Consider the following 115,343-nt stretch of genomic DNA (forward strand, 5'->3'; position numbering starts at 1 on the left):
CGCAATCAGGCGGATGGCGTCGAGGCCGACGGGAGTGCGCAGGGTGATTTCGAGGGTGGGGATGCCGCCTTCGACAAGGGCATGGGACAAATCGACGGCGGTACTCAAGTCGTCAATCGCCATCACAGGCACAACTGCGCCGGCAGTCAGGATTTCGCGTGGGGTCAGTTTGGACATTTCGATTCTCCAGGTGGGATGGGGTTGTCGTTTTTGTTGAGGTCAAACGGGATGGGGTTTTAAGTTTTCAGACGACCTTTGGGGGCTATATTCGGATACCCGTATCCGACAAATGCCACAATAACGTCGGATTCGAGAATCCGACCTACGTCTACTGTGCCGGCAGTCAGGATTTCGCGTGGGGTCAGTTTGGACATTTCGATTCTCCAGGTGGGATGGGGTTGTCGTTTTTGTTGAGGTCAAATGGGATGGGGTTTTAAGTTTTCAGACGACCTTTGGGGCTGTAGGTCGGATTCTTGAATCCGACATCTTGGGCGGCTGTGTCGGATTTCGAGTATCCGACTTACGTCTGTTTTAAACGGCTTGAATAATTTTTCAGACGACCTTTCGTTCACAAAGGTCGTCTGAAACGTACATCAGGCAAATTCGCCGCCGAAGCTCATGGCGCCGGTTTCTGCGCTGCTGGTCATGCTGCGGAAGTTGGCGAAGAGTTCGCGGCCACAGCCTTGTTGGTTGGCGCTCAAGTCGATGTGTTCGACTTCGCGGGCGTTCCATTCGGCTTCGTTAATCAGGACGTTGAGTTCGCCGGTAACGGAGTCGAAGCGGATCAGGTCGCCGGTACGGATTTTGGCGATGTTGCCGCCCATCAGGGCTTCGGGCGTCATGTGGATGGATGCGGGTACTTTGCCGGATGCGCCGGACATACGGCCGTCGGTCAGCAGCGCCACTTTGAAGCCGCGGTCTTGCAGGATGCCCAAAGGCGGGGTCAGTTTGTGCAACTCAGGCATACCGTTGGCGCGCGGGCCTTGGTAGCGGACGACGCACACAAAATCGCGTTCCAACTCGCCGCGTTCAAATGCGGCCAACACTTCGCGTTGGTCATTGAACACGATGGCGGGCGCTTCGATGATGCGGCAGCCTTCGCGCACGGCGGACACTTTAATCACGCCGCGTCCGATATTGCCTTTCATCAGGCGCAGGCCGCCGTCTGGGGAGAAAGGGTTGTCGGCTTTGCGCAGGATGTCGTCGTTGCCGCTGGTTTCGGGGGCTTCGCGCCATTCGAGTTTGCCGTCGATGAGGAAAGGCTCTTTGGTGTAGTGGCGCATACCGTGTCCGACGACGGTATCGACATCGTCGTGCAACAAGCCTGCGTCCAGCAATTCGCGGATGACGAAAGGCAGGCCGCCTGCCGCGGTAAAGTGGTTCACGTCGGCTTTGCCGTTGGGGTACACGCGGATAAGCAGCGGGATGATAGAAGAAATTTCGTCAAAGTCGTCCCAATTCAAAATTACGCCGGCGGCGCGCGCCATGGCAACGAGGTGCATGGTGTGGTTGGTCGAACCGCCGGTCGCCATCAGACCAATCAGGGCGTTGATGAAGGATTTTTCGGTCAACATTTCGCCCAAAGGTTTGATGGTGCCGTTTTTGATACCGCGAGCGAGGTGTCCGGCGGCGTAGCGGGTCAGGGCTTCACGCAAATCGGTATAAGGATGGACGAAGGCGGCGGCGGGCAGGTGTACGCCCATCATTTCCATCATCATTTGGTTGGAGTTTGCCGTGCCGTAGAAAGTGCAGGTGCCGGGGCTGTGATAAGAACCCATTTCGCTTTCAAGTAAGGCGTCGCGGCCGACTTTGCCTTCGGCGAAAAGCTGGCGAGTACGGGCTTTTTCTTTATTGCCGATACCGCTGGACATAGGGCCTGCGGGGACGAAGATGCCGGGAATATGACCGAACGAAAGCGCGCCAATCATCAAACCCGGTACGATTTTGTCGCACACGCCCATAAACAGGCTGCCGTCAAACATTTGGTGCGACAGACCCACGGCGGTACTCATGGCAATCACGTCGCGGGAGAATAGCGACAATTCCATACCGGCATAGCCTTGCGTGATGCCGTCGCACATGGCAGGCGTGCCGCCAGCGACTTGCGCGGTCGCGCCGTTTTTCTGCGCTTCGTCTTTAATTTGATCGGGGAAGTCTTTAAACGGCTGGTGTGCGGAAACCATGTCGTTGTAGGCGGTGATGATGCCTAAGTTGGGAACGGTATCCTGAAGCATTTCGATTTTGATGCTTTTGGGCATGGCGGCGTAACCGTGCGCCAAGTTGCTGCAACCGAGTTGGTTGCGCTCCAGCCGTCCCATTTGTTTGGCGCTGCGGATTTTCGCCAGATATTTTTCGCGGGTCGGACGGCTGCGCTCGATGATGCGCTCGGTGATTTCGGCGAGCTTGGGGTGGATAGGAGTGGGGGTCATGTTCGGTCTCCTGTCGGAAGGGGTGGTATGGGATTTTTGTTTGCGCGTTTCTGATTTTTTGTATTGGGTGTGGGGCGTTCAGCATTTCAGACGACCTTTCAAACCGTACAAGGGGTCGTCTGAAAACCTCACTCTATATATGTAGGCTATTATAATATAAAACTTGTAATTTAGTTACAAAATAATCCGCTAAATGTAAGAAATTTGATTTAAATCGTGATATGCGTCATTTGTGAAAATCTACCAGACCAAACTCATCAAACTTTTAAACTAAGTCAAATAATTTGTAAAAATGAGAATAGACAAAATGTGTAGCCATGTGTAGTATTACTACTCATTAGCCCGCCTGTTTTGAAATTTTGATGCAGGCGATTGGTTTCCATTGCTTTTCTGCCGAAACCGCCCGTCTTTCACGGCATCCGGCGACACCGGCACAAGGCCTTCCTCAACGAGAGATAAAACGATGAGTACACAAACAAATTTTGATTTGGTGTTGTTCGGTGCGACCGGCGATTTGGCGATGCGCAAGCTGCTGCCTTGTCTGTATCAGGCGCACGTTGCAGGGTTGCTCAATCCTCAGGGCCGTATTTTGGGCGTCAGCCGCAGCGATTTGGATACGGCGGGCTTTTTGGCAAAAGTGGAAACCAACTCCAAAATCCATGTCAAACAAAACTTTTCAGACGACGCTTGGGCATCGTTCGTCAAACGCATCGAATATTTGAAAGTCGACGTTACCCAAGAATCCGATTTTGCCGCTTTGGGCGAAAAAGTCAAAGCCCGCAAAGAAACCGACAACGTCATCATCTACCTTTCCACCGCGCCGAAATTCTTCGCGCAAGCCTGTGAAAACCTTGCCAAAATAGGGCTGAACGCCGACGACGCGCGCGTCGTTTTGGAAAAACCGCTGGGTACCGACCTCGCCTCTTCCCAACAAATCAATATCGATGTCGCCCGCTACTTCAAAGAAAGCCAAATCTACCGCATCGACCACTACTTAGGCAAAGAAAGCCTGCAAAACCTGCTGGCGCTGCGTTTTGCAAACGTGATGTTCGAGCCGTTGTGGAACAACAAATACATCGAAAGCGTACAACTGACCATCGCCGAACAGCTCGGCGTGGAAGAACGCGGCGAGTTCTACGACATTACCGGCGCGCTGCGCGACATGGTGCAAAACCACCTGATGCAAATGCTGTGCATGACCGCGATGGAAGCGCCCGCCAGCTTGGATGCCGACGCAGTGCGCGATGAAAAAGTCAAAGTCATCAAATCTTTGAAACCGCTGACCATCGAATCCGTCAACGAAAACGTCGTGCGCGGACAATACACCGCCGCCAAAGGCATGAACGGCTATCTGCAAGAAATCAACGTTCCGCAAGACAGCTTCACCGAAACCTACGTCGCCATCAAAGCCGAAATCGAAAACGACCGTTGGAAAGGCGTTCCTTTCTACCTGCGTACCGGCAAACGCATGGCGGGCAAAGTGGCGGAAATCGTATTGAACTTCCGTCCGCTGCAAAACCATATTTTTGAAAACAGCCAAGCCGCGCCAAACCGTTTGGTTATCGAATTGCAGCCGACCGAATCCGTGCGCCTCTATACGCAGATGAAAACGCCGGGCGCAGGCAACAAAGTCGAAATCGTGCCGCTGGCAGCCGACTTGGAAAAAGTCCTCGAAGGCCGCCGCGCCGAAGCTTACGAACGCCTGCTGTTGGACGTCATCAACGGCAAGCTCGCCCTCTTCAACCGCCGCGACGAACTCGAAGCCGCTTGGGAATATGTGATGCCGATTCTGGAAAACTGGGCAAGCAACACCACCCCGCCGCACGGCTACGACGCGCATTCATGGGGCCCGGAAGCCGCCCGCGAACTGTTGGCGCGCGACGGACACAAGTGGCACGAAGACCAGTAAAGCCTTTTCAGACGACCTTTGTTTGAAGCGTTCACGGTTCAAAAAGGTCGTCTGAAAACCATAAGGCGGCAGATTAGGCGTTTCCGCCGACATTCGCGCTGCCATCGACAATACAGGCTCTCACTTACTTTCCCGCTCACAAACACTGCCTTTCAGACGACCTCCTGCCCCCTTCTTAACAAAAGGTCGTCTGAAAACAGAGAAAGGACACTTTTATGTTCGTTTGGCATGAATACGAAAACGCAGCAGCCGCTTCACAGGCTTTGGCAGACGCAGTCGCCGCCGCGCTGCAAAACGCGCTGGATAACAAAGGCAGCGCAGTGTTGGCGGTTTCCGGCGGCCGCTCGCCGATTCCCTTCTTCCAAGCCCTGTCGCAAAAAGATTTGGACTGGCAAAAAGTCGGCATCACTTTGGTTGACGAGCGCATCGTGCCGACGACCCACGCCGACAGCAACACCGCCTTGGCACACGAATACCTGCTGCAAAACAAAGCCGCCGCAGCGACTTGGATTCCCGTTGTCGAAGCGGGTAAAACTGAAACTGAATTACAACCCGACAGCGTCGTTGCCTACGCGCTGAAACATTACAAACAACCTGACGTACTGATTTTGGGCATGGGCGGCGACGGACATACCGCCTCCCTCTTCCCGAAAGCGCCGCAGCTGAAGGCAGCCATCAACGAATCAGACGACCCGACCCTCATCCACACCACGCCCGTTACCGCGCCGCACGAGCGCGTCAGCATGACCTTGGGCGCCATCGCCAAAACGGAAAACGTCTTTTTGGCGATTCAGGGTGCGGAGAAAAAAGCCGTGTTCGACAAAGCCGCCGCGCGCGCCGATTTGGAATATCCGACCAGCCTGGTATTGAACCATCAAGGAGTGAACTGCCATGTCTTCTACTCAAACTGATATTCAACAACCCGTCGGCAAAAACTATCCGCGCCTGGTTGCCGACATCGGCGGCACCAACGCCCGCTTCGCGCTCGAAACCGCCCCGCAGCAGATTGAAAAAGCCCAAGTCTTGCCGTGCAAAGACTACGACACCATCGTCGATGCCGCCAAAGCCTATTTGGAACAGGCAGGCGGAGCCGAAGTCCGGCACGCCGCATTCGCCATCGCCAACCCGATTTTGGGCGACTGGGTGCAAATGACCAACCACCACTGGGCGTTTTCTATCGAAACCACCCGTCAGGCATTGGAGCTGGACACCCTCATCCTCTTGAACGACTTTACCGCGCAGGCATTGGCGGTAACGCAGACTTCAAGCAAAGACCTGATGCAGGTAGGCGGGCATAAACCCATCGAATTTGCCCCCAAAGCCGTCATCGGGCCGGGAACCGGTTTGGGCGTGAGTGGACTGGTGCACAGCCCCGCAGGCTGGGTCGCGCTTGCCGGCGAAGGCGGCCATTCCAGTTTCCCGCCGTTTGACGACATGGAAGTTTTGATTTGGCAGTATGCGAAAAACAAATACGGCCATGTTTCCGCCGAACGCTTCCTCAGCGGCGCAGGTTTGAGCCTGATTTACGAAGCACTCGCCAAACGCGACAAACTGAAAAACTACCGCCTCAAACCGTCCGAAATCACCGAAAAAGCCTTAAGCGGCACTTCCCCGCTCTGCCGTCAGACTTTGGACCTCTTCTGCGCCATGCTCGGCACGGTTGCCTCCAACCTCGCCCTGACGCTGGGCGCGCGCGGCGGCGTGTATTTGTGCGGCGGCATCATCCCCCGCGTTTTGGAATATTTTAAAACCTCACCTTTCCGCAGCCGCTTTGAAAACAAAGGCCGTTTCGAAGCCTATCTCGCCGCGATTCCCGTCTATGTCGTCTTAAGCGAATTTCCGGGCATCACCGGCGCAGCGGCGGCACTCGACAACCACTTGAAAAACGTTTAATCACACAAGCCGCCCCGACAAGGGGCGGCACACACCGAAGGGCATATTTATGTTAAGCAAAATCAGCGAATCACTGTCAAACCTGTCGGGCGCAGAACGCAAAGTCGCCGAATGCGCCTTGGCTGAACCCAAATGGTTTGTCCATGCCGCCGTCGCCGAAATCGCCGAGCGCGCATCCGTCAGCCAGCCGACCGTCATCCGTTTTTGCCGCAGCCTGGGCTACAAAGGACTGCCCGAGTTCAAACTCGCCCTGTCCGCCAGCATAGGCCACGAAGGTATGCCCTACGTCCATGAAGAGCTCAACGCCGACGACGACATGAGCATCGTTGTCGAAAAAGTATTGGGCAACGCCGCCGCCTCCATTTTGGGCGAACGCCGCTTCCTGAAAGAGTCCGAACTGGAAAACGCCATCGCCACCCTGATGCACGCGCGCCGTGTCGAATTCTACGGCGTCGGCAACTCCGGCATCGTCGCCCAAGACGCACAACACAAATTCTTCCGCTTCGGCATTTCCACCGTCGCCTACGTCGATACCCACACCCAACTGATGGCAGCTTCCGTCCTGTCCGACCAAGACGTTGTCGTCGCCATTTCCAACACCGGCTCGTCCATCGAGCTTTTAGACGCCGTCAGCATCGCCAAAGAAAACGGCGCATCCGTCATCGCCCTGACCCGCAACGACTCCCCGCTGGCACAGCTTGCCGACTGCGTATTGAGCATCGCCACGCAGGAAAACGCCGAACTCTACACCCCCATGGTGTCCCGCCTGCTGCAACTCGCCGTCATCGACATCCTCGCCATCGGACTCGCCCTGCGCTTGGGCGATGCCGCCAGCCTGCAACTGCAAAAAAGCAAAAAAAGCATACACAACAAACACATCGATTACGACAAAGACTAAACAATATAGTGGATTAACAAAAATCAGGACAAGGCGACGAAGCCGCAGACAGTACAGATAGTACGACAAGGCGAGGCAACGCCGTACTGGTTTAAAGTTAAGCCACTATACATTTTCAGACGACCCGACATATCCCAAGGTCGTCTGAAAATACCGGCCAAAAAATCAGTGCCGCCGTTTTCCTTCCCTGCTGAACCCAAATAACGGCAGACACCCCGCATTCACACCCAACCCTAAAAACGGAAACCCGCCCGTTCCCGTTTCAGACGACCTCGCGGCCGTTTTCCCACAAAACCGTCCAACCTCAGGAGCATCCGATGAAACACCTTCACGACTTACCGGCTTGGTCAAAATTATGGATACATTTTGACGAAACCAAAGAACAACACATGCGCGAAATGTTCGATCAAGACCCGCAGCGTGCCGAACGCTACTGGCTGCAAGTCGGCGGACTGACGCTGGATTACTCCAAAAACCGCATCAACGACGAAACCATGGCACTGTTGTTCGAGCTTGCCCGTGAAGCCGGCGTACCCGAACGCATGCAGCAGATGTTCCGCGGCGAAAAAATCAACACCACCGAAAACCGCGCCGTCCTCCACGTCGCCCTGCGCAACCGCACCAACTCCCCCATCGTCGTTGACGGCGAAGACGTCATGCCCAAAGTCAACCACGTCCTCCAACGTATGGGCGAATTTGCACACGAAGTCCGCAGCGGCAGCTGGTTAGGCTATACCAACCAAGTCATCACCGACATCGTCAACATCGGCATCGGCGGCTCCGACCTCGGCCCGCTGATGATGTGTACCGCGCTCAAACCCTTCGGACACCCCCGCCTCAACATGCACTTCGTCTCCAACGTGGACGGCTCCCAACTGCGCGACGTATTGTCCAAAGTCCACCCTGAGACCACCCTCTTCATCATCGCCTCTAAAACCTTCACCACCCAAGAAACCCTCACCAACGCCCTGACCGCGCGCAAATGGTTCCTTGACCACGCAGGCGACGAAGCCGCCGTCGCCAAACACTTCGTCGCCGTCTCCACCAACCAAAAAGCCGTTGCCGAATTCGGCATCGACACCGCCAACATGTTCGAATTTTGGGACTGGGTCGGCGGACGATACAGCCTCTGGTCAGCCATCGGCCTGCCCATCATGCTCTATTTGGGCGAAGAAAACTTCATCGAAATGCTCAACGGCGCGCACCTGATGGACCAACACTTCATCAACACCCCGCTCGAGCGCAACATGCCCGTCATCCTCGCCCTCATCGGCATCTGGTACATCAACTACTACGGCGGCGGCAGCCACGTCATCGCGCCTTACGACCAACACCTCCACCGCCTGCCCAAATTCATCCAGCAGCTCGACATGGAGAGCAACGGCAAACAAGTTACCCTCGACGGCAAAGCAGTCGGCTACGAAACCTCCCCGATTATTTGGGGCGAAACCGGCATCAACGGTCAGCACGCCTTCTTCCAACTGCTGCACCAAGGCACCCACATTACCCCGATCGACCTCATCGCCTCGCTTGAAAAACGCAGCAACCTGCGCGGCCACCATGAAATCCTACTCGCCAACGTCTTCGCCCAAGCCGAAGCCTTCATGCGCGGCAAAACCCCCGACGAAGTCCGCGCCGAACTCAAAGCCCAAGGCATGGAAGCAGAGCGCATCGAAGAGCTGGTTCCGCACAAAACCTTCTCAGGCAACCGCCCGACCAACCTCATCCTCATGGACAAAATCAACCCCCGCAACATGGGCAGCCTGATCGCCATGTACGAACACAAAACCTTCGTCCAAGGCATCATCTGGGGCATCAACAGCTTCGACCAATGGGGCGTCGAACTCGGCAAACAGCTCGCCAAAACCATCCTCGCCGAACTGACCGGCGAAACCGGCGTACAAAAACACGACAGCTCCACCACCCGCCTGATCAACCTTTATCTGAACGCCAACAAATAAAGACAGCCCCATCAGGACAAAAGGTCGTCTGAAAACCCAGATTCAAGGTTTTCAGACGACCTTTTTTACCGAATACCGCCGCGTTAATACAGATATATTGGATTAAATTTAAATCAGGACAAGGCGACGAAGCCGCAGACAGTACAGATAGTACGGAACCGATTCACTTGGTGCTTCAGCACCTTAGAGAATCGTTCTCTTTGAGCTAAGGCGAGGCAACGCCGTACCGGTTTAAAGTTAATCCACTATAACGGTTCATTTGACCTTTAATAATAAGGTACCCTCTGCCTGCCGTCATTCCCGCACAGGCGGGAAGCCATGTTTGAATTTAAGAAACTGTTTCTCAAACATCCGTATCTTAAAACCTCCAAGTATGTACCCCACGGCAACTCATCCTTGCGCAGGCGAGATGTAACGACGGTATAAGTACCTCACACCAAACCCGCCATTTCGAAAAACGCCCGATACGCCGCCGCCTTTTTCGCCAAACTCAAAGGATAAGCACGCGAAGTGGACGGCAGGCGGGTTAGGGTCAAATCCCGTCCGGCAAACGGAAACGGCACGGTTTCGCCCGTTTTCGGCATTTTGATACCGCCGCCCTGAATATCAAGCAGGACTTCCGTCGCCTTGCCGCCGGTGGTGCAGATATGGCGGCAGTCGGGCATCTGCGCCAACACCGCCGCCAAATCGACGGTTTCGACCACTTGCAAAAACTTGTCCGACGCATTGCCGTGTTCCCGCACCGCCTTTAATACGGTCGGGCAGGACGCAATCCCTCGTTCGCGCAAAAACGCCTTGATTTTCTCCGCATCAAACGCTTTTTCAGACGACCTTTGGAAATGCGCCGCATCATTAAAAAACACCAGCCCGTAGACGCGCCACATATCGTTTTGGAAATTCGGATAATGAAACTGCATCGCGCGTTTGTCTTCCTTGGGCGGAAACGTCCCCATCATCATCACCGTCGCCTGCGGCGGCAGCAAGGCGGGAAAAGGGTGGGTTTCGATTTCAAGCGGAGCGGACATCATGATTTCCTTGATAAAAAATATTGAACACAAAGCAGCAGGTTGCCACCTTTTCAGACGACCTTCTGCCCGTAACGCATCAGCGTCATGCCGCCGACCGCTGCCGCGCAGCCCGCAACCAGCGAAATATGCAGCGGTTCGCCCAAAACCCAAGCCGAAGACAGCATACCGAAAATCGGCACGAGCGTAATATACGCCGCCGCGCTGCCTGCGCCCAAAGTCTTCACGCCTTCGAAATACCACGCGTAGGCCAATACCGTCGCGCCGATGACCAGCCACGCCAATGCCGTCCAACCGCGTGCATCCATCGCCGCCATTGCCTCAAACGGCAATCCGTCCGTCCACAACGCTACCGCTGACAACATCAGCGCGCCGATGAATGAAGTTGCCGCCGTTACCGTCAACGCGTCTATCCCGCGCAAAACCGCACGCCCGATTAAGGTATAAGCCGCCCAGCAGACCACGCAGCCGAAAATCAGCCACTCCCCCGCCTTGATGCCGCCCGACAACACCGTCAAGGGCTGTCCTTGCGTGACCGCCACAATGGCACCACAGACCGCCAGCAGCATACCCGCCAAAATCTTCGCGTTTAAACGTTCGCCGAAGAACCAAGCCGCCAGCAGCAGCGTCAGCACGGGATTCACCGCCACAACCACCGCCGCCTTACCCGCAGGCATCGCCTGCAAACCCAGCATGAAAAACACCGCATAGCCGCACACCCCTACGGAAGCGGCTGCCGTCAAGCCCAGCCATTGCCGCGCCGACAAAGCCGCCAAAGTCGCGAACCTGCTGCGCGCAAACAGCCAACCCAACAACAAAACCGAAGCCAACACAAACCGAACCGCCCCGCCCGTCAGCGGCGGCAGCGACTGCCCCAGCATCCGCCCCATCGGCCAAGATGCACCCCACAATACCGCCATCCCCAGCAGTTTCAAATGTACAGAATAACGTTCCATCTCATTCCTTTATCAACAAAGGCCGTCTGAAAATCAGATTTCCAGTTTCAGACGACCTTTGCAGCCGCCACAAACGCCGCTATTTTTTCCCTGTCTTTAATCCCTGCCGAGCTTTCCACGCCGCCGGATACGTCCACCGCCGCCGCGCCGCTGGTTTTCACCGCATCGGCGACGTTTTCCGGCGTCAGCCCGCCCGCCAAAATCCACGGTTTGCCGATATTGCCGCGCAACAGCGTCCAATCAAAACTCTGCCCCGTGCCGCCGTATTCGGTCGGATGGTAAGCGTCGAACAACAGCGCGCGCGCGTTGGGGAACTTGGCGCAGGCCGTCTGAATATCGGCGGCAGACTGCACGCGCACGGCTTTGAGATACGGACGGTCAAATTGGCGGCAGAAGTCATCGTCTTCATCGCCGTGAAACTGAATCACGTCTATCGGCACTTGGTGCAGGATTTCGCGGATAACGTCCGACTGCTCGTTCACAAACAACGCAACCACCGACACAAACGGCGGCAGCACCGCCACGATTTCCTTCGCCTGCACCGACGTTACCGCGCGTTTGCTTTTTGCGTAAAACACCAGCCCGACGGCATCCGCGCCCGCTTCGGCGGCGGCAAGGGCATCCTCGGGGCGGGTGATACCGCATATTTTGGTACGGATTTTCATATCTCCCCTCTCTTTAAAGATATTTGCAAAGCAAGGATTATAGCGGAACAGCCCGCCATGACGGCAACAGGCTTCATAAAGAAATCTTGCTGAGACCTTGAAAAAAGCCCTTCCCCCGACAGCCGAAAACCTGTGTTTGGGTTTTGGCTGTCGGGGGAAGGGCTTTTTTGCAAAGGTCTCAAACCATTAATGACGCTGCGGAACAAAGTCTTCCGGAGCTTCCGCACCTTCAGGCAGACCGAAGGTTTCACGCAAAACGACTTTGTAGAACGCAAACGCATCTTTTGCACCTTGAATCGCTTCGGCTTCGGCTTCAGGGCTTAAGCCCAAAACATTCAGATGCTCGACAAAGGCACGCCAATGTTTGCCGCGTCCGTTCGGATGGGGGGCGAGGTGGCGCGCGCCGTGTTCGCCGGTGTAATCCAGCTTTTGCGCGTGTTTAAACAAAAATGCCGCGCCCAAATTGGAACCTTCGGCGCAATACAGCCAACCGATGGATTTATTGCCGGTTTCATGCGGCAGCGGTTTGCCGTATTCGTAAGGTTTGTCGCCCAAATCCGCCAAGTCTTGCGTTAACGCGTCGTAACGCGCCATGTATTCCAGCTCGGGAATGGCTTTGTTCAACTCCGGGTCTTTATAGATATGATCGACCGCTTTGTGGAACACGGATTGCAGTTTTAAGAATTTGATGTAGTTCTCTTTGTTGGCAAACGGCTCGACAGACATGACCAAGTTGTCCACGCTGTCGTGAATGGGTGCGGTTTGCTCCTTCAGCCGCTTGGCAAACGTCAGCTCTTGTGTTTCGCTCATGTGAATATCCTTCATAAAGTTTCAGACGACCTTCAGGCCGCCTTTATTTAAACAAGGTGGATTGGATAGGCTTGAAAACGGATATGGGATGGAAGCGGAGGTTTGTAGGATTGGAAACCACCAAATGTGTTTGAAAACTAACTATAGGGTTTTGTTATTTTATGAAATATTTTTTAAAAATATATATTATTTTAATTTAAATGGCAAGATAATGATTTTCAATTATTCAAAAATACAAAAAAGTAACGAATAACCCTCCCCTTCGGCAACACTTCGGTAAACAAATGATTCAGGATTTACAGAAAATGATTCCCAAACCTTAAAAATTATTATTGGCAAATTCATAACTGCATATCTACAGGAAGTTCGTATAGCTTTCTTGCTTCCCCTGCATCAACAGGGCATACTTCCACCATACCGAGCCGCAGGTCGCCTGAAACCTGCCATACCGTCAAAAAGAAAGAGACAACATGAACCCCATCCGCCCATTCTTAAACCATACCCCGCAAATCCACGAATCCTGCCTTATCGATGAAACTTCGGTCATCATCGGCGAAGTATCGCTTGCCGAAGACGTTTCCGTCTGGCCGTATGCCGTCTTGCGCGGCGACGTGAACAGCATCAGCATCGGCGCACGCAGCAATGTGCAGGACGGCAGCGTCTTACACGTTTCGCACAAAAACGCCGAAAAACCCGAAGGTTCACCCCTTGTCATCGGCGAAGACGTAACCGTCGGACACAAAGTCATGCTGCACGGCTGCCGCATCGGCGACCGCGTTTTAATCGGTATGGGAACAATTATTCTGGACGATACTGTCGTCGAAAGCGACGTGATGATAGGCGCAGGCAGCCTCGTGCCGCCGCGCAAACGGCTGGAAAGCGGCTATCTCTATGTCGGCTCGCCCGTCAAACAAGTCCGCCCGCTGACCGACAAGGAAAAAGAATTTTTGAAATACTCGTCCGCGCATTATGTGCGCCTGTCCGGACAACACAAACAGTCAAAATAATTTTCAGACGACCTTATATCCTTTTAAAAAAGAAAGTGTTATGCACACACTCTACCTAGCCTCCGGCAGCCCGCGCCGCCGCGAAATCCTCGAAAACCTCGGATTCAAAGTTATCCGTATCCCTGCCGACATCGATGAAACACCGCATTCCGACGAAAACGCCGCCGATTATGTGCAACGTATGGCGCAGGAAAAAAATGCCGCCGCTGTCGAGCAATGGTTTGCCACCCACGACGCGCAGCCCGAATATCCGATTCTCACCTCCGACACCACGGTCGCCTATCAAAACCACATTCTCGGCAAACCGGAAACCGAAGCCCAAGCAGCCGAAATGCTCGCCCGGCTTTCGGGGCAGACGCATCAGGTGCTGACTGCCGTATGCGTATATTGGCAAGGGAAGACACGCGGCGTTTTGCAAACAAGCGATGTACGTTTCAAAACCTTGTCTGCCGACGAAATATCCGCCTATATCCGAAGCGGCGAACCGATGGACAAAGCGGGCGCGTATGGCATTCAGGGTTTGGGCGGCGTGTTTGTCGAGCATTTGCAAGGCAGCTTCACCGGCGTGATGGGCCTGCCCGTTTACGAAACGGCCGGTTTGTTGGAACAATTCGGATTGAGCGTTCCGCCATTTGCCTGATTTTAAATACCTCCAAACAAACATCATGAAAACATACGCCTTCCCCTTTTTATCCGCAGTATTCCTTCTTGCAGGCTGCACTGCTTTTTCAGACGACGGCACACCCTCCGTCCACAAAGGCAACGACAGCATCCTCTCTTTCGGAAAGCTTGGCTCTGCTACGGAAGATGCGCCTGCAGGCGGCTGGGTCATGCTCGGTGATCAATACACCTATGTGTTAGACAAAGGGTCGTCTGAAAAGCTCTCTCCCATCTTTAAGGCCAAACTGAAACATCCCTACGAAATCAAGTTTGCCTATTCTGTGAAGAATATCAAAAAGGCAGGGGTTACCGTTTGGCAGGAGGATCGCAGATTCAGCACACTGCTTTGCCTGTCTTACCCCCATGCCGATAAAGATGAAGAAAAAACACTGGAAAAATTGGCGTTCACCTCCAGTAAAGGGGAAAAAACGCCATTCAGGTGCATCAACCTCGACGGCAAAATCTATCAACCCGCCCCGGCTGCCGGTTCGGGTTTGCCGCTGCACGTCAATCTCGACATCCACACCCGTTCTTCCGACAAAAACCTGACAATCGACGTACCTCCCCTATCCGCAAACATACGTCCCGCAATGCCACCCGTCCGCCCGCTCCATTTTTAAGCACTATCCGCCGCACAAACCAAAAGGTCGTCTGAAAATTTTTCAGGCGACCTTTTCTCAAGCTAACGCTTCAAAATTTGATCAGTACCAACCGCGCAGCTTCATCGCTTTTTCAACGCGGCGGATACTCATCATGTAAGACGCGGTACGCAGGTCCACATCATACTCTTGCGCCAGATTCCAAATATCGCGGAACGCGCGGCGCAGGACGACGGTTTCTTTTTCCTGAACTTCGTCAAATTCCCAGTAATAGCCTTGCAGGTTTTGCACCCATTCAAAATAGGAAACGACCACGCCGCCGCAGTTCGCCAGAATATCGGGCACGACCAATACGCCGTTTTGACGCAGGATGGCATCGGCTTCAGGTGTAGTCGGGCCGTTTGCGCCTTCGACCACGATTTTGGCGCGGACTTTGCCCGCGTTTTCTGAAGTCAGTTGGTTTTCCAGCGCGCAAGGAGCGAGTACGTCCACATCCAGTGCCAAGAGTTCGGCATTGCTGATTTCCTTGCCGTAACCCGCTTCGTTGGTAATGAAGCCTTTTTCTTGGAACTCTTTGAACAAGGCTTCCATATCCAAGCCGTTTTCGTTGTAGATGGCGACATCGACGGTGGAAACGGCAACGACTTTCGCGCCGGATTGATGCGCGTAATAGCCTGTGTGATAACCCACATTGCCGAAGCCTTGAATGGCGTAGGTCGCGCCTTTGACGTCTTTGCCGAGTTTTTCCAAAGCTTGAACGGCAGCGAAGTTCACGCCGTAACCTGTCGCTTCGGTACGCGCCAAAGAGCCGCCGAATTCGACCGGTTTGCCGGTGAACACGCCAGGCGCGGATTTTTTAACGACATTTTCGTAGGCATCGACCATCCACGACATGATTTTGCCGTTGGTGTTCACATCAGGTGCAGGAATATCGATTTTTTCGCCGATAAGCGGAGAAATGGCTTCAGAATAAGCGCGTGAAATGCGTTCCAACTCTGCTTCGGAGTAATCGCGCGGATCCAAGGTAATGCCGCCTTTGCCTCCGCCGTAAGGAATGCCCGCAACGCAACATTTGATGGTCATCCAAATCGACAGGGCTTTGACTTCGTCCAAATTCACATTGGGATGGAAGCGCACGCCGCCTTTGTAGGGACCGACGGCGTTGTTGTGTTGCGAACGGTAGCCGGTGAAGGTTTTGACCGTGCCGTTGTCGAGTTTGACGGGGAAGGTAACTTCCAAAACGCGTTGCGGGCTTTTCAGGATTTCATACACCGCAGGGTCGGCATTGAGCCGGTCGCAGGCGGTTTTGACCTGTTTGCGGGCGATTTCGAAAGGGTTAAGGGTTTCTTTTGCGGCGGATTGGGACATTTCTCTTCCTTCTTATGTCGGGTTGAAGTTTAAGGGCTTTACATTTGTAACTATAACCAATTTCCAAATGAAATGTAATAGCATGTAGTCGCAGAAACGAGAGTTAGTTAATTTATATATGGTTTTATTTTTCAGACGACAAAAGGGTACATTCAAACTGCTTCTCCCATCCCTTTACAAAACATCCCCGTTTTCCGAACACACCCCAAAAACCTTTGTTTTTAAAAAAAGTCGTCTGAAAATTGAATCAGCCTGCCTTTCAAAGTCAAAGCTTCTGAAAATCAATGAAATGCCATTTCAAGCTCCAACTATATTGTTAACAATCCATCTGAAAACTACCTGTCGGGAAACAATGTTAAAATACGCGTCCCTGTCATTCACGAGCAAAACACATCATGACCGCCGCCATCGAACACGTCCAAGCCGCCGCCTTTGATTTGGACGGCACATTATGCGATTCCGTCCCCGACCTTGCCGCCGCAGCTGAAGCCATGCGCGAATATCTCGGCATGGAGCCTCTGCCCGCCAAAACAGTAGAAAGCTACGTCGGCGACGGCATCGGCAAACTCGTCCACCGCGTCATCACCAACGACCGCGACCAAGAAGCCGCGCCCGATTTATGGGAAAAAGGTTTCGTGTTCTACATGAAATACTACCGCGACCACTTGAGCGACTTCACCCGCCCCTACCCTGAAACCGAAGCCGGGCTGGCATTGCTCAAATCACTGGGCATCCCGCTGGTGGTCATTACCAACAAAAACGAAATCCTCGCCGCCGAACTCTTGAAACAGCTTGGACTCGCCGACTACTTCAGCCTGATTCTCGGCGGCGACAGCCTGCCCGAAAAGAAACCCAGCCCGTTGCCGCTGCAACACGCCGCCGAAGTTTTGGGCATTGATCCTGCCAACATGATTATGGTTGGCGACTCCCGCAACGACATCATCGCCGCCAAAGCCGCCAGCTGCCTCAGCGTCGGCGTAACCTTCGGCTACGGCGACATGACCCTGCTCTCACAAGACAAAGCGACCAAGCCCGACTGGATTATCGGCTCACTGCCCGAAATCTACGAAAACCTGCAACCGAAAAAAGCGGAGGACGACGAATAATCAGTATCCTTGTTTTCAGACGACCTTTATTCCGGCTTCAAAGGTCGTCTGAAAATAAAGCAGTGGAAATAAAAAGATTCGTCATTCCCGCGCAGGCGGGAATCCAGACTTTAATTTTTCAGAATTGTTTAAAAGTTGTGTTGATTTCAAATCACTGGATTCCCGCCTGCGCGGGAATGACGAAATGCAAGTTTCTTATCTCCCACTATCTTGCAACCTGCAAGTCAGATTCAAGAATCTGACCTACGAATCGACCTTTTCAGACGACCTCTGCATGAAACCCCAAAAATCCCTGCGCGCCCGCGCGATGGACATTCTTTCCCGACAGGAAATCAGCCGTGTCGGACTCAAGCGCAAGCTCGCCCCGTATGCCGAAAGCGAAGAAGAATTGGAAAACGTGTTGGACGAATTTGCCGAACGCAACTGGCAATCCGACCAACGCTACGCCGAAGCCTACATCCACAGTAAAAGCCGTCAGCACGGTTCCCTACGTCTGAAACAGGCATTGGCGCAGCAAGGTATAGACGAAACCGTCAGCCGCGAATTCATGCCTGACAAAGCGTGCGAACTGCAAACCGCAGTTGCCGTGTTGCGCAAAAAATTCAAACAGCCCGCCACCGATTTGAAAGATAAACAAAAACAAGCGCGGTTTCTCGCCTATCGCGGCTTCGATATGGACACCATCCACGCCGCGCTCAAAAGCAGTTGGGATGAAGAAGTATTCGACGCTTCTGAAGAATGATAAGCCTGTTAACAATAAAAGGTCGTCTGAAACCTTTTTTCGGTTTCAGACGACCTTTCAATTATTTGGCTTATCCTTATTCCGCTACCGTTTTGCGAATAAGCTTTTCAGCATTGGCGAGCGTGTTTTCCACTTCGGCAAACTCGATTTTGCTGCCCGACACCAGCGCGCGCGTGTCGTTGAACACGACTTGGACTTTCCCGTCGGTTTCGGTAACGAGGACGCGCAACGGCAGTTGCAGGGCGAAGGCAGGGTCTTTTTGCATCAGCGGCGTGCCGGCTTTGGGCGTGCCGAAGACGATGACTTTCGCGGGCTGCATGTCCAAACCGCTTTGACGCGCGGCGGCTTGGTGGTCGATGACGGCGAACACGGTCATGCCTTTTTCTTTGACGGCGGTTTCCAAACGGCGGACGGTATCGTCAAAACTGTATTTGCTAATGGCGGTATGGGTTTGATTCATGGCGGAACTTTGTCGGGAATCGGGTTGTCGGGCGGTATCGCCGCCGTGTGAGGCGCAGGCGGTCAGGGCGGCGAGGATGGCGGCTGCGGCGAAGGTGCGTATCGGTTTCATGTTTTTCCTTGGATAAAAGGTCGTCTGAAACGTCTCAGACGACCTTGTTGCTGGTTATTTCAAACCTTTTTTCACCAAGTCTTCGTAACCGCCGTGGTTGGTTACGTTGGTGTAGCCTGCTTTTTTCAACTCGGTAAGCGCAACTCCGGCACGGCGGCCGCTGCGGCAGTAGAGGTTGACGGGCGCGTTTTTGTCGGGGCTGACGCTTTTGATGCGTTCGACGATTTGCTCGTGCGGAATGTTGACCGCGCCTTGCAGGTGGCCGGATTTGAATTCTTCTTCGGAACGTACGTCAATCCATACGCCTTTTGCTTTGGCAGGTTGCGCGCCGGCGACTTTGGCGGCGGGCGCGGCATAGGATACGGCGGCAGGCAGGACGAGTGCGGCGGCAGTCAGCGCGGCAGTCAGCAATTTTTTCATGGTCGTTTCTCCAAACGGTTGAACAAAAATATCAATCTAAACGGTTCGGCGGCAAAAAGCAATGTTCCGTCAACAGAAGGGTCGTCTGAAACGGGAGTTGTTTTCAGACGACCCTTTGAGACAAAATCAACGCTGCGCGTCAACCGCTTCCAAAGCGCGCAGGGCATAAGTGTAGGCTGCACCTGCGTTCAAGGAAATGGCGGTCGCCAGCGCACCGGCGATTTCGCTTTCAGTCGCGCCCGCTTTGGCGGCTGCAGCGGCGTGTACGCTGATACAGCTTTCGCAACGGGTAGTGATGGCGACGGCGAGGGCAATCAGCTCGCGGGTTTTCGCATCCAATGCTTCGGCTGCGGCGGCTTGTTCCAGCGCGCCGTAGGCTTGCAGCATTTTCGGGTGGTTTTTACCCAGCTCGCCGAATGATTTTTTAACGTGTGCGGTGTGTTCGGGCCAATTTTGAAACATTTTGATTTCCTTTCTAATGTGTTTGAAATGAAGGATGTTGCACTTTTTTACATCCGATGAATGGCATTATTGCAATAATTTGACTAATATAATCGTCAAATCATCTCATTCACTTGCAAAAAACACTTATGGACACTTTGGACAAACTCATCGAACTGGCGCAAATCACCGGCAGTGTGGACATACAGTGCCTGTTCCGCGACAAATGGTACGCCCCGCACGAACGCAGGCGCGCGCACGGTATCGCACACCTCGTCGTCGCAGGAGAAAGCTACATCAAAATCGAAGGCGAACCCGAAGCGCGTCTCTTGCAAACCGGCGACCTTATTTTTTTCCCGCGCAGCGCGGAACACATCATCAGCAGCGAAGCGGACTGCAACAACTGCGGCGATACCATTCATATCAGCAACGACGGCGCGTTTACCATCGAATCTTCAGGCAGCGGCGGCGAAAAAAGCCTCGATTTGTTCTGCGCCCGTTTCGAATACGACGAACACGCCGATATCATGCACGACCTGCCCGAAACCGTCCTTATCAAGATGGACCATCCCTCGCTGCAATGTCTTATCTCCATGTTGCAATACGAAAGCGCACACACGCTTTCCGGCTCGTGCGCCATCGTCAATGCCCTCTCCTCCGTCCTCCTCGTCCTCATCGTCCGCGCCCATCTCGAACAAGGCGGAGAAGCGCCTTTGGGCGGCATACTCAACGGCCTGCGCGACAAACGCCTGCGCCAGCTCATCCAAACCGTCGTCAGCCGCCCCGAAGACGAATGGAACATCGAAAAAATGACCGCGCTTGCCAACCTCTCCCGCGCCCAACTCATGCGCCTGTTCAAACAGCAAACCGGCATCAGCCCCCACGCCTTCGTCAACCTCATCCGCCTGCGCCAAGCCGCCGTATTGCTGCGGCAAACCGCCGATTCCGTCTTGTCTGTCGCGCTGAACGTCGGTTTCCAATCCGAAACCCACTTCGGCAAAGCGTTTAAAAAACAATACGGGATTTCACCAGGGCAGTATCGGAAAAATGTGGAAACCGATGAAACCGATATTGAACTATCCGACGATATTTGAATTGAGAGATAAAAAGGTCGTCTGAAAACCTTAATTCTAAGTTTTCAGACGACCTTTAATTTTGGGAGAGAGGACAGCCGTAGGTCAGATTCTTGAATCTGACATCTCCATTTGCAACAACGCTTAAAGGAAGCCTGCCGTAGCCTGCCGTAGGTCGGATTCTTGAATCCGACATCTCCATCTGCAAAAACGCGTAAAGAAAACAGAAGCATCAAATATTCGTCGAATACAAATATCCGAACTACACATTACACAGCAATGACGCCACAACTGATTTTACTCTGCAACGCAAAGACAAAAAGGTCGTCTGAAAACCTTAAATCAGGTTTTCAGACGACCTTTCATTCTAGCAGACCGAGCAGATCAACCCATCAAGCCTGTTTCAGCTTCGCATCGGCATCGCGCAACGCGGTACGCAGACCTTCCTCGATAACGGGATGGTAGAACGGCATATCCAGCATTTGCTCAACGGTCATCTTCATTTGATGCGCCCACGCCAACAGGTGTGCCAAATGTTCGGCGGCAGGGCCTAAGATTTCCGCGCCGATGAAGCGGCCGGTGGCTTTTTCGGCATACAGGCGCATATGGCCTTTGTTTACCAGCATCACGCGGCTGCGGCCTTGGTTTTTGAACGATACTTCGCCGATGACAAATTCGTCGGGTTGGTATTGTTCGGCAACCTGCGCATATTTCAAACCGACAAAGCCGATTTGCGGACTGGTGAACACCACGCCGATGGTGCTGCGGCGCAAACCGCCGCCGATATTCGGGTAGCGGCCCGCATTGTCGCCGGCAATCTTGCCTTGGTCGGCGGCTTCGTGAAGCAGGGGCAGTTGGTTGGACGCGTCGCCCGCGATAAAGATATGCGGAATGCTGGTCTGCATGGTCAGCCGATCCGCAACGGGTACGCCACGCTCATCTTTTTCGATATTGATGTTTTCCAAACCGATATTGTCAACGTTCGGACGGCGGCCTACGGCTGCCAGCATATATTCAGCAATAAATACGCCTTTTTCGCCGTCCTGCTCCCAATGGACTTCTACATTACCGTTCTCATCGAGTTTGACCTCGGTTTTAGCATCCAAATGCAATTTCAATTCTTCGCCGAACACGGCTTTTGCCTCGTCTGAAACGACGGGGTCGGAAATGCCGCCGATGACGCCGCCCAAGCCGAAAATTTCGACTTTCACCCCCAAACGGTGCAATGCCTGACCCAGTTCCAAACCGATAACGCCCGGTCCGAACACGGCAACGCTCTTAGGCAGCGTATCCCATGAGAAAACGTCGTCGTTGATAATCAAACGGTCGCCCAAAGGCTGCCACTGCGGCAGGATAACGGGACGCGAACCGGTAGCAATCACGAAACTTTTTGCAGTGATTTGGGTATGGTCGTCGATTTGGACGGTATGTTCGTCGATAAATTTAGCCGAACCCATAATGCGTTTGTCGGAAGGCCATTCTTCCACATCGGCAACGACAAAGCCGACAAAACGGTCGCGCTCGGATTTGACGCGCTGCATCACTTCTTCGCCGTTGACGACGATGCTGTCTTTGTCCAAATGCACGCCGAACGGATCGGTATGCAATGCGTGATGTCGCACCTCTGCAGCAGCAATCAAGAGTTTGGAAGGCATACAGCCCACGCGCGCGCAGGTCGTACCGAACACGTTGTTTTCAATCAGGTAAACATTATCCGTATGTAAACGGGCATTGCGAAACGCGCCCATGCCGGCAGTACCGCCGCCGATTACGACGACATCTGCTTGAATTTTTTTCATAATCTTTGTCCTTTTTTGTTGAGCGTCCGAAGCGGTATCAGCGTGAAGCGTATCAGGTTTTCAGACGATCTATTTAATAAACTATCAAAAATAAAAAATCGATAACTATTTCTAAAATCTCGATTTAAAACAATAATCTCAAATTCTACTTGTAAATATAGAGCTATTCAGAACGACCGTGTAGCGTATCGTCTGAATAACTCTATTTTTCTGTTCAGACGGCTTTTTCAAACCGTCTCAAGCATCAAGCAATTAGTTTTTAGCCAAGTAAGCTTCCAAATCTTCGCTACCACCGATGTATTTGCCGCCGATGAAGACTTGAGGAGCAGTCATCTTGCCGGTGATGGCGCGAACGGAAGTAACAGTCGCATCTTTGCCCAATACGATTTCTTCGTAAGACAGACCTTTGTCTTGCAAAGCTTTTTTAGCTTTAGCGCAGAATTGGCAGCCGGGTTTGGTGAAGATGGCAACAGACTCTTGAGCTTTCCAGTCAGGAGCGATGAATTTCAACATAGTGTCAGCGTCAGACACTTTGAAAGGATCACCCGGCTCTTCAGGCTCGATGAACATTTTTTCAACCACGCCGTCGTTAACCAGCATGGAGTAACGCCAAGAGCGTTTGCCGAAGCCCAAGTCTTCTTTGCCGACCAGCATGCCCATGCCTTCGGTAAATTCGCCGTTGCCATCAGGAATCATGTAGATGTTGTCAGCTTCTTCTTCGGCAGCCCAAGCGTTCATCACGAAAGTATCGTTTACAGATACGCAGTAGATTGCGTCAACGCCGTTTTCTTTGAACGCGCCGAACAATTCGTTGTAACGCGGCAGGTGGGAAGAAGAACAAGTCGGAGTAAATGCGCCGGGTAGAGAGAATACGACTACTTTTTTGCCTTTGAACAAATCATCGGTGGAAACATCTTTCCAAGTGTCGCCCACGCGGGTACGGAATACGACGGAAGGTACTTTTTGACCGGTACGATCTTGCAAAGCCATTTTGGATCTCCTTGAAATTTTAGGTTTAGGGAATGATACGAGTGAATGCATGCATTCTAGCGCAGGGAGTTTGATTTGTATAATTTATAGTTCAAATAATATTAATTACCTGAAGCTATGAAACCCAACCTGCGAACGTTCCATTTAAATAGAGGTCGTCTGAAAGAAAACAAGCCCCTGACTTGGAATTATTTTTCGGAATCGTGTGCATCGGACAATACGACTCCGCGGATACTGCTTTCTACTTTGTCTTTCAACATAAAGCGGTCTTCGTCTTTGCCGGGGCGAATCGGGGCGGCAAAATCGATACGGATGCGCAGTTTTTTCATGGAAACGATGCGCCAAAGTGAGCGCACCAAATCGACTTGTGCATAAGACGGCACAGTCGTCCTTTTACCGGCATCATCATAATAGCGCAGCGTAACTGCCTGAACAGGCGCGTCGGCATCGATGGCGGATTGGAAGAGCGCGGCTTTGAACGGCAAAATATCCAAGCCCAAAGAAGTCCGCGCTTCGGGGAAAAAGCTGACATTCTGCCCGGCTTTCAACGCGGCGCAAATGGCTTGGTTAATCGGCTCGACATCGCGTCGGGAATTTCGGTTGATAAACACCGTGCCTGCGTTTTGCCCCATTTTGCCCAAGACCGGCCAGTCTTTGATTTCCTGCTTGGCGATAAAGCTGCTCGGATACACCGCACTCATGGCGAAAATATCCAGCCAAGACACATGGTTTGCCGCCACCAAAACACCCTTCACATTATCCGCGGGCGGCGTGCCGATTTCCAATTCGACATCCAAGGCTTCCAGTGCGCCTTTTCCCAGAGTAATGACCGCATGATCGCGTTCGGCAGGATTGCCGGCATCGATACGGCGCAAATGCCTTCCGGTTCGGAACAGCCATACCGCCAGGCGGAACAATCTGCCCAAACGGGTAAAAAACGGTGCTTTTTGTGAGTGCATAACTGTTTTTCTTTTCGTCTTAAATGTGTATCAAATCATAGTAATAACGTTTTCAGACGACCCAGATGACAAAGAGGTCGTCTGAAAACAGGTTCATAGATTATTTTTGGCAGTTCGGACAATAAAACGTCCCGCGCTGCCCCAAAACTTCCTTCTGCACCAAACCGCCGCAACGGACGCAGGGTTCGTTGTGCCTGCCGTACACCGTATATTCCTGCTGGAAATAGCCGCTTTTTCCGTCGCTGTTGACGAAGTCGCGCAACGTGCTACCGCCGGTTTCAATCGCGCGCTGCAATACCGCTTTAATCGTTTCCACCAAGACAGCGCATTCTTTTTTCTTAACCTTGTCCGCAGGGCGGTGTGGCGAGATGCCCGATTTAAACAGGCTTTCGTTCGCATAAATATTGCCCACGCCGACCACGACGGCATTGTCCATCAGAGCCAGCTTGACCGCGCGTTTTTGTGTTTTAAATTTTTGGTACAGATACTCGGCGGAGAAGTCGTCTGAAAGCGGCTCGGGGCCCAGTTTTTCAAGAAGCGGATGATGCTCGGCAATGCCTTCATACCACAGAATCGCGCCGAATTTACGCGGGTCGTGATAGCGCAATACCGTTCCGTCCGCAAACACAATGTCCGCATGGTCGTGTTTGTCGGGATGATCAATCCGCGTATCGCCGTCCGTAAAAATCCGCAAGCTGCCCGACATGCCCAGATGAATCAATAAAATACCCGTTGCAAAACCAATAATCAGATATTTCGCCCGCCGACGACAACTCAATACTTCCTGCCCCGCCAAAAGCTCCGCCAACTGCGGATTGACCTGCCAGCGCAGCTTGGTTTGGCGCAACACGACATCCGCCACCTTTTTACCTTGAATATGCGGGCTGATACCGCGCAACGTCGTTTCCACTTCAGGCAATTCCGGCATTTTTCTTTATCCTCAAGCTAATACAATCAACATCGCCTTTTTCAGACGACCTAAGATTCTACCGATGCCAAAGCGGCCTGACAATTTGCAACCAATCAGCTTTACAGGCAGAAAGCAGCAAATTCAAGGCAGAATGACAAATATAGAAGAGGCTATTTTTATGGAGTCAAACCTCTCGTTTTCAAATGTTCGGCCTCAAAAGGTCGTCTGAAAACAGTCATGCCGGTTTTACCCAACACAAAATTTCTCAATCCGAAATCCGCGCCGCGCCCAAAGCCACCGTCTGCGTTCCCAATATTTTTTCAAACTCCGGCAAGGGCGTCACCCCCGCCATACGCTTGACCAAAACCAAACCGTACACCGCCGCGCACTGCGGCCACCACCTGTCCCCCGCCTTCTCCATAAAACGCCAAAACCGCAGCCCCTTTTGCGAATTCACAGCAGGCAGGTACACCATAAACTTTCCGAACTCCACCTCAAAATCCAAATCCGCCAACTGCTGCTTCAAAGCGGACAAAGTCAGGCAATGCTCCTTTTTAGGCAAACGCGCTCCATCAAACCACTTACTGAAAAACCACAAAGATTTCGGATTAAACCCCGTCAAAACCAACCGCCCTTCAGGTTTCAACACCCTGGACGCTTCATGCAGCACTTGCGTCAGCGCGGCAGTTTCATGACTGTGCGGCATCAGCAGCACATCAATAGAATGACTCTCCCAAGCCATAGCATCTGCCGTCATCAATACATCACGGGGTATGGCAACCACGTTTTCAGACAACCCCAACCATTGACCGCCTTGTTGGACAACGGTCTGAACATGGCAAGGAGCAAACCGCTCCAAGTAATGCGCAAAAAACTGCTTTTCCCGCTCCGCCGTATAGCGGCCGATAATAGTCCGTTCAAACCATTCTTCCATCACCCTGCCCTTTCAAAATGCTGCAACCCGCATTATAACGGCATGATGAGGCAGACCAAACCTCCATAACTTTACTTTGTTATTGAAAAGGTAAAAGGTCGTCTGAAAACCTATTTACTCAGTTTTCAGACGACCTCTTGTCTTTATCCGCTCAACGGAAATGCTTACAACTCAATCCCTTTCAACTTCGCCACGGTATTGATGTCTTTATCGCCGCGGCCGGACAGGTTGACCAGAATCACTTGGTCTTTGCCCATTTTCGGCGCGTTGGCGACTGCCCATGCGAGGGCGTGGCTGGATTCGAGCGCGGGGATGATGCCTTCGAAGCGGCACAACAAATCAAAGGCTTCGAGTGCTTCGTCGTCTTTGGCGACGGTGTATTCGACGCGTTTGATGTCGTTCAGGTGGCTGTGTTCCGGGCCGATGCCGGGGTAGTCAAGGCCTGCGGAAACGGAGTGCGTCCCCAAGACTTGACCGTTTTCGTCCTGCATCAGGTAGCTGCGGAAGCCGTGCAATACGCCGATGGGGGCTTTGCTGGTAATCGGCGCGGCGTGGTCGGGGGTGTCCACGCCCAAACCGCCGGCTTCCACGCCGACGAGGCGCACGTTTTCTTCACCAATATACGGGTGGAACAGACCGATGGCGTTCGAGCCGCCGCCGACGCAGGCAACGGCGACATCGGGCTGTCTGCCGATGGCTTCCTGCATCTGCGCTTTGGCTTCGTTGCCGATAACGCATTGGAAATCGCGCACCATTTCGGGATACGGCGCAGGGCCGGCGGCGGTGCCGATGATGTAGAACGTGTCGTCCACGCGGGCGACCCATTCGCGCATGGCTTCGTTCATTGCGTCTTTCAGTGTGCGGCTGCCGCTGTCGACGCTGACCACGTTTGCGCCCAACAATTTCATGCGGAACACGTTGGGCATTTGGCGCTGGATGTCGTCCGCGCCCATGTACACGTCGCAAGTCATGCCGAAGCGGGCGGCGACGGTAGCGGAAGCCACGCCGTGCTGACCTGCACCGGTTTCGGCAATGACGCGTTTTTTGCCCATGCGGCGGGCAAGCAGCGCCTGACCGATGGTGTTGTTTACCTTGTGCGCGCCGGTGTGGTTCAAGTCTTCGCGCTTCAACCAGATTTGCGCGCCGCCCAAATGCTCGGACAATCGCGCGGCATGGTAAACGGGGCTGGGTCTGCCGACGTAGTGTTTCAAATCGCGGTGGAACTCTTCCCAAAACGACGGGTCGTTTTTCGCTGCTTGATAGGCATCCGCCAGCTCTTGCAAGGCGGGAATCAGGGTTTCGGAGACGTAAAGTCCGCCGTGTTCGCCGAAAAAGCCCTTCTCGTCGGGCGCTTGGTAGTTTTTCATCGGATTTCTTCCTTGTTTGTTTTTTCAGACGACCTCGGTTTAAGAAGGTCGTCTGAAAGGGAAAATTGTCGGCAATTATAGCGGTTTTTTACACTTTGTCGCAGGGTTTTGCAGGAATACGGATGCCGGTTTTACGCCATTGAAACCGTATTAGCCAAAAGGTCGTCTGAAAACCGTATTCCGAGTTTTCAGACGACCTTTTTCAACCTGGCATCAAGGTTTTAGGACTCGACGGGGATGATGCCGATTTTTGCCTGCCATTTGCGCGGGGCGGTGGCGTGGATGGATTCGCCTTTGCTGTCCACGGCGACGGTTACGGGCATGTCTTTGACTTCAAACTCGTAAACTGCTTCCATGCCCAATTCGGGGAATGCCAAGACTTTGGAGGATTTGATGGCTTTTGCCACGAGGTATGCCGCACCGCCGACTGCCATGAGGTACACGGCTTTGTTGTCGGCGATGGCTTCGCAGGTGGCTGCGCCGCGCTCGGATTTACCGATCATGCCCAAGAGGCCGGTTTGTTCGAGCATTTGGCGGGTGAATTTGTCCATGCGGGTAGCGGTGGTCGGGCCTGCCGGGCCGACGACTTCATCGCCGACCGGATCGACGGGACCGACGTAGTAAATCAGGCGGTTGGTGAAATCGACGGGCAATTCTTCGCCTTTGTTGAGCATATCGACGAGGCGTTTGTGTGCGGCATCGCGGCCGGTGAGGATTTTGCCGTTCAGCAGCAATACGTCGCCGGTTTTCCAGCTGGCAACTTCTTCTTTGGTCAGTTTGTCGACATCGATGCGTTTGCCGTTGTCGGGGCTGTAAGTCAAATCTGGCCAGTCTTCAACGCGCGGCGGAGTCAGTTCGACCGGGCCTGAGCCGTCCAATTCAAACTCGACGTGGCGGGTGGCGGCGCAGTTCGGAATCATAGCAATCGGCTTAGAAGCGGCATGGGTCGGGTAATCGAGGATTTTGACATCCAACACGGTGCTCAGACCGCCCAAACCTTGTGCGCCGATGCCCAGCGCGTTGACTTTTTCAAAGAGTTCGAGGCGCAGGGCTTCGGTGGTGGACAATTCTGCACCGGACGCGGCTTTTTCCTGCAACTCTTGAATGTCGATGTGGCTCATCAGGGATTCTTTTGCCATCAACACGGCTTTTTCGGGCGTACCGCCGATACCGATGCCCAAGATGCCGGGAGGACACCAGCCCGCGCCCATGGTCGGGATGGTTTTCAATACCCAATCGACGATGTTGTCGGAGGGATTGAGCATGGCGAGTTTGGATTTGTTTTCAGAGCCACCGCCTTTTGCCGCGCAGGTTACTTCGACTTTGTCGCCCGGCACGATGCTCATATGGATGACGGCGGGGGTGTTGTCTTTGGTGTTTTGGCGTTTGCCGGCGGGGTCGGCGAGGACGGACGCACGCAGCGTATTGCCTTCCCAAGTGTAGGCACGGCGTACGCCTTCGTTAACCATCTCTTCCACGCTCATGTCCGCATCCCATTGGACGTTCATGCCGACTTTGAGGAAGACGGTTGCGATACCGGTATCTTGACAGATGGGTCGGTTGTTTTCCGCACACATGCGGCTGTTGACCAAAATCTGCGTCATCGCGTCTTTGGCGGCGGGATTTTCTTCCTTCTGCCACGCCTTATAGAGTGCGTCGATGTAGTCTTTCGGATGGTAATAGCTGATGAATTGGAAGGCATCGCAGATACTTTGGATAAAGTCTTCTTGCTTAATGACGGTCATGATTGTGTTCCTTTTCTCATGGTAGGGAGGGTTTGTTCACTTTTTATAGATGTCGTTTTTCAGACGACCTTAATCGGTGTAATAGTGCTGTCAATCGATATGAGCGACAATATAATTTTTATAATTGATTGATTCTTATACAACTTAATAACCCATCATTCTACTCGGATGATGATAACGGATATTGTCGGCAATTTTCACAAACAGAAATAAAACTACAAGCAAACTGATGATTCAAATCTTAAGGGGTCGTCTGAAAACTTCGGCTTCATCGCTGCAACCAAACCTACTAAAACCATAAATTTAAAAATAAACAATTACTTTTCAGACGACCCATCCTTCTTTTTTCCACCATACACAAATGTAAAAGCCGTGTCATTCTACCCATGATGATTTTTGATAGAAGTCAAACTTAGCCGTTTTTCTGAAATTTTATAACATCATTTTCATTTGCTTACACTTTGCAAATTTATCTAATAAATACATAGATATATACTTTCATATTAATTGCTTAATAATGATATTTACTCGTATCTCAAAACGGTCTTTAACTCTTATTCTTTTATCGTACGTCTATTTTATCTTACAAAATAACAAGATGGCGTAAAGGTCGTCTGAAAACCGCTGTTTTGTGTTCATAAACTGCCCCTATCCTACCTTCACAGCTCCGCCATCATCAAGAAATCCAAATTCTGATACACTGATAAAAGACATTCAGACATTGATTTATAAGATATTTCCCAAAAATATCCGCACTTCTAAAAAATTTGTAATAAAAATACACACATCCAATTTCCCCTATCTCATTCCACAGGACACTACCATGAGTGAAAACTTGTTAACCCTGACCATAGACGGCCACGAGGTCAAAGCCTCCGCCGACTCGTCAATCATTCAGGCCTATGCCCGTTCAGGCAGCGCGATTACTGCCAACGTCGGCTGTATGGGGCAAGGCGTGTGCGGTTCGTGCCGCTGCATGATCCGCAAGGAAGGCGAGCACGAGGTAACGACTGCATTGGCGTGTGAAACCAAAGTCGAAGAAGGGATGCAGGTCAGCTTCTTGGACTACTTCATTCCCGAGCATATCCAATATTACGACGTGAGCGAGGTCGGCGACGGCTGGAACTGGCTGGACGACACCGCCAAAGCCTTCCCCGAAGCGCAACACTGCCGTCATTGCGGCGGCTGCAACAGAGCCTGCCCCAAAGGTTTGGAAGTGGAAAACGGCGTAGCGCAAGTGGTATCGGGCGATTTCGGCGCGGCTGCGCTGACCTTTGATCAATGCGTGATGTGCAACCTCTGCACCCTTTCCTGCCCCGAACACATCCGTCCGAACCACTTAGGTCTGTTCGCCCGCCGCATGAAAGCGGCGCGCACGCTGCGTCCGGTGGATTTGATGCGCCGCCTGCAAGAAATCGACAGCGGCAAAATGAAAGTCAAATTTGAAGAGGAGGCAATGTGATGGCGAACGAAATCCAAGGCATAGACTACGAAACCGCCCTTGCCAACCTGCGCGCTTCCTCATTGGAACTGCGCGGCGACTTGCCGGAAAAAAACGAATTGTTGAGCCAGTTTCACCCCGACTATCAGGCAAATGCGCGCGTCAAACTGCCCATCGGTCCGAACACGGGCGATTACTGCCATCCTGATTTAGCGAAACTGCTGATCAGTCATCCGCTGATTGACGACTATGATTTGTCGGGCGCGGAACACTTGAACACCGACGTGCTGGTTATCGGCGGCGGCGGTGCGGGTGCGGCAGCGGCGTTATCCGCAACCGAAGCAGGCGCACGTGTGATTATGGCGAACAAGCTGCGTATCGGCGACAGCAATACCGTGATGGCCGAAGGCGGCATTCAGGCGGCGGTTGGCGCGGAAGACAGCTTGCAACAGCACTTTGACGACACCATTAAAGGCGGCCACAACGCAGGCAAAAAAGAATTGGTGGCGCAAATGGTTACCGACGCGCCGTCCGCCATCCGTTGGCTGATCGGCTTGGGCATGACTTTCGACCTTGCCAAAGGCGCGGACAGCAACGGCATGTTGAGCCGCAAACGTGCGGGCGGTACGACCGTGCCGCGCATCCTGAGCTACCGCGACTTTACCGGCCTCGAAATGATGCGCGTACTGCGCGAGGCGGTCGAACTTGACGAAAACATTACCCAGCTCAACCGCCACCCCGCCATCGAATTATTGTCGGACGAACACGGCCGCTGCGTCGGCGCGATTTTGTACGATTTGGAAAAACGCTCTTTGGTATTGGTTCACGCCAAAGCCGTGGTCTTGGCAACCGGCGGCAGCGGACGGCTGCATTTGCAGGGTTTCGCCACTTCCAACCACTACGGCGCAACCGCCGACGGTCTGGTGATGGCATACCGCATCGGCGCGAAACTGCGCGACATCGATTCCTTCCAATACCATCCGACCGGCGTCGCTCATCCGCCGCACTTGGCGGGCGCGCTGATTTCCGAAGCCGTCCGTTCCGCAGGCACCAAACTGGTCAACGGTTTGGGCGAGCGTTTCGTTGACGAATTGCAGCCGCGCGATGTCGTTGCCGCCGCTATTTTACGCGAGTGCCGCGAAGGCCGCGGCGTGGTGCGCGACGGACAAGTCGGCGTGTTCCTCGATACGCCGCGCCTGATTGAAAACGATCCCGACGTATTGAACCGTTTGGTTACGCTCGGCCACGTCGCCCACAAATGCGGCATCGACCCCGCTGTCGAGCCTGTAATGATTCATCCGACCCTGCACTACCAAAACGGCGGCGTCGAAATCAACGGCGACGGCGCGACCTGCGTGGAAGGCCTCTATTGCGCCGGTGAAGTAACCGGCGGCATCCACGGCCGCAACCGCCTGATGGGCAATGCGCTTCTGGACATCATCAGCTTTGGCCGCCGCGCGGGTAAAGCCGCCGCAAATTGCGGACTGCCGCTGAAAAAAGTGCGCGGCGGTGTCGGACATGTCCACGATCTGCAACGCGAAATGACCCGCGCCGGACTGACCAGCGACATCAAAGCCCCCGTTTTATATCCCGACTACGGCAAATTCGATTTGCGCGAACACGCCAGTTTGCAGGAGCAACAATCATGAACCAAGCCAATCAAAACTTACTGCACCCGTCCCGCCAAGTCGGCGCGGATTTGGCCGCGTGGCGCAAAGTCGGCGGTGGCGAAGGCCTGCTGGCGGCGCTTGCCGATCCTCAAAGCATCGTTTCCAAGCTGCAAGACGCCAATCTTTGCGGCATGGGCGGCGCAGGTTTCCCGACCTGGCGCAAATGGGAAGCGGCCGTTGCCGCCCAAAGCAAACACGGCGACAAATACGTCGTCTGCAATGCCAACGAAGACGAACCGGGTACGTTCAAAGACCGCGTATTGCTGGCAAAAACGCCGCACCAAGTCATCGAAGGCGTTCTGATTGCCGCCGTCGCCTGCCGCGCCAACAAAGCGATTATGTATGTCAACCCGCACCAGACCGAATCCGTCGCCTCCATCGTGCCCGCCATCGAGCAATGGAAAAAAAGCGATTTGTTCATCCGCATCGAAAACTATCTGGGCAAACCTTTAGACCTGAAATTGGTCGAAACTTCAGGCCGCTACATCGGCGGCGAAGAAACCGCCGTGATTTCATGGTTGGAAGGCGGTTTCCCGTTCCCGCGCCGCAAGCCGCCGTTCCCCGCCGAAAGCGGCGTAGAGGGCGAACCAACCCTTATCAACAACACCGAAACCTTCGCCAACATCCCGCAAATCCTTGCCAAAGGCGCGGAATGGTACAAATCGCTGGGTTTGGGCGATGCCGCAGGCACGAAACTCTACTCGCTTTCCGGTGACGTGTTGAATCCGGGCCTGTACGAACTGCCGATGGGCACAACCTTGCAATCGCTGATTTTCGACCACGGCGGCGGTATGCTCGAAGGGCGCACGTTTAAAGCCGTCTTCACCGGCGGCCCGTCAAACACGCTTCTGACCGCGAAAGATTTGGACGTGCCTTTGGACTTCGTGTCCGTGCGCGAACGCAAATCCAGCCTCGGTACGGGCGCGATGATTGTGATTTCCGAGGGAACCAGCGTGGTGCGCAAAGTGGCTGAGTATGTGGAATTTTTTGCGTCCAACTCATGCGGACAATGCCCGCCGTGTAAAGGCGGCACATTCCAACTTTCACGCCTGCTCAACCGCGTGGATACCGGCATCGGCACTTCAGACGACCTCCGCGCCCTGCAAAGCCTGTGCCAACTGCTGCCCCGAAGTGGCCGCTGCGGTCTGATTGACGGCGCGGTTACCGTGTTGCAAAGCTCGCTGCGTACCTTCCCCGAAGAGTACGGACTGCCTGCTGAGCAGGATTAATCCGATACGGGGTTTCAGACGACCTTTTCTATATAGGAGGTCGTCTGAAAAATACCTTTAGGTTGGGTTATGACCCAACATAATGATTAGGGTTTAAGTATTTGTTGGGTTTCACAACCGAACCTGCTAAATCTGAGGTTTTACCCTCTCCCTAGCCCTCTCCCACGGGGAGAGGGAATGATAGTGCTGAAGCCGACCATTATCGGATTTTCTGCAATCTGCCCCCTTCCACGGAGAGAGAATGATGTTACTGAAACCGACCATTATCGGACTTCCTGCAATCTATCCCCTCTCCCCGTGGGAGAGGGTTAGGGAGAGGGCAAAACCCAATAACCTCAAGAAAACGTCGTCTGAAAAAGATGGCAACAAAAAATACGCATTACCCAAACCACCAAAAGAAAAACATAAAAACAACTGCTGCCAAATACGTTTCAGACGACCTGTTCCCACCAAAATCAGGCACACGTCGTCTGAAATCCGATTTCCCCGATACCTCAAACTAGGAGACTCAACATGGGCTTCAAGCCAATTCCTGCTGCGGTTGCGCTCGCGCTGACGCTGATTATCTGGTTCGTCATACCCGTGCCGCAGGGCGTATCGCCCGACGCATGGCATCTTTTGGCGCTGTTCGTCGGCATCATCGCCGGCATCATCGGCAAAGCCATGCCCATCGGCGCAATGGCGATTTTGGGCATTACTTTGGTCGCGCTGACCGGTGTTACCAACGAAAAAGCCGCTGACGCAACCAAAGACGCACTGAGCAGCCTCAACAACTCGTTAATCTGGATGATCGGTATTGCCATCATCATCTCGCGCGGTTTGTTGAAAACCGGCTTAGGGATGCGTATCGGCTACCTTCTGATTTCCCTTTTCGGCAAACGCACGCTGGGCGTAGGTTACAGCTTGGCTTTGGCCGACTTGGTCATCGGTCCGGTCACACCAAGCAACACCGCGCGCGGCGGCGCCATCGTGCATCCGATTATGCGTTCCATCGCCCTGAGTTTCGATTCCGACCCCGAAAAAGGCACGGAAGGCAAAATCGGTAAATACCTCGCGCTGGTCAACTACCACGCCAACATCATCACCTGCTGCATCTTCGTTACCGCAACCGCGCCCAACCCTTTGGTCGTCGAATTGGTCGCCAAAGCCACCGATTCGCAAATCCACCTCTCTTGGGGCACATGGTTCGCCGCCATGGTCGTCCCCGGTCTGGTCGCCATGTTCCTGATGCCGCTGGTGCTGTATTTCCTGTATCCGCCCGAAATCAAACAAACGCCTAACGCGACCGCCCTTGCCAAAGAAAAACTGAAAGAAATGGGCGCAATGAAGCGCGACGAAAAAATCATGCTCGGCATTTTCGTGATTCTGCTGCTTTTGTGGGCGGGCGTTCCCGAAATGCTGTTCGGCGTAAAAGTCGATGCCACCGCCACCACTTTCCTCGGCCTGAGCCTGTGTCTGCTCACCGGCGTGCTGACTTGGGACGACGCGCTGAAAGAAAAAGGCGCGTGGGACACCATCGTCTGGTTTGCCGCCTTGGTCATGATGGCGAACTTCCTCAACAAATTGGGACTGATTGCATGGCTGTCCGAATCCATGCAGGGCGGCATTTCCCATCTCGGCTTGGGCTGGGAAGCCGGTTGCGCCCTTCTGGTACTCGCCTACCTCTACGCCCACTACGTATTCGCCAGCGGCACGGCACACGTTACCGCCATGTTCGGCGCGTTCTACGGCGCAGGCCTCGCCTTGGGCGCACCGCCGATGCTGTTCGCCCTGATTATGGCATCCGCCACCGGCATCATGATGTCGCTGACCCACTATGCTTCAGGCTCGTCCCCCGTCATCTACGGCTCGAACTATGTCAGCATGACCGAATGGTGGAAAGCAGGCTTCATCATGAGCGTGGTCGAAATCCTGATTTTCGGCACCATCGGCATTATCTGGTGGAAAGTACTGGGCTACTGGTAAACCCTGCCTGAAATCAACAAAAGGTCGTCTGAAAATAGGTTTTCAGACGACCTTTTGTTATACAATCCCATCATCCTTACCAACCCACCCGCCCAAACCGTGAAAATCCTCATCCTCGGCAGCGGACAGGTCGGCTCGACCGTCGCGCAAAACCTCGCCTCCGTTTCCAGCAACGACGTTACCGTTATCGACATCGACGAAAAAGCCCTGCAACACATCGGCAGCCGCCTCGACGTCCAAACCATACTCGGCAACGGCGCATCCCCGTTCATCCTCGAACAAGCGGGCGCTGCAGATTCCGACCTCCTGCTTGCCCTGACCCGCAGCGACGAAACCAACATCGTCGCCTGCAAAATCGCCGCCGATCTCTTTAATATCCCCAGCCGCATCGCCCGCGTGCGTTCCAGCGAATATCTGGAATACCCCTACCCCGAAAACGACGATACGGAAAACGGCAGCCTTACCGTCTTCGACATCACCGAAACCATCAGCCCCGAACAGCTCGTTACCGAACAGCTCGTCGGGCTGCTCAGCTACACCAGCGCATTGCAGGTATTGAGGTTTGCCGGTGACAAAGTCCGCATGGTCATCGTACAGGCGCGTAAAGGCGGGCTGCTCGTCAACCGTGAAATCGCCGACATCAACCAACACCTCCCCGAAGGCGCGGACTGCCAAATCTGCGCCATATACCGCAACAACCGCCTCATCGTCCCCACGCCGCAAACCGTCATCATCGAAGGCGACGAGGTACTTTTTGCCGCAGACACCAACAGCGTCAACACCATCATGCGCGAACTGCGCCCCAAAGAAGCGCGCACCCGCCGTATCATGATTGCCGGCGGCGGCAACATCGGCTACCGCCTTGCCAAGCAGCTCGAATCCAAATACGACATCAAAATCGTCGAACACAACCCCCGCCGCGCCGAGTGGCTCGCCGAAAACCTCGACAGCACCCTCGTCCTGCAAGGCAGCGCCACCGACGAAACGCTGCTGGACGAAGAATACATCGACGAAATCGACGTATTCTGCGCCCTGACCAACGACGACGAAAACAACATCATGTCCAGCCTGTTGGCGAAAAACCTCGGTGCCAAGCGCGTCGTCACCATTGTCAACCGCTCCAGTTACGTCGATTTGCTCGAAGGCAACAAAATCGACATCGTCGTGTCGCCGCACCTCATCACCATCGGCTCCATCCTCGCCCATATCCGCCGAGGCGACATCGTTGCCGTCCACCCCCTCAGACGCGGCAGCGCGGAAGCCATCGAAGTCGTCGTCCACGGCGACAAAAACACTTCCGCCATCGTCGGCAGGCGCATCAGCGGCATCAAATGGCCGGGCGACTGCTACATCGCCGCCATCGTCCGCGCCGAAACGGGTGAAGTCATCATGGGACACCACACCGACACCATTGTCCAAGACGGCGACCACATCATCTTTTTCGTCTCCCGCCGCCGCGTCCTGCCCGAACTTGAAAAACTCATCCAAGTCAAAATGGGCTTTTTCGGCTGACACCGTCAAAGGTCGTCTGAAACCTGTTGCAGCAAAGTCAGAACCTTTTTCAACTTCATTGAAGCCGCGCTTTCAGACGACCCGACACAAATTACCCAACATCATCCGTTTCCACATCCGATACCAAAAGGAAAATTCATGTTACGTCCCATCCTTGCCGCCCTCATACTCACAACCGCCCTGCCCGCCGCAGCCGAAACCGACACCCTTCATTACAACATGATCGAATTTGCAGAATCTGCCAATCTCGAAATAACCCGCGACACCATGACCGCCTACTTCAGCATTGCTTCCGAAGGCAAAGACCGCGCTACGGTGAACAAAGCGTTTCAGAAAAAATTCAATGACTTCAACAAAGCCGTACAAAACAACAAACTCCAAACCGAAATCCTCAACCGCAGCGCCAGCCCACGCTATGAATACAACAACAACGGCAAACGCATCCAAACAGGCTGGGAAGAAGAAGCCGTGTTCAAAGTCGAAAGCAAAGACTTTGATGCAATCAACCGCCTGATTGACGAAACGCTGCAAACTGCCACGCTCAACCGCATCGGCTTCAGCATATCCAAAGAAAAACGCGAAGCCGCCGTCGATCAAGTCAGCAAAGCCGCCATCCTGCGCTTCAAAGACCGCGCGCAAGATTTGGCAAAAACGCTCGGCTTCTCCAACTACAAAATCGTCAAACTCAATTTAGGCCACATCGGCAACCGCTCCATAGACAACGGCTTCGCCCGCGCCAAAATGATGAATACCGAAGCTGCCATGTTCAAGCGTTCGGCAAGCGACGAAAACAACGCTATCCAAGCCCCTTCTCCCGGCTCAGAAGAAATCAGCATCACAGTCAACGGCTTGGTGCAGATGTAAAACGCTCCTAAAGCAAAAAGGTCGTCTGAAACCCAAAATCAGGTTTCAGACGACCTTTTATATTTTCTGATTATCCTTACGGTTTCATCAGAATTTATGAACCATGCCCAAAGAAACGGCTTTTTGCTCAACAGACCCTGTTTGGGTCGGCGTCAGGCGGGTTTTGCTGCCCAGTTTCATATAACCGGCATGAGCAAGCATAGAAGTACGTTTGCTGAATTTGTAGTTGGCACCAACTACTACTTGGTCGAATTTATCGACCAGTTTCTCGCCGCTGTTCACGCCTTTTGCCGCCCAGCCGTGGGCGTAAGTGAGGCGCGGGTTCAGGTTGCCGAAGGTATAACCCACGGTAACGGCTGCATCGGCAACTTTGACGGCTTCATTTTTACCGGCATCGGCAGTAATGTCAGCGCCTTTGTAAGTATTGAAATCATCGGTAAAGTAACCCAGATATTTATTTGCGCTTTCATGGCCTTTGGTATATTGCGCGCCTACACCGACGAACAGGTTGTTTTTGTCATAGTAGCTTTCGATTTTAGCGATTTGTGCGGCTTTGATTTTACCGTTCTTGTCGGTGTACGCGCCTTTGTAATGGCCGTAGGCAAGGTTGGTGGTGAAACCGCTGTTTTCATAAGTCAAACCGGCGGTATATTGTTCTTTGCTGGGTTTTTCATGTTTATATTTGTCGTCCGGATTGCGGTTGTCGCGTGGCGCGTAGGACGCATTGAATTTGAACCCGCCGAACGAAGGACTGTCGTAGCGTACGGATGTGGTGCGCACACCGGTGCGTGTGTTGATGCCCAAACCCATCGCGTTGGTTTTATACAACCAAGGGTCGATGGTATCCATCTCGTTGAGCATATTGTTCATATTGCCGACGCGAACCTTACCGAATGAGCCTTCCAAGCCTATGAAGGAATCACGGTTGCCGAAACTTTGGCTATTGGATTCGCCCAAAATGGAAGTGCGCTGTTCCACCTGCCAGATGGCTTTGAGGTCGTCTGAGAGTTTTTCGCTGCCTTTGAAGCCGATGCGTGAAGTATTGTCGTTGATGCGGGTTGCAGTCGCGCTTTTTTCCGTACCTTCGTTACCTTTGATTTTCACCTGTCCGGAGGTGATGGTGCTTTTAACTTGTCCGTACAGGACAACTTCGGCGGATGCTGCAAAAGGCAAAGCCGCGATAGTCAGGGCAATAATGGCTTTTTTCATACAAACTCCTCTTTAATCAAAGAATCAAATTTAGGTCTATCGTTTTACAAAAATAAGAGACTCAAAACCAAAAACAGCAAGACCCGTGGAACAATTTGCGCAATCATAATGAACTTTCGATATTTAAACAATCTTTTTCATCTTGATAGGAATTATTATTCATTAGAGCTTAGACTTTTTACAACAATTCGATATTTTTTATAGTCAATTCAAATAGAAAGGCATAGCTCATCGATTCAGGACAGGCTAAAATTTTGAAATTTTAAAATTGTTTTTCCCCTGACATCCTTCTTAAAATACTAAGAATCGTTTTTCCATTTCGCAAGAATAAGACAATAGCCATTTTTATTTGAATGAATAATCCATAGTCGTCTGAAAATAGAAAAAGCACCTTAATTAGGGTGCTTTTTCTATTTTCAGACGACCTTTTGCCGGCGTCAGACTTTTTTATTGTTCAACGCAGCTTTGACAAACGCGGTAAACAAAGGATGGCCTCTGCGCGGGTTGGACGTGAACTCAGGGTGGAACTGGCAGGCGAAGAACCAAGGGTGGTTCGGCAGTTCGATGGTTTCAACCAAGCGTTCGCGTCCTGCGGATACGCCGCCGATGACCAAGCCTGCCTGTTCCAGCGCGGGAACGTAGTTGTTGTTGACTTCGTAGCGGTGGCGGTGGCGTTCGCGGATGTGTTCGCTGCCATAGATTTTGGCGGCGAGGCTGCCTGCTTTCAATTCAACCTCTTGCGCGCCCAAACGCATGGTGCCGCCCAAATCGGCAGATTCGTCGCGGGTTTCGACGCTGCCGTCGGCGGTTTGCCATTCATCAATCAGGGCGACAACGGGTGCGGCGCATTTGAGGTCGAACTCGGTGGAGTTTGCGCCTTTCAAGCCTGCCACGTCGCGGGCGTATTCGATCAGCGCAATCTGCATACCGAGGCAGATGCCCAAGTATGGCACGTTGTTTTCGCGGGCGTAGCGCACGGCGGCGATTTTGCCTTCCACGCCGCGCGAACCGAAACCGCCGGGAACGAGGATGGCGTCCATGTCTTTGAGCATGGAAACGTCGCCGTTGTTTTTCTCGATGTTTTCGCTGTCAACGAAGGTGATTTGCACGTCGGTTTCGGTGTGGATACCCGCGTGTTTCAAGGCTTCGATCAGCGATTTGTAGGATTCGGTCAAATCGACGTATTTGCCGACCATGGCGATTTTGACGGTGTGTTTCGGATTTTTGATGGCATGGACGATTTTTTTCCACGCGGTCAAATCCGCCTGTTGTACGTTGAGCTGCAATTGCTCGGTAATGATGTTGTCGATGCCTTGGTCGTGCAGCATTTCGGGGCATTCGTAGATGCTGTCCACGTCGTAGCTGCCGACAATCGCGCGCTCTTCCACGTTGCAGAACAAGGCGATTTTGCGGCGTTCGTCCGCGGGCATTTTCCTGTCCATGCGGCAAATCAGGATGTCGGGCTGCAAACCGATACTCAACATTTCTTTAACGGTATGCTGGGTCGGCTTGGTTTTGATTTCGCCGGCGGCGGCAATGTAGGGAACGTAGCTCAGGTGGGCGAACAAAGTGTTGTTGCGTCCCAACTGGCTGCGCATCTGACGGATGGCTTCCAAAAACGGCAGCGATTCAATGTCGCCGACCGTACCGCCGATTTCGACGATGGCGACATCGTAACCCGTCGCGCCTTCGTGGATGCGGCGTTTGATTTCGTCGGTAATGTGCGGGATGACTTGAACCGTACCGCCGAGGTAGTCGCCGCGGCGTTCTTTGGCGATGACGTTTTCGTACACCTGCCCCGTGCTGAAGCTGTTGCGGCGGGTCATGGTGGCGTTGATGAAACGTTCGTAGTGTCCCAAGTCGAGGTCGGTTTCTGCGCCGTCGTCGGTCACGAACACTTCGCCGTGCTGGAACGGACTCATGGTACCGGGATCGACGTTGATATAGGGGTCGAGCTTGAGCATGGTCACGTTCAGACCGCGCGATTCGAGGATGGTGGCAATAGAAGCGGCGGCGATACCTTTTCCGAGTGAAGATACGACGCCGCCGGTTACGAAAATAAATTTAGTCATGATGCAGTACCCATGTTGGAATACGGGATTTTACCTTTAAGCGGGTTTTCTGGCAAACGCGGGACTGTTTGCAGATGTGGTTTTCAGACGACCTGCGCTTCTGTCCTTTTACCGTATAGGCAAGGCAATAATTTGTTAAAATAACGTCTGTTTTCGATTACTGATGACGATAAGGTCGTCTGAAAATACCGGGTGGCTCGTCCGGTTTGTTAAGATTAATTGATATGTACAAGTTACTTCCCATTATCCACATTTTGTCCAGACTGGGGCTGCTGTTTTCATTGGTGCTTGCAGTACCGACGCTGATGTCGTATTTTTTTCTGGACAACGCGTTTCCGGCGTTTGCCTACACGGCTTTGGCGACGACGCTGACCTCTTGCGCGGTTTGGCTGCTGACCTTCCATTTCCGCCGCGAGCTGCGCCCGCGCGACGGGTTTACGTTGGTTTTAATGCTGTGGCTGGCGTTTGCGCTGGTGGCGTCCATGCCCATTTATATTCATATACCGGGCATCAGTTTTACCGATGCGTTTTTTGAGGCAATGTCCGGACTGACGACGACGGGCGCGACGGTCATGACAAGTTTGGACACGCTTGATCCTTCGATAAATTTTTGGCGGCATATGCTCAACTGGCTGGGCGGCATGGGTATCATCGTGCTGGCGGTTGCGATTCTGCCGATGCTGGGCGTGGGCGGAACGCAGCTCTTCAAGGCTGAAATTCCGGGGATGGACAAGGAAAGCAAGATGGCGCCACGCATTTCGCAGGTGGCGAAAAAGCTTTGGTTCTTCTACACGTTAACGACGACGGCGGCTTTTCTGACGCTGCATTTTGCGGGGATGAGCTGGTTTGACGCGCTTTGCCACGCGATGTCGGCGGTGTCGCTGGGCGGTTTTTCTACACACGATGCCAGCATCGCTTATTTTGATACGCTGACCGTCGAATGGGCGGTCATGTTTTTCACGCTTTGGGGCGGTGTGAACTTCGCCACGCATTTCACGGCGCTGACACGGCGTTCGCTCAAATCTTATTGGCGGGACGAGGAATGCCGCGTCCTGCTGGCGCTGTTGGCGGGCAGTATTTTGATATCGGCAGTGTATCTGTGGCAGAAAGATTTTTATGCAACCTTGGGGGATTCGCTGCGTTTTGTCAGCTTCAACTTTGTCTCCATCGGGCTGGCAAGCGGTTTTTCCAACACGGATTTCGCGCAATGGCCGCTGATCGTGTCGCTATGGATGTTTTTCCTGTCCAATTTGCTGGCAAGCTCCGGCTCTATGGGCGGCGGCATCAAAAACGTGCGGGCATTGGTCTTGTTCAAATTCAGCCTGCGCGAGATGATGATTCTGCTGCACCCGAAAGCGGTGCGCACGGTCAAGGTCAACGGACGCATGATTCCCGACCGCATGGCGCTGACGGTAATGGCGTTTATTTCGATTTATTTCATGACGACGATTGTGTTCAGCTTTTTGCTGATGGCAAGCGGGATGGAGTTTATCTCCGCTTTCACCGCCGTCATCGCGTGTATTACCAATGCGGGTCCGGGCTTGGGCGAAGTCGGCCCGGCGGGCAGCTATGCGGTATTGAGCGATGTGCAGAAATGGCTGTGTTCGGCTGTGATGCTGCTGGGTCGTTTGGAAATTTTTACGGTGTTGATCTTGCTGACGCCGGCTTATTGGAAAAAATAAAGACGGGTCGTCTGAAAACGGATTTCCGGTTTTCAGACGACCTTTTTTAATAGGGAGAACGTTACCGCCCGATTGCCAACTTGTTCAATATCCTGATTGACCCGCCGGCATCAGGCAAACGTCCCGAGCGATTATTTCAGATGAATTGTCGGTTGATAGCCTTTTGCCTCTTCCGAACCATCAAACGGCACAACAACGCCATCCGCGTAGGTTACATACGCTTTGTATTTCACTGAGACATCGCCTTTAGGATTCAACGCGATAAACGGGAACGAAGTAAATTCGCCCGCTTCCATACGGCCTTTGTAAGTAATGCTGACGATATTGCCCTCAGCATTTTTTTCAGTCGTATAAGTCCAACCCGGCATAGGATAAACAAACAACAATTTAACGCCTTCAGCAACAACCATTTTCACTTTAGTCACCGCTTTGCTGCGATTGGTAGGCACATTCAGGCGGAAATGGTCTGATTTTCCAGAAATACACCATTAGAATTATTGCGAATCGTAACATGTGCCTGAGCGTCCATCATCAATGCAGACAGTGCCAAAGCAGAAAACAATAGCTTTATTTTCATTGTGTTATCTCCGTAGGAAGAATGGATAAAAAGATCATTGTTGAAGGCTTGCCCGAATCCTAGCAGAGAATGTCCATCAAAGGAGCATATGTTCGCCTTTATTGCGCCAACAAGCGAACAGAAAGCCGAATACGCCCATTAAGGTCGTCTGAAAGACAGATTTAGGCTTTCAGACAACCTTTCGAATAATTCGCTTGAACGACTATTCAACAGCTTTTTAAATCCTGACCCACACTACCTCAAACGCCTGCCTTGCTCCCCCCGTTACTCCCATTGCTATCGACGCAAGGAAAATACGGCAAGAATCCATAAGTTAGAAATTACAGCAGCCTTGAAATATTCCCGAAATGCCAAGACCTGGATTCCCGCCTGCGCGGGAATGAAGGCGGAGGTTTCGGCAAAAATTGCTCCTTCCGTTTTCAGACGACCTTTGCCCCATCGGTGTACATTGTAGCGTGTGCTTTGCCCACGATAATGTTGGGTAAAAGAGGTCGTCTGAAATTTTGAGTTTGATTCGTGGGTAAAGCCCACGCTACGGGTTTCTATTCTCTCCTGCTACGGTTTTTTTTGCCCGTAGGTCGGATTCTCGAATCCGACATTTCCAAACAGCGGTTTTTCGGAAACGATAGACACATCAAATGTTTTTGTCGGATACAAGTATCCGACCTACATCTGGATTCCCGCCTGCGCGGGAATGACGGCAGAGATTTCGGCAAGAATTGCTCCTTCCGTTTTCAGATAGTCTTTTGCCTTGTCGGTGTACATTGTATCGTGGGCTTTGCCCACGATAATGACAGCTAAAAGAGGTCGTCTGAAATTTTGGGTTTGATTCGTGGGCAAAGCCCACGCTACGGGTTTCAGACGGCCTACCCTTTTCAATTTTGTATTTACTCATCTGAAAACTCATCTTCATGCCGCAAGCTGCGGATAAAGGTTTCAAAATCGGGGGCAAGTTCGACTATTTCAAAATCCAATTCTTGTTCGACAAGCACCACTTTCGGCTCTCCGTCTTTTCCACACTCCCGGTAGTCCAGGGCAAACAGGGCATGACCTCCTGACGGGTCAGTGGCCAAATACACGCCGATAGGCGGATATTCCCATTCTTCCAGCCAAAGTTTTTGCCCCATCTTGCCGCACAAACTCCCTTCTTTTTCAAAACCGATTCCCGATACCTCGCAAATTTGCACATGATCTTTCGCCCACGAATTTCTTTGCGTGGTCGGAAAGCAGGTTTTGACAAATATCCCGCCGTTTTGTACTGCCATCAATTCAATAAAACTTTGCGGCAATTTATAGCCTAGTTCACTTTCTACGGCAGCCAAAATTTCAGGGGTAAACGGGGCTTCTTTGTAGTTTTTATCTGCCCAACTATCAGATTCCCATACGGAGGACAAATCAAAATCTTTAAAAACTTGGGACATAATGTTCTTCCTTATTGATTTCAGCTATAAACAGGGGTTGGGTATTCATGCCTGACTTTTACCGTCCGTCATTCCCGCGCAGGCGGGAATCCGGAAGTTTGAAGTCGCAGCAGCCTTGGAATATTTCCGAAATGCCGAGGTCTGGATTCCCGCCTGCGCGGGAATGACGGCGGAGGTTTGGGCAAAGCTCGTTGCCCTCGTTTTCAGACGGCCTTTTGCCCTGTCGGTGTACATTGTAGCATGCGGCCTCGCCCACGATAATGACTAAAAGAGGCCGTCTGAAATTTTGGGTTTGATTCGTGGGCAAAGCCCACGCTACGGGTTTCAGACGACCTCTGCCATCCCCCTTTTACATCTCTTCCAATTTCGCAAACTTGGTATCCAGCTCTTTCACGCCCTGTTTGCCGAAGTTGATGGTCAGTCGGGCGGATTCGCCTTTGTCCACGGCATCGATGATGACGCCGGTGCCGAATTTGGCGTGGCGGACGTTTTGTCCGATGCGGAAGCCTGCGTAGGTTTGGGGCTGTTTGTAGTCGTCGATGATTTTGTCTTTGGGGGTGGCGGCTTGGCGCGTGTTGCCGTAGCTGTCGTAGGCGGTCTTTTTGACGGACAGGTAGTGCAATACTTCGGGGGGGATTTCTTCGACGAAGCGGGAGACGATGCCGAATTGGGTTTGTCCGTGCAGCATGCGTTGTTGTGCCATGGTGATGTAGAGGCGTTTGCGGGCGCGGGTGATGGCGACGTACATGAGGCGGCGTTCTTCTTCGAGGCCGCCGCGTTCGGCAAGGCTCATTTCGCTGGGGAAGCGGCCTTCTTCCATGCCGGTGAGGAAGACGGCGTTAAATTCCAAGCCTTTGGAGGCATGGACGGTCATGAGTTGGACGGCTTTTTCGCCTGCGCCTGCTTGGTTTTCACCGGATTCGAGGGCGGCGTTGCTTAGGAAGGCGAGGATGGGGAAGGCGGGGTCGTCTGAAATGTTGTCGGGCAGGATTTCGAAGTTGCTGTCTTCGGGTTTGAATTCGATGGCGGCGTTGACGAGTTCGTCGAGGTTGTCGAGGCGGTCTTGGTTGTCGCCTTTTTGGGTTCGGTAGTGTTCGGTCACGCCGCTGTCTTTGAGGATGCCGACGATGATTTCGGACAGGGGCATTTGTCCGACTTGGTTGCGCATGGCTTCGATGAGGCGGACGAAGGCGGCGACTTTGGCGGCTTTTGCGCCGGCGTTGCAGGCTGCCTGCCAGAGGGTGATGCCTTGTTCGCTTGAGGCCGTCTGAAGGTTTTCGACGGTACGCGCGCCGATGCCGCGCGGCGGGAAGTTGATGACGCGCAAGAGGGCGTTGTCGTCGTCGGGGTTGACGGCAAGGCGCAGGTAGGCGAGCGCGTGTTTGATTTCTTGGCGTTCGTAAAAGCGCAGTCCGCCGTAGATTTTGTAGGGGATGCCGCTGCGGAACAGGCTTTGTTCGATAACGCGGGATTGGGCGTTGCTGCGGTAGAGGACGGCGATTTCGTCCAAATCCCAGCCTTCGCGTTCGAGGGCTTTGGTTTCGTCAACGATGAATTGGGCTTCTTCGAGGTCGGTAAAGGCGGAGTAGTAGCGGATTTTGTCGCCTGCCTCGGCGTCGGTGCGCAGGTTTTTGCCGAGGCGTTCGTCGTTGTTTTCGATGACGGCGTTGGCGGCGGCGAGGATGTTACCGACGGAGCGGTAGTTTTGTTCGAGTTTGACGGGCGCGTCGATGTGGAACTCTTCCATCAGCGCGGTCATGTTGCCGACGTTTGCGCCGCGGAACCGGTAGATGCTTTGGTCGTCGTCGCCGACGGCAAATACCGCCGCGTTGCCGCCCGCCATGAGTTTGAGCCAGGCGTATTGCAGCTTGTTGGTGTCTTGGAACTCGTCGACCAGAATGTGATTAAAGCGGTTTTGGTAGTGCTGGCGCAGGATTTCGTTGCTTTGCAGCATTTCGTAGCTGCGGAGCATGAGTTCGGCGAAATCGACCACGCCTTCGCGTTGGCAGATTTTGTCGTATTCGGCGTAGCATTCAATCATGCGGCTTGTGTGCGGGTCTGGCGCGCTCAACACGGAAGCGCGCAAACCGGATTCTTTTTGCGCGTTGATAAAGCCTTGCAGCGAACGCGGCGCGATGATTTCTTCGGCGATGTTGAGGCTTTTGAGCAGGCGTTTGATAAGGGAAAGCTGGTCGCTGCTGTCGAGGATTTGAAAGGAAGACGGCAGGCCGGCGTCGCGGTGGTGCAGCCGTAGAAAGCGGTGGCAGAGACCGTGAAACGTGCCGAGCCACATGGCGCGGACGTTGATGGGAATCATCGCGCCGAGTCGGGTTTGCATCTCTTTGGCGGCTTTGTTGGTAAACGTTACCGCCATAATGCTGTGTACGCTTGCCTGACCGGTTTGCAACAGCCATGCGATGCGCGTGGTCAGCACGCGCGTCTTGCCGCTGCCCGCGCCCGCCAAAACGAGGGCGGATTGCGGCGGCCAGGTTACGGCGGAGAGTTGTTCGGGATTTAAGCCTTGCAGGAGGGCTGCGGAAGAGGATTCGGAAAACATAAATACCGCATGAAAAAAAGTAGGAATACGGTATTTTAATAGAAACGGTTTAAGGTCGTCTGAAAAAGTGCAGCGGCAGGGCAGCACTTTTCCAATCGACGGTTTGATGATGCGGCACAGAAGATATTGACAAACCGCCGCCCCTGCATATAGATTCATTAAAACATAACCAAAATGAACAACAAATGAGAATAGAGATCACACCAATCAGCGAATCCGCTTTGGTCTGCCGACTGAATGCACCTTCCGAACTGGGTAAACAGCAAAAGTTGTGGGCGTTTGCCGCTGCGCTCGAGCAGCACGACAGGATTGAGGAAGTGGTGGTCGGCATGAACAATCTGACCGTGTTCACCCGTTTCGATACCGATTTGGCGACGCTCGCCGATGAATTGCAATATGTGTGGGAACACACCGCCGTTACAGACCATCAGGGCAAACTGGTGGAAATTTCCGTCTGCTACGGCGGCGAATACGGGCCGGATTTGGCGGAAGTCGCTGCTTTCCATCAGACGGATATTTCCGAAATCGTCCGCCGCCATACGGCGCAAACCTATACCGTATTTATGATGGGCTTCCAGCCCGGTTTCCCTTATCTGGGCGGCTTGCCCGAAGCATTGCACACGCCCCGCCGTGCCGTGCCGAGAACGTCCGTTCCCGCCGGTTCGGTCGGTATCGGCGGCAGTCAGACCGGTGTGTATCCGTTCGCTTCGCCCGGCGGCTGGCAGATTATCGGCAGAACCGAATTACCCTTGTTCCGAGCCGATTTGAATCCGCCGACCCTGCTGGCGGCAGGCGACCAAGTCCGCTTTGTTGCAGAAAGGATTGAGCCATGATTCACGTTTCGGCAGTGCAGGCACCGGCGCATATTCAGGATACTGGTCGCTACGGACACCGGCGTTACGGCATCGGTCATGCCGGTGCGATGGACACGGTTGCTTTGGCGGCGGGCAATATTTTATTGGGCAACGACGAAGGCACGGCCGCAATCGAAATCGCTTTGGGCGGGATAATGCTGGTGTTTGAACGGGATACGCCGTTTTGTCTCACCGGTGCCGTGTATCAGGCGGAGTTGGACGGCGAACCGGTCCATTCGTATTGGCGTTATACCGCCCGCAAAGGTCAGACCTTGAATCTGGTGCGTGCCGTGCAGGGCATGTACGGCTATGTGTGTGTGGCGGGCGGATTTGATGTGCCGGAAGTGATGGGTTCGAGAAGCACCGACCTGAAAGCCGGTTTCGGCGGCCATCAGGGCAGAATGCTGCAAAAAGGCGATTGTCTCCCCATCGGCAAAGGTGCGCAGGAATTGTCCAAAGTCGGCATCGCCCCGATACCGTTTACCGATACCGTCCACCTTGTTCCTTCGTCGGAATATGCCGCTTTCAGTGAAAAAGGGCGTCTGAATCTGGAACGGGAAACGTGGACGCTGCAAAGCGACAGCAACCGCATGGGCTACCGCTTCGACGGACAGCCGCTGACCCTGTCGCAACCTTTGGAAATGCTGTCCCACGCTGTTCAGGCAGGAACCGTGCAGGTGCCGCCCGGCGGCAAACCGATTATCCTGCTGGCCGATGCGCAAACCACCGGCGGTTATCCGAAAATCGCCACCGTTGCCGCCGCCGATTTGGGCAGGCTGGCACAGGTGCGTTTCGGCAGCAAAGTCAAATTCAAAATAATCGGCTTGAAAGAAGCCTCCGCCCTGCGGCGCAAAAACCAAGCCTATCTGAACCAAATACGGAGAATCGCCCATGAAGCAGGTTGATTTAAACGCCGATCTCGCCGAAGGCTGCGGCAGCGACGAAGCCCTGTTGCAGGTGATTACTTCGGCCAACATCGCCTGCGCCCAACACGCCGGAAGCATTGCCGATATTCGGGCGGCATTGGCGTATGCCCAACAAAACGGCGTGCGCATCGGAGCACACCCCGGCTATCCCGATCGGGAAAACTTCGGCCGTACCGAAATGAATCTGTCCGAAGCCGATTTGCGGGCGTGTCTGAATTACCAGTTGGGCGCATTGCAGGCCTTGTGCCGTGATCAGGATTTGGAAATGGCTTATGTCAAACCGCACGGCGCAATGTACAACCAAGCGGCGAAAAACCGTGCGCTGGCGGATACCGTTGCCCGAATTGTGGCGGATTTCGACCCGAAATTGAAATTGATGGCACTTTCCGGCAGCCTGCTCTTGGAAGCCGGAAAAGCCGCAGGCTTGGGCGTGATTTCCGAAGTATTCGCCGACCGCCGCTATTTGCCCGACGGTACGCTGGTTCCCCGCAGTCGCCCCGATGCGCAGGTGGACAGCGACGAGGAAGCCATCGCCCAAGTATTGCAGATGGTGCGGGACGGGCAGGTCAAAGCAGTGGACGGCAGCCTGGTTGCCGTGCAAGCCGACAGCATCTGTCTGCACGGCGACGGGCCGCACGCCGTGGTGTTTGCCGAAAAAATCCGGCAGGAACTACTGGCGGCAGGCATCAAAGTTTCTGCTTGAAAAACAGTTCATAGGCGGTCTGAAAACCGCAGGCTGAAAACCGCAGGTTTCGCCCAAACACAGTAACAGCCAATTTTATAGAGAATAAGCGATTATGTCTGATCAAAAAAACCGCAGAAATGCCTTAATCGGCGCTGCATTCCTGATGGCGACTTCCGCCATCGGTCCGGGCTTTCTGACCCAAACCGCCACTTTCACCCAAGCACTGGGGGCAAGTTTCGGCTTTGTGATTCTGCTCTCGATTCTGCTCGACATCGGGGCGCAGCTCAATATTTGGCGGATTGTCGCCGCTTCCGAAAAACGGGCGCAGGATATTGCCAATCAGGTCTTGCCCGGCGCAGGCTATTTCTTGGCTGTGCTGATTGTGATGGGCGGTTTGGCATTCAATATCGGTAACGTCGGCGGCGCAGGCTTGGGTCTGAACCTGCTGACCGGACTGTCGCCGGAAACCGGTGCCGTGATCAGCGGCGTGATTGCCATCGGTGTGTTTCTGTTTAAAGAAGCAGGCAAAGTGATGGACAAATTCGCCCAAGTGATGGGTTTCGTAATGATTGCGCTGACGGTTTATGTGGCATGGCAGGCGAATCCGCCGCTGGCAGATGCCGCCGTGCATACCTTTATGCCGGAAGAACTCGATGCAATGGCGATTGTTACACTGGTGGGCGGCACGGTCGGCGGCTACATCACCTTCGCCGGTGCGCACCGTCTGCTGGACGCAGGCATCAAAGGCAAATCGGCGTTGCCGGAAGTGAGCCAAAGCTCGGTGCGGGCGATCCTGATTGCCTCGATTATGCGTATTGTATTGTTTTTGGCGGTTTTAGGCGTGGTCAGCCAAGGCGTACAGCTCAATCCCGACAACCCTGCTTCCACACCGTTTGAATATGCGGCGGGATACATCGGCCTGCTGATTTTCGGCGTGGTGATTTGGGCGGCTTCGATTACTTCGGTGATTGGTGCGGCTTATACTTCGGTGTCGTTCTTCTCCGGTCTCAGCCCGTCTATCGAACGCAATAAAAACAAATGGATTATTGCCTTTATCGCCGTGTCTACCGCCGTATTTTCCACTATCGGCAAACCGGCGCAGGTGCTGGTGTTCGTAGGCGCATTAAACGGCCTGATTTTACCGATTTCCCTCGGTCTGATTCTGATTGCCGCCTACAAAACCAAAATTGTCGGCGACTACAAACACCCGCTGTGGCTCACTGTTTCCGGCGTGATAGTGGTCGGTTTGATGGCAGTACTCAGCGCCATCACCATCAGCAAATATATCAGCGGTTTGTTCGGCTGAACCTTGTAGCGCAGATGTTTGATTTTGTATATTATCCGAAGTTTGCCGCCTGATATGGAAAGTCCCTGTTTCAGACGATGTATCCGGTCTGAAACCTATTTACAACTATGAAACGCTTCACCTATCCTCTTTCCGACGGTTTGTGCATCGAAATCGAACTGAAACGCAGTGCCAAGAAAAATCTGATTCTTCGCTCCGTCGATACGCAAACGGTCAGCATCAACGTCCCACCCTTTTTTCAAGACCGCGCGTTGGCAAACTGGCTGGCGGCAAACGAAACGATATTGCGGAACACGCTTGCCAAAACGCCCATACATCCGGTTTCCCACCCAAACTTACCCGAGTGGATTTGGTATCGGGGATTAAAGGCCAAGCTGGATACCCACAGCCAAAGCCATATCCGTATCACGTCGTCTGAAATCCTGCTTCCCCGAAAAGAAACCGCCGCACAAATCGACCACCTGCGCCGCCTTTTGAACGAACGCGCACGCGAATACCTGCTGCCCCGCCTTGAAAAACACGCAGCCGAAACAGGGCTGACGCCCGCTGCCACAGACCTGAGCAACGCCAAAACCTTTTGGGGTGTATGCCGCCCGCACACCGGCATCCGCCTCAATTGGCGGCTGATCGGCGCGCCCGAATACGTCGCCGACTATGTCTGCATCCACGAACTCTGCCACCTCCGCCACCCCGACCACAGTCCGCGCTTTTGGCATTTGGTGAACACCCTGACGCCGCATACCGACAATGCTAAAAGTTGGCTGAAGGCGCACGGGCAGGAATTGTTTGTGCTGGGGTGAAGGGTAACCTAGCGTGGGCTTCGCCCGCGAGAATCCGCCCTCTCCCGTCCGGCTGGAGAGAATCGGAGAGAGTGTGGCTCTTGCCCCTTATACCGTATATCCGCAAGCCACCCCCATCCTAACCTTCCCTCACCAGCCGTGGGAAGGGATCAGGTTGCCGTAGCTGAAAAAAGGTCGTCTGAAAAACCTATTTCGAGCTTTTCAGACGACCTTTCATCTATATTTCAAACACTATCTAAATCAGTTTCTGCTGCTTCAACTCATTCTTCAGATACGCATAATAAACCGGCGCGACGATGATGCCGCCGACGCCGAAAATCCGTTCGAACACGACCATCGCCACCAAGAGTTCCCATGCGCTTGATTCGATTTCCGAACCGATGATTTTCGCGTTCAGGAAATATTCGAGCTTGTGGATGACGACCAAAAACACCAACGAAGCGACCGCCACATATAAAGACGCGCCGAGGCTCAAGATGATAATGATGGTGTTGGAAATCAGGTTGCCCGCGACGGGAATCAGTCCGACGATGAAGGCGATCACCAACACGGTTAGCTTAAACGGCAACTCGACGCCGAAAAGCGGCAGGATCAGATAGAGGTACACGCCCGTCAGCGCGGTATCAATCAGCGAGATTTTGACCTGCGCCAGAAACACGCGCTCGAAGCTGGTTTCGAAGTTCACAATCCGCCGCACCAGCTCTGCCTTGAAGGGCGGCATTTTGCGGCGGTTTTTGCGCATGTTGAGGCGGTGGAAACTGAGCATCGCGCCGATGATGATGCCGATAAGGATATACACGAACGAGGTGAAGCTGTTTTTACTGATGCGCGTCAGCGCGGCGCTGTATTCTTCAATCAATTTGACCGCATAGGCTTTGATTTCGGCGGTATTGTTGGGCAGCATGTTCAAAACCGACTGCGGCAGGCTGCTGCTGTTTTTCGTGTCTTCTAAAATCGCCGCCAGCTTGGTCAGCATGACGGGGATATGCCCGCCGTGAATCAGATGGTAAATCCCCAGCGACATCAATAGGATAACTGTCAACACGATGCCTATGGTCAGCGTGGTTGAAATCAGGTTGATATTGTGTGCGTTGAGCGATTTGTGCAGAAACGTATTGCGCGTAAGCGTACGGCGGCGCAGCCAAAGAATCAGGCCGTTGGTCTTGGTGATGAAGACGTAGGTCAGGATAACGGCGAGCAAAAGGGGCAAAAAGTGGAAGTACAGCACCACAAACAGGGCAAGCCCCATCAAGATGTAGGATGCACTGCGGAAGCGGGAATGTTCGAAAATCATTGAATGTAATGCCATGAAATATATAAATTTAAACAATCAAGCTATGAAGTACGATTAATAAAGCAGGACAAGGGGGTTAACCCGCCTTTTGAAACTTTATTTCAATTTCTCTTGACCTGACTTCGGTTTACAAACTAACCGTTACAATAAAAACTCAATCGCACCAAGCAGTTATGCGTTTGTCTTTACGCAAATTGCCATTTGGCATTTGACGGAATTATTTTATCAGACAAATTTCCCGAAAGGATATTACATATGAAAACATTGTCTAAATTGACCTCCCTCGTTCTTGTTTCTGCCGGTTTGATCGCTGCTCCTGTGGCTATGGCCCAACCTGCTTCCGGTAAAGCAGCTACTAAAGCAGGACATGTTCACAAAAAAACCAACAAAGCTAAAAAACAAGCCAACGAATTGAAACAAGACAAAGCCGCCGAAGCTGCAACAACTGAAGCCACTTCCACCGATGCTGAAGTTAAAGCCATGGGCGAACAAGGCCAGGCTGCAACCCAGACCGCGCCTGCAGCAGATCTGGAACAAGCTCCTGCCAACCAAACCCCTGCTGCAAAATAAGCAGGATTATAGTGGACTGAATTAAAAGAGGGATTTTATTTCCCACGCACCGTTTTGACGGCTGTCGTCCTTTTTGAATTTAGGCCATTAAATGTCTATCGCAGGCAAAAGGTCGTCTGAAAAGTTTTCAGACGACCTTTTGCCGTTCACGATTCACACATATTCGCTTTTATCGTTTTCTTTCCAAGCCTGATGAGAGCAGAGCCAGAGCAACACAATCCCGCACACTGTTGAAGCCAGCATCATGCCCGCCATCACCAACGCGGAACCATTGTGCAGCCGAGTCGCCAACAGCCCCACGCTTGCGCCGATGATGGATTGGAACACGCCCAACACCGCATTCGCGCTGCCGCTTTCCTGTTTGAAATAAGTCATAAAGCAAGCCTGCGTGTTCGCGCCGACCAAGCCTTGCGTACCTACCGAAAACATCACGCATGGCACCAAAGCCCACATCGGCGGCAGTCCCAGCAATAGGACCAGCAGCACCATCGTCAGGTTCGCCGCAAACTGCACGATAATGCCCCATTTCAAAATACTTTGCGGGTGCGCCCCCGTTTTCAGCCGCCATGCCGTGATGCGGTTAAACGAAGCCATCGTGAGGATGTTCAGCGCAAACACCCAAGCGTATTCGCGTGGCGTAACATGGTACAGCTTTTGGTAAACAAAAGATGATTCCGTCAGAAACGCAAACATCGACGCGAAGCTGAATGCCTGAAAAAACAGATAGCCCATCGCCGCCCGCGTTTTCAGCACTCTGGCGAACCGTCCAGCTACCAGTCCGAAAATATCCATCCCGATTTTGCCCGTCTGCTTCGGACGCGGCAGGAAAGCAAACACCAAGATGAACAAAACAAACGAATACGCCGCCAAAAAACCGAAAATAAAACGCCAGCCACCCAATTCCTGCAACAGAGAGCCGAACATAGGCGCAATCAGCGGCACGACCATCAGGATAATGCCGATTAAGGCAAACATTTGCGCCGCCTGCCTGCCCGAATAATAATCGCGCACCATCGCTCCGACGATGACCACCGTCATCCCCGCGCCGAACGCCTGTACCGCGCGCAGGTTCAACAGCCCGTCCACCGACTGCACCATCGTCAGAGCGGCAACGGCCGCAAAATAAATGCTCAAACCGACCAAAGCCACCGGTTTGCGCCCCTTGATGTCCGAAACCGCACCGCCGGCAATCTGCCCGAACGCCACGCCGAACATAAACAAAACCAAACTCTGCTCAATGCGGTGTATATCCGCGCTCAGCGACTGCGCCATTTCCGGTATGGCGGGCAGGTAGGCATCGACCGAAAACGGCATCAGGGCAACCAACATCGCCATCAAAACCGCCATTTGCTTTTCGCCCAGCGGGGCGGGGGTGGATTCGGACATAAGGGACTTTCAGAATGTTCAAACGAAACAAACCGCCCTGACATATCCTAGGCGGTTGAAATAAAAAGAAGTATATCATGTTTTCATACCAGGCCGCAGCATACTCCCCCTATTAACAAAGAGGTCGTCTGAAAAACGTCCCGACAGATTTCAGACGACCTCTCCCGTTTTCCGTTACAATAAACACCCTCCGAATCACAGCACATGACCGTCCATGTACGACAACATCCGCTTCCACCTAGACGAAGAATATCCCGAAGGTCTGCCGTCCGAAAACGCCGCCACGCATATCGGCATGTACTGGATATGGGCGGCGCAGACAGGGCTGGCGAATCCCGTTTGGCAAACCGCCCCCGAAAGCGCGGAAGATTTCGCCAATATGCTCAAAGGCAGAACCAGCGGCCGCCGCTTCCTGCTCAAACACATGGACGGCGCGCTCACGCCCGACGACTTCACCGAACAAGGGCAGCAATTCACCTCCTACTATTACGACGATGAAGAAGACGGCTACGGCGCATTTCTAGAAGACTACGTCCGCACCCTCGACACCCCGTCGCTCGGCGGCTTCTACCACGTCCCCAACACCCCCGAAACCTACCACCGTCTCAAACCCGTCTTCCAGTCAGCGTTTGATCAATGGAAAAACAATTTGGCATCCCCTGTCGGAGAGCAACCGTGAAACTCATCATCCTCGACCGCGACGGTGTCGTCAACCAAGACCGCGACGACTTCGTCAAATCCGTAGACGAATGGATACCCATCGAAGGCAGCATGGACGCCATCGCCTTCCTGACGCAGGCAGGTTACAGGATAGCCGTCGCCACCAACCAATCCGGAATCGGACGCAAATACTTTACCGTTCAAGACCTGACCGAAATGCACGCCAAAATGCACCGCCTCGTCCGTCAGGCGGGCGGCGAAATCGACGGCATCTGGTTTTGCCCGCACACCGCCGCCGACAACTGCGACTGCCGCAAACCAAAGCCCGGCATGATTTTCGACATCCTCGAACGCTTCAAAGCCGACCCCGCCGAAACCTGGCTGGTCGGCGACAGCCTGCGCGACCTCCAAGCCATGCACGAGGCTGGAGGAAAAACCGCGCTCGTCATGACCGGCAAAGGCAAGAAAACCCTGTCGCAACAGGAAAAAGAATTACCCGAAAACACCCAAATCTTCGACAGCCTGCTCGCCTTCTCCCAATACATCATGCACGAAGCCGCGCAAGACCGTTCAGACGGACAGGCAAACCCGTAAATACACGAGGTCGTCTGAAACCCTGTTTCGCCCCGTTTCAAGCACAAACAAGATTTCAGACGACCCATCCGACAGGTAAAAACATGCTCCTCATCCGCAATCTGACCTACTGGTTCATCCTCAGCACCAGCCTGATTTTACTTTTCCCCTTCATGCTCCTCGCCCTGCCCGTCCAAGGCGGTGCGCACAAAATGGCGCAAATTTGGGTACGCATCCTCAACTGGTCGCTCAAACACATCATCGGACTCAAATACCGCCTCATCGGTGCCGAAAACATCCCCGACCGCCCCTCCATCATCTGCGCCAAACACCAAAGCGGCTGGGAAACCCTCGCCCTGCAAGAAATCTTCCCGCCGCAGGTTTACGTCGCCAAACGCGAATTGTTCAAAATCCCCTTTTTCGGCTGGGGACTGAAACTCGTCAAAACCATAGGCATAGACCGCAGCAACAGCCGCGAAGCCAACAAACAGCTGATGGAACAAGGCATGGCGCGTAAAAACGAAGGCTACTGGATTACTATCTTCCCCGAAGGCACACGCCTGCCGCCCGGCGAAAAAGGCCGCTACAAACTCGGCGGCGCGCGCATGGCGAAAATGTTTGAAATGGACATCGTCCCCGTCTCCCTCAACAGCGGCGAATTTTGGCCGAAAAACGCCTTCCTCAAACACCCCGGCACCATCACCGTCGTCATCAACCCCGTCATCCCCCACAGCAGAGGGACGGAAGCAGAATTGATGGCGGAATGCGAAAAACGGATTGAAACGCAACAACCCCTTATCGAAGGAAAAGGACCGTTTGCCGCAAAAAATAGGAAAGCAACAGCATCGCCATCATGATAAAAGGTCGTCTGAAAATCAGTTTTCAGACGACCTTCCCTCAAATAAAAAAAACCTGCACGGTTGTCCGTGCAGGTTTTTGTTTGCGCTCAGGTTTGGGCAACCTTACATCATGCCGCCCATACCACCCATGCCGCCCATGTCAGGCATAGCCGGTTTTTCTTCAGGGATTTCGGCAATCATGCAGTCGGTCGTCAGCATCAGGCCGGCGATAGACGCGGCGTGTTGCAGCGCGGAACGGGTTACTTTGGCGGGGTCGAGTACGCCCATTTCAATCATGTCGCCGTATTCGCCGGAACCTGCGTTGTAACCGTAGTTGCCTTTGCCTTCCAGCACTTTGTTCACCACTACGCTAGGCTCGCCGCCTGCATTGGCAATGATTTGGCGCAGCGGAGACTCAACGGCGCGCAATACGATTTGTACGCCTGCGTCTTGGTCGGCATTGCCGGTGTGCAGGTTTTCCAAAGCGGCACGGGCGCGCAACAGGGCTACGCCGCCGCCGGCAACCACACCTTCTTCAACGGCTGCGCGGGTAGCGTGCAGCGCGTCTTCCACGCGGTCTTTTTTCTCTTTCATTTCGACTTCGGTAGCGGCACCGACTTTGATTACTGCCACGCCGCCTGCCAGTTTGGCAACGCGCTCTTGCAGTTTTTCTTTGTCGTAATCGCTGGTTGCGGTTTCGATTTGTTGGCGGATTTCGGCAACACGCGCTTCGATTTGGGCTGCGTCGCCGAAGCCGTCGATGATGGTGGTGTTTTCTTTACCGATTTCGATGCGTTTGGCTTGACCCAAGTCTTCCAGAGTGGCTTTTTCCAAAGACAGGCCGACTTCTTCGGCAATCACGGTACCGCCGGTCAGGATGGCGATGTCTTGCAACATGGCTTTGCGGCGGTCGCCGAAGCCCGGGGCTTTCACGGCAACGGTTTTCAGGATGCCGCGGATGTTGTTCACCACCAAAGTCGCTAAGGCTTCGCCTTCTACGTCTTCAGCGATGATCAAGAGCGGACGGCTGGCTTTTGCCACTTGTTCCAAAACAGGCAGCAGGTCGCGGATGTTGCTGATTTTTTTGTCGAACAACAATACAAAAGGATTGTCCAGCGCAGCGATTTGTTTTTCCGCGTCGTTGATGAAGTAAGGGGACAGGTAGCCGCGGTCGAACTGCATACCTTCGACGACATCCAATTCGTTTTCCAAAGATTTGCCGTCTTCAACGGTAATCACGCCTTCTTTGCCGACTTTTTCCATCGCTTCGGCAATAATCGCGCCGACTTGTTCGTCGGAGTTGGCGGAAATCGAGCCGACTTGGGCGATTTCTTTGGAAGTGTCGCAAGGTTTGGCGATGTTTTTCAGCTCTTCAACCAAAGCGGCAACGGCTTTGTCGATACCGCGTTTCAGGTCGGTCGGGTTCATGCCGGCGGTCACGTATTTCATGCCTTCGGCAACGATGGCTTGAGCCAGTACGGTGGCGGTAGTCGTACCGTCGCCCGCTACGTCGTTGGTTTTGGACGCTACTTCTTTTACCATTTGCGCGCCCATGTTTTCGAATTTGTCTTTCAGTTCGATTTCTTTAGCGACGGTAACGCCGTCTTTAGTGATGTGCGGACCGCCGAATGCGCGGTCAACCACTACGTTGCGACCTTTAGGGCCCAAAGTTACGCGGACGGCGTTTGCCAGAGTGTTCACGCCGCTGACCATTTTTTGGCGGACTTCGTTACCGAACTGTACGTCTTTTGCTGCCATGTTTTGATTCTCCAAAATTGTTTAATGTTGTTTGAGGTCGTCTGAAAACCTTGTACGCCTTTTCAGACGACCTGTTGTTCTGAATACACGGAATGTTTATTCGACAATACCGAAAATATCTTCTTCGCGCATCACCAACAGCTCTTCGCCGTCGGCTTTTACGGTTTGGCCGCTGTATTTGCCGAAAATGATTTTGTCGCCGACTTTGACATCCAGCGGACGGCGTTCGCCGTCTTTGCCGATTTTACCCGCACCTACGGCGATCACTTCGCCCATATCGGGTTTTTCAGCGGCTGCGCCCGGCAAGACGATGCCTGATGCGGTTTTTTCTTCAGCTTCCAAGCGTTTGACGACGACGCGGTCGTGTAAAGGACGGATGGTCATGTTTTATGCTCCGATAAATAGTTTGAAAACAATCATCTGCCTTTATCCGGCAGATGCGGTTTGAAAAAGAAGGCGGCAAGTTTGTCAACAAACTTACCTTAACACAGCGGCAAATTAGGGTTTGTCCCGATAAATTCAAGGGAAGAAGTAAAAATTTTCTATGCGGGGTCGTCTGAAAACAGACATGACAAGTTGCGCACCATCACCACCCTACTTTCAATGCTGATCAAGCAGACAGACATTTTCAGACGACCTTTTACAGACGGCGGGCTTCACATACTTCAATCAACAAAAAACCAGACACTATCGGCACAAATCTATGCACACCTTTACAAAATAATATCCTACCTTTAAAATAAATAAAAATTATTATTAATAAATAATTTATCGATTAACTGAAACTTATCCAACAGAAGGAAATTTCCATGACTTCACCCCTGTTCCGCTTCAGCCTGCTTTCAATGGCACTCGCCGCCGGTTTTGCCCACGCGGAAAACGAAGCGAAAGAAAGCGTTACCCTTGATACGGTTACCGTAAAAGGTGACCGCCAAGGCAGCAAAATCAAAACTAATATCGTCACCCTTCGTCAAAAAGACGAAAGCACATCAACCGATTTGCGCGAATTGTTAAAAGAAGAACCTGCCATCGATTTCGGCGGCGGTAACGGCACATCCCAACACATGACCTTGCGCGGCATGGGTCAGAACTCTGTCGACATCAAGGTGGACAACGCCTATTCCGACAGCCAAATCCTTTACCACCAAGGCAGATTTATTATCGATCCCGCTTTGGTTAAAGTCGTTTCCGTACAAAAAGGCGCGGGTTCCGCCTCTGCCGGTATCGGCGCAACCAACGGCGCGATCATCGCCAAAACCGTCGATGCCCAAGACCTGCTCAAAGGCTTGGATAAAAACTGGGGCGTGCGCCTCAGCAGCGGCTATGCCTCTAATGACGGCGTAAACTACGGCGCAAGCGTATTCGGAAAAGAGGGCAACTTCGACGGTTTGTTCTCTTACAACCGCAACGATGAAAAAGATTACGAAGCAGGTAAAGGCTACAAAAGTCCCGACGGCGGCAAAACCGTACCTTACAGCGCACTGGACAAACGCAGCTACCTGGCCAAAATCGGAACAACCTTCGGCGACGGCGACCACCGCATCGTGTTGAGCCACATGAAAGACCAGCACCGGGGCATCCGTACTGTGCGTGAAGAGTTTACAATCTTCGAGTCCGACCCTGCAAAAGACAGGCAGAAACCCTCATACCGTGAAACTACCCAATCCAACACCAACTTGGAGTACACGGGTAAAAACCTGGGCTTTGTCGAAAAACTGAACGCCAACGCCTATGTGTTGGAAAACGAACGCTATTCCGCCGATGACAGCGGCAGCGGTTACGCAGGCAATGTGGTCGGCCCTAACCATACCCGAATCGCCACTCGTGGTGCGAACTTCAACTTCGACAGCCGCCTTGCCGAACAAACCCTGTTGAAATACGGTATCAACTACCGCCATCAGGAAATCGAGCCGCAAGCGTTTTTGAACAACGAATTTAAGATCTCCGGTAAGAAACCAGACCCAAAAGATCCTAAAAAAGAAATAGATAAGACCGATGAAGAAAAAGCGGAAGACAAGAAAGTTATGGATCTTGTCCATTCCTACAAACTGTCCAACCCGACCAAAACCGATACCGGCGCGTATATCGAAGCCATTCACGAAATTAACGGCTTTACCCTGACCGGCGGACTGCGTTACGACCGCTTCAAGGTGAAAACCCATGACGGCAAAACCGTTTCAAGCAGCAGCCTTAACCCGAGTTTCGGCGTGATTTGGCAGCCGCACGAACACTGGAGCTTCAGCGCAAGCCACAACTACGCCAGCCGCAGCCCGCGCCTGTATGACGCGCTGCAAACCCACGGCAAGCGCGGCATCATCTCGATTGCCGACGGCACCAAAGCCGAACGCGCGCGCAATACCGAAATCGGTTTCAACTACAACGACGGCACGTTTGCCGCAAACGGCAGCTACTTCTGGCAGACCATCAAAGACGCGCTTGCTAATCCGCAAAACCGCCACGACTCTGTCGCCATCCGTGAAGCCGTCAATGCCGGCTACATCAAAAACCACGGTTACGAATTGGGCGCGTCCTACCGCACCGGCGGCTTGACTGCCAAAGTCGGCGTAAGCCACAGCAAACCGCGTTTTTACGATACACACAAAGATAAATTGTTAAGCGCGAACCCCGAGTTTGGCGCACAAACCGGCCGCACTTGGACGGCTTCCCTTGCCTACCGCTTCCAAAATCCGAATCTGGAAATCGGCTGGCGCGGACGCTATGTTCAAAAAGCCGTGGGTTCGATATTGGTGGCAGGTCAAAAAGGTCGCGACGGCAAACTGGAAAACGTTGTACGCCAAGGTTTCGGTGTGAACGATGTCTTCGCCAACTGGAAACCATTGGGCAAAGACACGCTCAATATCAATCTTTCAGTTAACAACGTGTTCAACAAGTTCTACTATCCGCACAGTCAACGCTGGACCAATACCCTACCAGGTACCGGACGTGATGTACGCTTGGGCGTGAACTACCGCTTCTAAAAAGAGCGGGTAAAATACGGGCAGGTCGTCTGAATCAGCTTCGGTTTTCAGACGACCTGCCTGTCAATCAGATTTCTCAATCTGGCATTTTCCAAACTTTTTTGACAACGGCAGGATTGGAACAGGTATTTGATGCGAGCATCCGCTTTGCGGATTTTCAGACGACCCGTCCATATTATCTGCCCCGAACCCGACAACGGAGAAATTATCCCATGTTACGTTTAACTGCTTTAGCCGTATGCTGCGCCTTTGCTTTGGGCGCGTGTTCGCCGAAAGATTCCGCTTCAAACCAAAACGCCCAAACCGCTTCCGCAGCCCAAACCGAAGGCGCAGATTTGACCGTCAAAACGACGCGCGGCGACGCGAAAGTGCCGCAAAATCCTGAACGTATCGCCGTTTATGACTTGGGTATGCTCGATACTTTAAGCAAATTGGGCGTGAAAACCGGTTTGTCCGTCGATAAAAACCGACTGCCTTATTTGGACGAATATTTCAAAACAACAAAACCTGCCGGTACGCTGTTCGAGCCGGATTACGAAGCACTCAACGCCTACAAGCCGCAGCTCATCATCATCGGCAGCCGCGCAGCCAAAGCGTTTGACAAGTTGAACGCCATTGCGCCGACCATCGAGATGACCGCCGATACCGCCAACCTCAAAGACAGTGCCAAAGAGCGTATCGACGCGCTGGCGCAAATCTTCGGCAAACAGGCGGAAGCCGATAAGCTGAAAGCCGAAATCGACGCATCTTTCGACGCTGCGAAAACTGCCGCGCAAGGTAAAGGCAAAGGTTTGGTGATTTTGGTCAACGGCGGGAAAATGTCCGCCTTCGGACCGTCTTCACGACTGGGCGGCTGGCTGCACAAAGACATCGGCGTTCCGGCCGTTGACGAAGCCATCAAAGAAGGCAGCCACGGTCAGCCCGTCAGCTTCGAATACTTGAAAGAGAAAAATCCCGACTGGCTGTTTGTCCTTGACAGGGGCGCTGCCATCGGCGAAGAAGGACAGGCGGCGAAAGACGTGTTGAACAATCCGCTGGTCGCCGAAACAACCGCATGGAAAAAAGGACAAGTGGTTTACCTCGTTCCCGAAACCTACTTGGCGGCGGGCGGCGCGCAAGAATTGCTGAACGCTTCCAAACAGGTTACCGACGCGTTTAAGGCTGCGAAGTAATTTGATTTGATTAAAAAAAGGTCGTCTGAAACCACAAATCAGGGTTTCAGACGACCTTTTTATTATCCGCAAAGCTTACAGATAGAATTTTTCAACCACTTTCAAATTGTCGTCCAATTTGTACACCAGCGGCTGACCGGTCGGGATTTCCAAGCCCATGATGTCTTCGTCGGAAATGCCTTCGATGTGTTTTGCCAAGGCGCGCAGGGAGTTGCCGTGTGCGGCGACCAAGACGCGTTTGCCGCTGAGCAATGCAGGGGCGATTTGGTCTTCCCAAAACGGCAATACACGCTCCAAGGTAACTTTCAAATTTTCACCGTCGGGTACGACATCGGCGGGCAGGTTGGCATAGCGGCGGTCGTTGTGTGCGGAGAACGGGTCTTTCGGGTCGAGCAGCGGCGGCAGGGTATCGTAGCTGCGGCGCCAGATGTGGACTTGCTCGTCGCCGTATTTTTCGGCGGTTTGTTTCTTGTCCAAACCTTGCAGTTGACCGTAGTGGCGTTCGTTCAGCCTCCAGCTTTTGATTTGCGGCACGAACAGTTGGTCGGATTCTTCCAAAACGATGTTGCAGGTTTTAATCGCGCGGGTCAGGACGGAAGTAAAGGCGATGTCGAACTCGTAGCCTTTTTCCTTCAGTTTTTTACCGGCGGCGGCAGCTTCGGCAAGCCCCTGCTCGCTCAGTTTCACGTCGCGCCAGCCCGTAAACAGGTTTTTTGCGTTCCATTCGCTTTGTCCGTGGCGGATAAATACCAATTCCATGTCGTATGCTCCAATTTGAGGTCGGTAGAAGGGCTTATTTATAACATATTTCGGCTGCTTCTGCCGAACCACCTCCCCTACCCTTGCCTTCAGTCAAACAGCTGCTTTTCAAAATATGAAACCTGCCTGTTAAGACGACCTGCTTTATAATGTTGCCAAAATACGCTTTTACGAAAGACTTTCATGACCCGACGTTTGATTATCGGCATCAGCGGAGCCAGCGGTTTCCAATACGGCATCAAGGCCTTGGCACTTTTGCGCGCACACGATGTCGAAACGCATCTGGTGGTATCTAAAGGCGCGGAAATGACGCGCGCGCTGGAAACACCATATGAAAAAGACGAACTCTACCGCCTTGCCGATGTCGTCCATCCGATAAACCATATAGGCTCCGCCATCGCCAGCGGTTCGTTCAAAACCGACGGGATGCTGATTGCCCCTTGTTCGATGCGCACGCTGGCCGCAGTCGCAAACGGCTTCGGCGACAACCTGCTGACACGCGCGGCGGACGTAGTCCTGAAAGAGCGCCGCCGCCTTGTGCTGATGGTGCGCGAAGCCCCGCTCAACCTTGCCCATCTGGACAATATGCGCCGCGTTACCGAAATGGGCGGCATCGTCTTCCCGCCTACCCCCGCCCTCTACCAGCAGCCGCAAACCATAGACGACATCATCACCCACAGCACCGCCCACGCGCTTTCACTTTTAGGTTTCGACACCGGCGCCGTACCCGAATGGACGGGCGGAACATCTTCCTAAATATCAAAGGTCGTCTGAAACCCGTTTTCAGGCTGGCAGGAGACCCCTCGCCATATCAAGCTGATATAATCCCCGCCAATCATATTTACACGGAGTCATCATGCAGTTCTCGGCATTCGGCGAAAAATTCACGCAACACAGCGGCATCCTGCAACTTATGGACGACCTCGGCGACGCGCTCAAAAGCGACAGGCCCGTCAACATGCTCGGCGGCGGCAATCCGGCGCGGATTGCCGAAGTCAACGCCGTGTTCGCCGACGTATTTTCCAAACTGGCGGCGGAACACGCCGTCGAGAACATCGGCAATTACTCCAATCCCCAAGGCGATGCCGCGCTGATTGACGCGTTGACCGCCTTCCTCAACCGCGAATACGGCTGGAACTTGACCGCCGACAATATCGCGCTGACTAACGGTTCACAGAACGCGTTTTTCTATCTTTTCAACCTTTTCGGCGGCAAATTCAAGGTTTCAGACGACCTTTCCGTAGAGAAAGCCATCCTGCTGCCGCTCGCGCCCGAATACATCGGCTATGCCGACGTGCATGTCGAAGGGCAGCACTTCGTTTCCGTCAAACCGAAAATCGAAGCTGTCGAACACGAAGGCGAAGCAGGCTTCTTCAAATACCGCGTGGACTTTGACGCGCTGGAAAGCCTGCCCGAACTCAAAGCGGGAAAAATCGGCGCGATTTGCTGTTCGCGCCCGACCAATCCGACCGGCAACGTGCTGACCGACGGCGAAATGGCGCGGCTGGACGCTTTGGCGCAAGAACACGGCATTCCGCTGATTATCGACAACGCCTACGGAATGCCGTTCCCCAACATCATTTACAGCGACGTGACGCTGAACTGGCACGAAAACATCATCCTTTGCTTCAGCCTTTCCAAAGTCGGCCTGCCGGGCGTGCGCACCGGCATCATCGTTGCCGCGCCCGAAGTCGTCAAAGCCGTCAGCAGCCTGAACGCGATTGTGAACCTGTCACCCACCCGCTTCGGCGCAGCCATCGCAACACCGCTGCTGCAGGACGGCCGTTTGAAACAGCTTTCAGACGACGTCATCCGGCCGTTTTACCGCAATCAGGCGCAAACCGCCGTCTCGCTGCTCAAGCGCGAGCTGGGCGCGTATCCGCTGAAAATCCACAAGCCCGAAGGCGCGATTTTCCTGTGGCTCTGGTTTGAAAACCTGCCCGTTTCATCGCAAACCCTGTACGAAATGCTCAAAGCCGAAGGCACGCTGATTATTCCGGGCGAACATTTCTTCGTCGGCATCGACACGCAGGATTACCCGCACGCCCGCGAGTGCATCCGCATGAGCATCGCTCAGGACGCTCAAACGCTGGAAAAAGGCATCGCCGCCATCGGCAGGGTGGTGCGCGGTTTGTACGATGCGGCGTAAACGGTAAAGTTGACAGCCATTCAGTCAAAAGGTCGTCTGAAAAAAAGCTTCAGACGACCTTTTTTACTTTTCTATTTGTTGTTCTTGCATGATAATGAAAACGTGGCGAACAAGAAATTTTCATCAATAATAACAATATCAAATTGAATCAATAGTTCCAATAGCACAATTCTTTCTATATAGTATAGCCCATAGCCTAAATAAAACATAATTTATATATCGATATATTGAATTTATTCATATGAGCAAATAAACAAACCCACTGCGAATTTGCCAATCGGCAAATCGTTTCATAAACCACTGACCATTTCATAAAGGAAATCATCATGACTGACTCCAAATGCCCGGTAACCCACCTGACCATGGGCAACGGCGCCCCCGTTGCCGACAATCAGAACAGCCTGACTGCAGGTCCGCGCGGCCCGTTGCTGTCGCAGGATTTGTGGCTGAATGAAAAACTTGGCGACTTCGTGCGCGAAGTCATTCCCGAACGCCGTATGCACGCCAAAGGTTCGGGCGCGTTCGGCACGTTTACCGTAACGCACGACATCACGAAATACACCCGCGCCAAAATCTTCAGCGAAGTCGGCAAAAAAACCGAAATGTTCGCCCGCTTCACCGCCGTTGCGGCAGAGCGCGGCGGTGCCGATGCCGAACGCGACATCCGCGGCTTTGCATTGAAGTTTTATACGGAAGAAGGCAACTGGGATATGGTCGGTAATAACACGCCCGTCTTTTTCATGCGCGACCCGCGCAAATTCCCCGACCTGAACAAGGCAGTCAAACGCGACCCGCGCACCAATATGCGCTCCGCAAAAAACAACTGGGACTTCTGGACGCTGCTGCCCGAAGCCCTGCACCAAGTTACCATCGTCATGAGCGACCGCGGCATCCCCGCCAGCTACCGCCATATGCACGGCTTCGGTTCGCATACCTACAGCTTCTGGAACGAAGCGGGCGAGCGTTTTTGGGTGAAATTCCACTTCCGCACCCAACAAGGCATTAAAAACCTGACCGACAAAGAAGCCGCCAAAATCATCGGGGATGACCGCGAAAGCCACCAGCGCGACCTGTACGAAGCCATCGAACGCGGCGAGTTTCCGAAATGGACGATGTACATCCAAGTCATGCCTGAAGCCGATGCTGAAAAAGTTCCGTATCATCCGTTTGATTTGACCAAAGTTTGGCCGAAAAAAGACTATCCGCTGATTGAAGTGGGCGAATTCGAATTGAACCGCAATCCCGAAAACTTCTTTGCCGATGTGGAACAATCCGCCTTCGCACCGAGCAACCTGGTTCCCGGCATAGGCGCCAGCCCCGACAAAATGCTGCAAGCGCGTTTGTTCAATTACGCCGACGCGCAACGCTACCGCCTCGGCGTGAATTTCCGCCAAATCCCCGTCAACCGCCCGCGTTGTCCCGTCCACAGCAACCAGCGCGACGGATTAGGCCGCGTCGACGGCAACTACGGCAGCCTGCCGCACTACGAACCCAACAGCTTCGGCCAATGGCAGGAGCAGCCCGACTTCGCCGAACCGCCTTTGAAAATCAACGGCGACGCGGCGCACTGGGACTACCGCCAAGACGATGACGCCTACTTCAGCCAACCGCGCGCCTTGTTTAACCTGATGAGCGACGCGCAGAAACAGGCTTTGTTCGACAACACTGCCGCCGCCATGGACGACGCGCCCGACTTCATCAAATACCGCCACATCCGCAACTGCCACAGTTGCGACCCCGCCTACGGCGAAGGCGTGGCGAAAGCCTTGGGGTTGACCGTTGAAGATGCGAAAGCCGCCCGCGCAACCGACCCCGCATTGGGTCAGCCCGGTTTGCTGTAAATGGGAGGAGTCATGTGGATAGAGATTGAAGAATGGTTATCCCACGCAATCCGATACCGCAAACCGCTGACTTAGGTGTGATACGCAAATAGAAAAGTATTGTTAAGCATCCTTTTGGGATTGATTGAAAAGGTCGTCTGAAAACTTGGTTTCCCAGTTTTCAGACGACCTTTTACCGTTCAAATCGGGCTTTATTCAACCGTAACCGATTTCGCCAGGTTGCGCGGTTTGTCCACGTCCGTGCCGCGTGCGAGGGCGGCGTGGTAGGACAAGAGCTGCACGGGGATGGTGTGCACGATCGGCGAGAGTACGCCGACGTGGCGCGGGGCGCGGATGACGTGCACGCCGTCGGTGGCGTTGAAATTGCTGTCCAAATCGGCGAAGACGAAGAGTTCGCCGCCGCGTGCGCCGACTTCCTGCATATTGGCTTTGACTTTGTCCAACAAGCCGTCGTTCGGCGCGATGACGACGACGGGCATGTTTTCGTCCACCAATGCCAGCGGGCCGTGTTTCAATTCGCCTGCGGGATAGGCTTCGGCGTGGATGTAGGTGATTTCTTTCAGCTTCAACGCGCCTTCGAGGGCAATCGGGAAGTGGATGCCGCGGCCCAAAAACAGTGCGCTGTTTTTCTTGGCAAATTTTTGCGCCCACGCGGCGATTTGCGGCTCAAGGTTGAGAACGTGTTGGATGCTGCCGGGCAGTTGGCGCAGTTCTTCGACGTATTCGCGCGCTTTTTCGGCGGAAACCAAACCGCGCTGTTTGCCCAGCGTCACCGCCAAGCCAAACAATACAACCAGTTGTGTGGTGAACGCTTTGGTGGAGGCGACGCCGATTTCTGCACCGGCGCGGGTGTACAGTACCAATTCGCTTTCGCGCGGCAGGGCGGATTCCATGACGTTGCAGATGGACAGGCTGTGTTTGTGCCCTAAGGATTTCGCGTATTTCAGGGCCTCCATCGTGTCCAAGGTTTCGCCGGATTGGGAGATGGTGATGATCAGTTGTTTCGGATCGGCAATCACGTCGCGGTAGCGGTATTCGCTGGCGATTTCGACGTCGGTCGGGATTTTGGCGATGGATTCGAGCCAGTATTTGGCGGTCAGCGCGGCGTAGTAGGACGTGCCGCAGGCAAGGATTTTGATGCTGTGGATGTCGTCGAACACTTCGCGTGCGTTTGCGCCGAAGTTTTCGGGTTCGAAGCCGCCGTCAAGGAAGACTTCGGCGGTATCGGCGATGGCGCGCGGCTGTTCGTGGATTTCTTTCTGCATGAAGTGGCTGTATGGGCCCAACTCCAGCGAAGCGAGCGACAACTCGGATACTTTGACTTTGCGTTGGGTTTCGGCACCGGTTTTGTCAATCAGTTTGTCGATGCCGTTCGCGCTCAATACGGCGATGTCGCCGTCTTCCAAATAGGCGATGCGGCGGGTGAAGGCGATGACGGCGGATACGTCGGAGGCAATGAAGGTTTCTTGGTCGCCCAATGCCACCAAGAGCGGGCAGCCCATGCGTGCGACCACCATTTCTTCAGGTTTGTCCTGCGCCATCACGGCGATGGCGTACGCGCCGTGGAAACGGGCGGCGGCGGCGCGGACGGCTTCAAACAGTTTGCCGCCGTTTTGGGTGTATTCGTGATTGACGCTGTGGGCAATGACTTCGGTGTCGGTTTGCGATTCGAAGGTGTAGCCTAAGGATTGGAGGCGTTCGCGTTCGGCTTCGAAGTTTTCGATGATGCCGTTGTGGACGACGGCAATCATGCCGCCAGAGATGTGGGGGTGGGCGTTGGGTTCGGTTACGCCGCCGTGGGTCGCCCAGCGGGTATGGCCGATGCCGATATGGCCGAACACGCCTTTTTCGCGCGCGGCATCCTCCATCAGCTGCACGCGGCCGACACGGCGCACACGCTTGATTTTGCCGTCCATATTCACGGCGATACCCGACGAGTCGTAACCCCGATATTCAAGGCGTTTAAGACCGTCGGTCAGAAAATCGACTACATTGTGATTGGCGCGGATGGCGCCGACGATACCGCACATATAAGTTCCTTAGTATCTAAAGTTGAAAAAAGACAAGACGCCGGCTTCCGTACGCCTTGCCCGCGCATTATATCAGAACAAAATATATCATACTGAATTTTAAAGAAATTAACATTTTTAAACTATAACTACGGCTGCTATTTCCTCATATTCAACAGTTTAAAAAACTTTTTCAAAATTTCGGACTGTCTCCTGTCTCATGCTCTAATAATCAAAAAAATTGGAACCATCTTGGATTCTGAGAACGACCCCAAACCCCAATCATCAGCCTATTTTTTACGCAAAACCCATTTTACGTCCTGCCCGATCAGCTCTACCGAACGGCTTTCCCACCCGCCTTCCGAAGCCAAAACGGCGGGGTTGGCGGGGAGAGTAAGCAGGCTTTTGCCTTCGCCTAAGATTTTCGACGCTTGGTACAGCACGATTTCGTCTGCCAAGCCTGATTTGATAAAGGCGGAAGTCAGCGTCGCGCCCGCTTCGACCATAAGCTCGCCGTAGCCCAGATCTGCCAATTGGGGCAGCAGTGCGGCAAGGTCTATACGTCCGGCGGCGTTTTCAGACGACCTCAAGATGCGGATATGATTGAACGCGCGGTATGGTTTGAGGCGTTCTTCATCATCGACGGCGGTTACGATGACGGTGGGGCTGAGGTCGTCTGAAATTATGTGGCTGTTCAACGGCGTTTGCAGTTTGCTGTCCAACACGATACGCGCAGGTTGGCGCAGTGTCGGGAAGGTGCGGACGTTGAGGCGCGGGTTGTCGGCAAGCACCGTGCCGATGCCGGTTAAGACGGCGCAGCTTTCCGCGCGTAAGGTTTGTACGTCCGCCCTTGCGGCTTCGCCGGTAATCCAGTAGCTGCGTCCGTCGGCGAGCGCGGTTTTGCCGTCCAGGCTGGCGGCGCATTTGATGCGGACGAACGGGCGGCCGCGTTCGATACGGGAGAGGAAACCGCGGTTGAGTTCGCGCGCTTCGGTTTCCAGCAAACCGCTTTCGGTGCGGATGCCTGCGGCTTCGAGCATTGCCAAACCTTTGCCTGCCACCAGAGGATTGGGATCGGTCATGGCGGCAACCACGCGCGACACGCCCGAGCCGATCAGGGCTTCGGCGCAGGGCGGCGTACGGCCGTAATGGCTACACGGTTCGAGTGTCACATAAGCCGTCGCACCGCGTGCCATTTTGCCTGCCTGCCGCAGCGCGTGTACTTCGGCATGCGGTTCGCCCGCTTTGACATGAAACCCCTGCCCGACGATTTGGCTGCCGTGTGCAATCACGCAGCCGACGCGGGGATTGGGGGAAGTGGAAAAACGCCCGAGCCGCGCAAGGGCAAGGGCGTTTTGCATCATTTGGGTATCAATACAATCAAACATAACTTAGGTTTCTTAAAGTTTTCCGTTTTCAGACGACCTTTTCTTTCGCCGTATTCCGTTCGTCAAAGCATTAACGCGACAAGCTCAATTCTTTCAATACTTCCGACAATTCCTTCTGACCCGCGTGATGGCTGTACGCGCAAACGGTATAAATATTGGCTTCGTGAATGGCGATGCAATATTGGTTGAACTTTCCTTGCCGGTCTTCTCGGTCGGTTTGGTAATTCATGCGGTTGTCGGTGGCGATGCCGACGCGGACATTTTGAGTCTCGTCCGATTGCAGGACGTTTTGAAGTTCGGTGAAATAGGCTTTGGCATCCGTTTGCGCCGGACCGTTGTTCGCCGCATAAATAGTAATGCGCGCTTCAGGGTCGTGTTGGAACAGAATCAGGCTGGAGGCGGGAACGTTTTTCGGATGGCGGGCGGAATCGGCGATGATGTCGGTGAAGTGGCTGTTGTGGACAGAAATGGAAATTTTGCCGTCTTTACTTGTCAGCGTTTGAACCGTATCAGATGCGGCTTTCGGCACTGCATCACCCTGATCGGGGCCGCAGGCGGCAAGGTGGAGCAAGGCGGCGGTTGCAGATAAAATCCTCTTCATATACATCCTCTTCATTATCGATATACTGCTTTCAGACGACCTATTTGCCGTCGGTCTGCACCAGCGTGGCGATTGCCTGGGTAAACTCGGATACGTCGTTGAAACTTTTATACACGGAAGCAAAGCGGACATAGGCGACCTGATCTGTTTTGGCCAATTCTTCCATCGCCATTTCCCCCACCATACGCGACGGTACTTCCTTTTTGCCCGACTGATACAGGCGCTGCTCAATCAGCGCGACCGTTTCATCGATTTTTTCCTGGGCGATCGGGCGTTTGTGCAAAGCCCGTTCCAAACTGGTTTTCAGCTTGTGCGGATTAAACGCCACGCGCGTACCGTTGGATTTAATCACCTGCGGCATCCTCATTTCAACCGTTTCAAACGTGCTGAACCGCTGTCCGCACTCCAAACAGCGGCGGCGGCGGCGGATACTGTTCGTCTCTTCCAAGAGCCGCGAATCTGTAACTTGAGTATTGGGATGCTGACAAAACGGACATTTCATAAGTTTTTGAGTTTATTTGTTTGTGAAACGGAATTGTAGCCGATTGAGTTATTCCCGTATAGTCGGTAGGTTTATTGAGGGTTGAAGAGGTCGTCTGAAAACGGAAATTCGAGCTTTCAGACGACCCTGCAGGAAATAATATGCGGTGCCAATTTCTGATTTTATTCTTTCCTATTTTGCAGTGCTACAATGCATCGAATGACGCATACTGACTTGTATGAGTTGTAGCTCCCTTTCTCATTTCGCAGTGCTACAATCGAGAACGCCATCGCCCGCTACATAAAACGGTTGTAGCTCCCTTTCTCATTTCGCAGTGCTACAATTTTGGGCAATAAGTCATGGTCGGCTTCGAAGTTGTAGCTCCCTTTCTCATTTCGCAGTGCTACAATAATCATGGTAAACATCCACATCAGGCAGAAGTTGTAGCTCCCTTTCTCATTTCGCAGTGCTACAATGATTGAAAAAATGGCTGCAAATTTCGGTGTGTTGTAGCTCCCTTTCTCATTTCGCAGTGCTACAATGCCGTTGAAGCGATGAAACGTCTGCTTCTGGTTGTAGCTCCCTTTCTCATTTCGCAGTGCTACAATGTTGAAACAGGGCGACAAACTGATTATCTCGTTGTAGCTCCCTTTCTCATTTCGCAGTGCTACAATTTAGACTTCGCCTTAACGGCGACAAAACGGGTTGTAGCTCCCTTTCTCATTTCGCAGTGCTACAATCGGGTATCATTCTTCATTACTCTTTTCTCTGTTGTAGCTCCCTTTCTCATTTCGCAGTGCTACAATATACGTCAAGCTGGCTAGGGTGCTGTGTCAGTTGTAGCTCCCTTTCTCATTTCGCAGTGCTACAATTCAGACCGCGGCGGATGTCTTCGCGGGTGTGTTGTAGCTCCCTTTCTCATTTCGCAGTGCTACAATTCAGAATTTTTTTAATAGAATAAATTTCAAGTTGTAGCTCCCTTTCTCATTTCGCAGTGCTACAATACCGCCAACAGAACCACCACCCCCGCCCGAGTTGTAGCTCCCTTTCTCATTTCGCAGTGCTACAATAACGTTTTGGCGAAATTCTTCGGGGGACAGGTTGTAGCTCCCTTTCTCATTTCGCAGTGCTACAATATCTCAGCGGGGAATCCTTATTTTATAAGGATTCCCCGCTTTCTTTTGTCTAAAAAACGGAGACTAGAACAGCAATAATTGGTCTGAATTGACCTTTTTTTCTTGGGTTTTGAGTTCACCTAAAAGCAGTTTCATGGCGGCAAACTGCTTTTCCGTTACTTCCAAACAGCGTATCGAGCCTTCTTGCGGCAGGTTGGCGCATAGTCTGTTGTGGTGTTTCTGCAACGCATCTCTGCCTTTGACAATCCGGCTGTACACGGAAAGTTGCAGCATTTGATAGCCGTCTTTCAATAGGAAATGTCGGAATTGGTTGGCGGCTTTGCGTTTGGAGACGGTGGTAACCGGCAGGTCGAAAAAGACGATAATCCGCATAAACTTTGCCTCACTCATATTGATATTCTTTCAAAGGCAGGATTTCGGGCAGTTTCAGCAGCCTGGCGTTTTTTGCGACGATGCTCGGCTGGAATGAGGCAATCATTTTGTCTATGGCTGCTAGTGTGCTGAAGGTCTGCTGTTCGATGCCGACTTGGGAGTGCAGGACTCTGATCAAGGCTTGTTTGGTTTGCGGTGTTAATTCGCTTTTCAGACGACCTTGCTCTTTCAGATTCAGTATGGTCAGGTCAACAAGCGGGCGCAATGGTTCGATAAAGTCGTCGGCAAGATTGAAGGGATTGAGTTCGCTTTTATGAAACAGTCCCAGTGCGGGCAACCAACCATATAAGGCAAGGGATCGGGCAACGGCGGCCCGAATCACGGCGTAGGCGTAATTCAGACTGGCATTGACGGCATTGTTGTCGTTGCGGGTAAATTTTTCTCCAAACACGGCTTGAAAATAGAGGGCGGCGGCTTGAGCTTCGCGGTTCCCTGTATCGCCGGAGCGAACTTCGGCAGCCAATGCGCGTAGCCGTTTAGCCGCAATGTCATTGCCTGTTTCGTCGGCAACAAATGCTTGGTTGAGGATTTTTCGGCGGACGATATGTTGCCAAAGTTGCTTTTTTAAGGGTTCGCTGATATTCAGTTGCAGTTTGAGGGTTTTTAATTGGCGGTGGTATTGCGAGTAAGGCAGCCATTGGCCGCAGGGTAGGAATTGTTCGTCGCAAGTCAGCAGAGTGGTTCCGTATTCTGCCAATGCCGATAAAAGCGGAGCGGTAATCAGTGTTTCCCGATGCTCGACAACGATGACGGCGATGTCTTCCAAGGGGACGGTATAAGATTCTCCGTTTTGACGAATCAGCATTTGTTCGCGGTGCAGCGACAGTTTGCCGCTGTTTTGGATAAGCAGGCTGCGCCATGTCATGTGTTTTCTCCTTTGTGTTTGTGCGACGAAAAATCCCTGCTTCAGGTCGTCTGAAACAGGGATAAGTTTATTTAACGGACAGGCGGACGTTTTTTCAGACGACATGGTCTGATTTCTTTGCCGAGTTCATCAATTTGGTATTTTTGGAATGAAAGGGCGGTTTTGACGCCGATGCCTTCCAGAATTCCATTTTTCCCGACTTTATTATCCAGATCGTGGATACGGATATTAATATTACCTGTACCTCGATGACAGCTAGCAAAGTAACCAAATATTCTAGCTTTTTTAGTTATTACCTCAACTAAATCATTAGGATGTAATGGGAATTTGAAGTTGAAACTGTCATCAATAAGTTGCCACTCCTCTTCGTCTTTAAAGGCAATTATCGCCTTATCTGGCAAAATCCCTTTCGCCACCTGCCAACTGTAAATCGGCACCAAATAATATTTGCCAGCTTTTTCAAACACATCTACCCGTACCATAGTCGCATTATCGGCGATGCCGTTTTGATTGCGCACCCATACGCCGGTTTTCTGCACTTGCTCTATGCGTACGGCTTTTACCTGCTGAGTCGGGTTACCTGCTTTATCATGTTTGTAAAACGGCTCGACAAAGGCTTTGGTGGGATCGTCTTTATGTGCTTCCAATCGTGCTTTCAGCGCTTCGTATAGTTTAGGTTCGCGTTCCCGATTGACCATTTTTTCCAAGTCTTTCAGTTTTAACTGAGTCAGCGGTACGCGCAATACGCTGATACCTTCATTTAGCCGTTTGGCGGATTTGACGGTTTCCATATGACCTTGCCCGCTCATCTTCCGATTGGGCGCGCGCGAAACAAACAGCGGGGTGACGTATTCGTGTACGGCTTTGGGGCGCGAAGACACTTTTTCAGCAAGCAGCGCGCGCAGTTTTTCGGGGGTATCGGCTTCCTCAAATTCGGGTTCGCCGTCTGGTTTGCCAAAGACGCGAATCATAACTTCCTGCGTGAAAAATTCCCAAGGTTGCGGGAAGTGTGTTTTTTGATGCAGCACTTCGCCCGTCTCTTTATCCACAGTTTTACCGTCAAACGCGTTCATTTCTTTGTAACGTACAAAACGGGTAATTCTCTGCTGCATGGCAACGGTCGAACAGGCAACGACAACTGCGTCCAAAGCATGATGGCGGTCGTTTTCCGCACGTACTTTGTGTAATCCCCAAAAACCGCGCAATAAATTGGTAATTTGTCCGTTGGAGGCAAATACACGTCTTTTTCCTTTTCCGGTCAGTTGCATATGGTCGGCAACAAATTGACATAGGAAACGGTTGACGTAGCGCGTATCGTTCAAGTTGCGTTCTTTAAATCCTTCTTCATCGAATTTTTGCAGTAGAACCCGTTGCTTTTTACTGTGAGGAAAACGGCTGGTTTCTACGCGCGCTTTAAATTCCAGCCATTCGCGGCTGTTGTCTTTGCCGTTAAAATATTCATAAGGTGTTCGGTTGCCTTTGTTTTGGTTTTCGCTGCCCAACACTAGCACTTTATTGTTGAAACTGTCATCCCATGTACGTGAAAACGGCAGAGCATGGTCAATTTCAACATAGCCTTTTTCGTTCAGACGACGTATATCGATTACCTTGCCTGAATACAGGCATTTTCCGTGCTGTTGCTCGTACAGGCGCAGTTTCAGAATATCTTTGGATTTGGGTTCGCCGACAAAATTGGGTAAATATTCTCGGAATTTGGCAGCGGCTTTTTCCCTGTCTTTGCGGTTTTCTTCCTGACGTTTCTCAATTTTTTTGCGATCTTTGAACGATTTACCCACTTCCCGCGCCGTTTCGATGTGGATGCGTGCCGGCGAACCGTAACGTCGTACGACGCCGTTAATGACTTTCCTTGCTTGAGATAAGGCGCGCAGGACGACAGGATTACGGATTTCGTCGGCGGGAATCGGCGGCAGATAAAGCGTTTCCTCCGAATTTTTCCTGCCATAGTGATCCCCGTAGATTTCGGCGCAGGCCTCATCGTAACGTTTGCCTTGTTCCATCAACGGCACAATTCGGCGCAATGCTTTCAAAGAAATTTGGATGAACTTGTCGAAGCTGATGTGTTTCAACAGCGCATCCAAGATTTCAGATTGCAAGCAGCCTTTCAGACGACCTGAAATATCCTCATCAGTTTTAAAGAGGGAAAATGCTGTGCCGATTTCATCCTGTAATTCGGGAGAAAGGCTCAAAGGAGATTTCTTGTCTTTCAAACCCTCTTTTTCTAGCGCGCGGCTGATGGCGTGGTAAGCCTTCATTTCCATCAGTGTTGCGGATTCGGCATTGTCTTTGCCGTAATGCAAGCCTTTGAAGAATGCCGTATCGTTCAAGCCCAGCAGTTTGCGGGCTTGGGCATAGGTCAGCTTGGACTTTTTGTATGGTTCGTCCATAAGCGTGGTACGTTCGGCATCAGTCAGCGGACGTTCGTTTCCTTGATTTAAAATACGCAGATTGTTCAGTTTGGTCAGCCAGATAAAACGTTCGGCGGTGTAGGTGTTTTTGGCTGCTTTCGGTTCTGCCGGCTCGAAGGTGCAATGTCCTAACATTTTTTGAACAGCATCGCCGGACAGGGCAGGACGTTGCGTCATCAGCAGGTTTTCAATACCGTTTTTGAGGTCGTCTGAAACATACGGATTGCCGAATTCTTTTTGTTTTTCAAACAGCAAAACCAGTTCCGCTTGTAAATCTTTGCGGCTGAACGTATGCGAATAATCTCCGCGCTGGTTACGGATATGACCGCTTTCTTTTTCAAATTTATTCAAAGCCAATTCGGCCGGAGTGCGAAAATCCCCTGCCTGTAAAGCGAGGGTATTGTCGGCTACGCCTTTGAGCAAAGCGCCAAGCTCCTTGTCGGCAGTTTCGCCTTCATTTTTCCGTTGCGATAAATAGCCGCGATGTTTGACCAAATGCAGCAAAACCGCTGCCCACTCCAAAGGTGCCAACCTGCGGTCTAATGCGGCCGCACGAAGTTGCCAAGGTGTATTCGGTAATAATTTGATAAAGCCGTTTTCATCAAAATCTTCGGGTTTTAAAACGCCTTCGTGCTTCAACAGACGGCGCGTTCGAAGCAGACGGTGGGCGCGGCGGCGGGTCAGGCGGCGAATGCTGCGTGCTGCACGCCTTGCCGCTGCCAACGAATCTCCCGTTTTCGGCACTTCCGCACGCTCAAAAACACGCACGCCCAAATCAATCAGGCGAACCGGATTTTCTTTATCATCAATTTCCACCATCGCCCAACCGACGGATGCAATACCGATGTCGAGACCGAGGATGTAATTCAGTGGATTGTGTTTAAAAGCAGTCATTTGTTTCTCCGCAATTTCATAAACAACAACAGCAATATATCTGAAAAAAGCATTAACATGCAAATGAAATAGTTGACTTCCGTTACTGCAATCGCTAAAATCCGCGACACATTGTTGCACTGCGAAATGAGAAACGTTGCTACAATAAGACCTCGAAGGATGTATGAAAATACATCGTGTCGCAATGCTCTGTACTTTAGAACTACTGTTCTGGAGAACATCATCAGCCCCTTGAAATTCTTCGGTTTCAAGGGGCATTTTCTTTGGCATCAAATATAAAAACGAAAGGTCGTCTGAAAACCTTGAATCCGGGTTTTCAGACGACCTTTCGTTTGCCATACTGTGTTAACGGATGTCCATAGGCGCGAAGGATTTGACGGTTTCGTCCACGGCTTTGACGCGGGTCAGGAAGTCTTCCAGTTGGGCAAGCGGCAGGGCGCTGGGGCCGTCGCATTTGGCTTGGTCGGGGTTGGGGTGTGATTCGAGGAAGAGGCCTGCGAGGCGGGTTGCCATGCCGGCGAGCGCCAAGTCCAGCACTTGCGCGCGCCGTCCACCGGATGCGGCGGCACCGGATTCGCGGGTTTGCAGGGAGTGGGTGACGTCGAAGATGACGGGCAGGCCGCCGCAGGTTTGCTTCATGACGCCGAAGCCGAGCATATCGACGACGAGGTTGTCGTAGCCGAAGTTGGCACCGCGTTCGCACAGGATGATTTGTCCGTTGCCTGCTTCTTGGAATTTTTCGACGATGTTTTTCATCTGCGAGGGGCTGAGGAACTGGGGTTTTTTGATGTTGATGACGTTGCCGGTTTTTGCCATGGCGACGACGAGGTCGGTTTGGCGGGCGAGGAAGGCGGGCAGTTGGATGACGTCGCAGACTTCGGCGACGGGGGCGCATTGGTAGGGTTCGTGGACGTCGGTGATGACGGGTACGTCAAACTCGCGTTTGACGGCTTGGAAGATTTTCATGCCTTCGTCCAAGCCGACGCCGCGGAAGGAGTGGATGGAGGAGCGGTTGGCTTTGTCGAAGGAGGCTTTGAAGACGTAGGGAATGCCGAGTTTGTCGGTCACTTTAACGTATTGTTCGCAGGCTTTGAGGGTGGAATCGAGGTCTTCCAAAACGTTAATGCCGCCGAACAGGGTAAAGGGAAGGTCGTTGCCGACGGTGAGGTTGTTGATGCGGATGTTCATGATGATGGGGCTTTCTCGAAGGTCGTCTGAAAATGGCTGAAAGGTCGTCTGAAAGCGGATTTTGCGGTTTCAGACGACCTTTGTGTTTTATAGGACGGTGTGCGGCGGCTCGTAGGAGAGGATGTCGCGGATTTTGTTGTGTTCGTCCACAAGGACGACTTTGGGTTCGTGCGCGGCGATTTCGGGTTCGGACAGCATGACGTAGGACATGATGATGACGATGTCGCCTTTTTGGACGAGCCGCGCGGCGGCACCGTTGAGGCAGACGACGCCGCTGCCGCGTTCGCCGGGGATGGTGTAGGTTTCGAAGCGTTCGCCGTTGTTGTTGTTGACGATGGCGACTTTTTCGTTAACGAGGATGCCTGCGGCGTCGAGCAGGTCTTGGTCTATGGTGATGCTGCCGACGTAGTTGAGGTCGGCTTCGGTAACGGTGGCGCGGTGTATCTTGCCGCCGAGCATGGTGCGGAACATGGGTTTCCTTTTGGTTTAGGATTGCGGATGCAGACGTATAGTGGATTAAATTTAAATCAGGACAAGGCGACGAAGCCGCAGACAGTACAGATAGTACGGAACCGATTCACTTGGTGCTTCAGCACCTTAGAGAATCGTTCTCTTTGAGCTAAGGCGAGGCAACGCCGTACTGGTTTAAAGTTAATCCACTATAAGGTCGTCTGAAAATCAAAAGCCGTCATTATAGTGGACTTCCCTGTAAATTCATAATGATGCTTGAGCGTTTTTCAGACGGCGCGGCTGTTTTATCAACCTAAACTCTGCTTCAGCCAGCGCAAATAGGGGGCGTATCCGCGCGATACGTTTTGCATCAGTATTTGCGGGCATTCGTAGCTGTGGTTGGCGATGATGGTTTTTTGGATTTCGCGGTAGCAGTGGCGCGAGGTTTTGATGGTGATGCGGATTTCGTCGTCGCGGCAGATTTCGCCGTTCCAAAGGTATTGGCTGGTGATGGCTTCGTATTGCACGCAGGCGGCGAGTTGCTTTTCCAAAAGCAGGCTGCCGATTTTTTCGGCTTCTTCGCGGGTCGGGGCGGTGGTGGTAACGATGACGGGTTTGAATGCGGACATTTCAGACGACCTATTGGTTTTTAAACTCGATGGTTCCTTTATATTTCACCCAGTATCCGGCGGCTTTGTATTTGTCTTTTTTTGCGGTTGCTACGGCTGTTTCGTCGAGCCCTTCATATCCGCTGGATTCGAGGATGCTGACTTCTACGGCTTTGCCTTCGGGGGAAACCAAGATGGATAGTTTGACGGGTTTGATGGGTTGTGCGGGATTTTGGGATGCGGGGGCGTATTCTGCCGGGTTGACGGTTTGCGCGGTTGCGGGTAGGGCGAAGGCAAGCAGCAGGGCGGGGATGATGGAGCGGATGGACATATTGTTTTCCTTATTTGTAGATTTGTAGCGGGTTTAGGGGGTTGTTTTTGATTTGTTTTCAGACGACCTTTTGTTTTCCGTGGGCGAAGCCCACGCTACGGTGTTGTGCTATTTTCAGACGACCTTTGTTTTCGCGGGCGAAGCCAACGCTACGGGGTTGTGCTATTTTCAGACGACCTTTTGTTTTCCGTGGGCTAAGCCCACGCTACGGGGTTGTGCTATTTTCAGACGACCCTTTGTTTTCGTGGGCGAAGCCCACGCTACGGCATTGCACCCGTTTGGGCGGCGGGGGCGGTTTTACTTATTTGAAGTTCAATATCGGCCAACCTTTTGCTTTGGCTTCTTGTTCCAGCTCGGCATCGGGATTGACGGCGACGGGTTCGTTGACGAGGCGCAGCAGCGGCAGGTCGTTTTTGGAGTCGCTGTAAAAATAGGTTTTGCCATAGCTTTCGAGCGTTTCGCCGCGTTCGGCGAGCCATTGGTTCAGGCGGGTGATTTTGCCTTCTTTGAGGCTGGGCGTGCCGATGTAGTTGCCGGTGTAGCGGCCGTCGGCACCGGTTTCGAGTTGGGTGCCGATGATGTTGGTGATGCCGAAAAGGTGGCAGATGGGGGTGATGATGAACTCGTTGGTCGAGGAAATCACGAGGGTTTCGTCGCCGGACATTTGGTGGCTCTGCACCAGCATACGCTGCATGGGTGAGATGTGGGGCGTGATGAACTCCGCCATAAATTCGCGGTGAAATTCCGCCAGCTCTTCTTTGCTGTAACGGGCGAGCGGGGCGAGGTGGAATTTGAGGAAGGCGTCGATGTCGAGGCAGCCGTTTTGGTAGTCGCGGTAGAATTTTTCGTTTTGCGCTTCGGTTTCGGCGGCGTCAACCAGCCCTTTTTTGATGAGATATTGCGGCCATGAATGGTCGGAATCGGTGTTGATGAGGGTGTTGTCGAGGTCGAAGATGGCGAGGTTTTTCATTGGGTTTCCTGTTGTTTCAAAAGCTGGCGTAGAAGCGGCAGGGTGATGCGTTTGCCCATGGTAACGGCGTAGTTGTCCAGCGTGTCGAGCATCTGCATCAGGCTGTCCATGTCGCGCCGCCAGTGGTTGAGCAGGTATTCGAAGATTTCGGGGTCTATGGTGACTTGGCGCGCCGCCGCCATGCTGACGAGCGCGTCGATTTTTTCTTGGTCAGTCAGGGGTTTGACTTCGTAAACAAGGCAGTACGCCATGCGGGTGCGCAAGTCTTCGCGGATGACGAGCTGTTGGGGCGTGTGTTCGGAGCTTAACAGCAGAAAGCCTTTGCCGCTGTTGCGAAAACGGTTGAATACGGCAAACAGGAGGGCTTGTTCTTCGTTGCCCAGTTTTTCGATTTGGTCGATGGCGAGGTATTCGGCTTCAAAGGCGGCTTCGGTCAGGGGCGTGGCGGCAGCGTCGATATAGACGGCTTTTTTCCCCGCGTCGAGCGCTTGGGCGACCCATGCGCGCAGCAGGTGGCTTTTGCCTGCGCCTTCTTCACCCCAGACGTAGATAAACGGGTCGTGTTTATGCTGTAACACATAGACCAGTTCGGCATTTTCCGTTCCGAGGAATTTGTCGAAACCGGGATAGCCGCGTTCGGCGAAGTCGAAAATAAGCTGGTTCACAAAGGCATACCGGATGGGTTGGAATCGGGTTTATTGTACGTTGTTTTGTCAGCGCGTATCAAGGCACGGGGTCGTCTGAAAAAGGGGCGCGCGGCATGGGTTTCATATACAATGGCAGACATTTGGCAACGCGTCTGTTTTCAGACGACCCCTGTCTTTTTTATTTCAGGAAAATCTCGTGATTTCGACCCTTATTGATTTTATCCTCCACATCGACCAGCATTTGGTTGAGATTTCCGCGCAATACGGCGTATGGATTTACGCGGTGTTGTTTTTGATTATTTTCTGCGAAACCGGTTTGGTGGTTACGCCGTTTCTACCGGGCGATTCGCTGCTGTTTGCCGCGGGCGGGATTGCCGCGGTCGGCAGCATGAATATTCATGTCATGATCGCGCTGCTTTTGGCCGCCGCGATTTTGGGCGATGCCGCCAACTTCATGATCGGCAAGTTTTTCGGGCGCAAACTCTTTGCCAACCCCGATTCCAAAATCTTCCGCCAGTCGTATTTAGAGAAAACCCATGCTTTCTACGAAAAACACGGCGGCAAAACCATCATCATCGCCCGCTTCGTCCCGATTGTGCGGACGTTCGCCCCGTTTGTCGCAGGTATGGGCAGCATGCACTACGGCACTTTCATCCGCTACAACATCATCGGCGCGGTATTGTGGGTCTTGTCGTTTTCCTATGCCGGCTATTTCTTCGCCAATATTCCGGTTGTCAAAAACAATCTGGCATTGGTGATGGTGGCGATTATCGTGATTTCTATCCTGCCGGGCGTGGTCGAAGTCCTCCGCGCGAGAAGGGCAGCGAAGAAATAAGAGACAATTTGAACCATACAAAAAGGTCGTCTGAAAACGTTTTTCAGACGACCTTTTGCAATCGTTCCAAGCTTTATTGATAAATCTGCCCGTCGTGTTCCAGCCAGCCGTCGGCATGGCGGCCTGCGGGGTCGTGGTGCGTCCAATGGAGGACGCCGCCCTGCTCCGACCATTCGTATTCGCCGTAGAAGCCGACTTTATCGCCTTTTTTCAAGCCTTTGATTTTGTCGGCGAGGTCGATGTTGTGCGCCACTAAAAGCGTTTGCCCGCTCGACAGCTTCAAGATAAAACGCTGATGGCGCGTGCCTTGGTTGTCGTCGGGCAGCGTTTTGAGAACGGCACCTTCGCCTTTCACTTGAATATCGCTCTGTTGGTTTTCAAAGGCTTGCTGTAATATTTGTTCCGCGCTGCCCTGCCCTGCTTGGTGTTCGGACTTCGGCTGCTTGGGTTGCGACTTTTTGGATTCAGACTGCTCGGATTGGCGTTTTCCCGCTTGGGTTTGGGGCTGCGTTTGGGTTGGTACGGCATCCGCTGCCTGACCTTGCCGCCCCTGCTGCATTTTTTGATAACCGACTACCACGGCGGCAACAATCAGTATCCAAATCCATTTGTTTTTGTTCATAAAATCCACGCCCAAAAAAATGCCCGACGGTTCATCGGGCATAAATTATTTGAAAGGAGTTAAATCACGATAACGTGAGCCGCCATTATATACAAAACCGGCGGAAAAATCAGCATTTTCAGTCCGATACCTGAAGCGGCGGCTGCGTTATCACGCTTTTTTGTTCCCCTGACTGTATTTCATTTCGTATTTGATGTCGTTCAGGATTTTTTTCACGTTGTAATCCAAAAGCTGTTCCACCAAATCGGGCGCCTGTTCGCTGAGGGTTTGTTGGAGCTGGTAGGTAAACAGCGCCATTTGTTTCTGCACGGCGGTGCGTATCATGCCGTTGACGGCGTCGGCGACGTGCGGGCGCAGGCGTTTGATCAAACGCTCGCTCAGGTCTTGCTCGGAAATGCAGAACACTTCCCTGCGGTTGATGACCTGCGGGTTCAGCACGTTGATATTGACGGTAATCGGCGGTATTTCTTGTTTTAGATCGTCTGAAACCTGCTCTTGCGCCTGAGAACCTTCGTTTTCAGACGACGTTGCTTCATCTTTGGCAGGCGCGTCTTTTGCCGGCGCGTCAAATTCGACCGTTTTACGTTTCGGGTTCAGCCAAACCGTACGCGTGGACTCGATTTGCCGATCGGACGCGCTCATTTGCAGCGAAGACTGCGCGTTCAGCCAGTTTTCCTGCAAAATCACCATCGCATCGGTCTCCGCCGTTTCAGCGGCTTCTTCCTCCAGCATGGCGTTGTGTTCCTCCTGCCATTTGCGCAGATATTCCGTCAACACGGCATCGCGGTTGGCATCGTCGAGCTTGACCGACTTGGTTTTGGGCTTCTGCTCGAAGGCAGGCTCTTGAGATTCGCGCACCAAAGGCGCGTGTGTGTAAGGTGCGTTCAATTGGCGGGTTTGCCGCAGCTTTTCCAAGCGGCTTTCCCAATCCAGGCTTTCATCCGTTTGTTGTGGCGTATCGGGACGATTCGTATCCATTTTTAGCTTTCGTTCTTCCGTTGTGTCATTTCATTTCACGCGCATAGCGAATGCCGTGATTTGCTATAATGCGGTATTTTAACAGATTCCCAGGAACACATCATGAGCAGCATCGAACAACGCCTCGAATATTTGGAAGAAGCCAACGACGTTTTGCGTATGCAGAACCACGTCCTCGCCACCGCCCTCAAAGGCCTGATCCGTTCGCTGCCGTCCGACATGGCAAACGAAGCCGTCGAGTCCATCCAGCTTGCCTTTGAAGACGCGCTCGCCGAATTGAACTACGAAGACAGCCCGCATACCGACCTCTTCCATGATGTAACCTACGCTTTTTTCCGAGAAAAAGACCACTGACGCGTAGCGACTTCCCCAAACCGTGTTAAACTATCCGTTTATTTATTAATATCCGTAAAGAAGGAACCTCCCCATGAACATGAAAAAATGGATTGCAGCCGCCCTCGCCTGCTCCGCGCTGGCACTCTCCGCCTGCGGCGGCCAAAGCAAAGACGCTTCCTCGTCAGCCCCTAAAGCCGACAAAGTGTACCGCGTCGCCGCCAACGCCGAATTCGCCCCTTTCGAATCATTGGATTCCGCCGGCAACGTTGAAGGTTTCGACGTCGATTTGATGAACGCGATGGCAAAAGCCGGCGGATTCAAAGTCGAAGTCAAACACCAGCCTTGGGACAGCCTCTTCCCCGCGCTCAAAAACGGCGATACGGATATCGTCATCTCAGGCGTAACCATTACCGACGAGCGCAAGCAGTCCATGGATTTCACCGACCCTTATTTTGAAATCACCCAAGTCGTCCTCGTTCCCAAAGGTAAAAAAGTCGCCTCTTCAGACGACCTCAAAAACATGGCGAAAGTCGGTGTCGTTACCGGACAAACCGGCGACTTCTCCGTTTCCAAACTCTTGGGCAACGACAATCCTAAAATCGCCCGCTTCGAGAGCGTTCCTTTGGTCATCAAAGAGCTGGAAAACGGCGGCGTCGATGCCGTAGTCAGCGACAGCGCGGTCATCGCCAACTATGTGAAAAACAACCCGACCAAAAGCATGGACTTCATCACCCTGCCTGATTTCACGATTGAAAACTACGGCATCGCCGCACGCAAAGGCGACGAAGCGACCGTCAAAATGCTGAACGAAGCGCTGAAAAAAGTACGCGACAGCGGCGAATACGACAAAATCCACGCCAAATACTTCGCCAAAGAAGGCGATAAAGCGGCAGCCGCCAGCCAAGCAGCCAGCCAGCCTGAAGCAGCCAAATAATCTGTTTCAACGTTCTTAAGCAATAAGAAAGGTCGTCTGAAAGCCTGTATCGCGGGTTTCAGACGACCTTTTGTTTATTTTGTCTAATAATGTAAGGGGCGGCGGCTTTGTCATAGTGTCGCGGAAATTTTGACAATTTTTAAAATATCGACTGTGCCAAATAGATTGCAATTCTAAAATGAAAATAAAGTGCCGAAAATGTTGCTTTTCTTATTTTCTGCTATGCGATATAGTGCCAAAGCTGCCGCAACTTTTAAAACGCACCAAGTGCAAAAGTTAATGTAACAAAGTGCAAAAGACAACGCCAGCTTACAAATTTCATAATATTGTAGAACCTGCCGAAGCGTTACATTGTCCTTTTCCCACTCTGAGCGACGGTAACAAGATCGGTTCAACAAACAAAAACGCCCGCTCCCTTCCGGGATTGGACGTTTTTTAGTTCTGCCATCGTATTCACCTTCAATTCCATGAATACGCAAATAAGGCTATTTTTTAGGTGCCGGGACGGCGTTTTTAGCTTTTGGGTTTGCGGGTGCGGGCGCGACGGTTGCTTCGGCCTTCAGTTTGGAGAAGATGCCCTCGCCGATGCCTTTGACGTTTTTGAGCTCCTCCACCGATTTGAAGCCACCGTGCTGCTGGCGGTAGTCCGCAATGGCTTTCGCTTTGGCCGGACCGATGCCGGGCAGGGCTTCCAATTCGGACGGGGAAGCGGTGTTGATGTTGACGGCTGCCAGCGACAGCGAGGCGGTCAAAACGGAGAGTGCGGCAAAGAGGAATTTTTTCATAAGGACGTTTTCCTATCGTTTCGTTAATATGGACGGCAACGCCCGGAATGCGTTACCACTGTATATCTTATTATCATATCCTTTCCATTATTTCAACTCAAACAATTTTAAATATTTCCAACCTTACTATCTCCAAATGTATTGATTCCGCAACATCTGCTAGCCCGCCTCAATTTCGGAGCGTACCCGCCCGCATCATCAAGCGTCCATCCTTCTGCAACCGGAGCATTCGGCGTATCACCCCATTTTGCCCACCGCCGCCATACAAGGCAGGGATGTCCGGTTCGCCAAACCCGTCAACGATACAAAGTAAAAGCCCCCGACATCTGTCGGGGGCTTAGGATAGGTGTTTGGCAGTGACCTACTTTCGCATGGAAGAACCACACTATCATCGGCGCTGAGTCGTTTCACGGTCCTGTTCGGGATGGGAAGGCGTGGGACCAACTCGCTATGGCCGCCAAACTTAAACTGTACAAATCGGCAAAGCCTCAATCAATATATCCGGTGATGACTGAATCAGTCAGTAAGCTTTTTATTTGAAGTTCTTCAAATGATAGAGTCAAGCCTCACGAGCAATTAGTATGGGTCAGCTTCACGCGTTACCGCGCTTCCACACCCCACCTATCAACGTCCTGGTCTCGAACGACTCTTTAGTGCGGTCAAACCGCAAGGGAAGTCTCATCTTCAGGCGAGTTTCGCGCTTAGATGCTTTCAGCGCTTATCTCTTCCGAACTTAGCTACCCGGCTATGCAACTGGCGTTACAACCGGTACACCAGAGGTTCGTCCACTCCGGTCCTCTCGTACTAGGAGCAGCCCCCGTCAAACTTCCAACGCCCACTGCAGATAGGGACCAAACTGTCTCACGACGTTTTAAACCCAGCTCACGTACCACTTTAAATGGCGAACAGCCATACCCTTGGGACCGACTACAGCCCCAGGATGTGATGAGCCGACATCGAGGTGCCAAACTCCGCCGTCGATATGAACTCTTGGGCGGAATCAGCCTGTTATCCCCGGAGTACCTTTTATCCGTTGAGCGATGGCCCTTCCATACAGAACCACCGGATCACTATGTCCTGCTTTCGCACCTGCTCGACTTGTCGGTCTCGCAGTTAAGCTACCTTTTGCCATTGCACTATCAGTCCGATTTCCGACCGGACCTAGGTAACCTTCGAACTCCTCCGTTACTCTTTGGGAGGAGACCGCCCCAGTCAAACTGCCTACCATGCACGGTCCCCGACCCGGATTACGGGTCTGGGTTAGAACCTCAAAGACACCAGGGTGGTATTTCAAGGACGGCTCCACAGAGACTGGCGTCTCTGCTTCTAAGCCTCCCACCTATCCTACACAAGTGACTTCAAAGTCCAATGCAAAGCTACAGTAAAGGTTCACGGGGTCTTTCCGTCTAGCAGCGGGTAGATTGCATCTTCACAACCACTTCAACTTCGCTGAGTCTCGGGAGGAGACAGTGTGGCCATCGTTACGCCATTCGTGCGGGTCGGAACTTACCCGACAAGGAATTTCGCTACCTTAGGACCGTTATAGTTACGGCCGCCGTTTACTGGGGCTTCGATCCGATGCTCTCACATCTTCAATTAACCTTCCAGCACCGGGCAGGCGTCACACCCTATACGTCCACTTTCGTGTTAGCAGAGTGCTGTGTTTTTAATAAACAGTCGCAGCCACCTATTCTCTGCGACCCTCCGAGGCTTACGGAGCAAGTCCTTAACCTTAGAGGGCATACCTTCTCCCGAAGTTACGGTATCAATTTGCCGAGTTCCTTCTCCCGAGTTCTCTCAAGCGCCTTAGAATTCTCATCCTGCCCACCTGTGTCGGTTTGCGGTACGGTTCGATTCAAACTGAAGCTTAGTGGCTTTTCCTGGAAGCGTGGTATCGGTTACTTCATGTCCGTAGACACTCGTCGTCACTTCTCGGTGTTAAGAAGACCCGGATTTGCCTAAGTCTTCCACCTACCGGCTTAAACAAGCTATTCCAACAGCTTGCTAACCTAACCTTCTCCGTCCCCACATCGCATTTGAATCAAGTACAGGAATATTAACCTGTTTCCCATCGACTACGCATTTCTGCCTCGCCTTAGGGGCCGACTCACCCTACGCCGATGAACGTTGCGTAGGAAACCTTGGGCTTTCGGCGAGCGGGCTTTTCACCCGCTTTATCGCTACTCATGTCAACATTCGCACTTCTGATACCTCCAGCACACTTTACAATGCACCTTCATCGGCCTACAGAACGCTCCCCTACCATGCCAGTAAACTGGCATCCGCAGCTTCGGTTATAGATTTGAGCCCCGTTACATCTTCCGCGCAGGACGACTCGACCAGTGAGCTATTACGCTTTCTTTAAATGATGGCTGCTTCTAAGCCAACATCCTGGCTGTCTGGGCCTTCCCACTTCGTTTACCACTTAATCTATCATTTGGGACCTTAGCTGGCGGTCTGGGTTGTTTCCCTCTTGACAACGGACGTTAGCACCCGCTGTCTGTCTCCCGAGAAACCACTTGATGGTATTCTTAGTTTGCCATGGGTTGGTAAGTTGCAATAACCCCCTAGCCATAACAGTGCTTTACCCCCATCAGTGTCTTGCTCGAGGCACTACCTAAATAGTTTTCGGGGAGAACCAGCTATCTCCGAGTTTGTTTAGCCTTTCACCCCTATCCACAGCTCATCCCCGCATTTTGCAACATGCGTGGGTTCGGTCCTCCAGTACCTGTTACGGCACCTTCAACCTGGCCATGGATAGATCACTCGGTTTCGGGTCTACACCCAGCAACTCTTCGCCCTATTAAGACTCGGTTTCCCTACGCCTCCCCTATTCGGTTAAGCTCGCTACTGAATGTAAGTCGTTGACCCATTATACAAAAGGTACGCAGTCACACCACAAGGGCGCTCCCACTGTTTGTATGCATCAGGTTTCAGGTTCTATTTCACTCCCCTCCCGGGGTTCTTTTCGCCTTTCCCTCACGGTACTGGTTCACTATCGGTCGATGATGAGTATTTAGCCTTGGAGGATGGTCCCCCCATATTCAGACAGGATTTCACGTGTCCCGCCCTACTTTTCGTACGCTTAGTACCACCGTTGAGATTTCGAATACGGGACTATCACCCACTATGGTCAAGCTTCCCAGCTTGTTCTTCTATCTCGACAGTTATTACGTACAGGCTCCTCCGCGTTCGCTCGCCACTACTTGCGGAATCTCGGTTGATTTCTTTTCCTCCGGGTACTTAGATGGTTCAGTTCTCCGGGTTCGCTTCTCTAAGTCTATGTATTCAACTTAGGATACTGCACAGAATGCAGTGGGTTTCCCCATTCGGACATCGCGGGATCATAGCTTTATTGCCAGCTCCCCCACGCTTTTCGCAGGCTTACACGTCCTTCATCGCCTATCATCGCCAAGGCATCCACCTGATGCACTTATTCACTTGACTCTATCATTTCAAGAACTTCTCTGACTTTGCCTGACATTCCGTTGACTAGAACATCAAACTTGAATTTCCTACTCTGATAAAGCTTACTGCTTGTTGTGTCTTAATCCCGCCTTTTGTCTTTCGGGATTAAGTCGATACAATCATCACCCAAATACTGTACCTGTTTTTCTTTTCCTGTTCGGGAGACAACTGACCGTTTGCAATCGGCCAATCATCAAAAACAGACACATTGTCTTTGTTTGTTGATTTCGGCTTTCCAATTTGTTAAAGATCGATGCGTTCAATATTGCTATTTACTTCGCAAATCAAAATGAGCTGATTATTATAGCAGCCTTTCTTTTTCCGTCAAACTGATTCGTCAGCAGACTTCTCTTTAGAAAAAAAGAAAGCAGTTACACTGCCTTTTTAACTCGCTTTGATTTGGAAAGTATTGGTGGAGGCAAACGGGATCGAACCGATGACCCCCTGCTTGCAAAGCAGGTGCTCTACCAACTGAGCTATGCCCCCGTTCTTGGTGGGTCTGGGAGGACTTGAACCTCCGACCCCACGCTTATCAAGCGTGTGCTCTAACCAGCTGAGCTACAAACCCGGATTCTCTTCTTAAGCGAACCTTGTCTTCACTCAAGCATTTTTCCGCATCTTCTACAGTTTACCGATAAGTGTGAATGCGACAGCCTCTTCTTTCTCTAGAAAGGAGGTGATCCAGCCGCAGGTTCCCCTACGGCTACCTTGTTACGACTTCACCCCAGTCATGAAGCATACCGTGGTAAGCGGGCTCCTTGCGGTTACCCTACCTACTTCTGGTATCCCCCACTCCCATGGTGTGACGGGCGGTGTGTACAAGACCCGGGAACGTATTCACCGCAGTATGCTGACCTGCGATTACTAGCGATTCCGACTTCATGCACTCGAGTTGCAGAGTGCAATCCGGACTACGATCGGTTTTGTGAGATTGGCTCCGCCTCGCGGCTTGGCTACCCTCTGTACCGACCATTGTATGACGTGTGAAGCCCTGGTCATAAGGGCCATGAGGACTTGACGTCATCCCCACCTTCCTCCGGCTTGTCACCGGCAGTCTCATTAGAGTGCCCAACTTAATGATGGCAACTAATGACAAGGGTTGCGCTCGTTGCGGGACTTAACCCAACATCTCACGACACGAGCTGACGACAGCCATGCAGCACCTGTGTTACGGCTCCCGAAGGCACCCCTCCGTCTCTGGAGGGTTCCGTACATGTCAAGACCAGGTAAGGTTCTTCGCGTTGCATCGAATTAATCCACATCATCCACCGCTTGTGCGGGTCCCCGTCAATTCCTTTGAGTTTTAATCTTGCGACCGTACTCCCCAGGCGGTCGATTTCACGCGTTAGCTTCGCTACTAAGCAGTCATGCTGCCCAACAGCTAATCGACATCGTTTAGGGCGTGGACTACCAGGGTATCTAATCCTGTTTGCTACCCACGCTTTCGGGCATGAACGTCAGTGTTATCCCAGGAGGCTGCCTTCGCCATCGGTATTCCTCCACATCTCTACGCATTTCACTGCTACACGTGGAATTCTACCTCCCTCTGACACACTCTAGTCACCCAGTTCAGAACGCAGTTCCCAGGTTGAGCCCGGGGATTTCACATCCTGCTTAAGTAACCGTCTGCGCCCGCTTTACGCCCAGTAATTCCGATTAACGCTCGCACCCTACGTATTACCGCGGCTGCTGGCACGTAGTTAGCCGGTGCTTATTCTTCAGGTACCGTCATCAGACAGGGGTATTAACCCCGCCCTTTTCTTCCCTGACAAAAGTCCTTTACAACCCGAAGGCCTTCTTCAGACACGCGGCATGGCTGGATCAGGCTTGCGCCCATTGTCCAAAATTCCCCACTGCTGCCTCCCGTAGGAGTCTGGGCCGTGTCTCAGTCCCAGTGTGGCGGATCATCCTCTCAGACCCGCTACTGATCGTCGCCTTGGTAGGCCTTTACCCCACCAACCAGCTAATCAGATATCGGCCGCTCAAACAGCGCAAGGCCAAATGGTCCCCTGCTTTCTTCCTCAGAATATATGCGGTATTAGCTAATCTTTCGATTAGTTATCCCCCACTGCTCGGTACGTTCCGATATGTTACTCACCCGTTCGCCACTCGCCACCCAAGAAGCAAGCTTCTCTGTGCTGCCGTCCGACTTGCATGTGTAAAGCATGCCGCCAGCGTTCAATCTGAGCCAGGATCAAACTCTTATGTTCAATCTCTAACTTTTTAACTTCTGGTCTGCTTCAAAGAAACCGACAGGACAATGTCTAAAACATCATCTTGTCTGTCTTTCAAACAGTGTGAGGCTGTCGCACTCACACTTATCGGTAATCTGTTTTGTTAAAGAGCGAAAACGAATTATAAAGCATTTCATCTCATTGTCAATCAAAACTTTTCTTAAAACCTCGAAAAATCAGACCAACTGTGATATACTTACCTGTTCGTTCAACCACCGCCGAAGCAGCGAAGAACCGAACTATACCCCTCCCCTCAAAAACCGTCAACCCCCAAACCGCAAAAAATTCCAAAAAACCTGACAACAACCTGAAATTCAACAACTTTTATTTCAGACACTATTTCAGAACTTTCAAAACACCATCAATCCAAACCCAAACAGCCCAAAACAATTCAATTCACACATCAACAAACAGCAACACAACTCCTAACAAACACCAAAGGTCGTCTGAAAACTACACTGGCTCCCAAGTCTTGGACACTCATAAAAGCCTATTCAGGCGCTCTGTGCAAGCTGGGTTCTGTATGCGACAGGACTCAGCTTTTTCAATTTCAGACTGCAACGCTCCCGGTTGTAGTAATCCATATAGTCATCTATCTGCTTCATCAATTCATCTACCGTCAATTCACCTGCGTTATAGAAACACTCCGTCTTCAACACCGCAAAGAAACTCTCCATCGGCGCATTGTCCCAACAGTTCGCCTTTCGCGACATGCTTTGAACCATGGAATGCCCCGCAAGCAATTCCCTATACCCCGCCGTACGGTACAGCACGCCTTGGTCCGAATGAAGAATCGTTCCTTTAGCAGTCAGACGGGGTGCGGCTTTTTCGAGCATTTCCTTCACCATTTCGCTGTCGGCTCTGCGGCTCATGGCGTAGGCGGCGATCTCGCGGTTGAACAGGTCCAATATCGGAGAGAGGTACAGTTTGCCGTCCTTTCCTTTGAGTTCGGTCACGTCTGTCAGCCATTTCTCGTTGGGCTTTTCGGCTGTGAAAAGACGTTTGAGGAGGTGTTCCGATATTTCGCCCATGGCGGGATGGCGGTAGGCTTTTTTCGCCCGTATGAGGGCTTTCAGTTCCAACTGCTTCATCAGCCGCGCCGCTTTTTTGCGGTTCCAACCCAATGCGGCGGCAATGCGCCTTTGCCCGTAGCGTCCTTTATGCCGCCGGTAGGTTTCGACAAGGAGGGCTTTGTCGGCTGCATCGGGGTCGGGCCGGTCTTGGTGGTGGTAGTAAAAGCTGCTTTTGGGCAGGTGTGCGATGTGCAGCAGGTATTTGAGCGGGTGTTGCGCCCTCAGTGTTTGGACGGTTTGGCTTTGTCCTTTTCGGTCCGCTTTTGGCTGAGGGCTTTTAACTCCTTTAGATAGGCAACCTCTGCGCGCATATAGCACAACTCTTCGATAAGCTCTGCCTGCGTTTTTTCTTGGTCGGGTTTGTCGGCGATGAAGGGGTTTTTGCGGTGTTGGGGCATGGTTTTGGATTGGGGATGTTCGAGTGCGCCGATACCGCCTTCTTGATAGGCGCGTATCCATCGTCTCAGGTGGGTTCGGGAAATGCCGTAGTGGTCTGCGGTACGCTGTCGGCTGCGTATGTGCAGGTAGTGGAGTACGGCTTGGTATTTGAAGTGTAATGTATATTTGCCCATAAAAAAACTGCACCTTGTGAGTTGGAGGGGATGTCCAACTTTTGGGGTGCAGTTCATAGTTTTCAGACGACCTTTGGTGTTCAATTTCACATCATGTTTTACCAATCTTGCTCATTCAGAAAATATTTACCCTCCTGAATATTACATCACCTCGTTGACATATATAGGTCTTCCTCAAAATTACTTGTTTATTCTTTATCCATGTTAGTATAAACATATTTTGAACATGTATTTTAATCATGAGTAAACATATTCTGCTGGGTATTAGTGGCGGTATTGCCGCTTATAAGTCTTGTGAGTTGGTACGCTTGTTGAAAAAACAGGGGCATTCAGTCAGTGTGGTAATGAGCAAAGCATCAATCGAATTTATTTCACCACTGACTTTTCAGGCCTTAAGCGGAAATCCTGTTCTAACAGATACGCATGAAAATAGCTTAGGAAATGGCATGGCTCATATTAATTTAACACGCGAGGCAGATGCGTTGGTCATTGCACCGGCAACAGCCAATACGATTGCCAAAATTTCCCATGGCATTGCGGATAACCTCCTGGCTAATCTTGTTGCCGCACGGAAATGTCCTTTAGCAGTTGCTCCCGCCATGAATGTAGAGATGTGGAACAATCCTGCCAATCTACGCAATATCGAACAACTACGTTCAGACGGTATTACTGTCTTTCAGCCGGCATATGGCGAACAGGCCTGTGGGGAAATTGGACTTGGCCGAATGCTTGAAGCAGCTGATTTGGCTGATTTAATTTCCGACTTATGGACACCTAAAATCTTATTAGGCAAACGTATTTTAATCACAGCCGGAGCAACGTTTGAAGCCATCGACCCTGTACGCGGTATTACAAACATCTCTAGCGGACAGATGGGTATGGCTTTAGCACGGGCATGCCGGGCAGCAGGGGCTAAAGTAACTTTGATTTATGGACAACTCCAAACTACTATTCCGACCGGACTTTTACATACAGAACAAGCCGTAAGTGCAGAAGAAATGTTCCACTCTGTTCACAATCATATTACCAACCAAGATGTATTTATCTCCGTTGCTGCTGTTGCTGACTATAAGGTGAAAAATAGCAGTTCTCAAAAAATGAAAAAAGATGGTTCGGGTAAAGTTCCTGTTATCGAATTAACGGAAAACCCTGATATTCTCGCTTCCATTACTTCTTTACCTGACCCTCCCTTTTGTATCGGATTTGCCGCTGAAAGCGAACGCGTCCTAGAATATGCCAGAGTCAAAAGAATCAGGAAAAATATCCCGTTGCTGGTTGCAAATCAAATTTCCCAGTCAATGGGAAAAACGACCAATCAAATCACCATTATTGATGACGAAAATGAGATTTCATTTCCAGAAACAGATAAACGTCAAGTAGCAGATAACATCGTCAAACATCTTGCAGCTTGTCTGAATCGCTCATTGTGAATAATATAGCAACATAATTCTCAAAATAAGTGAGAACAATACTATTGTTCCTGAAACAATCCAAAGGTTGTTCCTGAAACAATCCAAAGGTCGTCTGAAAATTTTAACGAAACCCGTTTTCCTGTTTTCAGACGACCTTCATCTTTATCTAAACGAAAAAGGAAGAAACCTCAGTTTCTTCCTTTTGTATTTGAAGCCGAATATTTAACCGCCGAAATCATCCAAGAGGATGTTTTCATCTTCCACGCCCAAGTCTTTGAGCATTTTGATGACGGACTGGTTCATGATCGGCGGGCCGCACATATAGAATTCGCAGTCTTCCGGTGCTTCGTGGTTTTTCAGGTGGTTTTCGTAAACCACGTTGTGGATGAAGCCTGTGTAGCCGTCCCAGTTGTCTTCCGGCAGCGGGTCGGACAAGGCGACGTGCCATGTGAAGTTCGGGAACTCTGCTGCGAGTTGGTCGAAGTCTTCAACATAGAACATTTCGCGTTTGGAGCGTGCGCCGTACCAGAAGGTGATTTTGCGTTTGGAGTTCAAACGTTTCAACTGGTCAAAAATGTGGGAACGCATCGGAGCCATACCTGCACCGCCGCCGATAAATACCATTTCGGCATCGGTGTCTTTAGCGAAGAATTCGCCGAACGGGCCGGAGATGGTTACTTTGTCACCGGGTTTGAGCGACCAAATGTAGGACGACATTTGCCCCGGCGGCGCATCGGGTACGCGCGGAGGAGGCGTGGCGATACGCACGTTCAGCATGATGATGCCTTTTTCTTCAGGATATGAAGCCATGGAGTAAGCGCGCAAAATCGGCTCGTCCACTTTGGAAACATATTGCCACAGATTGTATTTGTCCCAGTCTTCGTGATATTCCTTAGGGATGTCGAAATCTTTGTAGGCAACGGTGTGCGGCGGGGCTTCGATTTGGATGTAGCCACCGGCACGGAATGGGACTTCTTCGCCTTCGGGAATGGCAAGTTTGAGTTCTTTAATGAACGTGGCTTTGTTGTCATTGGAGATGACAGTGCATTCCCATTTTTTCACGCCGAACACTTCTTCCGGTACTTCGATGTCCATGTCGGTTTTGACGTTGACTTGGCAGGACAGTCGGCAGCCTTCGCGTGCTTCGCGTTTACTGATGTGGGACAACTCGGTAGGCAGAATGTCGCCGCCGCCGCTTTTCACGACAACGCGGCATTGTCCGCACGAACCGCCGCCACCGCAGGCGGAGGGAACGAAGATGCCTTGGCTGGCAAGCGCGCCCAACAGTTTGCCGCCGGCGGGCATAGTCAGCTCTTTTTCATCATTGACTTTGATGGTGATGTCGCCCTCGCTCACCAGCTTGGATTTGGCAAACAGAATCATCAGTGCCAAAGCCAAGACGATGACGGTAAACATCACGATACCTAAAATAATTTCCATGCCGAATCCTTTCTTATAACTGGATGCCGGAGAACGACATAAACGCCATCGCCATCAGGCCGGCGGAGATGAAAGTGATGCCCAGTCCTTTGAGGCCTTTGGGAGCGTCCGAATATTTCATTTTTTCGGTAATGCCCGCCAAAGCGACAATTGCCAACATCCAGCCCAAGCCCGCGCCGAAGCCGTACACGACGGATTCGCCGAAGTTGTATTCGCGTTGCGCCATAAACGAAACAGCACCAAAAATCGCGCAGTTTACGGTAATCAGCGGCAGGTAGATGCCCAGCGCGTTATAGAGGGCGGGAACGAATTTGTCCAAGAACATTTCCAGAATCTGCACCAAAGCCGCAATCACGCCGATGAAGGTGATGAATTTCAGGAAAGTCAAATCCACGCCTTCGACAATCGCGCCGTCTTTGAGCAGCGAGTAAACGAGCTGGTTGGCAGGGACGGACAGGCCGAGTACGAAGGTAACGGCAACGCCCAAGCCGAATGCGGTGGATACTTTTTTCGATACCGCCAGAAAAGTACACATGCCCAAGAAGAAGGACAGCGCCATGTTTTCAATGAAGACGGATTTCACAAAAAGGCTTAAATAATGTTCCATGTCTTATTCCTCTGCCTGTTCGGGTTTCCATGTGCGCAAACCCCAAATCAAAAAGCCGATGATGAAGAACGCGCTCGGAGCCAGCAGGAAGAGGCCGTTGGTTTGATACCAGCCGCCGTCCTGCACGGTTTGGAAAACGGTATAGCCCAAGAGTTTGCCTGAGCCGATAAGCTCGCGGATGGTTGCGATGATAATCAGCATCATGCCGTAACCTGCGCCGTTACCGATGCCGTCCACCAGGCTTTCCAGCGGTGGCTCTTTCATGGCGAAGGCTTCGGCGCGACCCATTACGATACAGTTGGTAATAATCAGGCCGACGAATACGGAAAGCTGTTTGGACAATTCGTAGGCATAGGCCTGCAACAATTGGTCAACCAGCGTAACCAGCGACGCGACAATCGCCATCTGCACGATAATACGGATGCTGTTTGGAATGTAGTTGCGCACCAGCGAGATGAAGAAGCTGGAAAAACCGGTTACCAGACTGACGGAAATACCCATCACGATGGCCGTCTGAAGTTTGGTGGTAACCGCCAGCGCCGAACAAATACCCAAAACCTGCAAGGCAATCGGGTTGTTGTAGATAAAGGGTGAAAACATCAAATGTTTCAAGCGTTTCATATCAGCCATTATTGTGCTCCTGCTGATTTCAATTTGTTCAGGTAGGGGATATAGCCGTTTTCGCCGAACCAGTAGGCAAACGAACCTTGTACGCCTTTGGAAGTCAGCGATGCACCGGAAAGGGCATCTACGCCATGTTCTTTGTCCGAGCTTCCGCCTTTGGAAACATGCAGGGCAAGTTTGCCTTGTTCGTCAAAGAGTTTTTTGCCGACGAATTTTTGCTGCCACAACGGATTGCCGATTTCGCCGCCCAGGCCCGGAGTCTCGCCTTGGTCGTAGTAGGTAATGCCGTTGATGGTGTTGCCGTCGGGCTGGATGGCGACGAAGCCGTACATAACCGACCACAAACCGTTGCCGTGCATAGGCAGGATGATTTGGCTGACTTTGCCGTCATCGCCTTTTACCAAATAAACTTCGGTGTATTTGGCGCGGTTTTTGATACCTGCCAAATCGTCTTCAGGTTTGATTTGGATGCTTTGCGCAGGGTCTTTAGCGGCAACGCGTGCGCTAAAGTCTTTCGGCGCGTCTTTCACATATTCGCCGGTCGCCAAATCGACCACGCGTTGTTCGATGCGGTCGGCAAAGGTTTTGCTGATGTCGGTATTTTTATCCAGCAAACCGGCAACGCTCAGGATGTAGCTTTGTTTATCCTGAACCTTTTGTTTTTCCTGAACCGGTTTCAAGCCGACAACTGCGCCCGCCACGATGACCGAGCAAATCAGGCTGACCGCCAATACCACAATCAGCGTGCCGCTGAAGCTGTCTTTATCGAATTTCTTAGCCATTGCTGCGCGCCTTTCTGCGTTTGATATTCGCTTGTGCGACGAAATAGTCGAAAATCGGGGCAAACAGGTTGGCAAACAGAATCGCCAACATCATGCCTTCGGGGTAAGCCGGATTGACCACGCGGATTAACACGCACATCACGCCGATTAGCGCGCCGTACCACCATTTGCCGACATTGGTAAAGGAAGCGGAAACGGGGTCGGTCGCCATAAACAGCATACCGATGGCGAAGCCGCCGACGACCAGATGCCAGTACCAAGGCATGCTGAACATCGGATTGGTGTCCGAACCGATAACATTAAACAGCGAAGACATCGCAATCATACCGATCATCACGCCGGCAATAATGCGCCAAGAAGCGATGCGGGCAAACACGATAAACGCGCCGCCGATTAAAAGCGCCAAAGTGGATACTTCGCCGATAGAACCGGGCAGGTTGCCGATAAACGCATCCATCCAAGTGATGGATTTACCGGTAACGGCATTTTTCAGGCCGTCTGAACCGTGTGCCGCCCACTGAGCCAACGCGGTTGCGCCGGAATAGCCGTCAACCGCCGTCCAAACGGTGTCGCCGGTAATATTGGCGGGATAAGCGAAGAACAAGAAGGCACGACCTGCCAGTGCAGGGTTCATAAAGTTTTTACCCGTACCGCCGAATACCTCTTTCGCAACCACCACGCCGAAGGTAATACCTAAGGCAGCCTGCCACAGCGGCAGCGTAGGCGGAACGATTAAGGCAAACAGAATCGAAGTCACGAAGAAACCTTCGTTGATTTCGTGTTTGCGTACGGTGGCAAACAAAACTTCCCAGAAACCGCCGACGATAAATACGGTTGCGTAAATCGGCAGGAAGTAAATCGCACCGAACAGCATTTTGCCCAACACGCCCGCTTCAGACGACATATTGATGCCCAAAGCGTTGGCAAAGGCGTAATGCCAGTCGTTGGCGATGCTTTGTTGCAGCAAATCGGGCGTTAACGCACCGAATGCCTGAGCGCCGACGTTGTACATACCGTAGAACATGGCGGGGAACAAAGCCAGCCACACCAAAATCATCATGCGTTTGGAGTCGAGCGCGTCGCGGACGTGTGCCGCTTTGCGCGTTACCGCGCCGGATGTGTAGAAAATCGTCGCCGCAGCTTCATAGAGGGCATACCATTTTTCATGTTTGCCGCCCGGCAGGAAGTGCGGTTCGATTTTTTCCAGAAAATGTTTCAAGCCCATAATCAGCCTTCCTTCTCAATGGTTTCCAGCACCTTGCGCAACAGCGGGCCGTATTCGTATTTGCCCGGGCAAACGAAACTGCACAAAGCGAGGTCTTCTTCGTCCAATTCCAAGCAACCCAAAGCCTGCGCGCTGTCGGTATCGCCGACGATTAAATCGCGCAAAAGCAAGGTAGGCAGGATGTCCAGCGGCATCACGCGCTCGTAAGTACCGATCGGCACCATGGCGCGGTCGCCGCCGTTGACGGCTGTCGTGAACTTGAAGAGTTTGTTTTTCAGGAAATGACCGAGGGTCGTACGCGTAATCGAGTATTTGTCCGGCTGCGGCGCAACCCAACCGAACAGCTCTTTACTGCGGCCTTCTTCGATAACGGAAATCTGATTGTGGTAGCGTCCCAAATAATCATGCGCGCCTTGTGCAATCGCGCCGTTCAATACCGAACCGGAAATCACGCGGTTGTCCGCATCAACCAATTCGCCGGCGGTAATTTGCGACACCTTCGCACCCAAAACGGTACGCAAGAGGCGCGGTTTATTGACTTGCGGGCCGCCCAAAGCAACTACGCGCTCGGGATTCAGACGACCTGTTACGAACAAACGTCCGATCGCAATTACATCTTGATAATTGATGGTCCACACGGTTTTATTCGCGCCGACAGGCTCGATGAAATGAATGTGCGTGCCGCTCAAACCCGCAGGATGAGGGCCGCCGAATTCGTGTGTTTCAATGTTGGCGGCGTTTTCAGACGGCACGTCCGCACCGGCTGCTTTACAAACATGGATTTTGCGTTCGGTCAGTCGGCTCAACACCAGCAAACCTCGTCTGAAATCCTCGGCGGCTTCTTTGATCACGACCACAGGGTCTGCCGCCAGTGGATTGGTGTCCATCGCATTGACGAAAATGGCGAACGGCTCGGCATCAACGGCGGGGATTTTGCTGAACGGACGGGTACGCAGCGCAGTCCACAAACCGGATTGAATCAGATTGCGGCGCACTTCTTCGCCGCTTAAGTTTGCCAACGCATCGGGCGCGTAGCGTTCGAACTCGATTTCGTCATCGCCCTCAACGGCAATCACGACCGACTGAAGCACGCGCTTTTCGCCGCGGTGAATCGCAGCGATTTTGCCGGAAGCCGGCGCAGTAAACACCACGCCCGGATTTTTCTTGTCTTCAAACAGCACTTGGCCTTTTTTGACGGCATCGCCTTCCTTGACTTTCATCGAGGGGCGCATACCGACATATTCTTCGCCAAGCAACGCGACTTCGGTAATGGCCGGACCGTCGTAAACGGCTTGCTCCGGTCTGCCCGCGATGGGCAGGTCTAGGCCTTTTTTGATTTTAATCATAGATTTGCATTACTTGTGATGAGTTAAACAGAATAAAATGTTCCAACTTTTCAGACGACGTTTGAAATGGCAAAGCATGGGGAAGGTCGTCTGAAAGTAAAGCCTTACTTACGGAAAACAACAATTAAATGAAAACTGTAAAACGTTTGATTTTAGCAGGAACAGCCCGCCTTATGTCAGATTTACGCAGATTTTTTCCAGCTTCCTGCCCCGAATCCCACGCAAAGCAGCCCTCCAATAAAATTACAAGATATTGATGCCCCAAATTAATCCCTGGCAGAATGCAAAAGGTCGTCTGAAAACCGAATCAATAAGAATCAGGTTTTCAGACGACCTTTTGAAGTTTAGGAATCAGAACAACTGCCAAACGAAGAAAATCAGCGTGTGCAGTATAAACAGCGGAATCAACACCCCCACCGACCACATCATATAACCGAAGAAAGTCGGCATCGGCACGCCGCGCTGCTCGGCAATCGCTTTAACCATAAAGTTCGGCGCATTGCCGATATAAGTAAGCGCACCCATAAACACCGAACCCATGGATACCGCCAACAGCGAATGGAACAGATGCCCCGTCATCAGCGCCTGAGCATCGCCGCCCGCCATATTGAAGAACACCAGATAAGTCGGCGCATTATCCAAAAATGCGGACAACAAACCGCTCATCCAGAAATACATCGTATTAATCGGATTGCCCGAAGCGTCATGCACCAACGACACCACCGCACCCAGCGCACCCGCCTCGCCTGCCTTCAAAATCGCCAAAACAGGGGAAATCGTAATGAAAATACCCAAAAACAGTTTGCCCACTTCGGCAATCGGGTCGAAATTGAATTCATTGCCCGCCCTGACCTGTTTGGGCGTAATCAGCAACGAAACAACGGTCAGCACCAGCAAAATCACATCGCGCACCAAGTTTTGCAACGCATAGTGGCTGCCTAAAATCTCAAACCCCGGATGATCGGGCTTCCACAAGCCGGACAGCAAAACCGCACCGACCACGCCCGCCAGCAGCAGAAAATTCCATTTGCCGGCAATACGCAAATCTTCATCGGCCTCCTCTTCCTGCCGAATCTGTTCCACATTGGCTTCACGCGCGTGATAACGGCTGTCAATAATGTAAAACACCAGCAACAGCACCACCGTACTGATCAATACGGGCATCAACATGTGTTTCACCGTCCACATGAAATCCACGCCCTTCAAGAAGCCCAAAAACAGCGGAGGATCGCCCAACGGCGTCAGGCCGCCGCCGATATTTGCCACCAAAAAAATAAAGAATATAACGACATGCACCTTATTCTTGCGGTAATGGTTTGCCTTAAGCAGCGGACGAATCATCAGCATTGCCGCACCGGTCGTCCCCATAAAGGAAGCCATCACCGTCCCCGCCGCCAGCAGCCCGGTATTCAGCGCAGGCGTACCATTGAGCTTACCCCAAACCAAAATCCCGCCCGAAATTGTATATAAAGCCAAAAGCAGCAGGATAAACGGGATATATTCCTCAACCAGCGCATGGGCAACCGTATGCACACCCGCCCCGAAACCGAACACAACGGCGAACGGAACCAAAAACAGCAGCGTCCAAAACGCTGTAATCTTGCCGAAATGGTGATGCCAGGTATGCGCGAAAAAGAGTGGCCCCAAAGCGATAGACAAAAGAATCAACGCGAACGGCGCACCCCAAAACAGACTGAGCGTCGCGCCGTCAAAATCAGCGGCGTGAGACACAGCGGGAAGCAGGATGAGGGATAGAATTGGTAAGCGGCGCATTGTTTTTCCTTGTTTTTCTTAGTTTTTCTTATGGACGAAAAGCCTAAACAAACACATCCGCACAATGCCGTGAAATCAAACAAAAAACGTCTGCAACCAACCTTGGCATCAAGCGGCGGAGTGTTGCCATATGTAAACCTTGTTTGATTGTAAGTGAAAACCCCGCCCCAAACCAGTCAAAATAACCGACCTCCCTACCTTGTTTTCCACACCTACTCCCTCATCCTCCCTCTACCTTTATCAAAGAAAAACCTTTAAATCTTTTTTAAAATAAATATCTACGAAAATAAAGTAGTAAACTATCAAAAATCAAATTTAGATTTATTTTTCCAAAAATTTACACAATCCAATCCAACCAAACACAATCAGAATGTTTTGCTGAATTCGACAAACATTCTGGTTTTGCCGTATTCATTATATTTGTCGTTACTCCATGTTTTGTGGTGGGCGACGGTCAGGCGCGGGGTGATGCCTTTGAAGTGGAAAGCGCGGTGCCACACGGCGAGCGAAATATCCGCTTCTTTATCGCGGCGGGTTTCCTGACCGCTCAAAAGGCTGGGCGTTTGATAACGGCGTTGCGCCGCACTCAGCCGCAACATGGTGGACAGCCCTTTGCCCCATTCCTGCCCCCATGCGGTACGGAGGCTGTAACGGTCAAAGCTGTCCGATTTGTCTTCTTTATTGCGTTCCTGATAGATGTCGAAACCGCCGACCCAGTATTGGCGGGCGTTTCGGTAATAGACGACGGAATTGCTCAACAGGCGGTTGTTGTTGTCGGATTTGGCGCGGCGGATGTTTTTCAGACGACCCATTTCAACGGCACTCAAGGTTTGCAGCTTAGGCTGCCACCAGCGGTTGATGTGCAGGCGCGCACCGCTGGAGTAGGTATACGGGTCGTTGCCGTAGAAGCGGCGTTCGTGGAACGGGGTCAAGCCGATGTCGTTGCGCTGGTCGGCGTAGCCTGCGCCTACTGAGAAGCGGGTGGTTACGTCGTTATACTTGGTTTGTTCGGGATAAATCTTGCCGTAATTGTCCGCGCCTGCCGTAACGTACCAGCCTTTGGGCAGCGACCATTTTTTCTCTGCACCGAGTTGGTAGTTGATGGCGGTGGCGTCGATAGGATCGGGGAAGGTCCAGTTGCCGTATGTGCGGCGGCTGGGGGCTTGGTTGATGTTTTGTTCGCGGGTAACGCTCAAGCCGGCATTGAATTTCCACGAATCGCGCTCGCGCAATGCTTTGCGGTAGGATTCGATGCCTTTGACGAGCGGCTCGGGCAGGTTGGCTTCTGTTTTGAGTTTGTCGAACTGGTCGGCGGCGGCTTCGTTTTGCTTGTCCTCAAACAAAGCGGTGGCAAGCTGCCAGCGGACGACGGGGGCATCAGGGTTTTCGGCGATAAATTGACGGTAATACCCGATGGCTTCTTTCATTTTGCCTTCGTCTTGGGCAACCAATCCGTGCGCGTAGAGCGCCATGTTTTTATCGTGTCCCGGCCATTGTTCGTAAATCGGCAGGACGACTTTGATGCCCGCGATGTTGCGTGAAACAACGGCGGAATACATGGCGCGGGAAAGCAATTGGGGATTGTCGAGCAGGGTTTTGGCATCGACGTTGACGACTTTTTCAGACGACGTTTCGGCGGCAGGTTTGGCCGCTTCTGCTTCGACGGGGGCAGGTTCTGCCGTTTTGACCTGCAACTCGGGGGCAGGCTGGTTTTGAGGCTCGGACGGCACATCGGCGGCTTCTGCTGCGGACACGGCGAGCAGGGAGAGGAGTAAGAGTGTTTTCATGATTTCGTAAGACGTTTGGGTTGCAATGGTGCATGAATCTGCGTTTTTTATTTGAGGCGAAACCATATCGGGCATTTTGGTGCTTTCGGGCATGGTTTTGCTTTATATTGTTTTGAGCGCGGATTTTACCGTGTTTTACAGTAAAACAAAATATTGCGGTGGCAAATAAAACGATACGGCATGATTTGGCTTTATTTTGATTCGACGCGAATCCACCCTACCCTGCTGCTTGAATGCCGTTTGTCCAATCCTATGCAAAGGTCGTCTGAAAAGAGGTTTCAGACGACCTGTATTTTCTTCTAAGCGGTTTTCACGGATAAAGCAAATGTTGTATTTTAAATCAGGACAAGGCGACGAAGCCGCAGACAGTACAGATAATACGGAACCGATTCATTTGGTGCTTCAGCACCTTAGAGAATCGTTCTCTTTGAGCTAAGGCGAGGCAACACCGTACTGGTTTAAAGTTAATCCACTATAAAAACCATAAACGATTATTAACGCCGCCATGCAAAAAGGTCGTCTGAAACCTCTTTTCAGACGACCTTTCCGGTATTTATCGATTTAGCGTTTGTCCAAGTCTAAATCAGCTTTGTATTCGATGCGGCCGTGTCCTTTGTTTTCGATGGACACGTCCAATTCTTGTCTGCCGCGTTTGAATTTCAAATCGGCATCGTCGTGTTTGATTTCAGATTCGATCACATGAAAACCTTTGCTGCGCGCGTGGGCGATGACTTTTTTCGCCAAAGACGGAATCGGGTTGCCGCGTGCGGACAGCTCGGCTTCGTATTCGAATTCACCGTTGCCCTGACGGTCGGCTTTAACCGTATGCGCGCCTGCGGGAAGGTAAATTTCGGCAGGAAGCGGGGCGGCGAAAGCGGTGGCGGAGAAAAGCGCCAAAATGCCGGTTGCCAATAAAGATTTTGTTTTAGCCATACTGTATCCTTTCGGGGAAGGCATATAAAAACGCCGCCATGTTATCGGCAAGGCAACACCCTATCAAGCAAATAAACCTTGTTTTACGTATGACAATGTTTTTGCACGCAGCGTTTACGCGGTTTTGCGATACCCCCTGCAAAACCCTGTGTCTTGCCTGTAATAAAAGGTTTTCAGACGACCTTTTGAAACACGGCTTTTGCGCTTTCGGGTAAAATAGCCGCTTTATTTTTATTCAGGCAGCTTCAACCAAATGTCTTCCTCCCTTTCCAAAAAAACCGCCTACCTGCTGATCGCGCTGACCGGCATCGCGCTTGACCAACTGACCAAATGGGAAATCCTCGCCCACTTCCAAGAAGGCGAGCGACTCAACATCATCCCTTCCTTATTCGACCTAACCCTTGCGTACAACCCCGGTGCGGCGTTCAGTTTTCTTGCCGACCAAGGCGGCTGGCAGAAATTCTTTTTCTTAGGGCTGGCACTCGTCATCAGCGCCTATCTCGCCCGCGCCATCCTGCGCGACGAGTTCCGCCTTTCCGGCAAAATCGGCGCAGCCATGATTATCGGCGGCGCGCTCGGTAACGTCATCGACCGACTGATTCACGGTCATGTGGTTGATTTCTTACTGTTTTACTGGAAGGATTGGTATTATCCCGCGTTTAATGTTGCCGACAGCTTTATCTGCGTCGGTGCCGTTTTATTGGTTTTGGACGGACTGTTCCACAAAAAACAACCCAAACCAACCGAGGAAACAACAACCGACAACCCATAAGGTCGTCTGAAATCCGGACCATACATATGACCCAAAAAACCATCATCCTTGCCAACCCGCGCGGTTTCTGCGCCGGCGTTGACCGCGCCATCAGCATCGTCGAGCGCGCGCTGGAAGAATTCGGCGCACCGGTTTACGTCCGCCACGAAGTCGTCCACAACAAATTCGTCGTCGACAACCTGCGCGAAAAAGGCGCGGTATTCATCGAAGACCTCGCCGACGTACCCAAAGGCGCCATCCTGATTTACTCGGCACACGGCGTCTCCAAAGCCGTTCAGCAGGAAGCCGCCGAACGCGGGTTCCGCGTATTTGATGCCACCTGCCCGCTCGTGACCAAAGTCCACAAAGAAGTCGCCCGCCTCGACGCGCAAGATTGCGAAATCATCATGATCGGACACAAAGGCCACGTCGAAGTCGAAGGCACCATGGGACAGCTTCCGCCCGGCAGGATGCTGCTGGTCGAAACCGTTGAAGACGTCGCCGGGCTGCAAGTCAAAAACCCCGACAAACTCGCCTACGTCAGCCAAACCACCCTGTCCGTCGATGAAACCAAAGACATCATCGCCGCGCTGAACGCCCGTTTCCCCAACATCCGCAACCCGCACAAAGAAGACATCTGCTACGCCACGACCAACCGCCAAACCGCCGTCAAAGAATTAGCGGAAGAATGCGACATCGTCATCGTCGTCGGCTCGCCCAACTCTTCCAACAGCAACCGCCTGCGCGAAGTCGCCGCCCAACGCGGCGTCGATGCCTATATGGTCGACAACGCCGGCTACCTGCAACGCGAATGGTTCGAAGGCAAACACAAAGTCGGCGTAACCGCCGGCGCGTCCGCACCCGAAGTTTTAGTCAGAGAAGTCCTGCAAACCATACAGCAATGGGGACACGAAACCATACGCGAAGGCGAAGGCGCGGAAGAAAGTATCGTCTTCGTCCTCCCCAAAGAGCTGCGGCGCGAAGGCGAAAACAAACAGATACTCAATAAAGGTTAAACTGTTTACCCAACCTTTTCATCCAAGCGGCAAAACAAAAAGGTCGTCTGAAACCCGTTTTCAGACGACCTTTACCTATTTACCCCTTGCACTCGACCAGCCGTCAGCGTACATTGGTTATCATCACCTTAAAGGGGCAACATCATGAACCCATTACGCTTTTTATCGCTCTCCACCCTCGTCTTCCTGACTGCCTGCGCTGCCACGCCGGAGCAACTCGCCGCACGCGCACAGGCTCGAAAACAGGAAGAACAAAACCTGCAAATCCACTTGGCCGCCCAGTGTGACCCCGAAACCGCCCGATTGATACAAAAACAGTTCGAGCTGGCGGACAACCGCTCCGTTCAAACGACAGAACAGCAAAAATCCTTCCGCTTGAAATATATAGATAAAGTTTCCGACCCCATGTTCCAAGCCTGCTACAAAATGGCATGGCAAAACCACATCTCCCAGCAGCAACTCCAAGAAGCACGCTATTATTACAACTATTACGACCCTTGGGGCTACCCTTTTTACCGTCCGCCGTTTTGGTGGTAAAGACGACACAGGTCGTCTGAAAACATATTCAGACGACCTGTGGTTTATATAAACACCAAGAACGTTTACAATACCCGTCCGTTTACGAACCGCATAAATGACTCATGAAAATCTGGCTCGGTCAGCATCGCATGCCCGACTTCCCTCAGGGAAGTGCCGTTACCATCGGTAATTTCGACGGCGTGCACCTCGGACACAAACACATTCTCCAAAAACTCAAGCAAGAAGCCGATGCACGGGGGCTTCCAGTTGTCGTCGTTATCTTCGAACCACAACCCAAAGAATTTTTTGCCCGACAAACCGGTAAAAAACAGCCCTACCGTATCAGCCCTTTGCGCACCAAACTAAATTTGCTTGAACAAACCGGCTGTGTCGATGCAGTTTGGGTGCTGCGGTTTAACCAAACATTTGCCGATATGGATGCCCAAGACTTTATCAATCTGCTTTTACGCAAGACGTTGAATACGCGTTATCTGCTGATTGGAGATGACTTCCGTTTCGGAGCAGGTCGCCGTGGCGATTTCGAACTTTTGGCAGCACAACCTGATATTCAAACCGATCGTACCCCATCTGTTATCGTAGAAGACATCCGTACCAGCAGTACCGCCGTGCGTAATGCGCTTTCTGACGGACGATTAGACTATGCCAAAAAACTGCTGGGACACGATTACACCTTAAGCGGCAAAGTCAAACACGGTAAAAAACTCGGCCGCACCATCAACGCCCCCACCGCCAACATCCAACTCCCTCCCCACCATTACGCCTTAAGCGGGGTATTTGTCGTTGAAGTAGACGGCACTTTCACCACAAAACGCGGCGTGGCAAGTTTCGGATTCAACCCTACTGTCAGCAACAACCGCGCCCAAAAACTTGAAGTCCATCTGTTTGATTTCAATGAAAACATTTATGGACAACGCCTGAACGTCCGTTTTCTGCACAAATTACGCGACGAAAAAAAATTCGACAGTATCGCCGAATTAAAAGTACAAATCGAACAAGACATGAAAAATGCCCGACATTGGTCTGAAACATAAGTTTGGACAGCCATTACCATAATGTCATCCTACCAAGCAAATGCCTACCAAGGAGAAAAAAGCGGGGCTGCATAGCCTCACAAAAACGTATTAAATACAGCTTATTGTAAGCCTCCGACCATTGAATCAGATAAAGCATCATCTTCTTCCGCTGCAACCGTATATTTCTCTTGCGCCCATTCGCCTAAATCAATCAATCGGCAGCGTTGACTGCAAAAAGGTCGGTATTTACTCTCTTCATTCCATATCACCGGCGTTTGACAGGTCGGACATTTCACAATCGTTACTTCAGTCATTATTTGTTCCTTACAAATCATTTATGCTTTGTCTTTTGTTCAAGATATTTCACGTTAGGGCAATGATGTACCAAATTTCGAGTTGCCGGAATATCCCAAATAAAACCTATGCAAGTCCTGAATTTTTTTGGTCAATTCAGATAAAGTCCCTTCATTTTCTAAGACATCATCTGCATAGAGCAGCCGCGTTTTGCGGTTGGCCTGAGTGTTCATAATGCGCTTGATCTCTTCTGTATTCAAACCGCTTCTTTGCTGAACGCGAAGAATTTGGGTTGCTTCAGAAACGTCGATAACCAACACTCTATCGACAGCCGCTAAAAATTCCGGATTTTCAATCAGCAAAGGTACATCGATGATGCCGTATGCTGCGTTAGGATAGCGGGTTTTTGCCGATTTGATTTCATTTAAAATCAAAGGCAGCAACACCTCCTCCAATTCTTTTTTGGCTTGAGGTCGTCTGAAAACCAGATCCCTCAAAGCAGCACGGTTCAGACTGTTTTGGGTATGAAAAACCTTGTCGCCAAAAAGACGGCGGATAGCCGGTAATGCTATACCGTTATCCGCCGTCAGGTTTCGGCTCAGGGCGTCGGCATCAATGTGCGGGACGCCCAAATCAGAAAAGATTTTTGCTGCTTGAGATTTCCCGCTGCCGATACCACCCGTCAAACCTATCCATAAAGTCATATTAAAACCCTGATTCGGTCAGCCACCAAGTGACGGCACGATGTACCGGCTCGTTAGCTACCAGAATAATCCAGCCGGCAATAGCCAAACTCGGACCGAAAGCAAAATATTGTCCTTTGGCAACCCGTCCGATAATCGCTCCAATCAGACCAATTAACGCTGCCATAAAGACCAATACAGGTAAAATGCCGACACCAAGCCATGCACCTAGTGCGGCCAGCAATTTAAAATCGCCGTTACCCATACCGATTTTCCCAGTCAAAAGCTTATAGATGAAACACAACAGCCATAAGCTCATATAGCCGAAAACCGCGCCTAAAACGGCAGATTTCAATGGAACAAAAGTACCGCTTAAATTAAACAGTAAGCCTAACCATATCAACGGCAGGGTCAGGCTGTCAGGTAAATATTGAGTATCCGCATCGATAAAGGTCAATGCAATCAATATTGCAGTCAATATCAACCCACCGAATGCCGCCATCGTCCAGTCATATTGCCACGCCACTACGCCAAACAATATACCGGTCAATAATTCGATTAGGGGATAACGGATGCTGATGGGCGTTTTACACGAACCACATTTACCGCCAAGCATTAGATAACTGACAATCGGAATATTTTGCCAAGCCTTTACCGGAGCATGACACTTGGGGCAGCGGGAATCCGGCTTCATCAAATTGAATGGTTGCTGTTCTTCTTCCGTTAATTCAAGTTGCAAATGCTCTTTCGCAAACTGAGTCCAGCCGCGTTCCATCATGACAGGAACGCGGTAAATGACAACATTAAGGAAACTTCCGATCAACAAACCAACAATGACAGATAATGGAATAGCAAATGGCGCTAATGTATCCAAAGATTCCAACATATCAACCTACTACGTTACCGAGGTTAAACAGCGGCAGATACATTGCTACCAGGATTGTACCGATAATGGAGCCCAAAACCACCATAATAATCGGTTCCATCAGAGAAGATAGTTGTGATACAGAGTTATCAACTTCTTCCTCATAAAATTCAGCAGCCTTATTTAACATATCATCAAGGGATCCGGATTCTTCACCAATAGCGGCCATTTGGATAACCATATTCGGAAACATATCCGTACTTTGCATACTTGAAGTCAAAGAGAGACCTTGACTAACTTTTGCACGGATGTCTTGCGTTGCTTCTTCATAGAGTATATTGCCAGCAGCACCTGATACAGAATCTAAAACCTCTACTAAAGGGACACCTGCGGCAAATAAGGTAGAAGTAGTACGAGCCCAACGTGCAATAGTTGCTTTACGAATGATAGAGCCAAAAATAGGCATACGCAAAACCATGGCATCTACACGTTTTTGAAATTCAGGAGATTTCTGATGTAGTTTATATACACCAAAACCAATGCCAATTACCGCAATAATCATAATCCAGCCATACTCCACAAAAAAATCGGAAATATTCATGACTGTTTGTGTCATACCCGGTAATTCTGCCCCCATGTTTGAGTAAACTTCTTTAAATGCAGGCAAAACCCAGCGCATCATTACGAAAATCAGTACAACCGCAACAACCACAATAGAAATTGGGTACGTCAAAGCAGTTTTTACTTTTTTCTTAATGGCTTGTGTTTTTTCTTTATATACAGCAAGTTTATCCAACAGACTTTCCAAAACACCACCCGTTTCTCCGGCCGCAATCAAATTGCAATAAAAGCGGTCGAAATATTTTGGGTATTTGGCAAATGATTTACCCAATGCACTACCTTGTTCCACATCTGCACGGACTTGCATCAACATTTCAGTCATGGATGGGTTGGAGTGTCCGCGTGCGACAATTTCAAAAGCCTGCATTAAAGGCAGACCTGCTTTCATCATGGTGGCAAGTTGACGGGTAAAGACAGTGATGTCTTCCTGAGTAATACGACGCTTTTTAGTTGCCTTCACTTTACTGATACGTAAAGGGCGTATCCCGCGGCGTTGGAGCTTTTTACGCGCTTCTTCTTCGTCTTTGGCGACTACTTCGCCTCGGACTAATTGATCCGTATTGGTATTTTTACCTTCAAACGTAAAACGTTTGCCTTTATTTTTTTGAGCGAATAAGCCTCTTTTTTGCTCTGCTTGAGCCATTTTGTTACCCCTTAGTTTAATGTTTAGAATGAAGAAAAAAAAGTCCCCGTGTTTCTTCGATTCAATGGTTTAATCGTTGGTGTGAGCAATCACTTCTTCTAATGAAGTCAAACCTTGCATAGCTTTTAACAAACCTGCGCGGCGTAAATCGACCATGCCTTCTTTATAGGCCATGTTCATAATATCAACTTCCGTACCATTATTCATAATGACACGTTGCATTTCCTCGGTAATCGGCATTACTTCGTAGACACCGACACGGCCTTTAAAGCCTTTACCACGACAACTATCGCAACCGACAGGACGGTAGAGTTTCCAATCCTTTGCTAAATCTTCATCTGTAAATCCTGCTTTTTTTAATGCGGGAACTGGAGGACGTTCAACCTCACGCTTACAGCTCGAACACAGCCGACGCAATAGTCGTTGCGCCATAATTAAGCTGACGGAACTGGCAATGTTGAATGGGGCAACCCCCATGTTCAACATACGGGATAGGGTCGCAGGCGCGTTATTGGTATGCAACGTTGAAAACACCATATGTCCGGTTTGTGCCGCTTTGATGGCAATATCCGCGGTTTCCAAATCCCGAATCTCACCGACCATGATAATGTCAGGGTCTTGTCGCAAGAAAGATTTCAACGCCGCAGCAAAAGTCAAACCTTGTTTGTCATTGACGTTGACTTGGTTGATGCCGGGCAAATTAATCTCGGCCGGGTCTTCTGCGGTGGAAATATTGACGTCTTCTGTATTTAAAATATTCAAGCAAGTATAAAGTGATACGGTTTTACCGGAGCCTGTCGGACCTGTTACCAATACCATGCCATAAGGCCGATGAATGGCCTCAAGCAGCATTTCTTTTTGGAAGGGTTCGAATCCCAGTTGGTCAATATTTAAAGTTGCTGCATCAGAATTCAGAATACGCATTACCACTTTTTCACCAAAAAGCGTAGGTAACGTACTTACACGAAAATCAATGGGGCGACCGTGTTTATGGAAAGCAATCTGAATACGACCATCTTGCGGTACGCGTTTTTCCGAAATGTCCAAACGCGCCATTACTTTGATGCGTGAAGCCAGCTGTCCGCGTACAGCAACAGGGGGTTGAACCACTTCCCTTAGCTGTCCATCTACACGAAAACGGACACGAGCCATTTGTTCATAAAATTCGAAATGTATATCGGATGCGCCTGCATTTAGCGCATCTGATAAGGTCTTGTGAATAAAACGTGGAATAGGCCCATCTTCAGCCTCTTCGTTGTCTATATAAAGCGCCTGAGAGGGCTGGGCAGCTTCTTGTTCTTCACTAATTTCTTTTAAGATGGTGGTAGAACGCTGTCCCAACCACTCAAGCAAAGAACCCAACTGATCATCCGGGACGACTACTAAATCAACTGTCACTCCCGAAGCAAAAGCTATTTTTTGAAAACTTTGAATTTGAGTAGGATCTGAAACCGCTAAATATACCTTTCGCCCACGACGGAAAATCGGAATACAGCGATTTTGAACCATCTGCTCCTCAGTTAAGACATCCATAACGATGTTGTTTCGTGGATAATAATGCAAATCTAATAGCGGATAACTAAAAACCCGCGCAACCAACTCGCCCAAAGACCTTGGGCTGATAATCTTATCTGCAAAAAGCATGGGCAAGATTTCCTGCCCCGTTTTCAATATGTTATTGTAATGCTCTGCTTGGGTGTTGTTGATTGCCTGGCTTTGAACCAAAACTCGTAATAATCCAATACTCATCGTTTACTATCCGTTTCTTATTTTCTCTTTTTTGCAAAGAGTACGCGTATTTTATCATTCATTATGCTTAAAACATATCGGGACGTTCCAATATCACCCAACTTTTCTTTTGATTGTGAAAAATATGACACAAACGCTCCTAGCCAAATTTTGAGGTATTATTATAAAATAACCACTGTCTGTGCAGAATCCCATTACGCTACTATTTAGACAGTCAAAATAACAAAACCGAGTTTTGCAAAATAACAAAACTCGGTTTTAATTTTTAAAATTAAAGTATTACTGTTATTGGCGGATACGTGTAGCGGGTGCAGGAGCCACTTCACGAATAATTACTTCACGAACTACTTCAGGAGCAGGCTTTTTAGGACCGCAACCTTCCGGTAACCAGAAGAATGACTGGGCATTTTTGTCTTTGTCAAACAAAATCTTGTATTGACAAGTTTTATGCTCACCATTTTCACGGTAATTAAACAAATAATCCCACTCACGAACACCATATAAGCCTTCTTGGAAATGAGGACGACCGATCAATTCGTAAATTTGGTCTTTATTCATACCTGCTTCGATTTGACGGACATTATCCCAATTCGGCCAAGTACCATGCTGAGTACCATCATGACGGAAGGTAGTTTTAGCAGGATCAGGCCATACAGGGTTATCAGTAGTACCTTCTTTGCTGACCTTGCTTAAATTACCACAAGCAGCCAAAGTCAATGCCGCGATAACCGGCAAAATGATTGATAATTTCATGTTTTTTTCCTTTATCCTTTATATCGATATCATTCTTCAACTAGGGTCGTCTGAAACGACCACCCCCTCAGGCCTACCATTGATAGCCTACGCTACCACCCCAGTTTACGTCTTTACGTGTATTGACACTGACACCGGTTTTAACAGACCATTTATTGTTATCTGAGTTATGAGCATAACCCACGGCAATAGCCTGCTCATTGCGATAGCCACCTACCGCAGCAGAAACCATGCTCT

The 115,343-nt window shown here is 51.8% G+C and carries 106 protein-coding genes, 2 tRNA genes, 3 rRNA genes and 1 CRISPR repeat array (2 of these 112 running past the window's edge); of the genes, 41 read left to right on the forward strand and 70 right to left on the reverse strand.

The window, feature by feature from the left end; all coding sequences use genetic code 11:
* The 3 genes from RSJ68_07535 to edd all read right to left on the reverse strand — a co-directional run.
* Positions 1-177: the 5' portion of a bifunctional 4-hydroxy-2-oxoglutarate aldolase/2-dehydro-3-deoxy-phosphogluconate aldolase gene (locus RSJ68_07535; GenBank protein WNU96309.1), read on the reverse strand. 462 nt of this gene lie to the left of the window's left edge; only the first 177 of its 639 coding nucleotides appear in the window; the start codon lies at positions 175-177; its stop codon lies beyond the left edge, outside the window.
* 59 nt (positions 178-236) lie between these two features.
* A complete protein-coding gene (locus RSJ68_07540) occupies positions 237-374 on the reverse strand; it encodes a hypothetical protein (protein ID WNU96310.1) in 138 nt (45 codons plus the stop codon).
* A 219-nt stretch (positions 375-593) separates the two neighbouring features.
* On the reverse strand, positions 594-2,429 hold the full coding sequence (gene edd / locus RSJ68_07545; protein ID WNU96311.1) for a phosphogluconate dehydratase: 1,836 nt from the start codon (positions 2,427-2,429) through the stop codon (positions 594-596).
* Positions 2,430-2,892: 463 nt separating this feature from the next.
* On the opposite strand from edd, the gene zwf reads away from it, so the two are divergent.
* The 4 genes from zwf to hexR all read left to right on the forward strand — a co-directional run bounded on the left by zwf (position 2,893) and on the right by hexR (position 7,129).
* Positions 2,893-4,338: a glucose-6-phosphate dehydrogenase gene (gene zwf, locus RSJ68_07550; GenBank protein ID WNU96312.1), complete on the forward strand. Its 1,446-nt coding sequence runs from the start codon at positions 2,893-2,895 to the stop codon at positions 4,336-4,338.
* 215 nt (positions 4,339-4,553) lie between these two features.
* Positions 4,554-5,249, forward strand: a complete 696-nt coding sequence (gene pgl, locus RSJ68_07555) for a 6-phosphogluconolactonase (protein WNU96313.1) — start codon at positions 4,554-4,556, stop codon at positions 5,247-5,249.
* Positions 5,230-6,231, forward strand: a complete 1,002-nt coding sequence (locus RSJ68_07560) for a glucokinase (GenBank protein ID WNU96314.1) — start codon at positions 5,230-5,232, stop codon at positions 6,229-6,231. The genes pgl and RSJ68_07560 overlap by 20 nt, the downstream gene beginning before the upstream one ends.
* A gap of 49 nt (positions 6,232-6,280) precedes the next feature.
* The gene (gene hexR / locus RSJ68_07565; protein WNU96315.1) at positions 6,281-7,129 is read left to right on the forward strand and encodes a DNA-binding transcriptional regulator HexR; all 849 of its coding nucleotides are present in this window, start codon (positions 6,281-6,283) and stop codon (positions 7,127-7,129) included.
* 23 nt (positions 7,130-7,152) lie between these two features.
* Here the strand turns inward: hexR and RSJ68_07570 are convergent, their stop codons facing one another.
* A complete protein-coding gene (locus RSJ68_07570) occupies positions 7,153-7,350 on the reverse strand; it encodes a hypothetical protein (GenBank protein ID WNU96316.1) in 198 nt (65 codons plus the stop codon).
* 96 nt (positions 7,351-7,446) lie between these two features.
* Here RSJ68_07570 and pgi point away from each other — a divergent pair, with 96 nt between their 5' ends.
* The gene (gene pgi, locus RSJ68_07575; protein ID WNU96317.1) at positions 7,447-9,090 is read left to right on the forward strand and encodes a glucose-6-phosphate isomerase; all 1,644 of its coding nucleotides are present in this window, start codon (positions 7,447-7,449) and stop codon (positions 9,088-9,090) included.
* A gap of 431 nt (positions 9,091-9,521) precedes the next feature.
* On the opposite strand, the gene RSJ68_07580 is transcribed toward pgi, so the two are convergent.
* From RSJ68_07580 to RSJ68_07595, 4 genes are all read right to left on the reverse strand, one after another.
* Positions 9,522-10,115 (reverse strand): DNA glycosylase, encoded by a 594-nt coding sequence (locus RSJ68_07580; GenBank protein ID WNU98374.1) that lies wholly within the window; start codon positions 10,113-10,115, stop codon positions 9,522-9,524.
* A gap of 53 nt (positions 10,116-10,168) precedes the next feature.
* The gene (locus RSJ68_07585) at positions 10,169-11,071 is read right to left on the reverse strand and encodes a DMT family transporter (protein ID WNU96318.1); all 903 of its coding nucleotides are present in this window, start codon (positions 11,069-11,071) and stop codon (positions 10,169-10,171) included.
* 47 nt (positions 11,072-11,118) lie between these two features.
* Complete coding sequence (locus RSJ68_07590; protein ID WNU96319.1) at positions 11,119-11,736, reverse strand: phosphoribosylanthranilate isomerase; 618 nt, start codon at positions 11,734-11,736, stop codon at positions 11,119-11,121.
* Between the two features lie 186 nt (positions 11,737-11,922).
* The gene (locus RSJ68_07595; GenBank protein ID WNU96320.1) at positions 11,923-12,546 is read right to left on the reverse strand and encodes a biliverdin-producing heme oxygenase; all 624 of its coding nucleotides are present in this window, start codon (positions 12,544-12,546) and stop codon (positions 11,923-11,925) included.
* A 470-nt stretch (positions 12,547-13,016) separates the two neighbouring features.
* On the opposite strand from RSJ68_07595, the gene RSJ68_07600 reads away from it, so the two are divergent.
* From RSJ68_07600 to RSJ68_07610, 3 genes are read left to right on the forward strand one after another with little or no spacing between them, the layout of a single operon-like run.
* Complete coding sequence (locus tag RSJ68_07600; protein WNU96321.1) at positions 13,017-13,553, forward strand: gamma carbonic anhydrase family protein; 537 nt, start codon at positions 13,017-13,019, stop codon at positions 13,551-13,553.
* A gap of 40 nt (positions 13,554-13,593) precedes the next feature.
* Positions 13,594-14,193 carry a nucleoside triphosphate pyrophosphatase gene (locus RSJ68_07605; protein ID WNU96322.1) on the forward strand — a complete coding sequence of 200 codons (600 nt, stop codon included), beginning with the start codon at positions 13,594-13,596 and terminating at the stop codon, positions 14,191-14,193.
* Positions 14,194-14,218: 25 nt separating this feature from the next.
* Positions 14,219-14,833: a hypothetical protein gene (locus RSJ68_07610; GenBank protein ID WNU96323.1), complete on the forward strand. Its 615-nt coding sequence runs from the start codon at positions 14,219-14,221 to the stop codon at positions 14,831-14,833.
* Between the two features lie 81 nt (positions 14,834-14,914).
* Here the strand turns inward: RSJ68_07610 and RSJ68_07615 are convergent, their stop codons facing one another.
* On the reverse strand, positions 14,915-16,180 hold the full coding sequence (locus RSJ68_07615) for a Glu/Leu/Phe/Val dehydrogenase (protein ID WNU96324.1): 1,266 nt from the start codon (positions 16,178-16,180) through the stop codon (positions 14,915-14,917).
* A gap of 395 nt (positions 16,181-16,575) precedes the next feature.
* On the opposite strand from RSJ68_07615, the gene RSJ68_07620 reads away from it, so the two are divergent.
* Positions 16,576-17,286: a phosphoglycolate phosphatase gene (locus RSJ68_07620; protein WNU96325.1), complete on the forward strand. Its 711-nt coding sequence runs from the start codon at positions 16,576-16,578 to the stop codon at positions 17,284-17,286.
* A gap of 274 nt (positions 17,287-17,560) precedes the next feature.
* Positions 17,561-18,028, forward strand: coding sequence for a recombination regulator RecX (recX, locus tag RSJ68_07625; protein ID WNU98375.1), 468 nt, complete (start codon positions 17,561-17,563; stop codon positions 18,026-18,028).
* Between the two features lie 76 nt (positions 18,029-18,104).
* Here recX and RSJ68_07630 read toward each other — a convergent pair whose 3' ends face one another.
* The 3 genes from RSJ68_07630 to RSJ68_07640 all read right to left on the reverse strand — a co-directional run bounded on the left by RSJ68_07630 (position 18,105) and on the right by RSJ68_07640 (position 19,481).
* Entirely contained in the window at positions 18,105-18,599 is a 495-nt protein-coding gene (locus RSJ68_07630; protein ID WNU96326.1) for a DUF302 domain-containing protein, read from the reverse strand.
* 54 nt (positions 18,600-18,653) lie between these two features.
* The gene (locus RSJ68_07635; protein WNU96327.1) at positions 18,654-19,019 is read right to left on the reverse strand and encodes a rhodanese-like domain-containing protein; all 366 of its coding nucleotides are present in this window, start codon (positions 19,017-19,019) and stop codon (positions 18,654-18,656) included.
* 126 nt (positions 19,020-19,145) lie between these two features.
* A complete protein-coding gene (locus tag RSJ68_07640; protein ID WNU96328.1) occupies positions 19,146-19,481 on the reverse strand; it encodes a carboxymuconolactone decarboxylase family protein in 336 nt (111 codons plus the stop codon).
* 128 nt (positions 19,482-19,609) lie between these two features.
* Here RSJ68_07640 and RSJ68_07645 point away from each other — a divergent pair, with 128 nt between their 5' ends.
* Complete coding sequence (locus RSJ68_07645) at positions 19,610-20,554, forward strand: AraC family transcriptional regulator (GenBank protein ID WNU96329.1); 945 nt, start codon at positions 19,610-19,612, stop codon at positions 20,552-20,554.
* Between the two features lie 371 nt (positions 20,555-20,925).
* Here RSJ68_07645 and RSJ68_07650 read toward each other — a convergent pair whose 3' ends face one another.
* From RSJ68_07650 to RSJ68_07680, 7 genes are all read right to left on the reverse strand, one after another.
* Positions 20,926-22,332, reverse strand: a complete 1,407-nt coding sequence (locus tag RSJ68_07650; protein WNU96330.1) for a dihydrolipoyl dehydrogenase — start codon at positions 22,330-22,332, stop codon at positions 20,926-20,928.
* A 252-nt stretch (positions 22,333-22,584) separates the two neighbouring features.
* On the reverse strand, positions 22,585-23,322 hold the full coding sequence (locus RSJ68_07655; GenBank protein ID WNU96331.1) for a redoxin family protein: 738 nt from the start codon (positions 23,320-23,322) through the stop codon (positions 22,585-22,587).
* A 188-nt stretch (positions 23,323-23,510) separates the two neighbouring features.
* Positions 23,511-24,281, reverse strand: a complete 771-nt coding sequence (locus RSJ68_07660) for a 1-acylglycerol-3-phosphate O-acyltransferase (protein WNU96332.1) — start codon at positions 24,279-24,281, stop codon at positions 23,511-23,513.
* A 100-nt stretch (positions 24,282-24,381) separates the two neighbouring features.
* Positions 24,382-25,209, reverse strand: coding sequence for a bifunctional DNA-formamidopyrimidine glycosylase/DNA-(apurinic or apyrimidinic site) lyase (gene mutM, locus RSJ68_07665; GenBank protein WNU96333.1), 828 nt, complete (start codon positions 25,207-25,209; stop codon positions 24,382-24,384).
* Between the two features lie 247 nt (positions 25,210-25,456).
* Complete coding sequence (locus RSJ68_07670; GenBank protein ID WNU96334.1) at positions 25,457-26,125, reverse strand: methyltransferase domain-containing protein; 669 nt, start codon at positions 26,123-26,125, stop codon at positions 25,457-25,459.
* Positions 26,126-26,289: 164 nt separating this feature from the next.
* Positions 26,290-27,492, reverse strand: coding sequence for a tryptophan synthase subunit beta (trpB, locus tag RSJ68_07675; GenBank protein WNU96335.1), 1,203 nt, complete (start codon positions 27,490-27,492; stop codon positions 26,290-26,292).
* Positions 27,493-27,713: 221 nt separating this feature from the next.
* The gene (locus RSJ68_07680) at positions 27,714-29,237 is read right to left on the reverse strand and encodes a fumarate hydratase (protein WNU96336.1); all 1,524 of its coding nucleotides are present in this window, start codon (positions 29,235-29,237) and stop codon (positions 27,714-27,716) included.
* Between the two features lie 823 nt (positions 29,238-30,060).
* On the opposite strand from RSJ68_07680, the gene RSJ68_07685 reads away from it, so the two are divergent.
* The 7 genes from RSJ68_07685 to RSJ68_07715 all read left to right on the forward strand — a co-directional run bounded on the left by RSJ68_07685 (position 30,061) and on the right by RSJ68_07715 (position 37,918).
* A complete protein-coding gene (locus RSJ68_07685) occupies positions 30,061-30,699 on the forward strand; it encodes a 2Fe-2S iron-sulfur cluster-binding protein (GenBank protein ID WNU96337.1) in 639 nt (212 codons plus the stop codon).
* Positions 30,699-32,327, forward strand: coding sequence for an FAD-binding protein (locus RSJ68_07690; protein ID WNU96338.1), 1,629 nt, complete (start codon positions 30,699-30,701; stop codon positions 32,325-32,327). Before RSJ68_07685 ends, RSJ68_07690 begins: the two co-directional genes overlap by 1 nt.
* On the forward strand, positions 32,324-33,577 hold the full coding sequence (locus RSJ68_07695; GenBank protein WNU96339.1) for an NADH-ubiquinone oxidoreductase-F iron-sulfur binding region domain-containing protein: 1,254 nt from the start codon (positions 32,324-32,326) through the stop codon (positions 33,575-33,577). Before RSJ68_07690 ends, RSJ68_07695 begins: the two co-directional genes overlap by 4 nt.
* 359 nt (positions 33,578-33,936) lie before the next feature.
* Positions 33,937-34,080 carry a hypothetical protein gene (locus RSJ68_07700; GenBank protein WNU96340.1) on the forward strand — a complete coding sequence of 48 codons (144 nt, stop codon included), beginning with the start codon at positions 33,937-33,939 and terminating at the stop codon, positions 34,078-34,080.
* Positions 34,081-34,090: 10 nt separating this feature from the next.
* A complete protein-coding gene (locus RSJ68_07705) occupies positions 34,091-35,542 on the forward strand; it encodes a DASS family sodium-coupled anion symporter (protein WNU96341.1) in 1,452 nt (483 codons plus the stop codon).
* A gap of 99 nt (positions 35,543-35,641) precedes the next feature.
* Positions 35,642-37,054 carry a Trk system potassium transporter TrkA gene (gene trkA, locus RSJ68_07710; protein ID WNU98376.1) on the forward strand — a complete coding sequence of 471 codons (1,413 nt, stop codon included), beginning with the start codon at positions 35,642-35,644 and terminating at the stop codon, positions 37,052-37,054.
* Between the two features lie 138 nt (positions 37,055-37,192).
* A complete protein-coding gene (locus RSJ68_07715; GenBank protein WNU96342.1) occupies positions 37,193-37,918 on the forward strand; it encodes an SIMPL domain-containing protein in 726 nt (241 codons plus the stop codon).
* Between the two features lie 87 nt (positions 37,919-38,005).
* Here RSJ68_07715 and RSJ68_07720 read toward each other — a convergent pair whose 3' ends face one another.
* Both RSJ68_07720 and RSJ68_07725 read right to left on the reverse strand, forming a co-directional pair.
* The gene (locus RSJ68_07720; protein WNU96343.1) at positions 38,006-39,127 is read right to left on the reverse strand and encodes a porin; all 1,122 of its coding nucleotides are present in this window, start codon (positions 39,125-39,127) and stop codon (positions 38,006-38,008) included.
* Positions 39,128-39,564: 437 nt separating this feature from the next.
* Positions 39,565-41,199: a CTP synthase gene (locus RSJ68_07725; protein ID WNU96344.1), complete on the reverse strand. Its 1,635-nt coding sequence runs from the start codon at positions 41,197-41,199 to the stop codon at positions 39,565-39,567.
* 224 nt (positions 41,200-41,423) lie between these two features.
* Here RSJ68_07725 and RSJ68_07730 point away from each other — a divergent pair, with 224 nt between their 5' ends.
* Positions 41,424-42,881, forward strand: a complete 1,458-nt coding sequence (locus RSJ68_07730) for a potassium transporter TrkG (protein ID WNU96345.1) — start codon at positions 41,424-41,426, stop codon at positions 42,879-42,881.
* A gap of 131 nt (positions 42,882-43,012) precedes the next feature.
* On the opposite strand, the gene RSJ68_07735 is transcribed toward RSJ68_07730, so the two are convergent.
* From RSJ68_07735 to uvrD, 4 genes are all read right to left on the reverse strand, one after another.
* On the reverse strand, positions 43,013-43,306 hold the full coding sequence (locus RSJ68_07735) for a hypothetical protein (protein ID WNU96346.1): 294 nt from the start codon (positions 43,304-43,306) through the stop codon (positions 43,013-43,015).
* Between the two features lie 818 nt (positions 43,307-44,124).
* Positions 44,125-44,337, reverse strand: coding sequence for a hypothetical protein (locus tag RSJ68_07740; protein ID WNU96347.1), 213 nt, complete (start codon positions 44,335-44,337; stop codon positions 44,125-44,127).
* An 8-nt stretch (positions 44,338-44,345) separates the two neighbouring features.
* Complete coding sequence (locus RSJ68_07745; GenBank protein WNU96348.1) at positions 44,346-44,879, reverse strand: SMI1/KNR4 family protein; 534 nt, start codon at positions 44,877-44,879, stop codon at positions 44,346-44,348.
* 349 nt (positions 44,880-45,228) lie between these two features.
* Positions 45,229-47,436, reverse strand: coding sequence for a DNA helicase II (gene uvrD / locus RSJ68_07750; GenBank protein WNU96349.1), 2,208 nt, complete (start codon positions 47,434-47,436; stop codon positions 45,229-45,231).
* A 185-nt stretch (positions 47,437-47,621) separates the two neighbouring features.
* On the opposite strand from uvrD, the gene pxpB reads away from it, so the two are divergent.
* From pxpB to RSJ68_07775, 5 genes are all read left to right on the forward strand, one after another.
* Entirely contained in the window at positions 47,622-48,269 is a 648-nt protein-coding gene (gene pxpB, locus RSJ68_07755; GenBank protein ID WNU96350.1) for a 5-oxoprolinase subunit PxpB, read from the forward strand.
* Positions 48,266-49,195, forward strand: coding sequence for a biotin-dependent carboxyltransferase family protein (locus tag RSJ68_07760; protein WNU96351.1), 930 nt, complete (start codon positions 48,266-48,268; stop codon positions 49,193-49,195). Before pxpB ends, RSJ68_07760 begins: the two co-directional genes overlap by 4 nt.
* Positions 49,182-49,919: a 5-oxoprolinase subunit PxpA gene (pxpA, locus tag RSJ68_07765; protein WNU96352.1), complete on the forward strand. Its 738-nt coding sequence runs from the start codon at positions 49,182-49,184 to the stop codon at positions 49,917-49,919. The genes RSJ68_07760 and pxpA overlap by 14 nt, the downstream gene beginning before the upstream one ends.
* A gap of 94 nt (positions 49,920-50,013) precedes the next feature.
* On the forward strand, positions 50,014-51,207 hold the full coding sequence (locus RSJ68_07770; GenBank protein ID WNU96353.1) for a divalent metal cation transporter: 1,194 nt from the start codon (positions 50,014-50,016) through the stop codon (positions 51,205-51,207).
* 107 nt (positions 51,208-51,314) lie between these two features.
* Positions 51,315-52,007 carry a M48 family metallopeptidase gene (locus tag RSJ68_07775; GenBank protein WNU96354.1) on the forward strand — a complete coding sequence of 231 codons (693 nt, stop codon included), beginning with the start codon at positions 51,315-51,317 and terminating at the stop codon, positions 52,005-52,007.
* A gap of 235 nt (positions 52,008-52,242) precedes the next feature.
* Here the strand turns inward: RSJ68_07775 and RSJ68_07780 are convergent, their stop codons facing one another.
* Complete coding sequence (locus RSJ68_07780) at positions 52,243-53,301, reverse strand: AI-2E family transporter (GenBank protein WNU96355.1); 1,059 nt, start codon at positions 53,299-53,301, stop codon at positions 52,243-52,245.
* Between the two features lie 201 nt (positions 53,302-53,502).
* Here RSJ68_07780 and RSJ68_07785 point away from each other — a divergent pair, with 201 nt between their 5' ends.
* Positions 53,503-53,871 carry a late embryogeneis abundant protein gene (locus RSJ68_07785; protein ID WNU96356.1) on the forward strand — a complete coding sequence of 123 codons (369 nt, stop codon included), beginning with the start codon at positions 53,503-53,505 and terminating at the stop codon, positions 53,869-53,871.
* Between the two features lie 153 nt (positions 53,872-54,024).
* On the opposite strand, the gene RSJ68_07790 is transcribed toward RSJ68_07785, so the two are convergent.
* Positions 54,025-55,257, reverse strand: a complete 1,233-nt coding sequence (locus RSJ68_07790) for a multidrug effflux MFS transporter (protein ID WNU96357.1) — start codon at positions 55,255-55,257, stop codon at positions 54,025-54,027.
* 214 nt (positions 55,258-55,471) lie between these two features.
* Here RSJ68_07790 and RSJ68_07795 point away from each other — a divergent pair, with 214 nt between their 5' ends.
* From RSJ68_07795 to RSJ68_07805, 3 genes are all read left to right on the forward strand, one after another.
* Positions 55,472-55,936 (forward strand): cell surface protein, encoded by a 465-nt coding sequence (locus RSJ68_07795; protein ID WNU96358.1) that lies wholly within the window; start codon positions 55,472-55,474, stop codon positions 55,934-55,936.
* Positions 55,933-56,511 carry a D-glycero-beta-D-manno-heptose 1,7-bisphosphate 7-phosphatase gene (gmhB, locus tag RSJ68_07800; GenBank protein ID WNU96359.1) on the forward strand — a complete coding sequence of 193 codons (579 nt, stop codon included), beginning with the start codon at positions 55,933-55,935 and terminating at the stop codon, positions 56,509-56,511. Before RSJ68_07795 ends, gmhB begins: the two co-directional genes overlap by 4 nt.
* 83 nt (positions 56,512-56,594) lie before the next feature.
* On the forward strand, positions 56,595-57,347 hold the full coding sequence (locus RSJ68_07805; protein ID WNU96360.1) for a lysophospholipid acyltransferase family protein: 753 nt from the start codon (positions 56,595-56,597) through the stop codon (positions 57,345-57,347).
* A gap of 105 nt (positions 57,348-57,452) precedes the next feature.
* Here RSJ68_07805 and groL read toward each other — a convergent pair whose 3' ends face one another.
* Positions 57,453-59,087, reverse strand: coding sequence for a chaperonin GroEL (groL, locus tag RSJ68_07810; GenBank protein WNU96361.1), 1,635 nt, complete (start codon positions 59,085-59,087; stop codon positions 57,453-57,455).
* A gap of 96 nt (positions 59,088-59,183) precedes the next feature.
* A complete protein-coding gene (gene groES / locus RSJ68_07815) occupies positions 59,184-59,471 on the reverse strand; it encodes a co-chaperone GroES (protein WNU96362.1) in 288 nt (95 codons plus the stop codon).
* A gap of 425 nt (positions 59,472-59,896) precedes the next feature.
* On the opposite strand from groES, the gene fetA reads away from it, so the two are divergent.
* Positions 59,897-62,065, forward strand: a complete 2,169-nt coding sequence (gene fetA, locus RSJ68_07820; GenBank protein WNU96363.1) for a TonB-dependent siderophore receptor FetA/FrpB — start codon at positions 59,897-59,899, stop codon at positions 62,063-62,065.
* 212 nt (positions 62,066-62,277) lie between these two features.
* Positions 62,278-63,237 carry a siderophore ABC transporter substrate-binding protein gene (locus RSJ68_07825; GenBank protein ID WNU96364.1) on the forward strand — a complete coding sequence of 320 codons (960 nt, stop codon included), beginning with the start codon at positions 62,278-62,280 and terminating at the stop codon, positions 63,235-63,237.
* Positions 63,238-63,312: 75 nt separating this feature from the next.
* Here the strand turns inward: RSJ68_07825 and RSJ68_07830 are convergent, their stop codons facing one another.
* Positions 63,313-63,996: a 2,3-diphosphoglycerate-dependent phosphoglycerate mutase gene (locus tag RSJ68_07830; GenBank protein WNU96365.1), complete on the reverse strand. Its 684-nt coding sequence runs from the start codon at positions 63,994-63,996 to the stop codon at positions 63,313-63,315.
* 183 nt (positions 63,997-64,179) lie between these two features.
* On the opposite strand from RSJ68_07830, the gene RSJ68_07835 reads away from it, so the two are divergent.
* The 3 genes from RSJ68_07835 to katA all read left to right on the forward strand — a co-directional run bounded on the left by RSJ68_07835 (position 64,180) and on the right by katA (position 67,986).
* Entirely contained in the window at positions 64,180-64,752 is a 573-nt protein-coding gene (locus RSJ68_07835) for a UbiX family flavin prenyltransferase (GenBank protein WNU96366.1), read from the forward strand.
* Positions 64,753-64,852: 100 nt separating this feature from the next.
* Positions 64,853-66,145, forward strand: coding sequence for a valine--pyruvate transaminase (locus tag RSJ68_07840; protein WNU96367.1), 1,293 nt, complete (start codon positions 64,853-64,855; stop codon positions 66,143-66,145).
* A gap of 326 nt (positions 66,146-66,471) precedes the next feature.
* On the forward strand, positions 66,472-67,986 hold the full coding sequence (gene katA / locus RSJ68_07845) for a catalase KatA (GenBank protein WNU96368.1): 1,515 nt from the start codon (positions 66,472-66,474) through the stop codon (positions 67,984-67,986).
* 191 nt (positions 67,987-68,177) lie between these two features.
* On the opposite strand, the gene glmS is transcribed toward katA, so the two are convergent.
* The 14 genes from glmS to RSJ68_07915 form a co-directional block, all read right to left on the reverse strand.
* On the reverse strand, positions 68,178-70,016 hold the full coding sequence (gene glmS, locus RSJ68_07850) for a glutamine--fructose-6-phosphate transaminase (isomerizing) (protein WNU96369.1): 1,839 nt from the start codon (positions 70,014-70,016) through the stop codon (positions 68,178-68,180).
* Between the two features lie 269 nt (positions 70,017-70,285).
* Complete coding sequence (gene ribD / locus RSJ68_07855) at positions 70,286-71,383, reverse strand: bifunctional diaminohydroxyphosphoribosylaminopyrimidine deaminase/5-amino-6-(5-phosphoribosylamino)uracil reductase RibD (protein ID WNU96370.1); 1,098 nt, start codon at positions 71,381-71,383, stop codon at positions 70,286-70,288.
* Positions 71,384-71,453: 70 nt separating this feature from the next.
* Positions 71,454-71,984, reverse strand: a complete 531-nt coding sequence (locus RSJ68_07860; protein ID WNU96371.1) for a hypothetical protein — start codon at positions 71,982-71,984, stop codon at positions 71,454-71,456.
* Between the two features lie 40 nt (positions 71,985-72,024).
* Positions 72,025-72,486, reverse strand: a complete 462-nt coding sequence (gene nrdR, locus RSJ68_07865; GenBank protein WNU96372.1) for a transcriptional regulator NrdR — start codon at positions 72,484-72,486, stop codon at positions 72,025-72,027.
* 155 nt (positions 72,487-72,641) lie between these two features.
* Positions 72,642-73,601: direct repeats of the CRISPR family, unit length 36 nt; unit sequence GTTGTAGCTCCCTTTCTCATTTCGCAGTGCTACAAT.
* Positions 73,602-73,664: 63 nt separating this feature from the next.
* On the reverse strand, positions 73,665-73,991 hold the full coding sequence (gene cas2, locus RSJ68_07870; GenBank protein WNU96373.1) for a CRISPR-associated endonuclease Cas2: 327 nt from the start codon (positions 73,989-73,991) through the stop codon (positions 73,665-73,667).
* A complete protein-coding gene (gene cas1 / locus RSJ68_07875) occupies positions 73,984-74,898 on the reverse strand; it encodes a type II CRISPR-associated endonuclease Cas1 (protein ID WNU96374.1) in 915 nt (304 codons plus the stop codon). Before cas1 ends, cas2 begins: the two co-directional genes overlap by 8 nt.
* A gap of 71 nt (positions 74,899-74,969) precedes the next feature.
* Complete coding sequence (cas9, locus tag RSJ68_07880; protein ID WNU96375.1) at positions 74,970-78,218, reverse strand: type II CRISPR RNA-guided endonuclease Cas9; 3,249 nt, start codon at positions 78,216-78,218, stop codon at positions 74,970-74,972.
* Between the two features lie 345 nt (positions 78,219-78,563).
* A complete protein-coding gene (kdsA, locus tag RSJ68_07885; GenBank protein WNU96376.1) occupies positions 78,564-79,406 on the reverse strand; it encodes a 3-deoxy-8-phosphooctulonate synthase in 843 nt (280 codons plus the stop codon).
* An 87-nt stretch (positions 79,407-79,493) separates the two neighbouring features.
* Positions 79,494-79,877 (reverse strand): aspartate 1-decarboxylase, encoded by a 384-nt coding sequence (panD, locus tag RSJ68_07890; GenBank protein WNU96377.1) that lies wholly within the window; start codon positions 79,875-79,877, stop codon positions 79,494-79,496.
* 287 nt (positions 79,878-80,164) lie between these two features.
* Entirely contained in the window at positions 80,165-80,485 is a 321-nt protein-coding gene (gene cutA / locus RSJ68_07895) for a divalent-cation tolerance protein CutA (protein ID WNU96378.1), read from the reverse strand.
* Positions 80,486-80,495: 10 nt separating this feature from the next.
* Positions 80,496-80,795, reverse strand: coding sequence for a TonB family protein (locus RSJ68_07900; protein WNU96379.1), 300 nt, complete (start codon positions 80,793-80,795; stop codon positions 80,496-80,498).
* A gap of 301 nt (positions 80,796-81,096) precedes the next feature.
* Positions 81,097-81,765 carry an HAD family hydrolase gene (locus tag RSJ68_07905; protein ID WNU96380.1) on the reverse strand — a complete coding sequence of 223 codons (669 nt, stop codon included), beginning with the start codon at positions 81,763-81,765 and terminating at the stop codon, positions 81,097-81,099.
* Positions 81,762-82,430 (reverse strand): DnaA regulatory inactivator Hda, encoded by a 669-nt coding sequence (hda, locus tag RSJ68_07910; GenBank protein WNU96381.1) that lies wholly within the window; start codon positions 82,428-82,430, stop codon positions 81,762-81,764. Before hda ends, RSJ68_07905 begins: the two co-directional genes overlap by 4 nt.
* Positions 82,427-82,552: a hypothetical protein gene (locus tag RSJ68_07915; protein WNU96382.1), complete on the reverse strand. Its 126-nt coding sequence runs from the start codon at positions 82,550-82,552 to the stop codon at positions 82,427-82,429. Before RSJ68_07915 ends, hda begins: the two co-directional genes overlap by 4 nt.
* Positions 82,553-82,608: 56 nt before the next feature.
* Between RSJ68_07915 and RSJ68_07920 the strand changes: the two genes are divergently transcribed.
* Positions 82,609-83,247, forward strand: coding sequence for a DedA family protein (locus tag RSJ68_07920; GenBank protein ID WNU96383.1), 639 nt, complete (start codon positions 82,609-82,611; stop codon positions 83,245-83,247).
* A 73-nt stretch (positions 83,248-83,320) separates the two neighbouring features.
* On the opposite strand, the gene RSJ68_07925 is transcribed toward RSJ68_07920, so the two are convergent.
* Together RSJ68_07925 and RSJ68_07930 are read right to left on the reverse strand one after the other, a co-directional pair.
* A complete protein-coding gene (locus RSJ68_07925; protein ID WNU96384.1) occupies positions 83,321-83,911 on the reverse strand; it encodes a DUF3465 domain-containing protein in 591 nt (196 codons plus the stop codon).
* 108 nt (positions 83,912-84,019) lie between these two features.
* Positions 84,020-84,847, reverse strand: coding sequence for a hypothetical protein (locus RSJ68_07930; protein WNU96385.1), 828 nt, complete (start codon positions 84,845-84,847; stop codon positions 84,020-84,022).
* A gap of 102 nt (positions 84,848-84,949) precedes the next feature.
* On the opposite strand from RSJ68_07930, the gene RSJ68_07935 reads away from it, so the two are divergent.
* The gene (locus RSJ68_07935; GenBank protein ID WNU96386.1) at positions 84,950-85,201 is read left to right on the forward strand and encodes a hypothetical protein; all 252 of its coding nucleotides are present in this window, start codon (positions 84,950-84,952) and stop codon (positions 85,199-85,201) included.
* A gap of 73 nt (positions 85,202-85,274) precedes the next feature.
* Complete coding sequence (locus RSJ68_07940) at positions 85,275-86,117, forward strand: basic amino acid ABC transporter substrate-binding protein (protein WNU96387.1); 843 nt, start codon at positions 85,275-85,277, stop codon at positions 86,115-86,117.
* 485 nt (positions 86,118-86,602) lie between these two features.
* Here the strand turns inward: RSJ68_07940 and RSJ68_07945 are convergent, their stop codons facing one another.
* The 8 genes from RSJ68_07945 to RSJ68_07980 all read right to left on the reverse strand — a co-directional run bounded on the left by RSJ68_07945 (position 86,603) and on the right by RSJ68_07980 (position 94,249).
* On the reverse strand, positions 86,603-86,902 hold the full coding sequence (locus RSJ68_07945; GenBank protein ID WNU96388.1) for a helix-hairpin-helix domain-containing protein: 300 nt from the start codon (positions 86,900-86,902) through the stop codon (positions 86,603-86,605).
* Positions 86,903-87,250: 348 nt separating this feature from the next.
* A 5S ribosomal RNA gene (gene rrf, locus RSJ68_07950) occupies positions 87,251-87,364 on the reverse strand.
* Between the two features lie 93 nt (positions 87,365-87,457).
* Positions 87,458-90,349, reverse strand: a 23S ribosomal RNA gene (locus RSJ68_07955).
* 431 nt (positions 90,350-90,780) lie between these two features.
* Positions 90,781-90,856, reverse strand: a tRNA-Ala gene (locus RSJ68_07960).
* Positions 90,857-90,861: 5 nt separating this feature from the next.
* Positions 90,862-90,938: transfer RNA gene (locus tag RSJ68_07965), tRNA-Ile, on the reverse strand.
* 101 nt (positions 90,939-91,039) lie between these two features.
* A 16S ribosomal RNA gene (locus RSJ68_07970) occupies positions 91,040-92,580 on the reverse strand.
* The 16S, 23S and 5S rRNA genes sit together here with 2 tRNA genes alongside, the layout of an rRNA operon.
* A 518-nt stretch (positions 92,581-93,098) precedes the next feature.
* A complete protein-coding gene (locus RSJ68_07975) occupies positions 93,099-93,995 on the reverse strand; it encodes an IS3 family transposase (protein ID WNU96389.1) in 897 nt (298 codons plus the stop codon).
* A complete protein-coding gene (locus tag RSJ68_07980; protein WNU96390.1) occupies positions 93,899-94,249 on the reverse strand; it encodes a helix-turn-helix domain-containing protein in 351 nt (116 codons plus the stop codon). Before RSJ68_07980 ends, RSJ68_07975 begins: the two co-directional genes overlap by 97 nt.
* Before the next feature lie 239 nt (positions 94,250-94,488).
* Here RSJ68_07980 and coaBC point away from each other — a divergent pair, with 239 nt between their 5' ends.
* Positions 94,489-95,679 (forward strand): bifunctional phosphopantothenoylcysteine decarboxylase/phosphopantothenate--cysteine ligase CoaBC, encoded by a 1,191-nt coding sequence (gene coaBC, locus RSJ68_07985; protein ID WNU96391.1) that lies wholly within the window; start codon positions 94,489-94,491, stop codon positions 95,677-95,679.
* A gap of 204 nt (positions 95,680-95,883) precedes the next feature.
* Here the strand turns inward: coaBC and nqrF are convergent, their stop codons facing one another.
* From nqrF to RSJ68_08030, 9 genes are all read right to left on the reverse strand, one after another.
* Positions 95,884-97,101 (reverse strand): NADH:ubiquinone reductase (Na(+)-transporting) subunit F, encoded by a 1,218-nt coding sequence (nqrF, locus tag RSJ68_07990; GenBank protein ID WNU96392.1) that lies wholly within the window; start codon positions 97,099-97,101, stop codon positions 95,884-95,886.
* 13 nt (positions 97,102-97,114) lie between these two features.
* A complete protein-coding gene (gene nqrE, locus RSJ68_07995) occupies positions 97,115-97,708 on the reverse strand; it encodes an NADH:ubiquinone reductase (Na(+)-transporting) subunit E (GenBank protein WNU96393.1) in 594 nt (197 codons plus the stop codon).
* A 3-nt stretch (positions 97,709-97,711) separates the two neighbouring features.
* Positions 97,712-98,338: an NADH:ubiquinone reductase (Na(+)-transporting) subunit D gene (locus tag RSJ68_08000; protein ID WNU96394.1), complete on the reverse strand. Its 627-nt coding sequence runs from the start codon at positions 98,336-98,338 to the stop codon at positions 97,712-97,714.
* Positions 98,338-99,114, reverse strand: coding sequence for a Na(+)-translocating NADH-quinone reductase subunit C (locus RSJ68_08005; protein ID WNU96395.1), 777 nt, complete (start codon positions 99,112-99,114; stop codon positions 98,338-98,340). Before RSJ68_08005 ends, RSJ68_08000 begins: the two co-directional genes overlap by 1 nt.
* Positions 99,107-100,339: an NADH:ubiquinone reductase (Na(+)-transporting) subunit B gene (locus RSJ68_08010; protein ID WNU96396.1), complete on the reverse strand. Its 1,233-nt coding sequence runs from the start codon at positions 100,337-100,339 to the stop codon at positions 99,107-99,109. Before RSJ68_08010 ends, RSJ68_08005 begins: the two co-directional genes overlap by 8 nt.
* A 2-nt stretch (positions 100,340-100,341) precedes the next feature.
* Positions 100,342-101,685, reverse strand: a complete 1,344-nt coding sequence (locus tag RSJ68_08015; protein ID WNU96397.1) for a Na(+)-translocating NADH-quinone reductase subunit A — start codon at positions 101,683-101,685, stop codon at positions 100,342-100,344.
* A 351-nt stretch (positions 101,686-102,036) separates the two neighbouring features.
* Entirely contained in the window at positions 102,037-103,458 is a 1,422-nt protein-coding gene (locus tag RSJ68_08020) for a sodium:proton antiporter (protein WNU96398.1), read from the reverse strand.
* Between the two features lie 365 nt (positions 103,459-103,823).
* Entirely contained in the window at positions 103,824-105,245 is a 1,422-nt protein-coding gene (locus RSJ68_08025; GenBank protein ID WNU96399.1) for a surface lipoprotein assembly modifier, read from the reverse strand.
* A gap of 561 nt (positions 105,246-105,806) precedes the next feature.
* Complete coding sequence (locus RSJ68_08030) at positions 105,807-106,178, reverse strand: hypothetical protein (protein ID WNU96400.1); 372 nt, start codon at positions 106,176-106,178, stop codon at positions 105,807-105,809.
* A gap of 253 nt (positions 106,179-106,431) precedes the next feature.
* Here RSJ68_08030 and lspA point away from each other — a divergent pair, with 253 nt between their 5' ends.
* From lspA to ribF, 4 genes are all read left to right on the forward strand, one after another.
* The gene (gene lspA, locus RSJ68_08035; protein ID WNU96401.1) at positions 106,432-106,950 is read left to right on the forward strand and encodes a signal peptidase II; all 519 of its coding nucleotides are present in this window, start codon (positions 106,432-106,434) and stop codon (positions 106,948-106,950) included.
* A gap of 26 nt (positions 106,951-106,976) precedes the next feature.
* Complete coding sequence (ispH, locus tag RSJ68_08040; protein ID WNU96402.1) at positions 106,977-107,945, forward strand: 4-hydroxy-3-methylbut-2-enyl diphosphate reductase; 969 nt, start codon at positions 106,977-106,979, stop codon at positions 107,943-107,945.
* Between the two features lie 144 nt (positions 107,946-108,089).
* Positions 108,090-108,482, forward strand: coding sequence for a hypothetical protein (locus RSJ68_08045; GenBank protein ID WNU96403.1), 393 nt, complete (start codon positions 108,090-108,092; stop codon positions 108,480-108,482).
* Positions 108,483-108,586: 104 nt separating this feature from the next.
* Entirely contained in the window at positions 108,587-109,516 is a 930-nt protein-coding gene (gene ribF / locus RSJ68_08050; protein ID WNU96404.1) for a bifunctional riboflavin kinase/FAD synthetase, read from the forward strand.
* Between the two features lie 101 nt (positions 109,517-109,617).
* Here ribF and yacG read toward each other — a convergent pair whose 3' ends face one another.
* From yacG to RSJ68_08085, 7 genes are all read right to left on the reverse strand, one after another.
* Entirely contained in the window at positions 109,618-109,812 is a 195-nt protein-coding gene (yacG, locus tag RSJ68_08055; GenBank protein WNU96405.1) for a DNA gyrase inhibitor YacG, read from the reverse strand.
* Between the two features lie 54 nt (positions 109,813-109,866).
* Positions 109,867-110,496 (reverse strand): dephospho-CoA kinase, encoded by a 630-nt coding sequence (gene coaE / locus RSJ68_08060; protein ID WNU96406.1) that lies wholly within the window; start codon positions 110,494-110,496, stop codon positions 109,867-109,869.
* Between the two features lies 1 nt (position 110,497).
* On the reverse strand, positions 110,498-111,361 hold the full coding sequence (locus RSJ68_08065) for an A24 family peptidase (GenBank protein WNU96407.1): 864 nt from the start codon (positions 111,359-111,361) through the stop codon (positions 110,498-110,500).
* 1 nt (position 111,362) lies between these two features.
* The gene (locus tag RSJ68_08070; GenBank protein ID WNU96408.1) at positions 111,363-112,604 is read right to left on the reverse strand and encodes a type II secretion system F family protein; all 1,242 of its coding nucleotides are present in this window, start codon (positions 112,602-112,604) and stop codon (positions 111,363-111,365) included.
* A gap of 69 nt (positions 112,605-112,673) precedes the next feature.
* The gene (pilB, locus tag RSJ68_08075) at positions 112,674-114,353 is read right to left on the reverse strand and encodes a type IV-A pilus assembly ATPase PilB (GenBank protein ID WNU96409.1); all 1,680 of its coding nucleotides are present in this window, start codon (positions 114,351-114,353) and stop codon (positions 112,674-112,676) included.
* A 285-nt stretch (positions 114,354-114,638) separates the two neighbouring features.
* Positions 114,639-115,106, reverse strand: a complete 468-nt coding sequence (gene bamE / locus RSJ68_08080; GenBank protein ID WNU96410.1) for an outer membrane protein assembly factor BamE — start codon at positions 115,104-115,106, stop codon at positions 114,639-114,641.
* Positions 115,107-115,179: 73 nt separating this feature from the next.
* Positions 115,180-115,343, reverse strand: partial view of a YadA-like family protein gene (locus tag RSJ68_08085; GenBank protein ID WNU96411.1) — the final stretch only. The gene runs 934 nt beyond the window's last position; only the last 164 of its 1,098 coding nucleotides appear in the window; its start codon lies off the right edge, out of view; its stop codon occupies positions 115,180-115,182.

This window comes from Neisseria sp. DTU_2020_1000833_1_SI_GRL_NUU_006 (genome assembly GCA_032388755.1).
In the GTDB taxonomy this organism is placed as follows: Bacteria; Pseudomonadota; Gammaproteobacteria; order Burkholderiales; family Neisseriaceae; genus Neisseria; species Neisseria sicca_C.

Bases quoted from the DNA above. Each gene is read 5' to 3' on its own strand.
- RSJ68_07595 (WNU96320.1), bottom strand. From the start codon at position 12,546: ATGAGCGAAACACAAGAGCTGACGTTTGCCAAGCGGCTGAAGGAGCAA.
- zwf (WNU96312.1), top strand. From the start codon at position 2,893: ATGAGTACACAAACAAATTTTGATTTGGTGTTGTTCGGTGCGACCGGC.
- ribD (WNU96370.1), bottom strand. From the start codon at position 71,383: ATGTTTGATTGTATTGATACCCAAATGATGCAAAACGCCCTTGCCCTT.
- RSJ68_07790 (WNU96357.1), bottom strand. From the start codon at position 55,257: ATGTCCGAATCCACCCCCGCCCCGCTGGGCGAAAAGCAAATGGCGGTT.
- RSJ68_07835 (WNU96366.1), top strand. From the start codon at position 64,180: ATGACCCGACGTTTGATTATCGGCATCAGCGGAGCCAGCGGTTTCCAA.
- groES (WNU96362.1), bottom strand. From the start codon at position 59,471: ATGACCATCCGTCCTTTACACGACCGCGTCGTCGTCAAACGCTTGGAA.
- RSJ68_07775 (WNU96354.1), top strand. From the start codon at position 51,315: ATGAAACGCTTCACCTATCCTCTTTCCGACGGTTTGTGCATCGAAATC.
- ispH (WNU96402.1), top strand. From the start codon at position 106,977: ATGACCCAAAAAACCATCATCCTTGCCAACCCGCGCGGTTTCTGCGCC.
- RSJ68_07930 (WNU96385.1), bottom strand. From the start codon at position 84,847: ATGGATACGAATCGTCCCGATACGCCACAACAAACGGATGAAAGCCTG.
- RSJ68_07940 (WNU96387.1), top strand. From the start codon at position 85,275: ATGAACATGAAAAAATGGATTGCAGCCGCCCTCGCCTGCTCCGCGCTG.
- pgl (WNU96313.1), top strand. From the start codon at position 4,554: ATGTTCGTTTGGCATGAATACGAAAACGCAGCAGCCGCTTCACAGGCT.
- RSJ68_07915 (WNU96382.1), bottom strand. From the start codon at position 82,552: ATGTCTGCCATTGTATATGAAACCCATGCCGCGCGCCCCTTTTTCAGA.
- RSJ68_07730 (WNU96345.1), top strand. From the start codon at position 41,424: ATGTACAAGTTACTTCCCATTATCCACATTTTGTCCAGACTGGGGCTG.
- bamE (WNU96410.1), bottom strand. From the start codon at position 115,106: ATGAAATTATCAATCATTTTGCCGGTTATCGCGGCATTGACTTTGGCT.
- trpB (WNU96335.1), bottom strand. From the start codon at position 27,492: ATGAAAAACTACCAAGCGCCCGACGAGAAGGGCTTTTTCGGCGAACAC.
- RSJ68_07715 (WNU96342.1), top strand. From the start codon at position 37,193: ATGTTACGTCCCATCCTTGCCGCCCTCATACTCACAACCGCCCTGCCC.
- RSJ68_07825 (WNU96364.1), top strand. From the start codon at position 62,278: ATGTTACGTTTAACTGCTTTAGCCGTATGCTGCGCCTTTGCTTTGGGC.
- RSJ68_08045 (WNU96403.1), top strand. From the start codon at position 108,090: ATGAACCCATTACGCTTTTTATCGCTCTCCACCCTCGTCTTCCTGACT.
- lspA (WNU96401.1), top strand. From the start codon at position 106,432: ATGTCTTCCTCCCTTTCCAAAAAAACCGCCTACCTGCTGATCGCGCTG.
- coaBC (WNU96391.1), top strand. From the start codon at position 94,489: ATGAGTAAACATATTCTGCTGGGTATTAGTGGCGGTATTGCCGCTTAT.
- RSJ68_07670 (WNU96334.1), bottom strand. From the start codon at position 26,125: ATGGAAGAATGGTTTGAACGGACTATTATCGGCCGCTATACGGCGGAG.
- panD (WNU96377.1), bottom strand. From the start codon at position 79,877: ATGTTCCGCACCATGCTCGGCGGCAAGATACACCGCGCCACCGTTACC.
- RSJ68_07700 (WNU96340.1), top strand. From the start codon at position 33,937: ATGGCAACAAAAAATACGCATTACCCAAACCACCAAAAGAAAAACATA.
- RSJ68_07780 (WNU96355.1), bottom strand. From the start codon at position 53,301: ATGATTTTCGAACATTCCCGCTTCCGCAGTGCATCCTACATCTTGATG.
- RSJ68_07540 (WNU96310.1), bottom strand. From the start codon at position 374: ATGTCCAAACTGACCCCACGCGAAATCCTGACTGCCGGCACAGTAGAC.
- RSJ68_07600 (WNU96321.1), top strand. From the start codon at position 13,017: ATGAACCCCATCCGCCCATTCTTAAACCATACCCCGCAAATCCACGAA.
- RSJ68_08070 (WNU96408.1), bottom strand. From the start codon at position 112,604: ATGGCTCAAGCAGAGCAAAAAAGAGGCTTATTCGCTCAAAAAAATAAA.
- pxpB (WNU96350.1), top strand. From the start codon at position 47,622: ATGAGAATAGAGATCACACCAATCAGCGAATCCGCTTTGGTCTGCCGA.
- RSJ68_07570 (WNU96316.1), bottom strand. From the start codon at position 7,350: ATGCGGGGTGTCTGCCGTTATTTGGGTTCAGCAGGGAAGGAAAACGGC.
- RSJ68_08000 (WNU96394.1), bottom strand. From the start codon at position 98,338: ATGGCTGATATGAAACGCTTGAAACATTTGATGTTTTCACCCTTTATC.
- RSJ68_07860 (WNU96371.1), bottom strand. From the start codon at position 71,984: ATGAAGAGGATTTTATCTGCAACCGCCGCCTTGCTCCACCTTGCCGCC.
- pgi (WNU96317.1), top strand. From the start codon at position 7,447: ATGAAACACCTTCACGACTTACCGGCTTGGTCAAAATTATGGATACAT.
- RSJ68_07650 (WNU96330.1), bottom strand. From the start codon at position 22,332: ATGAAAAAAATTCAAGCAGATGTCGTCGTAATCGGCGGCGGTACTGCC.
- cas2 (WNU96373.1), bottom strand. From the start codon at position 73,991: ATGAGTGAGGCAAAGTTTATGCGGATTATCGTCTTTTTCGACCTGCCG.
- mutM (WNU96333.1), bottom strand. From the start codon at position 25,209: ATGCCGGAATTGCCTGAAGTGGAAACGACGTTGCGCGGTATCAGCCCG.
- RSJ68_07655 (WNU96331.1), bottom strand. From the start codon at position 23,322: ATGGCTTTGCAAGATCGTACCGGTCAAAAAGTACCTTCCGTCGTATTC.
- RSJ68_07580 (WNU98374.1), bottom strand. From the start codon at position 10,115: ATGTCCGCTCCGCTTGAAATCGAAACCCACCCTTTTCCCGCCTTGCTG.
- nrdR (WNU96372.1), bottom strand. From the start codon at position 72,486: ATGAAATGTCCGTTTTGTCAGCATCCCAATACTCAAGTTACAGATTCG.
- RSJ68_07725 (WNU96344.1), bottom strand. From the start codon at position 41,199: ATGACTAAATTTATTTTCGTAACCGGCGGCGTCGTATCTTCACTCGGA.
- RSJ68_08015 (WNU96397.1), bottom strand. From the start codon at position 101,685: ATGATTAAAATCAAAAAAGGCCTAGACCTGCCCATCGCGGGCAGACCG.
- RSJ68_07695 (WNU96339.1), top strand. From the start codon at position 32,324: ATGAACCAAGCCAATCAAAACTTACTGCACCCGTCCCGCCAAGTCGGC.
- RSJ68_07900 (WNU96379.1), bottom strand. From the start codon at position 80,795: ATGTCCATCCGCTCCATCATCCCCGCCCTGCTGCTTGCCTTCGCCCTA.
- yacG (WNU96405.1), bottom strand. From the start codon at position 109,812: ATGACTGAAGTAACGATTGTGAAATGTCCGACCTGTCAAACGCCGGTG.
- recX (WNU98375.1), top strand. From the start codon at position 17,561: ATGAAACCCCAAAAATCCCTGCGCGCCCGCGCGATGGACATTCTTTCC.
- glmS (WNU96369.1), bottom strand. From the start codon at position 70,016: ATGTGCGGTATCGTCGGCGCCATCCGCGCCAATCACAATGTAGTCGAT.
- RSJ68_07745 (WNU96348.1), bottom strand. From the start codon at position 44,879: ATGTCCCAAGTTTTTAAAGATTTTGATTTGTCCTCCGTATGGGAATCT.
- fetA (WNU96363.1), top strand. From the start codon at position 59,897: ATGACTTCACCCCTGTTCCGCTTCAGCCTGCTTTCAATGGCACTCGCC.
- RSJ68_07945 (WNU96388.1), bottom strand. From the start codon at position 86,902: ATGAAAAAATTCCTCTTTGCCGCACTCTCCGTTTTGACCGCCTCGCTG.
- RSJ68_08030 (WNU96400.1), bottom strand. From the start codon at position 106,178: ATGGCTAAAACAAAATCTTTATTGGCAACCGGCATTTTGGCGCTTTTC.
- groL (WNU96361.1), bottom strand. From the start codon at position 59,087: ATGGCAGCAAAAGACGTACAGTTCGGTAACGAAGTCCGCCAAAAAATG.
- kdsA (WNU96376.1), bottom strand. From the start codon at position 79,406: ATGAACATCCGCATCAACAACCTCACCGTCGGCAACGACCTTCCCTTT.
- RSJ68_07635 (WNU96327.1), bottom strand. From the start codon at position 19,019: ATGAAAAAATTGCTGACTGCCGCGCTGACTGCCGCCGCACTCGTCCTG.
- RSJ68_07680 (WNU96336.1), bottom strand. From the start codon at position 29,237: ATGACCGTCATTAAGCAAGAAGACTTTATCCAAAGTATCTGCGATGCC.
- RSJ68_07905 (WNU96380.1), bottom strand. From the start codon at position 81,765: ATGAAAAACCTCGCCATCTTCGACCTCGACAACACCCTCATCAACACC.
- RSJ68_07805 (WNU96360.1), top strand. From the start codon at position 56,595: ATGCTCCTCATCCGCAATCTGACCTACTGGTTCATCCTCAGCACCAGC.
- RSJ68_08025 (WNU96399.1), bottom strand. From the start codon at position 105,245: ATGAAAACACTCTTACTCCTCTCCCTGCTCGCCGTGTCCGCAGCAGAA.
- RSJ68_07660 (WNU96332.1), bottom strand. From the start codon at position 24,281: ATGCACTCACAAAAAGCACCGTTTTTTACCCGTTTGGGCAGATTGTTC.
- RSJ68_07720 (WNU96343.1), bottom strand. From the start codon at position 39,127: ATGAAAAAAGCCATTATTGCCCTGACTATCGCGGCTTTGCCTTTTGCA.
- RSJ68_07615 (WNU96324.1), bottom strand. From the start codon at position 16,180: ATGTCCCAATCCGCCGCAAAAGAAACCCTTAACCCTTTCGAAATCGCC.
- RSJ68_07585 (WNU96318.1), bottom strand. From the start codon at position 11,071: ATGGAACGTTATTCTGTACATTTGAAACTGCTGGGGATGGCGGTATTG.
- nqrE (WNU96393.1), bottom strand. From the start codon at position 97,708: ATGGAACATTATTTAAGCCTTTTTGTGAAATCCGTCTTCATTGAAAAC.
- RSJ68_07770 (WNU96353.1), top strand. From the start codon at position 50,014: ATGTCTGATCAAAAAAACCGCAGAAATGCCTTAATCGGCGCTGCATTC.
- RSJ68_07925 (WNU96384.1), bottom strand. From the start codon at position 83,911: ATGCCCGATGAACCGTCGGGCATTTTTTTGGGCGTGGATTTTATGAAC.
- RSJ68_07630 (WNU96326.1), bottom strand. From the start codon at position 18,599: ATGAAACCGATACGCACCTTCGCCGCAGCCGCCATCCTCGCCGCCCTG.
- hexR (WNU96315.1), top strand. From the start codon at position 6,281: ATGTTAAGCAAAATCAGCGAATCACTGTCAAACCTGTCGGGCGCAGAA.
- RSJ68_07685 (WNU96337.1), top strand. From the start codon at position 30,061: ATGAGTGAAAACTTGTTAACCCTGACCATAGACGGCCACGAGGTCAAA.
- ribF (WNU96404.1), top strand. From the start codon at position 108,587: ATGAAAATCTGGCTCGGTCAGCATCGCATGCCCGACTTCCCTCAGGGA.
- RSJ68_07590 (WNU96319.1), bottom strand. From the start codon at position 11,736: ATGAAAATCCGTACCAAAATATGCGGTATCACCCGCCCCGAGGATGCC.
- RSJ68_07605 (WNU96322.1), top strand. From the start codon at position 13,594: ATGCACACACTCTACCTAGCCTCCGGCAGCCCGCGCCGCCGCGAAATC.
- RSJ68_07610 (WNU96323.1), top strand. From the start codon at position 14,219: ATGAAAACATACGCCTTCCCCTTTTTATCCGCAGTATTCCTTCTTGCA.
- nqrF (WNU96392.1), bottom strand. From the start codon at position 97,101: ATGGAAATTATTTTAGGTATCGTGATGTTTACCGTCATCGTCTTGGCT.
- RSJ68_07830 (WNU96365.1), bottom strand. From the start codon at position 63,996: ATGGAATTGGTATTTATCCGCCACGGACAAAGCGAATGGAACGCAAAA.
- RSJ68_07690 (WNU96338.1), top strand. From the start codon at position 30,699: ATGGCGAACGAAATCCAAGGCATAGACTACGAAACCGCCCTTGCCAAC.
- RSJ68_08065 (WNU96407.1), bottom strand. From the start codon at position 111,361: ATGTTGGAATCTTTGGATACATTAGCGCCATTTGCTATTCCATTATCT.
- pilB (WNU96409.1), bottom strand. From the start codon at position 114,353: ATGAGTATTGGATTATTACGAGTTTTGGTTCAAAGCCAGGCAATCAAC.
- RSJ68_07840 (WNU96367.1), top strand. From the start codon at position 64,853: ATGCAGTTCTCGGCATTCGGCGAAAAATTCACGCAACACAGCGGCATC.
- coaE (WNU96406.1), bottom strand. From the start codon at position 110,496: ATGACTTTATGGATAGGTTTGACGGGTGGTATCGGCAGCGGGAAATCT.
- RSJ68_07620 (WNU96325.1), top strand. From the start codon at position 16,576: ATGACCGCCGCCATCGAACACGTCCAAGCCGCCGCCTTTGATTTGGAC.
- edd (WNU96311.1), bottom strand. From the start codon at position 2,429: ATGACCCCCACTCCTATCCACCCCAAGCTCGCCGAAATCACCGAGCGC.
- RSJ68_08010 (WNU96396.1), bottom strand. From the start codon at position 100,339: ATGGGCTTGAAACATTTTCTGGAAAAAATCGAACCGCACTTCCTGCCG.
- RSJ68_07640 (WNU96328.1), bottom strand. From the start codon at position 19,481: ATGTTTCAAAATTGGCCCGAACACACCGCACACGTTAAAAAATCATTC.
- RSJ68_07705 (WNU96341.1), top strand. From the start codon at position 34,091: ATGGGCTTCAAGCCAATTCCTGCTGCGGTTGCGCTCGCGCTGACGCTG.
- RSJ68_07760 (WNU96351.1), top strand. From the start codon at position 48,266: ATGATTCACGTTTCGGCAGTGCAGGCACCGGCGCATATTCAGGATACT.
- RSJ68_07560 (WNU96314.1), top strand. From the start codon at position 5,230: ATGTCTTCTACTCAAACTGATATTCAACAACCCGTCGGCAAAAACTAT.
- cas1 (WNU96374.1), bottom strand. From the start codon at position 74,898: ATGACATGGCGCAGCCTGCTTATCCAAAACAGCGGCAAACTGTCGCTG.
- RSJ68_07935 (WNU96386.1), top strand. From the start codon at position 84,950: ATGAGCAGCATCGAACAACGCCTCGAATATTTGGAAGAAGCCAACGAC.
- RSJ68_07980 (WNU96390.1), bottom strand. From the start codon at position 94,249: ATGGGCAAATATACATTACACTTCAAATACCAAGCCGTACTCCACTAC.
- katA (WNU96368.1), top strand. From the start codon at position 66,472: ATGACTGACTCCAAATGCCCGGTAACCCACCTGACCATGGGCAACGGC.
- RSJ68_07645 (WNU96329.1), top strand. From the start codon at position 19,610: ATGGACACTTTGGACAAACTCATCGAACTGGCGCAAATCACCGGCAGT.
- cutA (WNU96378.1), bottom strand. From the start codon at position 80,485: ATGTCCGCATTCAAACCCGTCATCGTTACCACCACCGCCCCGACCCGC.
- RSJ68_08020 (WNU96398.1), bottom strand. From the start codon at position 103,458: ATGCGCCGCTTACCAATTCTATCCCTCATCCTGCTTCCCGCTGTGTCT.
- RSJ68_08005 (WNU96395.1), bottom strand. From the start codon at position 99,114: ATGGCTAAGAAATTCGATAAAGACAGCTTCAGCGGCACGCTGATTGTG.
- uvrD (WNU96349.1), bottom strand. From the start codon at position 47,436: ATGTTTTCCGAATCCTCTTCCGCAGCCCTCCTGCAAGGCTTAAATCCC.
- RSJ68_07795 (WNU96358.1), top strand. From the start codon at position 55,472: ATGTACGACAACATCCGCTTCCACCTAGACGAAGAATATCCCGAAGGT.
- pxpA (WNU96352.1), top strand. From the start codon at position 49,182: ATGAAGCAGGTTGATTTAAACGCCGATCTCGCCGAAGGCTGCGGCAGC.
- cas9 (WNU96375.1), bottom strand. From the start codon at position 78,218: ATGACTGCTTTTAAACACAATCCACTGAATTACATCCTCGGTCTCGAC.